This is a genomic window from Paenibacillus spiritus (assembly GCF_008710135.1).
GTDB lineage: Bacteria > Bacillota > Bacilli > Paenibacillales > Paenibacillaceae > Paenibacillus_AQ > Paenibacillus_AQ glufosinatiresistens.
This window is the reverse complement of sequence record NZ_VYKK01000008.1, coordinates 1-115343: the sequence shown is the minus strand read 5'-3', so window position 1 is coordinate 115343 and position 115343 is coordinate 1. Positions and strand designations below refer to the sequence as shown.

The 115343-nt window shown below is 59.1% G+C and carries 85 protein-coding genes and 1 riboswitch (1 of these 86 running past the window's edge); of the genes, 63 read left to right on the top strand and 22 right to left on the bottom strand.

Annotated elements, in window-relative coordinates; genetic code table 11:
* From alaS to F4V43_RS07920, 10 genes are all read left to right on the top strand, one after another.
* Positions 1 to 1105 carry the 3' end of an alanine--tRNA ligase gene (gene alaS, locus F4V43_RS07965; RefSeq protein ID WP_150457710.1) on the top strand. The gene continues 1529 nt to the left of window position 1, outside the view, so the window shows 1105 of its 2634 coding nt (coding positions 1530-2634); the start codon falls outside the window, past its left edge; the stop codon is at positions 1103 to 1105.
* 320 nt (positions 1106 to 1425) lie between these two features.
* On the top strand, positions 1426 to 1701 hold the full coding sequence (locus F4V43_RS07960; protein ID WP_150457709.1) for an IreB family regulatory phosphoprotein: 276 nt from the start codon (positions 1426 to 1428) through the stop codon (positions 1699 to 1701).
* The gene (ruvX, locus tag F4V43_RS07955) at positions 1698 to 2114 is read left to right on the top strand and encodes a Holliday junction resolvase RuvX (RefSeq protein WP_150457708.1); all 417 of its coding nucleotides are present in this window, start codon (positions 1698 to 1700) and stop codon (positions 2112 to 2114) included. Before F4V43_RS07960 ends, ruvX begins: the two co-directional genes overlap by 4 nt.
* 14 nt (positions 2115 to 2128) lie before the next feature.
* Positions 2129 to 2434 carry a DUF1292 domain-containing protein gene (locus tag F4V43_RS07950; RefSeq protein WP_150457707.1) on the top strand — a complete coding sequence of 102 codons (306 nt, stop codon included), beginning with the start codon at positions 2129 to 2131 and terminating at the stop codon, positions 2432 to 2434.
* Positions 2431 to 2742: a DUF1292 domain-containing protein gene (locus F4V43_RS07945; protein ID WP_150457706.1), complete on the top strand. Its 312-nt coding sequence runs from the start codon at positions 2431 to 2433 to the stop codon at positions 2740 to 2742. The genes F4V43_RS07950 and F4V43_RS07945 overlap by 4 nt, the downstream gene beginning before the upstream one ends.
* Positions 2743 to 2921: 179 nt before the next feature.
* On the top strand, positions 2922 to 3974 hold the full coding sequence (gene mltG / locus F4V43_RS07940; protein WP_223879818.1) for an endolytic transglycosylase MltG: 1053 nt from the start codon (positions 2922 to 2924) through the stop codon (positions 3972 to 3974).
* A gap of 27 nt (positions 3975 to 4001) precedes the next feature.
* On the top strand, positions 4002 to 4934 hold the full coding sequence (locus tag F4V43_RS07935; protein ID WP_150457704.1) for a peptidase U32 family protein: 933 nt from the start codon (positions 4002 to 4004) through the stop codon (positions 4932 to 4934).
* Positions 4935 to 4954: 20 nt separating this feature from the next.
* On the top strand, positions 4955 to 6253 hold the full coding sequence (locus tag F4V43_RS07930) for a peptidase U32 family protein (RefSeq protein ID WP_150457703.1): 1299 nt from the start codon (positions 4955 to 4957) through the stop codon (positions 6251 to 6253).
* Between the two features lie 303 nt (positions 6254 to 6556).
* Complete coding sequence (locus F4V43_RS07925) at positions 6557 to 8728, top strand: methyl-accepting chemotaxis protein (RefSeq protein WP_191089521.1); 2172 nt, start codon at positions 6557 to 6559, stop codon at positions 8726 to 8728.
* A gap of 194 nt (positions 8729 to 8922) precedes the next feature.
* The gene (locus F4V43_RS07920; protein WP_150457832.1) at positions 8923 to 9999 is read left to right on the top strand and encodes a LacI family DNA-binding transcriptional regulator; all 1077 of its coding nucleotides are present in this window, start codon (positions 8923 to 8925) and stop codon (positions 9997 to 9999) included.
* Positions 10000 to 10107: 108 nt separating this feature from the next.
* Here the strand turns inward: F4V43_RS07920 and F4V43_RS07915 are convergent, their stop codons facing one another.
* From F4V43_RS07915 to F4V43_RS07905, 3 genes are read right to left on the bottom strand one after another with little or no spacing between them, the layout of a single operon-like run.
* Positions 10108 to 11280 carry a glycosidase gene (locus F4V43_RS07915; protein WP_150457701.1) on the bottom strand — a complete coding sequence of 391 codons (1173 nt, stop codon included), beginning with the start codon at positions 11278 to 11280 and terminating at the stop codon, positions 10108 to 10110.
* A gap of 3 nt (positions 11281 to 11283) precedes the next feature.
* A complete protein-coding gene (locus tag F4V43_RS07910) occupies positions 11284 to 12501 on the bottom strand; it encodes an AGE family epimerase/isomerase (protein WP_150457700.1) in 1218 nt (405 codons plus the stop codon).
* A 22-nt stretch (positions 12502 to 12523) separates the two neighbouring features.
* Positions 12524 to 13474, bottom strand: coding sequence for a glycoside hydrolase family 113 (locus F4V43_RS07905; protein ID WP_150457699.1), 951 nt, complete (start codon positions 13472 to 13474; stop codon positions 12524 to 12526).
* A 377-nt stretch (positions 13475 to 13851) separates the two neighbouring features.
* Here F4V43_RS07905 and F4V43_RS07900 point away from each other — a divergent pair, with 377 nt between their 5' ends.
* Both F4V43_RS07900 and F4V43_RS07895 read left to right on the top strand, forming a co-directional pair.
* Positions 13852 to 14874, top strand: coding sequence for a glycoside hydrolase family 130 protein (locus F4V43_RS07900; RefSeq protein ID WP_150457698.1), 1023 nt, complete (start codon positions 13852 to 13854; stop codon positions 14872 to 14874).
* Between the two features lie 305 nt (positions 14875 to 15179).
* Complete coding sequence (locus F4V43_RS07895; protein ID WP_150457697.1) at positions 15180 to 15638, top strand: hypothetical protein; 459 nt, start codon at positions 15180 to 15182, stop codon at positions 15636 to 15638.
* Positions 15639 to 15765: 127 nt separating this feature from the next.
* Here the strand turns inward: F4V43_RS07895 and F4V43_RS07890 are convergent, their stop codons facing one another.
* The 7 genes from F4V43_RS07890 to F4V43_RS07860 form a co-directional block, all read right to left on the bottom strand.
* A complete protein-coding gene (locus F4V43_RS07890) occupies positions 15766 to 18015 on the bottom strand; it encodes an alpha-galactosidase (protein ID WP_150457696.1) in 2250 nt (749 codons plus the stop codon).
* A 44-nt stretch (positions 18016 to 18059) separates the two neighbouring features.
* Positions 18060 to 19049: a LacI family DNA-binding transcriptional regulator gene (locus F4V43_RS07885; protein ID WP_150457695.1), complete on the bottom strand. Its 990-nt coding sequence runs from the start codon at positions 19047 to 19049 to the stop codon at positions 18060 to 18062.
* 227 nt (positions 19050 to 19276) lie between these two features.
* Entirely contained in the window at positions 19277 to 20767 is a 1491-nt protein-coding gene (locus F4V43_RS07880; protein ID WP_150457694.1) for a response regulator, read from the bottom strand.
* Between the two features lie 44 nt (positions 20768 to 20811).
* Positions 20812 to 22638, bottom strand: coding sequence for a sensor histidine kinase (locus F4V43_RS07875; protein WP_150457693.1), 1827 nt, complete (start codon positions 22636 to 22638; stop codon positions 20812 to 20814).
* A 25-nt stretch (positions 22639 to 22663) separates the two neighbouring features.
* Complete coding sequence (locus F4V43_RS07870; protein WP_150457692.1) at positions 22664 to 23497, bottom strand: carbohydrate ABC transporter permease; 834 nt, start codon at positions 23495 to 23497, stop codon at positions 22664 to 22666.
* A gap of 1 nt (position 23498) precedes the next feature.
* Entirely contained in the window at positions 23499 to 24386 is an 888-nt protein-coding gene (locus F4V43_RS07865; protein WP_150457691.1) for a carbohydrate ABC transporter permease, read from the bottom strand.
* Positions 24387 to 24526: 140 nt separating this feature from the next.
* A complete protein-coding gene (locus F4V43_RS07860) occupies positions 24527 to 25831 on the bottom strand; it encodes an ABC transporter substrate-binding protein (RefSeq protein ID WP_223879817.1) in 1305 nt (434 codons plus the stop codon).
* A 296-nt stretch (positions 25832 to 26127) separates the two neighbouring features.
* On the opposite strand from F4V43_RS07860, the gene F4V43_RS07855 reads away from it, so the two are divergent.
* Both F4V43_RS07855 and F4V43_RS07850 read left to right on the top strand, forming a co-directional pair.
* Entirely contained in the window at positions 26128 to 28689 is a 2562-nt protein-coding gene (locus F4V43_RS07855; RefSeq protein WP_150457689.1) for a beta-mannosidase, read from the top strand.
* Positions 28690 to 28742: 53 nt separating this feature from the next.
* The gene (locus F4V43_RS07850; RefSeq protein WP_150457688.1) at positions 28743 to 30911 is read left to right on the top strand and encodes an alpha-galactosidase; all 2169 of its coding nucleotides are present in this window, start codon (positions 28743 to 28745) and stop codon (positions 30909 to 30911) included.
* Here F4V43_RS07850 and F4V43_RS07845 read toward each other — a convergent pair.
* Positions 30875 to 31090: a hypothetical protein gene (locus tag F4V43_RS07845; protein WP_150457687.1), complete on the bottom strand. Its 216-nt coding sequence runs from the start codon at positions 31088 to 31090 to the stop codon at positions 30875 to 30877. The two genes, F4V43_RS07850 and F4V43_RS07845, sit on opposite strands and share 37 nt — an antisense overlap.
* 44 nt (positions 31091 to 31134) lie before the next feature.
* Here F4V43_RS07845 and F4V43_RS07840 point away from each other — a divergent pair, with 44 nt between their 5' ends.
* The 3 genes from F4V43_RS07840 (at position 31135) to F4V43_RS07830 (ending at position 40464) form a co-directional block, all read left to right on the top strand.
* Positions 31135 to 33960: a glycoside hydrolase family 2 TIM barrel-domain containing protein gene (locus F4V43_RS07840; protein ID WP_150457686.1), complete on the top strand. Its 2826-nt coding sequence runs from the start codon at positions 31135 to 31137 to the stop codon at positions 33958 to 33960.
* 194 nt (positions 33961 to 34154) lie between these two features.
* Positions 34155 to 38429 carry a glycosyl hydrolase gene (locus tag F4V43_RS07835; protein WP_150457685.1) on the top strand — a complete coding sequence of 1425 codons (4275 nt, stop codon included), beginning with the start codon at positions 34155 to 34157 and terminating at the stop codon, positions 38427 to 38429.
* A gap of 202 nt (positions 38430 to 38631) precedes the next feature.
* Entirely contained in the window at positions 38632 to 40464 is a 1833-nt protein-coding gene (locus F4V43_RS07830) for a peptidoglycan D,D-transpeptidase FtsI family protein (RefSeq protein WP_150457684.1), read from the top strand.
* A 200-nt stretch (positions 40465 to 40664) separates the two neighbouring features.
* Here F4V43_RS07830 and F4V43_RS07825 read toward each other — a convergent pair whose 3' ends face one another.
* Complete coding sequence (locus F4V43_RS07825; protein WP_150457683.1) at positions 40665 to 41870, bottom strand: AI-2E family transporter; 1206 nt, start codon at positions 41868 to 41870, stop codon at positions 40665 to 40667.
* A gap of 174 nt (positions 41871 to 42044) precedes the next feature.
* Between F4V43_RS07825 and F4V43_RS07820 the strand changes: the two genes are divergently transcribed.
* Both F4V43_RS07820 and F4V43_RS07815 read left to right on the top strand, forming a co-directional pair.
* On the top strand, positions 42045 to 43436 hold the full coding sequence (locus tag F4V43_RS07820; protein WP_150457682.1) for a polysaccharide deacetylase family protein: 1392 nt from the start codon (positions 42045 to 42047) through the stop codon (positions 43434 to 43436).
* Positions 43437 to 43648: 212 nt separating this feature from the next.
* Entirely contained in the window at positions 43649 to 44992 is a 1344-nt protein-coding gene (locus F4V43_RS07815; RefSeq protein WP_150457681.1) for a GH1 family beta-glucosidase, read from the top strand.
* Positions 44993 to 45146: 154 nt separating this feature from the next.
* Here the strand turns inward: F4V43_RS07815 and F4V43_RS07810 are convergent, their stop codons facing one another.
* The 3 genes from F4V43_RS07810 to F4V43_RS07800 all read right to left on the bottom strand — a co-directional run bounded on the left by F4V43_RS07810 (position 45147) and on the right by F4V43_RS07800 (position 49256).
* Positions 45147 to 46163, bottom strand: a complete 1017-nt coding sequence (locus F4V43_RS07810; protein ID WP_150457680.1) for a S66 peptidase family protein — start codon at positions 46161 to 46163, stop codon at positions 45147 to 45149.
* A gap of 117 nt (positions 46164 to 46280) precedes the next feature.
* Complete coding sequence (gene ilvD / locus F4V43_RS07805; RefSeq protein WP_150457679.1) at positions 46281 to 47969, bottom strand: dihydroxy-acid dehydratase; 1689 nt, start codon at positions 47967 to 47969, stop codon at positions 46281 to 46283.
* A 189-nt stretch (positions 47970 to 48158) separates the two neighbouring features.
* On the bottom strand, positions 48159 to 49256 hold the full coding sequence (locus F4V43_RS07800; RefSeq protein WP_191089520.1) for an acyltransferase family protein: 1098 nt from the start codon (positions 49254 to 49256) through the stop codon (positions 48159 to 48161).
* 199 nt (positions 49257 to 49455) lie between these two features.
* On the opposite strand from F4V43_RS07800, the gene F4V43_RS07795 reads away from it, so the two are divergent.
* Positions 49456 to 50277 carry an HAD family hydrolase gene (locus F4V43_RS07795; protein ID WP_150457678.1) on the top strand — a complete coding sequence of 274 codons (822 nt, stop codon included), beginning with the start codon at positions 49456 to 49458 and terminating at the stop codon, positions 50275 to 50277.
* Positions 50277 to 51026: an NAD-dependent protein deacylase gene (locus F4V43_RS07790; RefSeq protein WP_150457831.1), complete on the top strand. Its 750-nt coding sequence runs from the start codon at positions 50277 to 50279 to the stop codon at positions 51024 to 51026. Before F4V43_RS07795 ends, F4V43_RS07790 begins: the two co-directional genes overlap by 1 nt.
* A 13-nt stretch (positions 51027 to 51039) precedes the next feature.
* Here F4V43_RS07790 and F4V43_RS07785 read toward each other — a convergent pair whose 3' ends face one another.
* Positions 51040 to 51897, bottom strand: a complete 858-nt coding sequence (locus F4V43_RS07785) for an AraC family transcriptional regulator (RefSeq protein WP_150457677.1) — start codon at positions 51895 to 51897, stop codon at positions 51040 to 51042.
* A 145-nt stretch (positions 51898 to 52042) separates the two neighbouring features.
* On the opposite strand from F4V43_RS07785, the gene F4V43_RS07780 reads away from it, so the two are divergent.
* From F4V43_RS07780 to F4V43_RS07765, 4 genes are all read left to right on the top strand, one after another.
* A complete protein-coding gene (locus tag F4V43_RS07780) occupies positions 52043 to 53224 on the top strand; it encodes a galactokinase (protein WP_150457676.1) in 1182 nt (393 codons plus the stop codon).
* A 69-nt stretch (positions 53225 to 53293) separates the two neighbouring features.
* Positions 53294 to 54283, top strand: a complete 990-nt coding sequence (gene galE / locus F4V43_RS07775) for a UDP-glucose 4-epimerase GalE (RefSeq protein WP_150457675.1) — start codon at positions 53294 to 53296, stop codon at positions 54281 to 54283.
* A 24-nt stretch (positions 54284 to 54307) separates the two neighbouring features.
* Complete coding sequence (locus tag F4V43_RS07770) at positions 54308 to 55897, top strand: UDP-glucose--hexose-1-phosphate uridylyltransferase (RefSeq protein ID WP_150457674.1); 1590 nt, start codon at positions 54308 to 54310, stop codon at positions 55895 to 55897.
* A gap of 118 nt (positions 55898 to 56015) precedes the next feature.
* Complete coding sequence (locus F4V43_RS07765; protein ID WP_150457673.1) at positions 56016 to 57179, top strand: iron-containing alcohol dehydrogenase; 1164 nt, start codon at positions 56016 to 56018, stop codon at positions 57177 to 57179.
* A 127-nt stretch (positions 57180 to 57306) separates the two neighbouring features.
* Here F4V43_RS07765 and F4V43_RS07760 read toward each other — a convergent pair whose 3' ends face one another.
* Positions 57307 to 57801, bottom strand: a complete 495-nt coding sequence (locus tag F4V43_RS07760) for a hypothetical protein (RefSeq protein ID WP_150457672.1) — start codon at positions 57799 to 57801, stop codon at positions 57307 to 57309.
* Between the two features lie 474 nt (positions 57802 to 58275).
* Between F4V43_RS07760 and F4V43_RS07755 the strand changes: the two genes are divergently transcribed.
* From F4V43_RS07755 to pulA, 7 genes are all read left to right on the top strand, one after another.
* Positions 58276 to 58818: a protease gene (locus tag F4V43_RS07755; RefSeq protein WP_150457671.1), complete on the top strand. Its 543-nt coding sequence runs from the start codon at positions 58276 to 58278 to the stop codon at positions 58816 to 58818.
* Between the two features lie 2 nt (positions 58819 to 58820).
* Positions 58821 to 60353: a flotillin family protein gene (locus F4V43_RS07750; RefSeq protein ID WP_223879816.1), complete on the top strand. Its 1533-nt coding sequence runs from the start codon at positions 58821 to 58823 to the stop codon at positions 60351 to 60353.
* A gap of 233 nt (positions 60354 to 60586) precedes the next feature.
* Positions 60587 to 61462, top strand: a complete 876-nt coding sequence (glcT, locus tag F4V43_RS07745; RefSeq protein ID WP_150457670.1) for a glucose PTS transporter transcription antiterminator GlcT — start codon at positions 60587 to 60589, stop codon at positions 61460 to 61462.
* Positions 61463 to 61697: 235 nt separating this feature from the next.
* The gene (gene ptsG / locus F4V43_RS07740; RefSeq protein WP_150457669.1) at positions 61698 to 63761 is read left to right on the top strand and encodes a glucose-specific PTS transporter subunit IIBC; all 2064 of its coding nucleotides are present in this window, start codon (positions 61698 to 61700) and stop codon (positions 63759 to 63761) included.
* 33 nt (positions 63762 to 63794) lie between these two features.
* Positions 63795 to 64070, top strand: coding sequence for an HPr family phosphocarrier protein (locus F4V43_RS07735; RefSeq protein ID WP_150457668.1), 276 nt, complete (start codon positions 63795 to 63797; stop codon positions 64068 to 64070).
* Positions 64063 to 65775 (top strand): phosphoenolpyruvate--protein phosphotransferase, encoded by a 1713-nt coding sequence (gene ptsP, locus F4V43_RS07730; protein WP_150457667.1) that lies wholly within the window; start codon positions 64063 to 64065, stop codon positions 65773 to 65775. Before F4V43_RS07735 ends, ptsP begins: the two co-directional genes overlap by 8 nt.
* 285 nt (positions 65776 to 66060) lie before the next feature.
* On the top strand, positions 66061 to 68415 hold the full coding sequence (gene pulA / locus F4V43_RS07725) for a type I pullulanase (RefSeq protein ID WP_150457666.1): 2355 nt from the start codon (positions 66061 to 66063) through the stop codon (positions 68413 to 68415).
* A gap of 44 nt (positions 68416 to 68459) precedes the next feature.
* On the opposite strand, the gene F4V43_RS07720 is transcribed toward pulA, so the two are convergent.
* Entirely contained in the window at positions 68460 to 70052 is a 1593-nt protein-coding gene (locus F4V43_RS07720; protein WP_191089519.1) for a sensor domain-containing diguanylate cyclase, read from the bottom strand.
* 729 nt (positions 70053 to 70781) lie between these two features.
* Here F4V43_RS07720 and pheS point away from each other — a divergent pair.
* The 4 genes from pheS (at position 70782) to F4V43_RS07700 (ending at position 78131) form a co-directional block, all read left to right on the top strand.
* Complete coding sequence (pheS, locus tag F4V43_RS07715; protein ID WP_150457664.1) at positions 70782 to 71813, top strand: phenylalanine--tRNA ligase subunit alpha; 1032 nt, start codon at positions 70782 to 70784, stop codon at positions 71811 to 71813.
* 32 nt (positions 71814 to 71845) lie between these two features.
* Positions 71846 to 74290 (top strand): phenylalanine--tRNA ligase subunit beta, encoded by a 2445-nt coding sequence (gene pheT, locus F4V43_RS07710; RefSeq protein ID WP_150457663.1) that lies wholly within the window; start codon positions 71846 to 71848, stop codon positions 74288 to 74290.
* Between the two features lie 226 nt (positions 74291 to 74516).
* Complete coding sequence (locus tag F4V43_RS07705) at positions 74517 to 76778, top strand: hypothetical protein (protein WP_411898455.1); 2262 nt, start codon at positions 74517 to 74519, stop codon at positions 76776 to 76778.
* A 306-nt stretch (positions 76779 to 77084) separates the two neighbouring features.
* Positions 77085 to 78131 (top strand): diguanylate cyclase, encoded by a 1047-nt coding sequence (locus F4V43_RS07700; RefSeq protein ID WP_191089518.1) that lies wholly within the window; start codon positions 77085 to 77087, stop codon positions 78129 to 78131.
* Between the two features lie 82 nt (positions 78132 to 78213).
* Here the strand turns inward: F4V43_RS07700 and F4V43_RS07695 are convergent, their stop codons facing one another.
* Complete coding sequence (locus tag F4V43_RS07695) at positions 78214 to 78561, bottom strand: phage holin family protein (RefSeq protein ID WP_150457660.1); 348 nt, start codon at positions 78559 to 78561, stop codon at positions 78214 to 78216.
* A gap of 172 nt (positions 78562 to 78733) precedes the next feature.
* On the opposite strand from F4V43_RS07695, the gene F4V43_RS07690 reads away from it, so the two are divergent.
* From F4V43_RS07690 to F4V43_RS07675, 4 genes are all read left to right on the top strand, one after another.
* On the top strand, positions 78734 to 81097 hold the full coding sequence (locus F4V43_RS07690) for an endonuclease MutS2 (protein ID WP_150457659.1): 2364 nt from the start codon (positions 78734 to 78736) through the stop codon (positions 81095 to 81097).
* A gap of 41 nt (positions 81098 to 81138) precedes the next feature.
* A complete protein-coding gene (locus tag F4V43_RS07685) occupies positions 81139 to 81558 on the top strand; it encodes a DUF350 domain-containing protein (RefSeq protein WP_150457658.1) in 420 nt (139 codons plus the stop codon).
* Positions 81559 to 81579: 21 nt separating this feature from the next.
* Positions 81580 to 82122 carry a hypothetical protein gene (locus F4V43_RS07680; protein ID WP_150457657.1) on the top strand — a complete coding sequence of 181 codons (543 nt, stop codon included), beginning with the start codon at positions 81580 to 81582 and terminating at the stop codon, positions 82120 to 82122.
* Between the two features lie 97 nt (positions 82123 to 82219).
* On the top strand, positions 82220 to 83476 hold the full coding sequence (locus tag F4V43_RS07675) for an MFS transporter (protein WP_411898454.1): 1257 nt from the start codon (positions 82220 to 82222) through the stop codon (positions 83474 to 83476).
* Positions 83477 to 83576: 100 nt separating this feature from the next.
* Here the strand turns inward: F4V43_RS07675 and F4V43_RS07670 are convergent, their stop codons facing one another.
* Positions 83577 to 84803, bottom strand: coding sequence for an NAD(P)/FAD-dependent oxidoreductase (locus F4V43_RS07670; protein WP_150457655.1), 1227 nt, complete (start codon positions 84801 to 84803; stop codon positions 83577 to 83579).
* 152 nt (positions 84804 to 84955) lie between these two features.
* On the opposite strand from F4V43_RS07670, the gene F4V43_RS07665 reads away from it, so the two are divergent.
* From F4V43_RS07665 to F4V43_RS07615, 11 genes are all read left to right on the top strand, one after another.
* Positions 84956 to 85192, top strand: coding sequence for a hypothetical protein (locus F4V43_RS07665; RefSeq protein WP_150457654.1), 237 nt, complete (start codon positions 84956 to 84958; stop codon positions 85190 to 85192).
* Positions 85193 to 85225: 33 nt separating this feature from the next.
* Positions 85226 to 85621, top strand: coding sequence for a spore coat protein (locus F4V43_RS07660; RefSeq protein WP_150457653.1), 396 nt, complete (start codon positions 85226 to 85228; stop codon positions 85619 to 85621).
* A 285-nt stretch (positions 85622 to 85906) separates the two neighbouring features.
* Positions 85907 to 87601: a sugar ABC transporter substrate-binding protein gene (locus tag F4V43_RS07655; RefSeq protein ID WP_150457652.1), complete on the top strand. Its 1695-nt coding sequence runs from the start codon at positions 85907 to 85909 to the stop codon at positions 87599 to 87601.
* A gap of 112 nt (positions 87602 to 87713) precedes the next feature.
* Positions 87714 to 88691: an ABC transporter permease gene (locus tag F4V43_RS07650; RefSeq protein WP_150457830.1), complete on the top strand. Its 978-nt coding sequence runs from the start codon at positions 87714 to 87716 to the stop codon at positions 88689 to 88691.
* A 13-nt stretch (positions 88692 to 88704) separates the two neighbouring features.
* Entirely contained in the window at positions 88705 to 89616 is a 912-nt protein-coding gene (locus F4V43_RS07645) for a carbohydrate ABC transporter permease (RefSeq protein WP_150457651.1), read from the top strand.
* 85 nt (positions 89617 to 89701) lie between these two features.
* Complete coding sequence (locus F4V43_RS07640; RefSeq protein WP_150457650.1) at positions 89702 to 91255, top strand: response regulator; 1554 nt, start codon at positions 89702 to 89704, stop codon at positions 91253 to 91255.
* A gap of 1 nt (position 91256) precedes the next feature.
* Positions 91257 to 93074, top strand: coding sequence for a sensor histidine kinase (locus tag F4V43_RS07635; protein ID WP_150457649.1), 1818 nt, complete (start codon positions 91257 to 91259; stop codon positions 93072 to 93074).
* The gene (locus F4V43_RS07630) at positions 93061 to 94584 is read left to right on the top strand and encodes a response regulator (RefSeq protein WP_150457648.1); all 1524 of its coding nucleotides are present in this window, start codon (positions 93061 to 93063) and stop codon (positions 94582 to 94584) included. Before F4V43_RS07635 ends, F4V43_RS07630 begins: the two co-directional genes overlap by 14 nt.
* A 101-nt stretch (positions 94585 to 94685) precedes the next feature.
* Positions 94686 to 95726 (top strand): endo-1,4-beta-xylanase, encoded by a 1041-nt coding sequence (locus tag F4V43_RS07625; RefSeq protein WP_150457647.1) that lies wholly within the window; start codon positions 94686 to 94688, stop codon positions 95724 to 95726.
* A gap of 5 nt (positions 95727 to 95731) precedes the next feature.
* A complete protein-coding gene (locus F4V43_RS07620) occupies positions 95732 to 97852 on the top strand; it encodes a glycoside hydrolase family 52 protein (protein ID WP_150457829.1) in 2121 nt (706 codons plus the stop codon).
* Positions 97852 to 98508, top strand: a complete 657-nt coding sequence (locus F4V43_RS07615; RefSeq protein ID WP_150457646.1) for a polysaccharide deacetylase family protein — start codon at positions 97852 to 97854, stop codon at positions 98506 to 98508. The genes F4V43_RS07620 and F4V43_RS07615 overlap by 1 nt, the downstream gene beginning before the upstream one ends.
* Positions 98509 to 98742: 234 nt before the next feature.
* Here F4V43_RS07615 and F4V43_RS07610 read toward each other — a convergent pair whose 3' ends face one another.
* On the bottom strand, positions 98743 to 102897 hold the full coding sequence (locus tag F4V43_RS07610; RefSeq protein ID WP_191089517.1) for an endo-1,4-beta-xylanase: 4155 nt from the start codon (positions 102895 to 102897) through the stop codon (positions 98743 to 98745).
* Between the two features lie 219 nt (positions 102898 to 103116).
* On the opposite strand from F4V43_RS07610, the gene F4V43_RS07605 reads away from it, so the two are divergent.
* From F4V43_RS07605 to F4V43_RS07560, 10 genes are all read left to right on the top strand, one after another.
* Entirely contained in the window at positions 103117 to 103608 is a 492-nt protein-coding gene (locus F4V43_RS07605; RefSeq protein WP_408638280.1) for an Lrp/AsnC family transcriptional regulator, read from the top strand.
* A gap of 16 nt (positions 103609 to 103624) precedes the next feature.
* On the top strand, positions 103625 to 104845 hold the full coding sequence (locus tag F4V43_RS07600; protein ID WP_150457643.1) for an aminotransferase class I/II-fold pyridoxal phosphate-dependent enzyme: 1221 nt from the start codon (positions 103625 to 103627) through the stop codon (positions 104843 to 104845).
* A gap of 166 nt (positions 104846 to 105011) precedes the next feature.
* Positions 105012 to 105254, top strand: coding sequence for an aspartyl-phosphate phosphatase Spo0E family protein (locus tag F4V43_RS07595; RefSeq protein WP_150457642.1), 243 nt, complete (start codon positions 105012 to 105014; stop codon positions 105252 to 105254).
* 206 nt (positions 105255 to 105460) lie between these two features.
* Entirely contained in the window at positions 105461 to 106030 is a 570-nt protein-coding gene (locus F4V43_RS07590) for a cob(I)yrinic acid a,c-diamide adenosyltransferase (protein WP_150457641.1), read from the top strand.
* A gap of 2 nt (positions 106031 to 106032) precedes the next feature.
* Positions 106033 to 107115, top strand: coding sequence for an RluA family pseudouridine synthase (locus tag F4V43_RS07585; RefSeq protein WP_150457640.1), 1083 nt, complete (start codon positions 106033 to 106035; stop codon positions 107113 to 107115).
* 34 nt (positions 107116 to 107149) lie between these two features.
* Positions 107150 to 107518, top strand: a complete 369-nt coding sequence (locus tag F4V43_RS07580; RefSeq protein ID WP_191089516.1) for an arsenate reductase family protein — start codon at positions 107150 to 107152, stop codon at positions 107516 to 107518.
* A gap of 3 nt (positions 107519 to 107521) precedes the next feature.
* Positions 107522 to 108484, top strand: a complete 963-nt coding sequence (locus F4V43_RS07575) for a 5'-3' exonuclease H3TH domain-containing protein (RefSeq protein ID WP_150457638.1) — start codon at positions 107522 to 107524, stop codon at positions 108482 to 108484.
* A gap of 125 nt (positions 108485 to 108609) precedes the next feature.
* Complete coding sequence (locus tag F4V43_RS07570; RefSeq protein WP_317983776.1) at positions 108610 to 109491, top strand: ROK family protein; 882 nt, start codon at positions 108610 to 108612, stop codon at positions 109489 to 109491.
* Positions 109492 to 109651: 160 nt separating this feature from the next.
* On the top strand, positions 109652 to 110677 hold the full coding sequence (locus F4V43_RS07565) for an HRDC domain-containing protein (RefSeq protein ID WP_150457636.1): 1026 nt from the start codon (positions 109652 to 109654) through the stop codon (positions 110675 to 110677).
* 353 nt (positions 110678 to 111030) lie between these two features.
* On the top strand, positions 111031 to 111456 hold the full coding sequence (locus F4V43_RS07560; protein WP_150457635.1) for a hypothetical protein: 426 nt from the start codon (positions 111031 to 111033) through the stop codon (positions 111454 to 111456).
* A 117-nt stretch (positions 111457 to 111573) separates the two neighbouring features.
* Here the strand turns inward: F4V43_RS07560 and corA are convergent, their stop codons facing one another.
* Positions 111574 to 112509 (bottom strand): magnesium/cobalt transporter CorA, encoded by a 936-nt coding sequence (gene corA / locus F4V43_RS07555; protein ID WP_150457634.1) that lies wholly within the window; start codon positions 112507 to 112509, stop codon positions 111574 to 111576.
* Between the two features lie 413 nt (positions 112510 to 112922).
* Positions 112923 to 113034, top strand: a riboswitch (SAM riboswitch).
* An 88-nt stretch (positions 113035 to 113122) separates the two neighbouring features.
* On the opposite strand from corA, the gene metA reads away from it, so the two are divergent.
* Both metA and F4V43_RS07545 read left to right on the top strand, forming a co-directional pair.
* Positions 113123 to 114040, top strand: a complete 918-nt coding sequence (metA, locus tag F4V43_RS07550) for a homoserine O-acetyltransferase MetA (protein ID WP_150457633.1) — start codon at positions 113123 to 113125, stop codon at positions 114038 to 114040.
* Positions 114041 to 114057: 17 nt separating this feature from the next.
* Positions 114058 to 115242, top strand: a complete 1185-nt coding sequence (locus F4V43_RS07545; RefSeq protein WP_150457632.1) for an aminotransferase class I/II-fold pyridoxal phosphate-dependent enzyme — start codon at positions 114058 to 114060, stop codon at positions 115240 to 115242.
* The last annotated feature ends 101 nt before the right edge of the window (positions 115243 to 115343 follow it).

The following is a 115343-nucleotide window of genomic DNA, read 5'->3' as shown; positions in this document are numbered from 1 at the left end:
CCTCACCGGAAACGGCGTGACCGCGCGGGTGAACGGATTGTTCAAGGCGCCGCGCGGCCAGCATGTCCATTTGGTGACGGTGGAGACCGGCTCCCTGCGGGTCGGCGATTCTGTAACCGCCGAGGTCAGCGCCAAGGAGCGCGGGGACATTGTCAAGAACCATACGGCTACGCATCTGCTGCATAAGGCGCTGAAGGAAACGCTCGGCGGCCATGTCAACCAGGCGGGTTCCCTGGTTGAAGGAGCGCGGCTGCGCTTTGACTTCTCGCATTTCGGCGCCATTACACCGGAAGAGCTGACGGAGATCGAGCGCCGCGTCAACGAGCAGATCTGGCGCGGAATTGACGTGGTGACCCTGAGCAAGCCGATTGACGAAGCCAGAGCGATGGGCGCCATGGCGCTGTTCGGCGAGAAATACGGCGATGTGGTCCGCGTCGTTCAGGTCGGCGACTACTCGCTGGAGCTGTGCGGCGGCTGTCATGTGCGGAACACGGCACAGATCGGCATCTTCAAGCTGGTGAGCGAGAGCGGGATCGGCTCCGGCGTCCGCCGGATCGAGGCCGTTACCGGCCGCTATGCCTATGAGTTCGTCGAGACCCAGCTCGACCTGCTGAAGCAGGCCGCCGGCTTGTTGAAGTCGTCGCTGGACGGCGTGCCGAAGCGGATCGAAGGACTGCACGCCCAAGTGCGCGAGCTGTCCCGCGAGAACGAGTCGCTGCAGTCGAAGCTGAGCGCTTCGGCGGCGGCCGAGCTGACGAGCAGCGTGAAGACCGTGGGCAGCGGCGTGCAGCTGCTGGCCGCCGAAGTTCAGGCGGGCAGCATGGACGCGCTGCGTTCGATGGCAGATGAGCTGAAGACGAAGCTGCCGACGGCAGTCATTGCGCTCGGCGCGCCGATGGACGACAAGGTGAGCTTTGTCGTTGCGGTGCCGCAGGCGTTGGTGAAGCAGGGCTTCCACGCCGGCAAGCTCGTCAAGGAGATCGCCGCCGTGTGCGGCGGCGGCGGCGGCGGCCGGCCGGATATGGCCCAGGCCGGCGGCAAGGACGCGTCCAAGCTCGGCGAAGCGCTCGCCAAGGCGGAAGAGCTGGTCTCCGCGCAGGCCTAGAGCGGATCGCCAGGGAACCGCATGAAGGGGGCGCCGGGGAATCGGCAGCCGCCAAGCACCGGTCTAAGCCGGCGCCGGATGAAGGTCCGGCGCCGGCTTTTTTGGTTCCGGGAAGCGGGTCCGCTGCCCGGAACGGCCGGCGGAACCAGCCGAAAAGCGCGGTTTTTGTGATTTTTGTCGGGAAATTGTCCATTTGGGAGAGCAGGATTTTCTTGTCGGGCCATGAATATGTTATGATGAAACAGTAACAATAGACTTGGGCTGCGCAAAGTGGAAGAGGCCTCTCTTCCGGCAGTTTGCACAGAAGGAAGGTGTCACAGATGGACTCCATGGACAAAACGGTCAAGTTTAACGTGAAGGGCGACGAGAAAGAAGCTTCTCCCCGGGAAATTCTGCTCACGGTCTACGATTCGCTGGTCGAGAAGGAGTATAATCCGATCAACCAGATCGTAGGCTATCTGCTGTCCGGTGACCCGGCCTACATTCCGCGCCACAACAATGCGAGAAGTTTGGTCCGGAGGAAAGAACGTGACGAGCTGATTGAAGAGCTGGTCCGGTTCTATCTAGCCAATCAACAGGCGGACAAAGTCACATGAGGAAACTCGGTCTGGATTACGGCGACCGCAGAATTGGTGTTGCCGTAAGCGATGTCTTCGGCTGGACGGCCCAAGGGGTGAATACCATTGAGCGCCGCCGGGACGGCAGCGAGATGGATGTCATCCGAAGTCTGGTCAAGGAGTATGAGATCAGCGAGATTGTGGTCGGCCTGCCCAAGAATATGAACGGCACTGTAGGCCCGCGCGGCGAGATCTGCATCGAATTTGCCGATACGCTGCGGGAGATGCTGAACCTGCCCGTGCACCTTTGGGATGAACGTCTGACGACAGTATCCGCCGAGCGGATACTGATCGAGGGAGACGTCAGCCGGAAGAAGCGGAAGGGGGTCGTGGACAAGATGGCCGCGGCTCTGATTCTGCAGAATTATTTGGATGCTAACAGTACAAGGTGAGAGGGTGCGCGCATATGACAAACGAGCAGATTGGCATGGAAGAAGAACCGGAAATTATTTATATTCCCGACGACGAGGGCAATGAAGAGGAATTCGAAGTCATCATGAAGTTTGAAGTGGACGGTTCCGATGCCAAGTACATGATGGTGGTGCCGCTCGACTCCGAAGAGGATGACGCCGACGAGGTCTACGCGTTCCGCTATGAGGAAGACGGCGACGACCTGCAGCTCTTCATGATTGAGGACGACGAAGAGTGGGCGATTGTGGAAGAGACCTTCAACACGCTGGTCGAAGAGCTGGATGGAGGCGCGCAGCGATGACCTCTTTTACCCCGGACAATGTGAAGTGGACGAACCGGCTGAAGGAAGCCTTCGGCGAGACGGTCGAGCTGGAGGATGAGCAGGGCGTATCCTCCATTTACCGGATTGCGGCGGAGTTCGAGGTGGAAGGTCAGGGCTATGTGGTTCTCCAGGGCGAAGGCAAGGATGAAGAACCGGATGTTCTGAAGTTCTCCCTGTCGCCCGGCGGGATTCCGGAGCTGGAGACCATCGACGACGACGATGAATGGGAAGAAGTCTCGGAGCTGTACGACGAGCTGACTTTCCCCGAAGAGGAAGACGGGATCTAGCGGTTGCTTCGGTCTCGGCTGTCGCTACCGGAGGGATGGCCGCGCAGGAGCCGGCCCGGATTCGGCAGGAAGGAGGGCGGAGGAATCCGCGCTCCTTTTGTTCGTCCGGCTGCAAAAAAACCTTGAATTTAAGGTAATCCAATTCTATAGTTATAATGTTCGGAAAGCGAGGAGACCGTGTGAAGTCCGTTGTCCGTATTGCGCTGGTGCTGGTTCTGCTGTTGGTTTTGGCAGCCGGCGGCGGCGCCTATTATATCTGGAACGGCATGAAGCCGGTGAAGCCGGCGGGACCGGCCGTTACCTTCGAGGTGCGGAAGGGAATGGGGAGCGCCGAAATTGCCGATCTGCTGGAAGAGAAGGGCCTGATCCGCAATGCGCTGCTGTTCAAAGGCTATCTGAAATATACCGGCGAAGGAGGCAGCTTCCAGGCGGGCACTTACCGGGCTGCGCCCGGAGCGACCTACGATGAATGGATCGCCCGGCTGAATGCTGGCGACGTCGAGAAGAAGGAGACGGTTACGGTCACCATTCCCGAGGGCTATACGGCCGAGCAGATTGCCGCGAAGCTGGCGGAGGCCTGGGGGATGGATGCCGCCGCTTTTCTGAAGGTGATGAATTCGGGCGCGGGCCTTGAAGAGACGGCGGCCCTGAAGATCCCGGAGAACGGGAAGCTGCGCCACCGGCTGGAAGGCTATCTGTTCCCGGCGACCTATGAGACGGTCAAGGAGAATGCGACGCCTTCGTCGATTATTGCTTCCATGATGGATGAGCTTCGGGGCAAGCTGGATCAGATTCCGGATCTGGACCGGAAGCTGCAGGAACGCAACATTTCGCTGCATGAGCTACTGACGGTCGCTTCGCTCGTCGAGCGCGAGGTGGTGGCCGACAGCGAACGTCCGCTTGTGGCGGGCGTGATCTACAACCGCCTGAACAAAGGACAGAAGCTTGAGATCGACGCGACGGTGCAGTATGCGCTGCCCGAGCAGAAGGAGCGGCTGCTGTACAAGGATCTGGAGATTGACAGTCCGTACAACACGTACCGGAATGAAGGACTGCCGCCCGGGCCGATCTGCAGCCCGGGCCTGAAATCCATCGAAGCGGCGTTGTCGCCGGAAGCTTCGGATTATTATTTTTATGTCACGAAGAAGGACGGGTCCCGGACGCATCTGTTCGCGAAGACGTATAAGGAGCACCTGGCCAATATTGAGAGAAGCAAACAGACCTCGCCCTGAAGGGGAGAGGACAGGAGGAGACTTACAATGAACAGACTGCCGGAGCTGCTGGCGACGCCGGGTTCCCTCGAGGAAGCGTCGCTGCTGCTGGACGCGGGAGCCGATGCGCTGCTGATCGGGGACGAACGGTTCGGAATGCGGCTCTCGGGGAATTTCACCCTGGAGGAGACGAAGGAGGTTGTCCGGCTGGCGCATGAACGCGGCGCCAAGGTCTATGTCAGCATGACGGGACTGATGCCCAACCGGCTGCTGGACGAACTGCCCGGATATGTCCGGAGCATCGCGGAAATGGGCGTGGACGGAGCCGAGTTCGGCGATCCGTCGGTCCTGGCGGCCGTACGGGCCGAGGCGCCGGGTCTGCGGCTGCACTGGAACGCCGAGATGACCTCCACCAACTATGCCACCGCCAACTACTGGGGACGCAAAGGCGCTGTACGCGCTGTGCTGGCCCGGGAGCTGAATATGGATGAAATCACGGAAATGGTTCCGAACCTTCAGGTGGAAGCCCAGGTTCAGGTGCATGGCATGACGAATATTTACCACTCGAAGCGGATGCTGGTGGACAGCTATATGAATCATCAGGGACGCCCGCATGTCAAAGGGCGGAACGGCCTGGATCGGGGGTTGTTCCTTGTGGAAGCCGAGCGGCCGAACGAGAAGTTCCCGATCTACGAAGATTTGAACGGCACGCATATTATGAGCTCGGACGATATCTGCATCCTGGAGGATCTGCATCTCATGATGCAGGCCGGCGTGCACAGCTTCAAGGTGGAGGGGCTGCTGAAGCCGCCTGCCTATAACGCCGCGGCTGTCCGGGCTTACCGGAAGGCCATCGACGCCTTCGGAGCCGACCCGGAAGGCTACCGCTACCGCGAGGAGTGGCTTGATGAAGTGCGCGGTCTGCAGGACCCCGAGCGGGAACTGACCTTCGGGTTTTATTATAAGGAACAGGTATATTGATCATGGAGGAGAGAATACAGGTGAGTACAATAGAGAAGCCCAAGTGGCGCGGCAAGCGTTACCGCTTGGACAAGCCGGAGCTTCTCGCTCCGGCGGGCAATCTGGAGAAGCTGAAGTTCGCCGTGCATTACGGGGCGGATGCGGTCTACATCGGCGGGCAGAAATACGGCCTGCGGTCGAACGCCGACAATTTCAGCTTCGAGGAAATGCGCGAAGGCGTAGAGTTCGCCAAGAAATACGGCGCGAAAGTGTTCGTGGCGACCAATATTTATGCGCATAACGAAGATATCGCAGGTATTGAAGAATACTTGCGTCAATTATACGAAGCCGGCATCGCGGCAGTCATCGTGGCCGACCCGGCGATTGTCGAGGTGGCGCTGCGGGCGGTGCCGGGGCTCGAGGTACACTTAAGCACCCAGCAGTCGACGCTGAACTGGCAGGCCGTCTCTTTCTGGAAGGAAGAGGGCCTCCCCCGCGTCGTTCTCGGCCGGGAGACCAGTCTCGAAGAGATTGCCGAGATCAAGAATCATGTCGACATCGAGATTGAAGCGTTCATCCACGGCGCGATGTGTTCGTCCTACTCGGGACGCTGCGTGCTGTCGAATCACTTCACCGACCGCGACTCCAACCGGGGGGGCTGCTGTCAGTCCTGCCGCTGGAAGTATGATCTGTTCGAAGAGGCCCGCCCCGAGGGAGAATGGGTCTCCGAGGAGGACCAGTCGGACCGGACGCCGCAGCCGCTGTTCGTTCAAGGGGACAACCCGTTCACGATGGGCTCCAAGGACCTGTGCATGCTGGAGCAGATTCCCGATCTGATCGAAGTCGGCATCGACAGCTTCAAGATCGAGGGACGGATGAAGTCGATTCATTATGTGGCAACGGTGGTGAACGCCTACCGCAAAGCCATAGACGCCTACATGGCCGATCCCGAGAACTATGTTATGAAGCCGGAATGGATGCAGGAATTGAACAAGGCGGCCAACCGTCCGCTGAATACCGGGTTCTTCTATGACACGCCGGACCATGAGGACCATATTTATGAGCCGGAGGAAAAAGCGGCGCCCTACGACTTCGCGGGGCTCGTCCTGGAATACGATCCGGCAAGCGGCACCGCGCTGATTCAGCAGCGCAATCACTTCAAGCCCGGCCAGGAGATCGAGTTCTTCGGCCCTGACCTGGAGCCCTTCCGGCAGACAGTGGGCGAATTAACGGATGAAGAGGGGAATCCCCTGGATGCGGCCCGCCATCCGCTGCAGAAGATTCGCATGAAGGTGGACCGCCCGGTCGCCTACTTCGATATGATGCGCAAAAAAAGATAAGAAGCTTGTCCTGCAGTCCACCCGCCCTTCCTCCGGAAGGAGCGGGTTTTTTCTCTGTTTCCTTCCGGTTTTCTTTACGGTTTTGTGTCAAAAGGCGTAAAGAAAAACAGGACTTTGGGCATAGTTTTTTAACGTTTTACTAAAAAAAGTGGCCCGATGTGCCGATATATAATTATAACGCTTTCAATGGCTAAATTATATATTATAGGGCAGGTGACTGTTGTGGGGGTTCAACGAGACAACAAAAGGGAATCGCGTAAACAGCGTAAAGGGAAGTCGGCTCACCCGCTAAGGGATAATGAGGTGAACCCGGTCCGGGCGATCGACCCGAAGACAACCGGAGAGAATGCAGACAACCGGATGCCCGGGAAGGGCGGCGCAGTCAGAAGAGTGCTGGATGGATCGATCCGGCAAGCCAGACGGGCCAACCCGGTGAAGTCGGTGGGGGTCAAGCTGTTTCTCATCTTTTTGTGTTCGATCGTCGTCGTTGTGCTGCTGCTGGGCGTCATTTCCTATGACAAAGCCAAGAATACGATCAAGGCCAATGTTTCGGAAGCCAACCGCCAGACGATTGTACAGACATCCGAGAAGCTGGATATTATGTTGAACCTGTACGAGAAACTTGCGCTCCAGATCTTCTTCGATCCTCAGGTTCAGGAGAAACTGACGGCGCTCCGCAATTCTGCAACGCCGTATGACCAGTTCGTCGCCATTGACGCCATCGAGAAGAAATTGGTGACTCAGACGACCTCGGATAAAATGATTGTCGGAATATCCATTATTCCGGAAGATACGAAATTCCCCGTTATGAGCGGCGGCGCCAGCAAGCTTCTTAAGGAAGATCCGCGGGATGCCGAATGGTTCAAGAATCTCCAGACCAAGGTGAAGGATTACAAGCCTGTATTCCGCGAGGATTTCAAGAACCCGTATTACTGGTTCCCGGCCAGCGCAGCCGAGAAGGGAAACACCAGCATTGCCCTGATGCGCACGCTGAAGAATACAGCCGATGCTGCCAATTATACCGTTCTGTTCGAACTGAACAACACGCTCTTTGAAGATTCGTTCAAGAGCGTCTCCCTTGGCGACGGATCGCGGATTCAGCTCGTGTCCGGCGACGGAACTGTCGTGGCTTCCAATGTTCCGGAAGAAGATGCGCAGGTCTCCAAGTTCACGTTCATTGCCGGAAGCAAGACCGACAATGCGAGCAGGGAAGAGAAGGATCCAAAGGGCAACAGCGTGCTGGCGGTATTTAACCCGCTGCAGAAGGCAGACTGGAAGCTGGCCGGTACCGTGCCGCTGAAGCAGCTGGTTGAACCGGCCAAGCCAATCCTGCAGACGACTTTTATCGCCGCCGGAGCCGCCGCTCTGCTGGCTGCTCTGCTCGGCTTCTGGATGGTCCGCATGATTGCCAGACCGCTTGCCCGGCTGAAGGATCTGATGATTGAAGGTGCAAAAGGCGACCTTCGGGTCCGTACGGAGTATGTCTCCCGGGATGAGATCGGCCAGTTGTCCGCTTCTTTCAACGAAATGATGGGACGGATTACAGAGCTCGTCTCCCAGACGAATGAAACGGCCAAAGACGTGCTGGAGACGGCCGGCGAATTGGCTGGCGCTTCCCGCAAGACCGCAAGCTCGGCGAAGGAAATCGCGGTTGCTACGGAAGAAATCGCCGGAGGCGCAGGCAGCCTGGCACTGGAAGCCGAGCGGGGCAATGAATTGACCGATTTGATTACCCGCCAGATGAATGCCGTCATTGCGGCCAATCATGAAATGGATGGGGCTGCCCGCGAAGTCGGCGAATCCAGCGTCAAGGGTGTGACCCAGCTCGAGGAGCTGTTCGGCAAGACCGGCCGGACCGGCGAAGAGATTCAGGCGCTTGCCGTGAAGATGGATCATCTGAAGAGCACCGCTTCCTCGGTCATGAAGGTGCTGGATGTCATGAAGAACATTACGCAGCAGACGAATATTCTCTCCCTGAATGCAACGATCGAGGCGGCACGGGCAGGCGAAGCCGGCCGCGGCTTCATGGTGGTGGCCGACGAAATCCGCGGTCTGGCCGACCAGTCGAAGAAGTCGATTGCGCTTGTTGCCGAAATTACCGACAACATCATGAACGAGATGAACGCAACGCTGGCCGTTCTGGACAATGTGAAGCCGCAGTTCGAGAGCCAGATGTCCTCTGTCAAGAACACGAGCGAGCTGTTCGTATCGGTGCAGAACCAGATGGAGAACTTTATCGAAAGCCTCGGCCTCGTAACCGAGTCCATCGGTTCCCTCAGCCAGTCGCAGACGGTACTGTCGGAATCCATGAGCAACGTCAGCGCGGTAGCGGAGCAGTCTTCCGCGACATCGGAAGAAGTCGCCTCGCTCAGCAACGAGCAGCAGAGCATCAGCGATCAGCTCGTGGCGCTGTCCACGAAGCTCGAGAGCGTGTCCGGGCAGCTGAAGGACAAGCTCTCCCTGTTCAAAGTCTAAACGAATGTCCCGGCTCAAGGAGCCGGGCGGATGACCAATTCAGCCGTCTCTTCCCAGGAAGAGGCGGCTTTGCTTTTGAGAAGGAGGAAGATTATAGCAGGAGAACGCGGCCGCCTCTATTGTTAGTAAAAAGTTAGTGATATAATAAGGGGGTATATTCATAATTGTTAGGGGATAAGGTGGAGATTCCGTCGATGGCCAAGAAGGTTACCATGCAAAAAATCGCCGATCATCTGGGCGTATCCAAGTTTGTTGTATCCAAAGCCCTGTCCGGCAAAGGCGGTGTCAACGAGGCGACCCGGGAACGGGTCATTCAGGCGGCGTCCCAGCTCGGTTATTTTACCCAGAAGAACAGCTACCTGCAGCCTGTCGTCCGTGCCGCTTCCGTCTCACCGGAGGATCGCAGCCGGCAGTCGGTGCTGGTGCTGATGCCCAATATCCGTTCGCAGACCCAGGACTCCGTCTATTGGGGAAGAATTATCGACGGCATCGCGCTGGCGCTGGACGCGGAAGGCGTGGGAATGGTCATTATTTCCGAGCAGCGTCCGGAGCATTTCGCCCATGTCCTGAATCCGAACGGCATTCTGGGTCTGATCGGCGTCGGGCAGATTTCAACCTCGATGCTGCTTGAGGTGCGGCGAATCGGGGTGCCGATGGTGCTGATCGATCATGAAGACCCGCTGATACCGAGCGATACGGTGTTCGTCGGCAACGTGGACGCTATGGGGCGCCTGACGAACCACCTGATCGGGATCGGGCACCGGTCGCTCCATTTTATCGGCAACATCCGGTATTCGCGAAGCTTCCGCGACCGCTGGATCGGATTTCGCAGCGCGCTGGAGGAGAACGGCATTCAACCTCAAGATCAGAATGATCCGATGCTCCTGATGGAGAGCGGAGAAGAGGGGATCTTCGGGGAATCCTTCCAGCAATGGGCGAAGGAACGGATCGAGTCGGGTACGATGCCGACCGCGCTTGTCTGCGCCAACGATATGATTGCCCTGGGCGTCGGCGGCGTCCTGAGAGAGCTGGGATGGTCGATTCCGGGGAAGACCGCGGTAACCGGCTTTGACAACATTGACGACGCTTTCCGCGCTGTTCCGCCGCTGACTACGGTGCACGTTCCGAAGGAAGCGATGGGGCGGGCAGCGGTGGACAAGCTGCTGAACCGCATTCAGGGGCCGGCGGCTCCGCTGATGAAGCTGCTGATCTCGGCCGATGTGGTGCACCGCGATTCCGCCGGGGCCCCCGGAACAGAGGAGCAGGACTAAGCCGAGCGGTAATGAAATGGTTATGCGGACAACTAGAAGAAGAGGCCGTCACTTGGACGGCCTCTTCTTCTGTGTGCGATGATGCGATTCATGGGGCGTTCCGGGCAGTTAGCCCTGCAGATTGCGTTCGATCAGTTCCAGACGCTGCTGGACGGAGGCGTAGGAGCGCAGCGCGTCCTCCGGCGTGTTCAGGCAGTAGTCGAGCATCTGGTCGACGGTCGTTGTCGCGACATGGACGCGGGTATCGGAGGAAGCGTAGTAGATGTAGATCTTGCCGTCCTCAGTTGCGACCATGCCGTTGCAGAAGACAACATTGGACACGTCGCCGACGCGTTCTTCGCCTTCGGGGGCGATGAAGTGTCCGCCCGGACGGTGCGTGACGCGGTAAGGCTCTTCCAGATCGGAGAGGAAGGCGTACAGCACGTAACGCAGTCCCGCTGCCGTTCCGCGCACGCCGTGAGCGATATGCAGCCATCCCTTTGGCGTCTTGATCGGAGCCGGGCCCTGGCCGTTCTTGACTTCTTTGATGGTATGGTAATGACGTTCGTCGATGATGATTTCTTTCTCGATCACCGCATTCTCGATGCTCTCCGACAGTCCCCAGCCGATGCCGCCGCCGGAACCGGCGTCGATGAATCCGTCCTGCGGACGGGTGTAGAAGGCGTATTTGCCGTCCACGAATTCAGGGTGAAGAACCACATTGCGCTGCTGGGCGGAAGGGGACTTCAGGTCAGCGAGACGTTCCCAGGTCTTCAGATCGCGCGTCCGGGCGATACCGCACTGGGCCACTGCGCTGGACAGATCGCCGGGAGCGGCGTCAGGGTCTTTGCGCTCGGTGCAGAAGAGGCCGTAGATCCAGCCGTCCTCGTGGCGGACCAGACGCATATCATAGACATTGGTATCCGGCTCTTCGGTCTCGGGCAGTACGACCGGACGGTCCCAGAAGCGGAATCCGTCGATTCCGTTGTCGCTCTCGGCGACGGCGAAGAAGGATTTGCGGTCCACGCCTTCGACGCGGGCTACGAGATAGAACTTGCCGTCGAGCTCGATGGCGCCGGGATTGAACACGCCGTTCACGCCAAGACGCTCCTCGAAATAGGGATTGCGCTCGGGGTCAAAATCATAGCGCCATACAAGCGGAGCATGCTCCGCTGTCAGCAGCGGGTAGCGGTAGCGGTCGTAGATGCCGTTGCCGTAAGGGACTTTCTCGTTCTTGCGGGTGACCAGCGCTTCATAGCGCTCGGTCAGCTGCTGTCTGCGTTCTTCAAATACTGGGGTCATGGTTTATTGCTCCTTTGAATGGGTTTGGGATTCCAGACGCTCGATCATTTCCAGGCAGGCGCGGCTGTTGTGATAAGGGCATTTCCAGGCGCTCACCTTGGGTTCATTCCACAGCGGAAGGCGGGCTTCATCGACGCCCCAGTGCCATTCGCCTTGTTCATGGTCGACAACATAGCGGTCAATGAAGCTCCAGGCAGCGCGTGCGGCCTCTTCAAAGCGGGGTTCGCCGGTCAGCTGGTAGGCGTTGTAGAAGCCTACGACCGCTTCGGCCTGCGGCCACCAGTCCTTGTCGCGGCCAAGCAGCCCGCCGGGACCGGCCTCGTTCCAGATGCCGCCGTCTTCGTCGATGCCTTCGGCCAGCGTGGCTTCGGCCATCGAGATGGCGACCGACCGCACCCGGTTAAGCAGTGCTTCGTCTCCGAGCACTTCGGCTGCCTCGGCCAGCAGCCAGCTTCCCTCGATGTCATGTCCGTAGGAGACGTGGTCGGACTTGACGTTCCAGGCTTCGTCGAAGAACAGGAGGAAGTGCCGGCCGTCCGGAGTCACGATCTGATCGAGCATGGTCGTGATCAGCTCGGCCAGCCGGGAGCGGAGCTCTTCGGGCTTCCACACGCGGTAGAGGGCGGTATAGGCTTCAAGCACGTGCAGATGCGTGTTCATGGACTTTTTCTCGTTAAGGTCCTTGTCGCTCAGCGTCAGATTGTCGGTGCTCTCCCATTCACGGGACAGCGCTTCAATGTAGCCGCCGTAGACCGGATCGTACCCGTGCTTCTCCATCAGCCGGAACAGCTCGGTTGCAAGCTCCAGCGCATCGGCAGAGCCGGTGGCGCGGTTGTATTCCGACAGCGCGTATACCGCGAAGGCTTGGCCGTAGACCTGCTTCTTGGTCTGGGACGGATTCCCGTCTGCATCGACCATCCAGTAGAGTCCGCCGTATTCCGAGTCGATAAAATGCTGCCGGAGGTAGTCCAGCGCCCGGTCCGCCATCTTCAAATAGGCAGGATCGCCGTAGAGGCGGTAGGCGCTGGAGAAGGTCCAGAGAATGCGGGCATTCAGCACCAGGCTCTTCTCGGCCGAGGGATTGACATTCATCCGGCTGTCGATTTCGCCGACAAAACCGCCGCGGGCTTCATCGAGGGTATGCCGAATCCAGAAATCGAGAATATTATCCTTGAGTTCATGGTGAAGCTGGGCCAGCCAGTCTTCGGTTAGGGTTGCCATAATCGGAGATTCACTTCCTTATTCAGATTGAAGTTTGTGCGGTGTAAAAATCCTTGACGACGCCGGCGGCTTCCTTGCCGTACATGCAGTAATCCCGGTTGTCCGCAGCGTGCTGGCGGTCGTACAGCCGTGCCGGCCAATCCCAGAGCATGAAACCGTGAATCCATTTCTTTGAAAGGCATGCTTCGAACATCGCCCGGTAATAGCGGGCCTGCTCCGCTTCGTTAGGCTGTCCGTTCAGCGTCCAGTCATTCGGAATGGCGGCGCTGCCGCTGCGGCTCGGGCATCCCGCTTCCATGAAGAAGAAAGGCTTGCCTTCGCGTTCCACCACGGCCTGGATGCGGTCCAGCTGCTCTTCCCAGTCGTGCTCCGGATAATAGCCGCTCGAAGAAATGACATCAACGGCATCCCACCAGGTCACATTGTCCTCCTGGTACTTGTCGCAGTTGTAGGTAATCGTTCCGGAGTAGACCTTGCGGATTTCGGCAATCAGCGCCCGCCATTCCTCTGCGCGGCGGTCCGCTTGGACCGTCTCGCAGCCGATGCAGAGCAGATCGCAGCCCGTCCGTTCAGCCAGTTCTGCGTAATGGAGCATGAAGGCGGTATAAGAGGCGAACCATTCGCTCCATTTGGGTTCACACGGGACGTCTTTGTCGAAGAAATTGATATGCGCTCTCCAGGTTCCGTCTGCACAGTTGACAATCGGCTTCAGGCAGACTTGGAGTCCAAGCGATCTGGCGGACGAAATCGCCCATTCAATCTCTTCGTCGGTAACCGTAGGAGCTTCCCGGAACCGGATCTCCGTCGTATGAGCCGTGTCCTGCAAAGCGCCGAAAGCGATTGCAATCCAGGTGGCGCCGGTTTCTTCCTTCATAAGGCGCATGGACTCCAGCGCTGATTCATTGCCCCAGGTGCCGCGTCTTCCCATGGCTCCCCAGGTAACACCTGCGATGTAAGCAGAAGGCCAAGTCATGATGGATTCCTCGTTTCCTTAGAGTATAGGCCGTTCTTTGTTATAATGTTATTTGCTTTTTGTTAGTTATGAATAACAAGACACTTTATTTATAACTCTTTTCCAGCTTGATTTCAAGAATAAAAAGAAAAATAATCATAGAAGGATCAATGAAAAACGCGGTATATATGAAAGAAATGCTTTTTACTAACAAAACAATAACAATAATATAAAAAACACGAAGAAAAAGTGATGAAACCCCTCGTATTTTCGGTAAAAAGCGTCTATAATAAAGATATGGGTTGATTGAATGCGTTTGCAACTCGATTTATGTTAGCAAGTTTATAATAACTTTTTCGATAATTGACCCTAACTTTAGCCTATGGAGGGAACCCACAATGACAGAGGTTCGCATTATTGGAGGAGCGCTGCCAAACATTCCTTGGGAAGAGAAGCCGGAAGGACATGTGAAGCCGCTCTGGAGACACAGCAGCAATCCCGTAATCAAACGCAATCCCGCCAAGGACATCGCCCGAATCTTTAACAGCGCGGTTGCTCCTTATGAAGGCCGTTATATCGGCGTATTCCGCACCGAGACCGACACTACGCGTCCGCATCTGCGCCTGGGACACAGCCAAGACGGACTGGACTGGAAGATTGAAGAGAGCCCGATCCAGTTCCAGGACGAAGCCGGCAACCCGTACCAGCCCCGCTATGCTTATGACCCGCGACTGGTCAAAGTCGAAGATACGTATTACATCATCTGGTGCACCGATTTCTACGGCGCCGCCATCGGCGTTGCCAAGACCCAGGATTTCAAGACGTTCACAGCGCTGGAGAACCCGTTCCTGCCGTTCAACCGCAACGGCGTGCTGTTCCCGCGCAAGATCAACGGCAACTTCGTGATGCTGTCCCGTCCAAGCGACAGCGGCCATACTCCGTTCGGAGATGTGTTTCTGAGCGAAAGCCCGGACTTCGTATACTGGGGCAAGCACCGCCATGTGATGAGCAAAGGCGGCGAAGGCTGGTGGCAGAACGTCAAGATCGGCGGCGGTCCTGCTCCAATTGAGACCTCCGAAGGCTGGCTCATGTTCTATCACGGCGTAACCGGCACCTGCAACGGCTTCGTCTACAGCATGGGCGCCGTTATTCTCGATCTGGAGGAGCCGTCCAAGGTGAAGTACCGGTCCCGCAACTTCGTGCTCACTCCGGAAGAATGGTACGAGGAGAGAGGCTTCGTTCCGAATGTCGTCTTCCCTTGCGCCACTCTGCAGGACGCCGATACCGGCCGGATCGCCATCTATTACGGCGCGGCCGATACGTATGTCGGCGTAGCCTACACGACGGTTCAGGATATCGTGCAGTATGTGAAGGATACCCATGAGGAAGTCGCGGACGACGCCGGAATCGGCCGGCTGTAAGCGCAGCGGATAGAAGCAGGACAAGCCGGGCAGCCGGGGGATGATCCCCGGGCTGCCCGGCTTTTTTAAGAGGATTAAGATCCCGTATGAATCGCGCCTGCCCGGTTAATATCCCGTTAAAATCAGAGCAAAGGCGAGATTTCGGCCGATAAACGGGAAGATAACCGGAGAATGCGCGGTTAGGAGGGACATTCTCTCCCAGACGGTGCATACCTGCGGAATAGAGGCGGCAGCCGCTTTTTACAAGCCTGCCCGCGTCCTTGTATGATTCGGTCTAAACGGACACCGAGGAGGAATTTGTCATCATGGATCGGGGCGCTATAATCGGGATTGAACTTTTTGCCTTTCGTTCCAGACCTTCATTTAGCCGCCTGGCGCCTAGCCCGGGGCACGGGTACGTCGTGCTGAGGCTGTCTGCGCACGGTTATACGGGCTGCGGAGAATGCGCCGTTCCTTTGAACGGACAGGCGTTGGATCTGATTAAGTGGGGAAGCTTCCTGAAGGAACTCCGTCTCTCCACCCCGGAGGAAGCCTTCGCCCTGCTGATGACAGGAGAACGGGAATGGTCGCCCTGCCAGCGGCAGGCGCTTCAATCCGCCCTGTCCGGCTGGGTGCTGGCCCGGAGCGCGGATCTGCTGACGGCTGTAAGCGGCGGCTCCGTCCGGAGCGGGGCGTCCGGCTCCAAGGGCGATCGGGACCGCCCGGAGCTCTGCGCTCTTGCAGCGCTTATCGAAGAATCCGAATCCTATTATTCCATCCTCTGAACAAAGACAAGCTCCTCTCCCCGGCCAGAATCTGATTCTGCACGCGGGAGGGGAGCTTGCTTTCTTGCGGTGTGCGGCGGCCTGCTTCAGGCCGCGCTTGCTGCCGCGCATGATCCGGGTGGACGGATCAGCGCGTTACCGCCCGCAGGCGGTAGGTGCAGCTGGCGTAGTCGCCCCGCAGATCGGAGACAACCAGTCCGATCTGCATCAGCCGGTCGCCGCCGACAGCCGGGGATTCGCCGGTGGCGGTCGTCCCTTCGCGGCCAAGGGCTTCCCCGTCCGCCGCGCCGGCCTCAATCACGTAATCGCGATTCGGATCGAGACCGCGCAGGATGAGGCGCCGGATCGCCCCGTTCGGCTCGGCCAGGACGCGGAAGTAAGCGACGAAGGCTTCGCTCTTGTCGGCGCTGACGAACATCCAGGCGGTGTCGCCCCGGCCCTCAAACGGACTCTGAAGCCGATACATATCGCCCTGCTGCACGAGCGAGCGAATCTCTTTGTACTGGGCGATCTGCTTGGCGGCAAGCCGCTTCTCCACCTCTGTGAAGCGGGTGAGATCCAGCTCATAGCCGAAATTGCCGCTCATGGCGACGTCGCCGCGAATGGCCAGCGAGGTGAGCCGGTCCACCTGGTGGTTCGGCACCGCCGAGACATGCGCGCCCATGCTGCTGGCCGGATAGACGATGCTGGTGCCGTACTGGATGGCCAGCCGCTCGACGGCGTCGGTGTCGTCGCTGGTCCAGGTCTGCGGCATGTAATAGAGCATGCCGGGATCGAAGCGTCCGCCTCCGCCCGAGCAGCTCTCGAACAGAATATCCGGGAAGCGGGCCGTCAGGCGCTCCAGCAGATCGTACAGGCCGAGCATGTAGCGGTGGGCCGTCTCCTTTTGGCGCTCGGGAGCCGCCGCCGCAGAAGCAATTTCGGTCATATTGCGGTTCATGTCCCATTTGACGTACTGAATCGGCGCACTGCCGAAGACGGCGCTCAGCGTCTCGTAGAGGTAATCGCACACCTCGGGACGCGACAGATCCAGAATAAGCTGCTGGCGGCCTTCCGTCCGCCGACGTCCGGCCGCATGCAGACACCAGTCGGGGTGCTTGCGGTACAGCTCGCTGTCGGGAGAAATCATCTCCGGCTCGACCCACAGCCCGAACTTCAGTCCCTGCTTCCCGACCCGGGCCGCAAGGTCGGCCAAGCCGCCCGGCAGCTTGCGGCTGTCTTCGAACCAATCGCCGAGCGAGCTGTTGTCGCTGTCGCGCTTGCCGAACCAGCCGTCGTCCAGCACGAACAATTCGATGCCGAGCGGACCGGCCTCCCGCGCAATGGCTTCGATCTTGTCGGCATCGAAGTCGAAATACGTCGCTTCCCAGTTGTTGACCAGAATCGGCCGTTCCTTGTCCCGGTAGACGCCCCGGCACAGCCGGGTCCGGTACAGGCGGTGATAGGTGCGGGACATGCCGCCCAGGCCTTCGCCGGAATAGACCAGCACCGCCTCAGGCGTCTGGAAGGACTCGCCCGGCTCCAGCAGCCAGGAGAAGTCGAACGGGTTGATTCCCAAGGTAACTCGGGTCTGTCCGAACTGCTCGACCTCGGCTTGGGCGGCAAAGCTGCCGCTGTAGACTAGGCTGAAGCCGTAAGCGGCGCCGCGGTCCTCGTCGGTACCAGGACGAAGGAGGGCGAGGAACGGGTTGAACTGATGGCTGCTGGAGCCGCGGCGGCTCTCCAGGCGCATGGCGCCCGGCGCCAGCGGGCGGCGCTGGACATGGCGTTCCCGCGCCCAGGCCCCCGACAAATACAGCGCCTCGTACTGCGAATCCGCGAGATCGACGGATACGCTGGCGGCCTCCTCGATCCGCAGCGGCTCCTTCCCGGCATGCTCAAAACGCACGGACCGGGTGATGGCGGAATGATCCGCGAACACGGTGTAGAGAAGCGCTGCCTTCAAGCCGGAATATTCGTCGGCGAGAAGCAGCTCCAGCGTCAGAGCTTCTTCGTCCGTCTCCGCGTATACCGCAGGAAGGCCGGTCAGCGCCGGCTTGCCCGGAAGGATGCGGTAGCCGGCATAGCGGAGCTCCGTGATCCGGGAGCCGTCGGCCAGCTGAACCTGGTAAGCCGGCTGGCGGAAGTCGCTCGTGCCGTACTGCGGATATTCCTGGGGCAGCGCATCCAGCGACAGATGCGGGGCGGAGGGGTCGGGAGTCGGCGAGAACGAGGAGCGGGCGCGAAGCTCCAGCACATCCGCAAGTCCGGCATCGTGGCGCAGCAGGGGACCCCAATATAAGTGGGCCGGATAGCCCTCAATAATCCGAAGCAGATAGCTGGCGCCCCTGGATTGCAGATGGAACAGGCCACGCGCTTCGTCTACATGAATCTTCATCAATGCATACACTCCTCTTATGTGTAAAAATGAGGGAGCCGCCGTTATTTAGGCGGCCCCGAACTGCTGCGGACGATCAGCTTCGTTCCGACGATCGTATGGGCGGGCGCTTCGCGCCCTTCGAGCCGTTCGATCAGAAGCTGGGCGGCTGCCTTGCCCATCTGTTCGGGATAGGCTCGAATTGTGGTCAGAGGCGGCTGGACATAAGCCGCCAGGTCAATGTCGTCGAAGCCGACAACGGAGAGGTCGTCCGGCACGGAAATGTTCCGGTCATGCAGCGCCCGCAGGGCGCCGATGGCGAGCGGATCGCTGGCGGCGAAGCAGGCGGTCGGCCGGACCGGACCCTCCAGCAGGTCGGTCATCATCCGGTAGCCATCGGCGCTGCTCCAGCCGCCTGTACGCACGAGAGAGGGGTCGAAGAGACCCTTCTCACGGAGAATGCGTTCGAAGTGGAGACTCCGGCCTTCGCTGAAGCCTCCGCCTCCGATGAAGGCAATCCGCTCATGGCCGAGCTCCAGGAGATGATGCAGCGCCTGTTGGACGGCTTGGCGGAAGTGAAGGCGGACGGAATCGTATTCGGGCAGATCGTCATACCGGTCCACGAGAACGATGGTTCCGGGATCGGGATGAATGTCCAGAAGTTCCCGGAGTTCCATAGAACCGCCGACCACGATCCAGCCGTCACATTTACGGGCAGCCGCGGCAGGCTGGCGGCCGCGCAGCGTCTGGCCCAGGGTGAGCCCCAGTTCCTCGCATCGCAGCTCCACCCCCCGGCGGATGGAAGCGTAATAGGGATCGTCCCGCTCTTCTTCGAGCGAGCACCATAGCAGAAGGGAGACGGTCCTGCCGGCCCGTTCCGTATTCCGCTTCATCTGCTTGAGCCGCCCGGGCTTATAGCCGAGCCGCTCCGCTTCGGCAAAGATGCGGGCCCGGGTCTCCTCGCCCACAGCGAGCGACAGATCGCCGTTCAGCACGCGGGATACGGCAGCGGGCGATACGCCGGCCCCGCGGGCAATATCTTTGATGGTAGCCATTAAGAATCACGCCTTTAACAGAAGGATGGGTACAGGGGGCAGAAACGATCAAGCCAGATGATATTTAGTTAATACTTTTACTAAATCTTTATGCTCATCCTATCACTTCTTTAAAGAGCGTTCAAGGTTTTCCTGCCGAGCGGACATGACATAAGCCCGGGCCCTGATCGGAAGAGATCAGGGCCCGGGCTATGAGAACCGTATTCCGCTTCCGGATGGCGCTCCGGCTAAGGCAGAATCTTCTTATACTCATTCGGCGTTACGCCAACTACCCGTTTGAAGAGCTTGTTGAAGTATGCGGGGTCGGGATAGCCGACTTCCGCGCCGATGGAATGCACCTTCATATTCGGCTCCTGACGAAGCAGAAGCTTGGCTTTCTTGATGCGAATTTCGGTAATATACTCGGTCAGGGTAAGTCCGGTCTCCTGCTTGAACAGCTTGCTGAGGTAACTGGGAGTCAGGAACACCATTCCGGCCAGCGAATTCAGGTCCGCATGCTGGTTGTAGTTGGCGGCAATCCAGCGTTTCACATGCTCGACCGCTTTGCCGCCGAGCTCCTTGCGGACGCCGCGGATCTGGTCCAGCGCAGGGAGCAGGGAGCTGAGGAACAACTCCTCCATCTTGGCGAACGTCATACAGGAGAGGAGAGATTTCTCCAGCGTCTCCCGTTCTTCCCGCGACAACGGGAACAAATCCTGAAATTCCTTGGCCGCCTCTTCCTCGACATTGCGGCAGAAGCGGACAATTTCTTGCGGCTCGGCCCGGCGCAGCCGCAAGGCGGCAAATTGCTGCCTCAGCCATTCCGTAACCCGGTCGGTTGACAGAATTTGCAGACTCTCGCCAAGCTCCTTCCAATCGGCGGCGGTCGGCTCGGAGACGGACTCCGGCGTCGGCGCCAGATCTTCGCTGTAGGCGAAGAACAGGGAAGCGTCGCTGTATATGCCGGCATAGCAGGCCCGGCTGGCTTCGACATAGGCCGCTTTCAGTTCGCTGAGCTGGGAGCGGGAAGCGCTGGCTCCGACGTGGACCGGCGCTCCGCCGCCTGCGGAGAGCAGGGGCTTGAAGAACTGCCGGATGGCCTCGGGAGTGGGTTCTTCCGGGAAATAGCCGATCCACATCTGCAGCAGCGGCTGCAGCGTGAGGCAGTCTGTATCCAGGCCGTTGACCATCCGAAAGTGCTCGCTGCCTTCCAACATGGTCTCCGAGTTGCCAGCCCGATGAACGCAGACCGCATAGAAGGGCTGGGGGAGAGAGAGCATCGGCGCCGAAGAGTGGCTGGCCGATCCGGCGTGCAGATACGAATCCAGCAGCCGGAGCCGCAGACGGTTCTCCTGGTCGGCCCGTTCCCGGTTCTCGGTATCCAGGCGGTGGAGCAGTCCGAACAACTGCTCCTTGTCAATCGGCTTGAGCAGATAATCAACCGCAGAGTAACGGATGGCGTCCCGCGCATAACTGAACTCGGTGAAGCCGCTCATCAGAATGCAGCGGGTGTTCGGGTAATGCTCCTTGACCTTGCGAATCAGCTCCAAGCCGTCTACCTCGGGCATTCGGATATCGGTGATTACCAGGTCGATTCCGCCTCCGGACAGAAGCTCAAGCGCTTCCCGCCCGTTCTGACAGCTCCCGGCCACATGGAAGAATTCGCTCTGTTTGGAGATCATTCTGGACAAGCCCTCTCGAATCAGGACTTCATCGTCAACGATCAATATACTCAGCAACTGGGAAACCTCCTTAACTGGACTGTGAAGCGCTTATTCGGGTGCTAGGGTTCTTCTATCGAATCTTCTTGTTCAGCGTGTACCGGGAAGCGGAGGGTGACCGACGTTCCGAGGCCTTCCTCGCTTTCAACCTGAAGTCCGGCTTCCGGACCGTAGTGCATGCGGAGCCGCTCATTAACATTATGCAGCCCGATTCCGAAGCGGCTGGCTTCCTCCTCTCCGAAGTCGCCGATAACCCGGTTCAGACTGCTGTTCAGCGCTTCGAGCGTCGCTTGGTCCATGCCGACACCGTCGTCGCGTACCGTGAACAATACGAAGTGGCCGGAACGTTCGGCAGTTATGGCGATGGTGCCCAGCCCTGCCTTGCGCTCGAGCCCGTGGAAGACAGCGTTCTCGACTATGGGCTGAAAGACGAGTTTTAACACAGGCAGTTCCATCAGCGAATTCGGAACCTGAAGATCGAGCCGGAATTTATCCGGAAAACGGATTTGCAGCAGGTTAAAGTAATTGCGGACATGCTCCAGCTCCTGGCGCACCGTAACCGCCTTGTCGCTTCGGGTAATGCTGTACCGCATCTGAAGGCCCAGCATGTAGGTCAGCTTCGCGACCCGGGGATCGTCGTTGCTCTCGGCCAGCATGCGGATCGACTCCAGCGTATTGTAGATGAAATGAGGATTAATCTGGTTCTGCAACGCGCGCATGTCGGCTTTCTGCTTGCGTTTCTCAGTCTCGGTCACCTCTGACAGAAGAGCCTTGATACGAATAATCATCCGGTTGAAATGGCTTCCAAGCATCCCGATTTCATCGTTGTACTTGGGCTCGATCCAGACGTTAAGGTTGCCGTGCTGAACCTTCTTCATCAGCCGGACCATAGATTTGAGCGGCTTGGTCAGAGCATGGGAGAAGAGAGTGGCGACAATCAGAGCGAACAGGAGAATACCCAGAGTCAGCAGGAGCTGCCGGTCCCGCGTATCCTTGATGCCCGACAGAATCGCCGTCAGCGGAATGTCGACAGAGGTCACCCAGCCGGTCTGCGGCGAGACGTGATAGGCAAGAAGATAGCGCTTGCCATTCTCTTCATACTGGAAGCTGCCGCTGTCTCCTTCGCGACGGGTACGCATCAGATTCAAATGCTTGTTGGGATCGGAGCTTCCGGCCGAGTAGACGATGCGGCCCTGGTCGTCGGTAATCATGGAGGTGCCCCGGGTTACCGAATTGACCGGATCGAGAATATCCCGCAGCATGCCGACATCAATGTCAAATATAACGATTCCGATATCGTTCAGTCTGCTGGTTGATTTGATGGTTCGCATGATGCTGAAGACTTCTTTGCTCTGTCCGACATTGACAGACACAGAATGCCTGCCCTCCAATACCGGAGCGGTTCCGGCATGGGAGAGCAGGCTGCGCCAGCGTCCGAGCTGATCCGAAGTAGAGACCACGTTGAGTCCGACCATTTTGTCGTAGAAGACATTGCCGAATTTATCGACCAGGTAGACAGCGGTAATCTCCTTCTTGGTATGGCTGAGATATCCCAGAAACATGCTCATGCTGACACTCTTGTCCCAGTCCGTAACCGGCTGCTCCAGGTAATACTGAACGTCCGCGTTATAGAGCGGCAGCAGAGTGGAGCGCTTCACATCGGCGATATAGCGGTCAACCGTATCTGCTGCGTTGACGGTCATCAACTCGGCATTATTGGTGGCGCTGCGCAAATCCGAGTTGTAAGTGGACTGCGCCGAAAGAAAGCTGACTACGGAGATGGGCAGGGACAGCAGGAACACGAATATAAGAATCAACTTCTTCTCCATGGAGAGATCGGCGAGATACAGCCAACCTCTTCGGAAGAATTGGCCCGTGCGGGATATCATCAGAGTGTGGAGTCCTTTCTAGGCTTTACTTGACCGCGCCGCTTGCCACCCCTTCAAAGATGTAGCGCTGAAGGAACAGATACAGCACAATCGTCGGAAGCAGAATCAGCAGGATGGCGGCACAGATCAGATTCCAGTCGGCGGAATTGACGCCCTGGAAGCGCATAAGCACCGTGGTTACAACGCCGAGGCTCTGCTTCGGCATATACAGATACGGAATATACATATCGTTGTAAATGCTGATCGTCTTCAGGATGATGAGCGTAGCTGTTGCCGGCGTCAGCAGCGGGAAGATGACGGAACGATAAATTTTGAACAGCGAAGCGCCTTCGACCATCGCGGCTTCATCCAGGTCGTACGGAATATTGCGGATGAACTGCAGGTAGAGAATAATCTGGATAACGTCGGCTCCGATATACAGAACAATAGGGGCGCCAATGGTGTTATACAGGCCAAGACTCTTGATAATGCCGAAGGTGGCCACCTGCGTGGTGATGCTCGGAATAACGGTTGCCATCAAGTATGCGCCGAACACAAAAGGTTTCAATTTGAAATCGAAACGTCCCAGAACATATGCTACCATCGTACCCAACAAGATGTTCAAGGTCAATGAGACGACAATAATCAGAAGGACGTTTCCGAAGCCGCTGACCAAATCTCCGCGTTCAAAGACGATGCGGAAGTTGTCGAAGTTGAAGAAATTTTTCGGCAGGGCCATCGAGTTGCTCGTATTGAATTCATCGGTTGATTTGAACGCATTGATGATAACAATATACGGCGGGAAGAGAACGACGAACACGCCGATCAGCAGAGTCAAATATTTAAACAGCGATACAGGTTGAAGCAGCGTTTTTTTCATATCAGTTCTTGCCTCCTCTGCCGAGCACGAGTTGCTGAAGTCCCACGACCACAATGACAAAGAGCAGGAGAATAATGCTCATCGCCGATGCAAGGCCGTAATTGTTGTAGGCAAAGGCGGTATCAATAACCCGCATGACGTACGTCTGGCTCGCGCCGGCCGGTCCGCCTTTGGTGAGAACGAACGGAAGGTCGAATACTTCCAGCGCGCCGGTAACTGTCAGGAACAGATTCAGCCCGATAACCGGCTTCATGTTCGGCAGCGTAATCCGCCACAGCGTCTGGGCCGAGTTCGCGCCGTCGATCTTCGCGGCTTCGTAGATATCGCTCGGAATGGCCTGCAGGGAAGCGATGTAGATAACCATGTTGTAGCCCATGAAGCGCCAGAGTCCGGTGGAAGCCAGCGAGTAGTTAACAAGGCCTTCCTTGCCCAGCCAGCTGACATCGCTGTGGATGCCGAGACTGTGCAGCAGCAGGTTCAGCGAACCGTTGGTAGTATCGAAGACAAAACCGAACATAAAGGCAACGGCAACGCCGTTCATAATATAAGGCAGGAACAGCAGGATGCGGAAGAAATAGCGTCCTTTCAGCTTGCTGTTCAGCACAACTGCGAAATAGATCGCAACAATATTCTGTACAAGGCCCATTACAAAATAGGCAAAGTTATGTTCAAAGACTTTAAAAATATCGGAATTGGAGAATACCTCGCGGTAATTGTCCAGTCCGACCCATGGCTTCTCGGGGCTGTAGCCGTCCCAATTCGTGAAGCTGTAATAAATGAGCTTGATAGCCGGGTAGTACGTAAAGGTGGCCAGCAGGGCCAGCGGAATCAGGAGAAAAGCGACGATAATGATGATCTTCTGTTTCTTGTAATTCAGCGTTCCGAACACTCCATCGACCTTCTTTCTGTATGGGGGGAGATGTGGGCGACGGCAAAATGGATTACCCGCACCTGCGTATAATCCATTTTGCGCCGCTACATTGTCTGACAGTATGGTTTCAGTTGCTCAGCTGCTCCTGAAGGTTGGAATTATTGGCCGAGAACTTCTTTTCTGGCCTTGGCCCAAGCCTTGTTCCACTTGTCGAACACGCTTTCCGGGTTCTTGGCGAGCACGAATTCCTGAGCGATGGCCGGCAGGTCGATCTGAGCCTTGTTCTGAATGTCGATAACCTGTGCGTTGTCCGGAGTTCCTTCCTGAAGCACAACGCCGGTAGACTGGAATTCCTTCAGCTGCGGCAGAGCCGATTCCTTGCCCTTGATCGGGGAAATGAAACCTGCGAAATCTTCATAACCGGATTCGGTCAGCATCCATTTCAGGAATGCCTTGGTTGCGTCCATGTTCTTGCTGTCCTTGTTGACGGCATAGAAGAAGTCAGGGCTCAGAGCAGCGCGGAGCTCGCCCGAGTTATCGGTCGGCAGCGGGTAGAAGCCGATATCTTCGGCTGCGGCGCCGGCGCCGATAACCTGGTTGATAACCCAGTTGCCGAGGAAGTAGGCGGCGAACTTGCCGCTCGCTACGTCTTTCTTGGACTGCTCCCAGTTCGTGGAGTTGATGTCCTTCTCCAGGTAGCCCTTCTCGTTCAGTTCACGCAGCAGGCTGAAGGATTTGCCGTAGCCGTTGTCCATCGTGAACGGCGTATCGGTGTTCAGCTTGTCGTTCGGGAAATCAGCCTTGTTCTCGATAATGCGAGGCGCGTCGTAGACCCAGTTGTTGATTGGCCATTTGTCCTTGAAGTTGGAAGCCAGCGGAATGATGCCTTTGGCTTTCAGCTTCTCGCAGGCAGCCAGGAACTCGTCCCAAGTCTTCGGAAGCTCGGTAATGCCGGCTGCGGCATAAGCTTTCTTGTTGTACACGATGCCGGATGTGGAGTTGCCGGAAGTGATGCCGTACAGCTTGCCTTCATAAGACTTGAAGTCCTTGAATGTAATCTGGTCGTTCAGGCCGAGATCGTCCAGCGGAGCGAAGTATTTCGGCAGATCGGAGTTCGGAATCGTCGGGATGAACATCAGGTCAGGCAGCTCGCCGCTGGCCATTCTGACTTTCATCTGCTGGTTGTAGTCGGTCTGGGAAGCTTCAAATTCAATTTTGATGTTCGGGTACTTCTCATTGAAGCGTTTCACATACTCGTCGTATTCCTTGCCGATCATGTCGGTGCGGTTGGTGAGGAAGGTCACCTTGCCGCTAATGTTGGTGTCTTCTCCGGCAGGTGCAGCGGAAGTTCCTGCTGCGGCGCTCGCAGCAGGAGCGGCCGAAGCCGGCTTGCTGCTGGAAGCGGCATTATTATTATTGTTGTTGTTTCCTCCGCAGCCTGCCAGCGCAGTGGACAAACCCATAAGAATAACGGAACCTAACAAAACTGATTTCTTTTTCAATTCTTTCGCCCCTTTTCAAGTGGTTGTTAGCGTTTACATTGAAATTATATAACTCGTAAGCGCTTTTTTAAATGGATTGTATTATTTTTTATTGTCTTCGTTTGTCTTTTTTGCGATGATACTCCTATGAACTTGATAACAGGAATATAACAAAAAGCTACGAATGACAACAGAGTACAATGAAATCCATTAGACCCGGTGCTATTTTGGTTAAGTGGCTTCGGCCAAAAAACAGCACATCCATGGAGGATACCAACATGAGCCAGATTAGGCAAGTTCCGCTGAACCAGTGGCGGATGAAACAGGCGGACGAAGACGAATGGATGGCGGCTAAGGTTCCGGGCTGCGTGCATACCGATCTGCTGCGAAACGGCAAAATTCCCGACCCTTTCAGAGGAACGAATGAACAGGATCTGCAATGGATTGAACAGAAGAATTGGGAGTACGTCTCCGAATTCGAATTGCCCGATGGCGCCGCCGGCTGCGATTGGGCCGAACTGGTCTTCAAGGGTCTCGATACGTATGCGGAATGCTGGTTGAACGGGATTTCCCTTCTTCAGGCGGACAATATGTTCCGCGAATGGACGGTCGATGTCCGTGATGCGCTGCAGACCGGCACGAATACGCTTCGGGTACTGTTCCGCTCGCCGGTCGGGATGGACCTTCCGAAGCTGCGCGGGCTGGGCTATCCTCTGCCGGCTACCAATGACCAGAGCGAGCTCGGCGGCCTTGGAGAAGACCGCATCAGTATTTTTGCCCGAAAAGCTCCATATCATTATGGATGGGATTGGGGTCCCCGATTCGTAACGGCCGGAATCTGGCGGGAAGCTTATCTCAATCTTGGAAACGGCGTGGAAATAAACGACATATATATGAAGCAAAAATCGGTTACGGCCGAACGCGCAGACTTGACGGCCGTTGTGGAGCTGCGTTCCGCTGCCGGCCGCGCCGGAACTCTTCGCGTGGCGGCAGACGGTGTTGTCCGGGAACAGCGGGTCCGGCTTGAGCCGGGTCATCAGACGCTTAAGCTGGACATCGAGCTGCCCAAGCCCCGTCTCTGGTGGTCCCGCGGATTAGGGGAGCCTGCGATGACGGATTTTGCAATCGCTTTTGTGGGCGACGACGGAACGGAAGCAACCGCGCAGGCGCGGACGGGCCTGCGCGAAATCCGGATGATCCGGGAACCGGATGAGCAGGGTGCTTCCTTCTATTTCATGCTGAACGGCGTTCCGGTCTTCGCCAAGGGAGCGAACCATATCCCCAATGACAGCTTCCCGTCGGAAGTAACGGAGGAGCGTTACCGGTACGAAATCGCTTCGGCCGCCTACTCCGGCATGAATATGATCCGGGTATGGGGCGGCGGGTATTATGAAGACGATGCTTTCTACCGGCTGTGCGACGAATATGGACTCCTGGTATGGCAGGACTTCATGTTCGCATGCAGCATGTATCCGGGCAATCCCGAATTTCTGGAGAGCGTGCGTCAGGAAGCGGTATACAATATTAAAAGACTCCGCAACCATCCCTGCCTCGCCCTCTGGTGCGGCAATAACGAGATCGACTCCGCCTGGGCGCATTACGGCGAGGATATGGGCTGGGGCTGGAAGAAGGACTACAACCAGGAGCAGCGGGAAGAGATCTGGGCGGCTTATGAAGCGATCTTCCACATGATCCTGCCCCAGACTTTGAAGGCGCTTCACCAGGATGTCGCCTACTGGCCTTCTTCCCCGCTGCGCGGGCTGACCGGCGACGACCGCCAGCATGCCATTGCTATCGCATCCGAAGGAGACGTTCATTATTGGGGCGTCTGGCATGCGGACGAGCCGTTCGAGAATTACAATGTCAAAGTGGGGCGGTTCATGAGCGAGTACGGCTTCCAGTCATTCCCTGAAATTGATACCGTGCTGCGCTACGCGGAGGAAGAGGATCTGGAGCTGGAGTCTCCGGTTATGACGGCCCACCAGAAGAACGGCACCGGCAATATCAAAATCAAATCCTATATGGAACGCTATTTGCCCGAACCGAAGGATTTCAGGGGATTCCTCTACTTGAGCCAGGTTCTTCAGGCCGAGGGCATCCGGGTTGCCATCGAGAGCCATCGCCGCCATAAGCCTTACTGCATGGGCACCCTGTACTGGCAGCTGAACGACTGCTGGCCTGTAGCCTCCTGGGCGGGAATCGATTATTACGGCCGCTGGAAAGCGCTGCAGTACGCCGTGCGCCGCAGTTTCCGGGAGATTATTCTGTCTGTGGTGGAGCAGGAGACCGGAGCCCTGGACGTGTACGCCGTATCCGACCGCCGCACTCCGGTGGAAGGAGAGCTGCGGATTGCGCTGCATGATGCCCGCGGCGGCTTGCTGCAGGAGCGGACCCTGCCGGCAGCGTTGGATGCGGATGTGTCGGCATTGCTGTGCAGTCTGCCGGCGGGCAAATGGCAGGCCGGACGGAAGAGAGAGGATATTATCGTCCACCTCTCGCTGAGCGAAGGCGAAGAACTGCTGGATGAGAAGATCTTCTTCGGAGCCTCGGCCCGGGATCAGCGGGACGAGCGTCCCAAGATCGAAGTGAAAGAGACGCTTACCCCGGACGGAGCCGTCTACACGGTCTCGACCAATCTTCCGGCCCGCAGCGTCCGGCTGACCAGCAGCAGCGAAGGGTTCTTCACGGACAACTTCTTTGACCTGCTGCCGGGAGAGCCCCGAACCGTCGGATTCCTGCGCCGCTGCGGATTGGAGGAGAGCGAGGCGTTGGCTCCGGCCCGCGCAGCGGACGTTGCGGCTCATTCCATGGCGGATTTTATCGCGGAAGCGGTCCGCTAGATCTCTGTCATCGGCCTTGCTCTTAATTCTCAATTTAAAGGGGAGTACCAACAATGAGTATTTATGTGCGTGAACAGGAAGGACTGTTCCACCTGCAATCGGAAGGCATGAGTTATATTCTGCAAATCCGGGACGGCCTGCCTGTCCATCTGTACTGGGGCGGCAGATTGGAAGAGCGGGAATCGCTGGACGGCCTGTCCGTCAAAACGCCGGAAGGCGCCGGACTTGACCGGCTTCCGCAGGAATATCCGCAGTATGGAAGCGGCGATTTCCGCATTCCGGCTTATCAGGCCGAGCTGACAGACGGCACGCGGGTAACCGAGCTGCGCTACCAGGGCTATCGCATCCTGCGCGGCAAGCCGGCGCTCGCGGGGCTGCCCGCGGTGTACACAGAGCGCGAAGAAGAGGCCGATACGCTGGAGCTGGATCTGGCGGATGCCTACTGCGGCCTCCGGGTAACGCTGGTCTATACAGTCTTTGCCGACCGGAACGCGGTGGTTCGTTCGGCGCGCCTCAAGAACGAAGGCGGCGCGGACCTTCGCCTTCTGCGGGCGCTCAGCGCCAGCATTGATTTTGCCGACGGAGACGATCTGGAGATGATCTATCTGTCCGGCTCCTGGTCGAGAGAAGCGGTTATCAACCGGCGGCCGCTCCGTCAAGGGGGCACGCGAATTGACAGCAAACGGGGCGTCAGCAGCCATCAGCTCAACCCGTTCGCCGCTCTGGTGCGGGAAGGGGCGACGGAATCGGCGGGCGACGTCTACGGCTTCAGCCTCGTGTACAGCGGCGGCTTCGAAGCAGAGGCGGAACGGGATGCGTTCGGTTCCGTGCGGATGGCGATCGGGCTGAACTCGTTCGACTTCTCCTGGCTGCTGAAGACCGGGGAAGAGTTCCAGACGCCGGAGGCCGTAATGGTCTACTCCGGGGAAGGACTGGGCGGCATGTCGCGCATCTATCACCGGCTTTACCGGACACGTCTGTGCCGCGGCGAATACCGGGACAAGGAACGTCCGATTCTGGTCAACAACTGGGAAGCGACTTACTTCAACTTCGACGCCGATAAGCTGGTGTCAATCGCCGAAGAGGGCTCGAAGCTCGGAATCGAGCTGTTCGTGCTGGATGACGGGTGGTTCGGCAAGCGGGATTCCGACAATTCGTCGCTGGGCGACTGGTTCGAAGACCGGCGGAAGCTGCCGAACGGTCTGGCCGATGTGGCGGAGCGCGTGAACGCGCTCGGACTGAAGTTCGGTCTCTGGTTCGAGCCGGAAATGATTTCGCCGGACAGCGAGCTGTACCGCAAGCACCCGGACTGGTGCCTGCATGTTCCGGGACGGCGCCGGAGCGAGGCACGCTGGCAGCTTGTACTCGATTATACCCGCAAGGAAGTGCGGGACTATATCTATGACTCGATGGCAGCGATCTTCAATAACGTGCCGATTGCGTATGTCAAATGGGATATGAACCGCAATTTGACCGAGATCGGGTCGGCTGAGCTTCCGGCGGAACGCCAGGGCGAGACAGCGCACCGCTATGTACTGGGTCTGTATGAGCTTCTGGAACGGATTACGGCGGACTTCCCGCAGATTCTGTTCGAGAGCTGCTCGAGCGGCGGGGCCCGCTTCGACCCGGGTATGCTGTACTACATGCCCCAGACCTGGACCAGCGATGACACCGACGGCGTCGAGCGGCTCAAGATCCAGTACGGCACCAGCCTGGTCTACCCGGTCAGCTCCATCGGCGCGCATGTCTCGGCTGTGCCGAATCACCAGGTGGGGCGGATCACGCCGCTTGATTTCCGGGGCGATGTGGCGATGTCCGGCAACTTCGGCTACGAGCTGGATCTGACCCAGTTCACCGACGAAGAGAAGGAAGTCGTCAAGCGCCAGGTTGAAGCCTACAAGGAAGTCCGCAGCCTTGTGCAGCAGGGCGACCTGTACCGGCTGAAGAGCCCGTTCGAGGGCAATGAGACGGCCTGGATGTTCGTCACGCCGGACAAGCGCGAAGCGCTGGTCTATCATTTCCGCGTCATGGCCGTGCCGCATCCGCCGCTCAGCAGCCTGAAGCTGCAGGGGCTGGACCCGTCGCTGGAATACCGGGTGACCCCGGGCCGCAGCGGAGAGAGCGCCCTTCACGGCGGCGACCGGCTGATGCGCGTCGGTCTGGGCCTGTCCTACCCGCAATACGACTACCAGAGCGGCTGGTTCAAGCTGACCGCCGAGTAATACGGCTTCGGGGAAGCCGGAGGGCATCCGCCGGCTGTGCCGGTTGTTCGCCCCCGCTTGCCGCCAAGATGAATGGCCGGCGGGCGCTGTCCGGACTTCGGGTACAGCGATCCGCTCCGGGCCAGAACAGAAACGGCTTCCGCCTTCAATAGAGGGACGGTGTGCCGTTTCTTGTTCATTCGGAACGTTGCGGGAACGATAATCACAGATGGAGGAGTTAGATATGCTGACTGTTATGAACCTCGAAGGAGAATGGAAGCTGCAGCTGGATGCGGAGAAACAGGGGCTCATCCTCCCGTATACCGACTCCATGAACCTGCCTGGAACCACGTCCCATGCCCGCAAAGGACCGCGCAGCGAAGCGCGGCGGATCGACTCTCTGACCGATCCGTACCTGTTCGAAGGCTGGGCCTGGTTCTCCCGGGAGATCGACATTCCGGAAGAACTGTCCGGCATGACCAGCTTCCTCTTCCTGGAGCGGACGCGGATGACAACCGTCTGGCTGGACGAAGAGGAAGTGGGCAGCCGGGACAGTCTGAATGCTCCGCACCTGTATGATCTGACGGGCCGTCTGGAGGCCGGACGGCACAGGCTGACCATACGGGTGGCGAATACGGATTATCCTACCCGGGGCGGACATTTGACCTCGCCCGACACCCAGACGAACTGGAACGGAATTACGGGACGGATCGAGCTGCAATTCTGCGGGACTTCCTACTTAAGCCACGTCCGGCTGGACCCCGATGTTCCGGGACGGTCTGTCCGGATTACGGCGAAGCTTCGCGGTTCTTCGAGCGCCACGCTTACCGTATCGGCTTCGGGCGCCGGCGAAGATTCGGCGCGCCGCGTTCCGGCGCAGAACTACGCCGCGGAGCCGGGCAAGGTCTCGGTTGTCTATGAGCTGGGGGCCGACGCCCTGCTGTGGAGCGATAGCGAGCCCGGTCTGTATAATCTGACGCTGACGCTCACGGATGCGGAAGGCAAAGTCGCGGACCGGCATGAGCTTCTGCTGGGCCTTCGGGAATTCAAGGCAGAAGGCGATAAATTCACGATCAACGGAGAGAAGACCTTCCTGCGCGGCAAGCATGACGGCCTGATCTTCCCGCTGACGGGCTATGCGCCGACCGATGTGGAGGAATGGGTGCGCATTCTCCGAATCGCCAAATCTTACGGAATCAATCACTACCGCTTTCACACCTGCTGTCCGCCGGAGGCGGCGTTCACAGCCGCAGACAGGCTCGGCATCTACATGCAGCCGGAGCTGCCTTTCTGGGGGACAGTCACGGAGGAAGGCGAGGAGAATCATAACCAGACGGAACAGGATTATCTCATCCGCGAGGGCTATGCCATTCTGGAAGCGTTCGGGAATCATCCGTCCTTCGTCATGATGTCGCTCGGCAACGAGCTGTGGGGAAGCCGTCCGCGGATTGATGCCATTCTGGAAGCGTATCAGGCATTCGACGACCGACATCTCTACACCCAGGGGTCCAACAATCACCAGTGGGTGCCCGAAGTGCTGGAGCACGATGACTTCTTCTCCGGGGTGAGGTTCACCCGGGACCGCTTGATCCGGGGCTCCTACGCGATGTGCGATGCCCCTCTCGGGCATGTCCAGACCGATGTGCCGGGAACGATGAAGGATTACGACGATGCGATTGTGCCGCCGGACTTCCGGAGGGAACAGGAACAGGGCAACGGAGAGGATGGACAGATGGCCGGGACCGGAACCGTTCAGATTCAATACGGGACGGAAGCCCGGACGGTTCGGACAGGCGAAGTCTCCGGGGAATGGATTCCGCGCGTTCCGGTGGTCTCGCATGAAATCGGACAGTATGCGACGTATCCGGACTTCGCAGAGATCGGGAAATATACCGGCGTATTGAAGGCGGAGAATTTCAAAATCTTCCGTGAACGGCTGGAGAACCGGGGGCTCGGCCATCTGGCCGAAGCCTACTCGGCAAGCTCGGGGCAGCTTGCAGCCGCCTGCTACAAGGAAGAGCTGGAAGCGGCCTTCCGCTCCCGGCGTCTGGCCGGATTTCAGCTTCTGGACCTTCAGGACTTCAGCGGGCAAGGAACGGCACTGGTCGGCGTACTTGACGCTTTTATGGAATCCAAGGGAATGGTAACGCCGGAAGAATGGCGGAGCTTCTGCGGAGAAGCGGTTCTCCTGGCCCGGTTCCCGGTCTATAACTGGACTGCGGGCGAGAATTTTCGTGCCCATGTGGAGCTGTGCGATTACCGGAGCCGCAGCCGGCGGGATACAGTTGTCCGGCTGGAATGGGAGCTGACTGCGGGCGGAGACAAGCTCGCCGAAGGGACCGCCGAAGCCGCCGCAACCGGAAATTACACGGATCTCTGCGATCTCGAGTTCCCGCTCCCCGGGGTGAAGGCGATGACCCGTGCGGCATTGTCGCTGCGTATTCCGGAGACGGACATTGCCAAAACCTATGATCTCTGGATCTACCCGGAGCAGGAGAGGGGCGTGCTGGACAGCCTAATCTGGTTCCGGGAGCTGTCGAACGCGGCGCTGGCACTGCTGGAACAGGGGGAGAGCGTGCTTCTGCTGCCGAGTCCGGGGGAGCTGGAGAACGCCGTACAAGGAATGTACAGCACGGATTTCTGGTGCTATCCGATGTTCCGCTCAATCTCCGAGAGCATGGGCAAGCCGGAGCCCGTCGGAACCCTGGGTCTGCTCATCGAGAACAGGCATCCCGTCTTCCGCGATTTCCCGACAGAGGCGTATTCCACCTATCCCTTGTGGACGGTTGTCGAGAATTCCGCCTCCCTGATTCTCGACGAGTTGGAGACCGAATGGAATCCGATTGTCCGGACCATCGACAATTTTGAGCGCAACCATCATCTGGGGCTGCTGCTGGAATGCCGGGTAGGCGAGGGGCGCCTGCTGATCTGCCCGTTGAACCCGGAGAAGGCGGAGGAATCGCCGGAGGGCAGACAGTTCCTCGCAAGCCTTGCGCGGTATGTGCAATCGGAGGCGTTCCGGCCGACTGTCCGCATGGACGCAGAGGCGCTGCGGCGGCTGATTCGCTGAGTCCGGTGGGCAAGACGATCTGGAAGTCTTGTCTGATTTTGTGATACCACAACATAACAGAGTTATAGAATAGAACAAATGCCTCCATTTCATGATGGGCCAGAGCTTGGTAGAATGCCAATTAAACCGCTTACATAACAGAGCGGGGCTTCGCACCGTTCATCTCGTAAGTCATCACTAAATGGGAGGGTATTATGAACAATCTAAGAAAGGCTGTAGCTGCTTCGCTTACGGCGCTCATGCTGACTACGGCGTCGGCGCCCGCTTTCGCTCTGCAGGCAACTGGCGGCAACAGCAGCCAGGCATCGGCCCGCGCCGCTGTGGCGGCTTCGGATCTGACCGGCCATTGGGCCGCGTCCAGCATCGCCAAATGGAAAGACCGCGGAGTGATCGGCGGCTATGAGGACGGCTCCTTCAAGCCGGACCGCAGCATTACGCGTGCGGAATTTGTCTCCGTCCTGAACAAACTGTTCGGGTACAGCGCTGCGGGCAGCGGCAATTTCTCCGATGTGCCCGCCGGAGTATGGTATGAGAAAGAACTGGCCGCCGCCAAGGCAGCCGGTTATTACGAGGGCTTCCCGGGCAATCAGGCGAAGCCGGCAGAAGCGATCACCCGGCAGGATGCGGCGACGCTGTTGGCCCGCATCTTCGAAATGGAGAATCCGGCCGGCGCAGCTTCGGTATCCTATAAGGACGCTTCTCAGATCAGCGCCTATGCCCAGGCGGCGGTAGGTTCGCTCAAGAACGTTACCACCGGATATGAAGACGGCACGTTCCGGCCGCTCGGCAAGATCACGCGCGCAGAGACGCTGGCGCTGCTCGACCGCCTGGCCGGAAGCTACTATGCCAAGAGCGGCGAATATTCGGACGGGACGCTGGCCGGCAATGCCGTTGTCTCGAAGCCGGATGTAACGCTCAAGAATATGACGATTAACGGCAATCTGTATCTCGCTGCCGGAATCGGCGACGGCAATACCAAGCTGGAAGGCGTTACGGTCAAAGGGACTGTCTTCGTGTCAGGCGGCGGCGAGCACACCGTTACGCTCGACCATTCGACGCTGAACAAGGTTCAGGTAGACCGCAAGGAAGGAAGCGTACGCGTTCTGGCGACCGGCTCCACGCGGATCGAGACGCTGACGGCGGACAGCGCCTCCAAGCTGGAGCTTGAAGCCGGCGCCTCCATCGGCAGCGTTGTATTGAACCAACCGGTTGCCGTCACGCTGGCAGCCGGAGCGAAGATCACGACCCTTACGGTAGCAGCAGCAGCCGGCCAATCGGTCATTTCCGGCAGCGGCGACATCGGCAGCCTGGTCGTACAGGCCGCTTCGGTAACGGTCAACGGCAAGACGGTGAGCACGGGGACCGCAGCGGTAACCGGCGGACAAGCGGCATCGCCTTCTCCATCGGCCTCGCCTGCACCGACGGTCGCTCCGTCTGCGGGCGGATCGGGATCGACGCCGACTCCGGGCGCAAGCGTTACGGTCGATCTGGCCGACAAGGAGGCTACGTCGCAGACGCGCTCCCTGTTCGCTTATCTTCAGGATATCCGGGGCAAACATATTCTGTTCGGACATCAGCACGCTACGGATGAAGCGCTGTCCAAGCCTGTGAACGGCATGACCTCGGATACGTATGCGGCCGTTGGCGATAATCCCGCCTTGTTCGGCTGGGACACGCTCAGCCTGGAGGGCTTCGAGAAGCCGGGCTCCCGCGAATATACGCCGCAGCAGAACCGCGACAATCTGATTCAATCCATGAAGGCGGCTTATGCCTCCGGCGGCGTGCTGACGCTCAGCTCCCACATGCCGAACTTCGTGACCGGCGGCGATTTCTATGATACTAACGGCAATGTCGTGAGCCATATTCTGCCGGGCGGCGACAAGCATGACCAATACAATGCCTTCCTGGATCAGATTGCCGATTTTGCCAACCATCTGAAGGATGACAGCGGCAACGCCATTCCGGTCATCTTCCGTCCGTTCCATGAGCAGAACGGCAACTGGTTCTGGTGGGGAGCGGCATTCACGACCAAGGAGCAGTACAAGGAAATCTACCGCTACACCGTTGAGTATCTGCGCGACACGAAGGGCGTTCACAACTTCCTGTACGCCTTCTCGCCGGGCAGCCCGTTCAACGGACTGGACGAGACATTCCTGAAGACGTATCCGGGCGACGACTATGTCGATATTCTCGGATTTGACAGCTACTACAACGGCTCCAGCGCCGGATGGTACGATTCCATCGTGGATGACGCCAAGCTGATCTCCAAGATTGCGGACAGCAAGGGCAAGGTGGCGGCTTTCACCGAGTTCGGTTATTCGGGTATGAAGCGCACGGGCAATGCGGACAAGGAATTCTACACCACGCTGATCGAGAAGCTGCAGGCGGATCCGGACGCCAAGCGGATGGCATTCATGCTGACCTGGGCCAATTTCGGATACAATTCGATTTATGTGCCTTACCGTGATTCGGCCCTGTATCCGGGCGAAAATCAGGAACTGCTTCCGGACTTTACAGCTTTCTATAAGGATGATTATACGTACTTCACACGGGATTTGAGCGGCGTCTACCAGCGGCAAGTGACTACTGAGGAAGAGCAGCCGTTCATGCACATCGCTTCGCCGATCGACCGTCAGACCATTGAGTCGCCAACCACGGTAATTCGTGCCCGGGTGCTGAACGAGCAGCCGACGAAGGTTGTCTTCCTGTTGAAAGGCTCCGAGACGGAGCATCCGATGACATTGGATGCGCAAGGCTTCTACTCGGCTTCTTGGCAGCCGGGAGCGGAGCTGAACGGAAGCGAAACCGACCTGACTGTGAAGGCCTACGCGGCGGACGGCAGCGTCCAGAGCCAGACGATCAAGCTCTACTTCGGCATTCCGGAAATTACGATGAAGACGTATACATTCGATACGGATATCAGCGGTGTCAAGAGCGATGGCACCTGGCAGGGTTCCGGGCCGATGAGCGCCGAATTCGAGCATGCTACCGTGAACCAGGACGGTAAGCTTGGAATCAACGTCACGAGCCTAGTCTATACCGAGAATAACGATGATACCTGGCAGGAGATCAAGATCGGCCTGACGGATCTGGAGAGCGTTCCGCTGAACAAGGTGGGCCGCGTCAGCTTTGAGGCTCTCATCCCGCTTGCAGCGGGCCATAAGGACCCGGAAGCCAGCATCCGCGCAATCGCGGTTCTGCCACCAAGCGACAATAAATTCTATTCGGCAGACCAGCCGAAGCTGAAAGATCTGCCGAAGGTTACCGTCGGATCCGATACTTATGCGCTCTACCAGGCATCGGTTGACTTGAACGATCTGGATCTGAGCAAGTCGGCGACGGGCCTCATGGTCGCGCTGGTCGGCAGCGGTCTCGATTATACCGGTCCGCTCTATGTGGACAATCTGAAGCTGTCAAATGTGTATGCGAAGACGAGCGGAGATCCTGCGCGCGTAGATGATTTTGAAGGCTATAAGAACAGCAATGATCTCCTTCAATCCGCATACAGCGCCAAAGGAGACACCAACAGCATTACTCTGGATTCCAGCCACAAGATTGAAGGCAGCAACGGGCTGAAGCTGGGTTACACACTGGCAGGCGAAGGCTATACCGGCATTGTCAAGAGCTTGGGTTCGGTGGACTGGTCCTCTACGGGACGCCTGAAGCTCTGGCTGACCCCGGACGGCAGCGGCAACAAGCTGGTCGTGCAGGTCAAAGCGAACGGAGCCACCTTTGAAGCCTATCCGTCGCTTCAGGGTACGACGCCGGGCTGGGTAGAAATTCCGTTCAAGGATTTTGTGACTGCCTCCTGGGATACCGGCAATGCCGGCAAGAAGCTGGATACGATCAACGCGAAGAAGGTTTCGGAGTTCGCTATCTATGTCAACGCTCCGGCCGGAAGCTCCTACAGCAAGACCAATCCGTTCAAGAGCACGCTGTATATAGACGATATTCGGGTCGTTGCCGGTGAGGCCGGCGATATTCCGGTCGGCGTCGTACAGGACGGCATGGCGCCGGGCACGCTGTTCGATTTCGAGAAGGATGCCGGAAGCTGGAAGGTTGGTGAGAACCATCTTCAAGCCAAGGCGCCTGCTGTAACGGGCGATGTCTCCAGCGGCGGAAGTAAGGCTCTGGCCGTTGAATTCACACCCGCTGCCGCCAGCGATAAGAGTTATTTCCTCGCCGGCAGCGAGGTGAAGATGAACTGGAACGGTTCCAAGACGCTGACCGCCAAGGTCAAGCTCTCTTCCGGAACCGCCAAGGCGAGTCTTTATATCAAAACCGGCAACTGGGTTTATACAGCCGGAGACGCGGCAACGGTTGACGCGAACGGCTTTGCGACGCTGACTCTCAATCTGCCGGGCGTGTCCAATCTGGATACGGTTCTGGAGCTTGGGGTCAAGGTTGAAACAACCGCCGCCGGCGAATCTGCCATCCTCTATCTGGACGATGTAACCCTCTCCAGATAACAGAGAACGGGGCAGCGTTTAAGGGCCCTAGAATAAGCGGACACATCAAGGGAACTCCCGCACAGGCGGGAGTTCCCTTTTTGGTGAATGGAGCTGGGTAACGGAGCTGAAGGCGAGCCGAACGAGCCGTATAAGAAAATCATGTATATTTTCCTCTTCCTAGGTCAATCTAGGGGCAGACTCGATCGGATGGGGGACAGCTATGGGACAGTCAGAACGAAGACATATCGCCGGATTGGTCATTTTGGTAGGATTGGTGGGACTTCTCGCGGTCCGTCTGGCCTGGGTGCAGTTCGTCCTGTCCCGTCAAGTTGTGCCGGGGGGACGCTATACACTGGCCAAGACCGCCAAGGTCCAGAGCGAGCGGGAGGTCGTGCTGGACAGCGGCCGGGGGCGGCTTCTGGACCGCAGCGGACGACCGCTGGCCGGAAAGACGATCTGGACGGCGGTCTTCTTCCCGGAGAGCGGGGCAGCGGCCGGCGGACCGCAGGGGCCGGATCGGGCGGCAGCGGACCGGAAGGAGGCGCTGAAGCGGCTCGCTCCGCTGCTCGGTACGACGCCGGCAGAGCTGGAGAAGCGGCTTGCGGAAGAAGAGCGGCCCTATGTCTGGCGAGAGAAGGGCGGCCGGCAGCCTCTGGCGCTGAGCCCGGAACAGGCGTCTGCCGTCCGGCAGACCGGCTTCGACGGCCTTGCCGTGCTGCCGTGGACCCGACGATACGGCGGCGAGCCCGTCGGCCGCCAGTGGCAAGGCTACCTATCAGAAGCGCCCCGCACAGACGGGAGGGGTGCGGACGGAGGACTGCGTGTTCCGCTGAACGGAAGCGCCGGACTGGAGAGGACGCTGGAGCCGCTGCTTCGGGGCGTCGGACACACGGAGGTCTATGCCCGGGTCGATGCGGAGGGGAAGCGGATTCCCGGGACCGGTCTGACGGTTCGGACGCCGGCCAACCCTTATTATCCGCTCTCCTTGTATACAACCATTGACCTTGAGTTGCAGGAAGAAGTAGAGCGGCTGGCCCGGCAGGCCGGCGTCCGGGAGGGCGCGGTTGTGGTGCTGGATGCTGCCACGGGCGATATCGCGGCGATGGCGTCGCTGCCCCTGTACAACCCGAACGAGGTCTCCCCTGAAGGCGGGGAGTGGAACAACCGGGCGCTGCAGGCGGCGGTTCCCGGCTCGATCTTCAAGATCGTCACCGCCGCTGCGGCGCTGGAAGCCGGGCTGGCTTCGCCCGGCGAAGTCTTCTCCTGCGCCCCCGGGCAGGAGAAGTACGGCCTGAAGTGCCCGCCCTCGGCCGGGCACGGCGCGTCCATGACGCTGGAGCAGGGCTTTGCCCGCTCCTGCAACCTGGTGTTCGCCGAGCTGGCGGACCGGCTCGGCGGGGAGCGCCTGGAGGCCGCCGCGCTGACGCTCGGCCTCGGGCGGGACATCGGCTGGCGCGAGCCGCATGCGCTCGGCCTGCCGGAGCTGCGGCCGCTCGGCGGCGAGCAGGCCGGCCGCATCTTCGCCGCCGGCTCCCGGCGGGACGCCGCCGCCTGCGCGCAGACGGCGATCGGGCAGCGCGACGCCGCCGTTACGCCGCTTCAGGCGGCGAATCTCGTCGTGACGCTGCTGCACGGCGGCGAAGTGACCGCGCCGCGCATCCTGCGGCGCGCCGTATTCGCCAGCGGCCAGACACTGGCCGAGCTGCCCCGCCACGGCGCCCCTTCTCCGGCGGGGCGCATCTCCCCGCGCACCGCTTCGCAGGTGCTGCGGATGATGCGGGCCGTCGTCACCGAAGGAACAGGCCGGTCGCTTCGCGGCGCGGCATGGCCGCTTGCCGGCAAGTCCGGCACCGCCCAGACGACGGTGAAGGGCGCGCCCCGCAACAATCAGTGGTTCGTCGGCTACGGCCCCGCCGACCGGCCGAAGTACGCCGCTGCGGTGCTGGTCCAGAACGTCGCGCCGGACAGTCCGCCGGCTGCGGCTCCGCTGTTCGGCCGGATCATGGACTTCCTGGCCGAACGGGAGAAGACAGCGGCTACGGCCGAAGTCTAGCCAAGGGCCCGCCGGTTCTTCCGCGAACCGGAGCATAACCGAGGCGCATTCCAACTCTCGTATCCCTGATGGAACAGACAAAGGCCCGATGCGCAGCCGGGGAAAATTCATTCCCCGGAAGCTGCGCATCGGGCCTTTCCGGTCAAGCGGAAGCGGAGCGGATATAGCGCTCGCCGGAACAGGAACCGGCCGCCGTGCTGTTACTCCGGACGGTCCGGCGTGCCGTCGGATACGGCCGGCTTCTCGGCCCTGCGCAGCCAGGCCAGCTTGTCGTCCGGTTCGGCAGGCTCGGGCGGCGGCGTATACGCGAACGGCGAGACCAGGAATTCTTCCTGGGGCAGCGAAATCCAGCGCTGCAGATAACCCTGCTGAAGCAGCTCCTTGAGCAGAATCAGCAGAATCGGCGACAGAATCAGACCGGCCACCCCGAAGGCGGAGGTTGAGATCAGCACGAAGCTCAGCATCAGAAAAGCCGAGGAGACGCCGATGGAATTGCCGGTGATTTTGGGCTCCAGCAGCTGTCTCACGACCAAGACGACCGCCAGCAGAATAATAAGGCCGATAGCGACGGAGGTATGTCCCACAATGAACAGATAGATGATCCAAGGGACGAGGATCGTCGTGACGCCGAGCAGCGGGAGCAAGTCGAATACGGCACAGATCAGGGCCATCGTCAGCTCGTTGCCCGTGCCGATTATGTATAGTCCGGCCAGCACCAGTACGAAAGTGATCGAGATCAGAATAAGCTGGGCCTTGAAATAGGAGCCGATGGCCCGGAAGACATTGCCTTGAAGAAACGCGTATGCCGTCTTGAGCGTTTTGGGCATTTTATCATGAGCGATTTGGCGCCAGTCCTTGATCTCCATGCTGAGGAAGAAGGCGAGAATGATCGCAACCCCGAAGTTGCCCATGAACGAGGAGAACGAGCCCAGCAGGTTGATCAGATAATTGAAGAAGACGACCAGCCAGTCGGACAGGACATCGGTGCCTTTGGTGAAGTATTCATTGAGTTTGACGGTAATATCGGGCGGAAGCGCATCGACCTTGTGCTGCAGGTAAATGGTCATCTCCCGGAAGTTCTCCTGGACAATGCGGGTGTAATACGGAAAATTCTCCTCCAGCCGCATCGCCTGGGTGGCAATCAGCAGTCCGGCGCCGAACAGGGCGCCCAGAAGGAGGGTCAGGAACAGCAGCACGGAGATTGCCGATGCGAACGGCTTGGCCATGCCCTTGCGGTTGAGGAACCGCGCCAGAGGCTCAATCAGCAGGAACACGAAGAACGAGAGAAAGACAGGAGCGGCCAGCTGATACAGCTTGCTGAAGACCAGCATGATCAAGTAGACGGTAAGAATCACCAGCCCGATGTCGAAGAAGGTGCGCCCGTACTTTTTGTAAAACGGCAGCATAAATCGTAACGACTCCTTTGCTTGAGAGCTTTATATTCCATTATTGTAACCGATTTGGAGCGGGGGCCGACGGTTTCTTTTCATAAAAAAAGTCTATTTGTCCGGCGGCTGTGTTAGAATAAGGGGTAAACGCCGTCCGGGCGTTTCTACTTTGACAAAGCGGGGAAATGCGAAATGGAGACTTTGCTGCTCTGGTTATTCTACATCACAACCTTTTATGCCTTCATACCCGGTCTTATCACCCGGATTTTTGGATATCGGGTCTTCCGCCGCGGCGTCGGCGTGAAGGATTACGCGCTGACCTTTGATGACGGGCCCGATCCGGAGTACACGCCAAGGCTGCTGGATCTGCTGAAAGAGCATGATGCCAAGGCTACCTTCTTCGTCGTCGGCGCCCATGCCGAACGCCATCCGGAGCTGATCCGCCGGATGCACGACGAGGGCCATCTGATCGGCATCCACAATTATGTGCATAAGAGCAACTGGATTATGCGGCCGGGAACGGTCCGCAAGCAGATTCAGCGTACCGACGATATTATCCATTCCATCACAGGCCAGCGCAGCATCTACTACCGGCCGCCGTGGGGGATTGTCAACCTGTTCGACTTCTCCAAGCGGCGCCAGGTCCGGATTATTCTGTGGTCGGCCATGTTCGGCGACTGGAAGGAGAAGCTCGGCGCGAAGAAGCTGACCGCCAAGCTGCTGTCCCGGCTGAACCCCGGAGAAGTCATGCTGCTACATGACTGCGGCCGGACGCTTGGAGCGGACCCGAAGGCTCCCGCCAATATGCTGACGGCTCTGAAGACCATGCTGGAGGAGGCCGACAAGCGCGGTCTGAAGAGCATCCGGGTCGACGAGATGATCCGCGCTTCCGAGAAAGCCCGAGAGGGTCGGCTCTCGTTCGGCAAAATGCTGCTCGTCTGGTGCTGGCTGATGTGGGAGAAGGCGTTCCAGTTCATGTTCCGCCTGAAGACCGTATCGCCCGAGAACCCGTTCTTTCATTACCGGCTGCGCTCTTATTCCGGTGATACGATCGAAATGGGCGAAGGTTCCGTCCTGAAGAAAGGCGACCGCATCGTGGAGCTGCATTTCGATAACCGCCGACTGTTCGAGCTGGGCGTAAGCTCCCGCTCCGAGGCCCAGCTCGCGATCCGGATGATCCGCTATACGCAGAAGGAATTGCCGGATCTGGCCGAGATTATCGCGTCAAGCGAGGAGCTGGCCTCCGCCAAGGCGCTCTACGGAGTCAGCATGATTAACCGGGGACCGGAGAAATTCGGCTTTCTCGTCACGGACCTGCCGGATGGCCTGTTCGCCAAGTCCACACGGGTGTACTTGCGGATTCTGCTCAGCGTAATTCACCCGAGCGGCGGGAACCGTCTGAAGCGGCGCGCCGATGCGCTGGTGCCCAAGACAATGCTGATGCCGATTACCGATCTGCTGCGGTCCTACGGCAAGCCGCATCCGGGTTCCCTGACGAAGTCCGTCAAGCACAGCGAGGAGGACGCCGAGCTGTCCGTTACTCTGTCCGACGCCGATCTGCCGGGGGTCCACGCCGTTCATTAGCCCCTAATAATGAAATGTCTACCGCTATTATTCCCTCAAGCTTCCTTGTCCGAAGAAATCCGCCTGATGCGGCATTTCAAGGCCAAGGGAGCTTTTTTGAACAGCGATAAAGCGAGCGGGAAAGGGTTTTCTTTTGGTTGCTTTTTTGGTATCATCGTTAGTTAGTAAGTGAAAATTTTCCTAACAATAATAACAATTCGGAGGTTCATCATATGGGGAGTGTGCAATATCCGGCTGATTTTGTATGGGGGGCGGCAACGGCCGCGTATCAGGTAGAAGGCGCTTATCAGGAAGGCGGAAGAGGGCTGTCGATCTGGGATACCTTCTCCCGGGAACCGGGCAAAGTCTGGAACGGCGACAACGGCGATGTCGCCTGCGATTCCTATCACCGCTTCCGCGAGGATATCGCGCTTATGAAAGAGCTGGGACTGAAGGCGTACCGCTTCTCGGTGGCCTGGCCCCGTATTTACCCGAACGGCCGCGGCGAGGTCAATGCCGAGGGCCTGGCCTTCTATGATGCCTTTATTGATGAGCTGGTTGCCGCCGGCATAGAACCGGTCTGCACGCTCTACCATTGGGATCTTCCGCAGGCGCTCCAGGATGAGGGCGGCTGGGAGAACCGCGATACCATTGCGGCGTTCGCCGACTATGCCGAGACGCTGTTCCGCCGCTACGGCGACCGGATTGCCAAATGGTTCACGATCAATGAGCCGTGGTGCGCCTCGTTCCTGTCCAACTATCACGGCGAGCATGCTCCCGGCAACCGGAATCTGCAGACCGCTGTCACGGTCAGCCATCATCTCATGCTGGCCCACGGCGCAGCCGTGCGCCGGTTCCGCGAGACCGGCATTCCCGGCGAGATCGGCTGCGCTCCGAATGTGACCTGGATGGAGCCGTACAGCACGCGGGAAGAGGACAAGGAAGCCTGCCGGCGGGAGAACGGCTGGTTCATTGAATGGTACTTCGATCCGATGTACAAAGGTGAATATCCGGAATTTCTGGTCGAGCGCTTCCGCGCCCACGGCGCCGAGGTTCCGATTCAGGAAGGCGACATGGAGCTGATCAGCGAGCCGGCGGATTTTGTCGGGATCAACTACTACAACGGCTCGGTAGCTCGGTATGAAGAAGGCGCCGGCATTATGGAATGCAGCCGGATAAACATGGGGTATGAGCATACGGATATCGGCTGGCCGATCTATCCGGAAGGCTTTCACAAGGTCCTCAGCTATCTCCATGAACGCTATGGAGACATTGCCATTTATATCACCGAGAACGGAGCCTGCTACAACGACGGGGTAGAAGAAGGAACCGTTGCGGACATGAAGCGGATTGACTATCTGCACAAGCATCTGCTGTCGCTGCACCGCTGCATCGCGTCCGGCATTTCGGTCAAGGGCTATTTCGCCTGGTCTCTCATGGATAACTTCGAGTGGGCCTATGGATACAGCATGCGGTTCGGGCTGATCCATGTCGATTACGAGACGCTGCGGCGCACGCCGAAGGACAGCTACTACTGGTACCAGGACGTCATCAAGCGGGGCGGCGTCGAACTGTAGAGCAGTGCTACAAGAGAGAGTAGACTTCTATTCAATAGGGCAGACAGGGTTGGCGCATTGCGCCAGCCCTTTTTACAGTTGTGAGTGGCAACCGCATGATAACGACTCAGGCTGATTGAAGAAATCTAGGAGGGTCGCGTCGCCATGGCCGCCGTCAGGGACGAAAAACCTGTTCAACGATTCCCCGGCCATCCCGGGCTTCAATCCGGGCATAGGCCCCGTTCACGAAGGTGAGCTGGGGCGGAACATGCCCGCAATCGGCATCGTAGACGACGGGAATTTGCAATTCCTCATGAAGATCCCGGTAGACGTCTTCAGCCGTGTAGCCCTCCACAGGCCGGTTCGCGGGACTTCTCCCGAACAATATCCCCGAACAATGGCGGAACCAGCCCGCAAGCTTCATCTGTACGAGCGAACGACGCAGGTCCGCTGTGGACAGCTCGCAGTTCTCCAGATACCAGAGAATCGGTTCGGCGCCAATCCGGTCCTGCTGGAAGCCGGCCACATCGCCGTAAGGAGTGCCTGCCAAATGCCGAATCACATCGATGCATCCGCCCAGCAGCCGGCCTTCCATGGCGACAGGGTTCCCGTGCACCGTCTTCCATTCGGTCTTCTCCGTCAGATGAAATACACACGGCGAGGGAGAGGCGTGATTCCACTCCTTCTGGTAGCGTTCCGACGAATGCTGGAGTACGGACTCCCCTTCCCGGGTGTGCAGGACGGAGAACCACCGATCGGTTACGGGGTCCGAATAGTTGCCCCGGAGATCAATCAGGTTGGTGCCGTGCGCGGTTGCGATTCCGGTCCGGAGGGTGAAGGCCAACAGAAGCAGGCTGATGTCGGAATAGCCGAGCATCCATTTACAGCCGAATCGGTTCCACTCGAGTTCTTCCAGAATTTCAATCAGCAGCTCTCCGCCCCAGGGCGGGATGACGGCTTCGATGGCGTCGTCTGTCATCATGGCATTCAGTTCAGCGGCCCGTACGCGCGCCGGAGCGGACTTCGCCTTATGCTGGGTCCACGGGGTCTCTCCGCAGACGACCTGGAAGCCGCGCTGTTCCATGCGCCGGATGGCCGAGTCCAGCAGGGGCCGCCACTCCTCCCCGGTCCCCGATGAGGGAGCGGTAACGCCGATCACGGCGCCTTCGTGCAGCAGAGGATATCGAATCATAATGGGTGCCTCCCGGTAGTGGATGTCATCCAGTGGATTTAAAAAAAGGCCCCGTGTCCGCTCATCAAGCGGGACGGGGCCGGGAATTAACGATTGGACAGCATCGGATTCCGCTTCCTAAATCTTCAGCACGCCGCCCTTGCTGGCGTTCGTGACAAGCTTCGAGTAGCGGGCCAGGTAGCCGGTCTTGACCTTCGGCTCGAATTCCTTCCACTCGGTGCTGCGGCGGTGGGCCAGCTCTTCTTCGTCGACGAGCAGTTCGATCTTGCGGTTGATGAGGTCGAGTTCAATCATATCGCCGTCGTGGACAAAAGCGATCGGTCCGCCCTCGGCGGCTTCCGGCGAAATATGCCCGATGCTGATGCCGCGGGAAGCGCCGGAGAAGCGGCCGTCCGTAATCAGGCCGACCTTGGCGCCAAGGCCCATGCCGACGATCTGGGAAGTCGGAGCGAGCATTTCCGGCATGCCGGGGCCGCCCTTCGGTCCTTCGTAGCGGATAACCACAACGTGGCCTTCCTTGACCTTGCCGTTCGCAATGCCTTCCAGCGCCTCTTCCTGGGAGTCGAAGCAGATGGCAGGACCCTTGTGGTAGCCGCCGACGGACGGATCTACGGCGCCGACCTTGATGATCGAGCCTTCCGGCGCAAGGTTGCCGTACAGCACGGCGAGGCCGCCGACTTCGGAGTAAGGATGATCCAGCGGATGAATGACGCCGGTATCCAGAATCTCATGGCCGCGCACGTTCTCGGCCAGCGTCTTGCCGGTTACGGTCATGCATTCGCCGAACAGAGTGCCTTCCTTCTTGAGCAGTTCGTTCAGCACGGCGCTGACGCCGCCGGCCCGGTCCACGTCTTCAATGAAGATGTCGGAAGCCGGAGCAAGCTTCGACAGGTAAGGGGTACGGTTGGCGACTTCGTTGATCCGTTCCAGCGGATAATCGATGCCGGCTTCCTGGGCCAAGGCGAGGGTATGCAGTACGGTATTGGTCGAGCCGCCCATCGCCATGTCGAGCGCGAAGGCGTTGTCGATGGATTCCCTGGTTACGATATCGCGCGGCTTCAGATCCAGCTTGATCAGCTCCATGAGCTGCTTCGCGGATTTGCGAACGAAGTCGCGGCGTTCCTCGGCGACGGCCAGAATCGTGCCGTTGCCCGGCAGCGCCAGACCGAGCGCTTCGGCCAGGCAGTTCATCGAATTGGCGGTGAACATGCCGGAACAGGAACCGCAGGTCGGACAGCCGTATTGTTCAAGCTCCAGCAACTCGGCGTCGTCGATCTTGCCGACCTGGTGGGCGCCGACGCCCTCGAAGACGGAGGTCAGGGAGAGCTTGCGGCCCTTGCTGTCCACGCCGGCCTTCATCGGGCCGCCGCTGACGAAGACGGTTGGAATGTTGACGCGCAGGGCGCCCATCATCATGCCGGGGGTAATTTTGTCGCAGTTCGGGATGCAGACCATGCCGTCGAACCAGTGGGCGTTGACGACCGTCTCCAGCGAGTCGGCAATGATCTCCCGGCTCGGCAGGGAATAGCGCATGCCGATATGGCCCATGGCGATCCCGTCGTCGACGCCGATGGTATTGAATTCAAAAGGCACGCCGCCCGCTTCGCGGATGGCTTCCTTGACGATTTTGCCGAATTCCTGCAGGTGGACATGCCCCGGAACAATATCGATATAAGAATTGCACACCGCGATAAACGGCTTGCCGAAATCCTCTTCCTTAACGCCGGCCGCCCGCAGAAGACTGCGGTGCGGAGCCCGGTCGAAGCCCTTGGTGATCATGTCGGAACGCTTTTTCGTGCCTGCCATTTGCTGGTTTCCCCCTTATGTGAAATCGGTGCCGGAACATCGGTTCCTTGTACCGCTTTAAAGCGCTGATAAGCCGCTTTTATATTATCTGACAGTCTACCACATCGGCCCCGTTTTTTCTACCGCAGGATGGAAGTTTGCAAGAAGCAAAAAATCCGCCCGGAGGCGGATTTCAAGAGAAGTGGAAGCCTAGCGGGAACGCGGACGTCCGGGCTGCGCCGACAGGCGGGGCAGCGGACCTTGCTTGGCTTCTGCGCTGGCGAGCCGCTGCCGGAGGTTCCACAGCCAGCCGACCTGGGGTTCGACGGCGACATGCAGGCAGGCGCGGACTTGCTTCTGCGCCAGGATTACGGCAAGAGACAGCGAAGCGGCCAGAACGGCGGCATAGCCGCCGGGACGGTCCAGATGCGCATAGATTCCGGAAACGACGGCGAAGCGGATGACGAGCCCGTGAAGAAGGAAGACGTAGAGGGTGCGGCGTCCCCAATCGGTCATGGCGCTTGCGGCGTAAGGAACCCAGCCGAGAAAGGCGGCAGCCGAGAGAACCTGCAAGCCGTACATGCCGAGACGATAGAGTCCGGCATACCCGTGCGCGGTCCCGAGTTCGCCGAAGGTCATGCTGCCGTACAGCCAGCCCGGAGAGGGCATCGGCAGCGCTCCCGCCATGAAGAGAACGAGCAGCGCCAGCGAGAGCAGCGCGGCGATCCGGCGGCGGCTGCCGCGCAAGAACCGGGCAACGGCGCTGAACGGGAGGTGATAGCCGGCGACAAAATAGGGAAGGTAGACGAAGGTGCGGCTGACGCTGAGCCAGACGCCGTCCAGCGGCAGGTAGCCGACGAGCACGCCGGCTGCGGCAGCGGCCGCAAGCTGCCAGAGCGGGTTCCAGCGGCGAACAGCAAGAAGCAGAAGGCGCCAGCAGGCGTGGCTGGCCAGGAACCAGAGCAGCAGATAGGGGGCGAAGAAGGAACGGTGGATATGGGCCACCTGGAAGAAGCAGGCGTCAAGGACCGAATAGAGGGACTGAAAGATTACATATTGAAGCCCGATCTGGGCGAGCACGCGCCGTCCGGCCTCACCGGTGAGGGACAGGCGGGCAAAATAGCCGGTAACCAGCACGAACAGAGGCATATGGAAGCTGAAGATCCAGGTGAACAGCCCGTGCATGGCCGAACTGGAGGTGATCAGCGGCTCGATAGCATTACCGGCGATTACGGTCACAATGAGCATGAACCGCAGATTCAGAAAGAATGTTTCGCCCCGCTCGTCAAGGCGTGTGCTGCTGGTCATGAGCCTGCCTCCCTGTCTTATTATTTTAATTTTAAAATAACGGATTCTCCTATTGGCAATTGTGAATTAAATCACACTTGCAAGCGCTGTCAGTTCCCAAAGTTATGGCGAACTGATGAAGGTTGTGCCCTCCGGAGCGTTCTACTATAATTTTGGTAAATGTACAGGCTGCTGCATGCAGGAGAAGAGGAGAAATGCGATGGCTGAATTGAGGATAAGAAACGGCAGCCCGGTTCCCTGCCGCGCCGTTCTGTTCGACAAGGACGGGACGCTTCTGGACATGCTGCGCATGTGGGGAGCCTGGGCGGAAGAGGTGCTGGACGGCCTTGAACACAGGCTGAATCATGAAGGGGTGGGCTGGATCGGTCTCCGGGACAGCGTGCTGGGAACGGTAAGGGGAGCGGAGGGCCGAATCGCCGCTTACGACCCGGCCGGTCCGCTGCCGATGGCGACGGAGGAGCAAGCCTACGGACTGCTTGCCTGGCAGCTATACGCGGCTGCGGGAATGCCTTGGAACGAGGCGCTTACGGAAGTGATGGCGATTTGCGGTAGGGCGTCAGAAGGCGTTCGCCGCCGCCGGCTGGCGTATCCGGTGCCGGGGCTGCTGCCCTTCCTGGAGAGCTGCCGGGCTGCTTCCATCCCGCTCGGCGTCGTAACTTCCGACGGATCGGCTGCAACCGCCGAGCATCTGGACTGGCTCGGCGTCGCCGACCGCTTCGCCGCCGTTGTAACCAGAGACCGGGCCCGCCTGGGCAAGCCCGATCCCGAGATGGCGCTTATGGCCCTCCGCGAGCTGGGCGTCTCTGCCGACGAGACCGTTCTGATCGGAGACAGCAACGCGGACATGCAGATGGGCCGGCGTGCGGGCCTGCGCTGCTGCATCGGACTTTCGCCTTCGGGCGAACGGGGACCGCTGCTGGATGCGGATGTGATCGTGAAGGATTATACCGAACTGGAAGTGCGGGGACAGGCCGACAAGGAGAGGGGACAGGCCGACAAGGAGAGGAGACAGACTACATGATGGATGCTGTGGATACGCTGGCGCAGTGGGTGAAGGAGAGCCGGCGGATTGTCTTTTTTGGAGGGGCAGGAACGTCGACGGAGAGCGGAATACCCGATTTCCGTTCGGCGGCCGGACTCTATGTCACCGAGCAGGACTCGCCCTATGCGCCGGAGCAGATTCTGAGCCGGTCATTCTTCATGGCCCGGCCCGAAGTTTTCTTTGATTTCTACCGGGGTAAAATGCTGCACCCCGAAGCCCGTCCGGGCAGCGCGCATCGGCTGCTCGCCCGGCTTGAGGCCGACGGCAAGCTGACGTCGGTCATTACCCAGAACATCGACGGGCTTCACCAGCTTGCCGGGAGCCGCCGGGTGCTGGAACTGCACGGTTCGGTGCACCGGAACCGCTGCATGAAGTGCGGCCGCTTCTTCACGCTGGAAGAAGTGCTTGCGGACACGTCTGCCGTGCCCCGCTGCCCGGACTGCGGCGGCATCGTCAAACCGGAGGTCGTGCTGTACGAGGAGCCGCTGGACAGGGGCGTGCTGGAAGCGGCAATATCCGATATCTCGGAGGCGGATCTGCTCCTGATTGGCGGGACCTCGCTGACCGTTCAGCCTGCGGCCGGGCTGGTGCGTTATTTTCAGGGACGGCATGTTGCCGTACTGAATATGGAAGCAACCGGATTTGATCCGAGAGCGGATCTGCTCATCCAGGAGAAGATCGGCAGTGTGATGGAAGCGCTGGAAGCGAGACTCTACCCGGCGGAATGAAGCCTGCGGAGCCCTATCTTCCCGCTGCGGAAGTTCGGTACTGGCTGGGCGACTCGCCGCAGAACCGCTTGAACTGGCGCGAGAAGTAGAGCGGGTCGTTGAGCCCGACGGAGGCAGCCACCTGCTCGATCGACAGCTCGGGACGCTCCCGGAGAAGCCGCCGGGATTTGTCGATCCGCAGCTTGAGCAGGTAGGTGACCGGAGAATAGCCGGTCTCGGCCTTGAAGATCCGGGACAGATGGGCTCTGCTGTAGCCCAGGCTGGCGCTCATCCCTTCGATGGAGACCGGATGGGCATACTGGGAGGACATATAATGAATCATTTGCATGACCGTCCGCTTCGCCTGGGAATCCGGTCCGGCGGGGCGCTCCTCGGGGACAAGCCGGGAAGCGGCCTCCCCGAGCGTCAGATACAGGCAGCCGAGCGCCGTCAGGACGCCGCTTTCGCGGCCTGAGCCGAAGGCTTCCATGATGCCGGCCAGCGCCCGGGGAATGATGCTGCTCTTCCCCGCGGAGACTACGGGATCAGCCGGAGTGAAGCCCGCGCCGGCGACCAGCCGGTCCGCTTCGGCGCCGGCGAAGGCCATCCACCGGTAGCGCCAGGGCGTCTCTTCGTCGGAGACGTAGCTGACGAGCCGGGCGGGATGGATCAGGAAGAGGTCGCCGGCGCCAAGCGAGTAGGTGCGGTGCTCCGTGCGGAAGATTCCCCTTCCGGATTCGATATAATGCAGCAGGTAATAATCGTAGATCTTGGGTCCGGCCTGATGCAGCGCCCGGGTCTGGCTGCGTCCGGCGAAGAGAACGCTGAGGGCATCCTTCTCGTTGTACAGCGGATTGGAGGCGACAGCGTAATCGGGTTCGGGCAGACTCATAAGCTCACCGTCCATTGTCACATTTGTCCATGAGTAACGCACATGATTGCATTATCGGCGCGCACCTGTTTTTATTATAATATAGCCATAAAGAAGCCGGAAGGGCGAGATTTCGCTTGAACGGCGAAAGGATGGCGCATCATTTATGAGCATATCGGATTTGCAGGAGAGCTTTATCCGCAAGCATGGGGACACCGGCGCGGAGACGCGTGTGTTCTACGCTCCGGGACGGGTTAATCTGATCGGAGAGCATCTCGATTACAACGGAGGCTACGTGCTTCCGGCCGCGCTGGAATTCGGCACAACGCTGCTGGCCCGTCCGCGGGAGGACGACCGGGTCCGGTTCGTCTCCACGCATTTTGAGTATGAAGCGGATATCCGCATTCCCGACATTGGTCTTGCGAAGACCGGCGAATGGGTGGATTACCCCGTCGGCGTACTGGTGGAGCTGGCCAAGACAGGAATCGCGCCGACCCGGGGCTACGACCTGCTCTTCCACGGGGATATTCCCAACGGAGCGGGCCTGTCCTCATCGGCCTCGATTGAGGTCGTGACCGCCTTCGCCTTCCTGACACTCGAGGGCGGAGACACCGATACCGTAGAAATTGCGCGGCTGTCCCAACGGGCGGAGAACGGCTATGTCGGCGTCAACTCCGGCATCATGGACCAGTTCGCGGTCGCGGTCGGACGCCGCAGCCATGCGATTCTGCTGATGTGCGACACGCTGGATTACGAGCTGGTGAAGTTTGAGGCCGGGAACTATAAGCTCATTATCGGCAACACCAACAAACGCCGCGGCCTGGTTGATTCCAAGTACAATGAACGCCGCTCCCAGTGCGATGAAGCGCTTGCCGCGCTGCGAACGAGGGTGTCGGAGCTGGCTTGTCTGGCCGGACTGACGCCTCAAGAACTGGAAGCGCACAAGGATGCGATCCGGGACGAGACAGTGCTGCGGCGGGCGCAGCACGTTGTAACCGAGAACCGGCGCGTGCTGGATTCGGTCGAGGCGCTGCGGCGCGGCGACCTCCGGACGTTCGGGGCGTTCATGAACGCCTCGCATGAATCGCTCCGCGATCTCTACGAAGTAAGCTGCCCGGAGCTGGACGTCATGGTGGAAGAGGCGCAGCGCATCCCCGGCACGCTCGGATCGCGCATGACCGGCGCCGGGTTCGGCGGCTGTACCGTCTCCCTGGTTCACGAAGATGAGGTGGAACGGTTCATTGCGGAGGTCGGAGCGGCCTATAAGGAACGCACCGGTCTTACCGGCGATTTCTACGTCTGCGGCATCGGCGACGGTGTTCGTGAGCAGAGCGCCGTCAAGCGGTAAATCAAGCGATCAGTCAAGCGATACGTAAGGAATGACCTGTTGGACCATAACGAGAGGAGTGGAGAGACAATGGCAATTCTTGTAACGGGCGGAGCGGGGTATATCGGCTCCCACACGGTAGCGGAGCTTTTGGATCGGGGAGAAGAGGTGGTTGTAATCGACAGTCTGCTGACCGGGCACCGGGAAGCGCTGTTGGGCGGCAAGCTGTACGAGGGAGACCTCCGGGACAAGGAGCTGCTGAAGAAGCTGTTCGCCGAGAATGAGATTGACGCCGTCATCCACTTTGCGGCCAGCTCCCTGGTCGGGGAGAGTATGAAAGACCCGGCGAAATATTACGACAACAATGTCTATGGAACGCTCTGTCTGCTGCAGGCGATGCAGGAGGCGGGCGTCGATAAAATCGTCTTCTCCTCCACCGCCGCCACCTATGGCGAGCCCGAGAAGGTGCCGATCGAGGAGAGCGACCGCACCGAGCCGGCCAACGTCTACGGCGAAACCAAGCTGACGATGGAACGGATGATGTCCTGGTTCGATAAAGTGCTCGGCATCCGTTATGTAGCGCTCCGCTACTTCAACGCGGCGGGCGCGCATGCCAGCGGCAAGATCGGCGAGGACCACCGTCCCGAGAGCCATCTGATTCCGCTCGTTCTGCAAGCGGCGCTGAAGCAGCGCGAACATATCGCCATCTTCGGCGAAGACTATCCGACAGAAGACGGAACCTGTATCCGCGACTATATCCATGTCAGCGATCTGGCCGACGCCCATGTGCGGGCGGTGAACTATCTGCGCAGCGGCAGCGGAAGCAATGTGTTCAACCTGGGCAACGGCCTCGGCTTCTCCGTGAAGCAGGTGATCGAGACGGCCAAGAAGGTGACCGGCCTCGACATCCCGGTAGCGGTCCAGGAACGCCGCGCCGGCGATCCGGCCGTGCTGGTCGCTTCCTCGGACAAAGCGCGCAGCGTGCTCGGCTGGAACCCTTCGCGGGCCGATCTGGAGGGCATCATCGCCAGCGCATGGAGCTGGCACTCCAGCCATCCGCAAGGCTACGGCGACAAGTAATCAGATCAGCTAAGGAGACGGACTATGAACAACGAGACCGAGCACCACGCACCCGCCGGCGGCGAACGGGCCCTGCTGGCGATCGAAGAGCTGCTGCTCTTCGCCGCCGCCAAACGCTTGATCGAGCCGGAGGACATCGACTACAGCCGCAATGTGCTGCTGGAGCAGTTCCGCTTCGATGAGCCGTACGCCGGACTGGCGCCGGAAGAGGCGGCTGACAGCCCGCAGTCCATGCTGGACGCCCTGATTGACTACGGCTATGAGATCGGGCTGATTCCGGAGAATACGGATACGTACCGGGATCTCTTGGACGCGAAGATTATGGGGCTGCTGCTGGCCCGTCCGTCCGAGATTATCGGCGAATTCGGGAAGCTGGCCGGGGAGCAGGGAATTTCGGCGGCGACCGACCGCTTTTACCGGCTCAATATCGACTCGAACTACATCCGCATGGACCGGATTTCGAAGAATCTGTACTGGCTGTACGGCTCGGCCTACGGGGATATCGAGATTACGATCAATCTCTCCAAGCCGGAGAAGAATCCGAAGGAGATCGCCATGGCGCGGCTGCTGCCGCCTCCGGTGTATCCGAAATGTCTGCTGTGCCGCGAGAACGTCGGCTATGCCGGGCGCCTCAACCACCCTGCGCGCCAGAATCTGCGGACCCTTCCGCTGAAGCTCGCCGGGGAGGACTGGTTCTTCCAGTATTCGCCTTACGTCTATTACAACGAACACTGTATCGTATTCCATCACGATCATGTGCCGATGAAGCTGACGAAGAAGACGCTGGAGCGGCTGCTGGATTTTGTCGGCCAGTTCCCGCACTACTTCCTCGGTTCCAATGCCGATCTGCCGATTGTCGGCGGTTCGATTCTGACGCACGATCATTTCCAGGGCGGACGCCATACCTTCCCGATTCAAAAAGCGGCCCGCGAGAGCAGCTTCGCGCATCCCGGGTATCCCGGAGTGACGATCAGCATCGTCAACTGGCCGATGTCGGTCCTGCGCCTGAGCGGCGCGGACAAGAAAGCGCTGCTGGAATGCGGCAGCGCCGTCTACGAAGCCTGGAAGAGCTACAGCGATCCGGCGGCGGAGATTCACGCCTTTACGGAGACGGATGGAGAGCGCCAGCCGCACAACACCGTTACACCGATCGTGCGCCGCAGCGAAGACGGCGGCTATGAGATGGATCTGGTGCTGCGCAACAACCGGACGAGCGAAGAGCATCCCGAAGGGATCTTTCATCCGCACCGGGAGATGCACCATATCAAGAAGGAGAACATCGGTCTGATTGAAGTAATGGGACTGGCGATTCTGCCGGGCCGCCTGAAGACCGAGCTCGATGAAATTGCCGGGGTCCTGAGCGGCGACAGCGGCCTGCTCGCGGCGATCCGCGGCGGCGGGCATCCGCTGGCCCAGCACGGGCCCTGGTTGGAGGAACTCGTCGCCCGCTTCGGCACGGAAATGCAGCGCGATGACGCGGTTCAGGCGATTCGGACCGAGGTCGGCGCCAAGTTCACGGCCATTCTCGAGCAGGCGGGCGTCTATAAGACGACGCCGGAGGGACGCAAGGCGTTCGCCCGGTTCGTCGAAGCCTTCGGGGCCTCTCGCATTTAAATCCGACATCCGGCTTGTCTCCAGAAGGAGAGAGCCGGATGTTCGTTTTTTATCCGTTACAGGGGTATAATGTTATATTGTACGCAACTATCTTGTGAACTGGAGGGTTAAAACGCATATGCGCAACTTTGAATTCTACAATCCCACCAAGCTGATCTTCGGCAAGGATACCCTGGAGGCCCTCAAGACCGAGGTGCCCAAGTACGGCAAGAAGGTGCTGCTCGTCTACGGGGGAGGCAGCATCAAGCGCAACGGCTTGTATGACCGCACCCTGTCGCTGCTCTCGGAGATCGGGGCTGAAGTATCCGAACTCGCCGGCGTCGAGCCGAACCCGCGGCTGTCCACGGTACACCGGGGCGTCGAGCTGTGCCGGGAGAAGGGAATCGAGCTGATTCTGGCCGTGGGGGGCGGAAGCGTTCTGGACTGTGCGAAGGCCGTTGCGGTCGGCGCGAAATACGAGGGAGACATTTGGGATTTCGTGGACCGCAAGGCGGCTCCCCAGGGCGCTCTGCCGCTCGGAACCGTGCTGACCATGGCGGCGACCGGCTCGGAAATGAACAACGGATCAGTGATTACCAACGAGAAGACGCAGGAGAAAATGGGCTGGGGCAGCGTGCACGCCTACCCGGCCTTCAGTATTCTGGACCCGGTGAACACCTATTCCGTTCCCCGCGACCAGACCATTTACGGCGTCGTCGATATGATGTCGCATGTGCTGGAGCACTACTTCCATCAGGATGCCAACACGCCGGTGCAGGACGGCTTCTGCGAAGCGCTGCTGCGCACGATGATGGAGGCCGGATCGAAGCTCGTGAATGATCTGGAGAACTACGAACTCCGCGAGACCATTCTCTACTGCGGCACGATGGCGCTGAACGGTATGGTCAGCATGGGCTTTGCCGGCGACTGGGCGACCCACAATATCGAGCATGCCGTATCGGCGGTCTACGATATTCCGCACGGCGGAGGGCTCGCCATTCTGTTCCCGAACTGGATGAAGCATAATCTGGATGTGAATCCGGCCCGATTCCGCCAGCTCGCGGTCAACGTCTTCGGCGTGGACGCAGCAGGCAAAACCGACCGCGAAGCCGGTCTGGAAGGCATCGAGGCGCTGAGCCGCTTCTGGACGTCCATCGGCGCACCGTCGCGGCTGGCCGATTATGACATCGACGACAGCCAGATCGGCGCAATGGCCGACAAGGCGGTCAAATTCGGCCCCTTCGGTAACTTCAGCAAGCTGCAGCGAGAGGATGTCATCGAGATTTACAAGATGTCGCTCTAAGAAATCAGGCCAAAAGCTGCGGAGGCAAGGCATCTCGCCACCGTCATTCTGCATTAGCCGTCCGGGCGCTTCCGGGCGGCTAATGGCGCTGTCCAGCTGAACTAAAAGCACCGGGACAGAAAATAAATTACGGATGCTTTCTGTAATAAGCAAATTGGTTGAAGCCGGAATACTGAACATTGAATCCTCTTGCGATTTTACCTTGATCTGATAAATCAATACCAAACGAAAAGTCTGCTGAGGGACCCAATCCTATTTGTGATGGGATCAGACGTTGGTGGTCCGAAGTGACAAGCAAAAATTCCTCTTGTGGCGTCGAAAAAACACCATTTTGCTTCAGGTCGCCGGGGAAAATAAATCGGCCTTCTTCCTGAAGGTTCAACGATGTATGAAAGCTGAAATAAATATCTCTCTCCCGGTAGACAACGTCACTAAGAAAAATTTCGGATTCCCCTACTTTAAAAACCTTGACGTTTAAACGTTTGGATTTTTTGGTAATCCACTCAGGCTTAATAGTAAAATGAATAGCTAAATTAGCTTCAACTTTATTTACAATATAATTTTTTTTTGTTACTATTTTTTGCAGTTTTTCTTCATCAGATTGTTGATTGGATCTCAACATAATAATTGAGACACCAACTATGAACAATATAACAATAAAAAAAGTTTTTAATTTCATGCCGTAATCCTTTCAAGTAAATTTAGCAAGGCTGTCCTACTATCAGGACAGCCCTTGTTTAAATTAAATTAGCACCTTTTTATATCAGTCGACTTGCCAAAGGGATCAGCTATCAATTTTTCTACAAAATCATTATATCATCCATTAATGGAAATCTATAGATAAAATTTGTTTTTATTCTTTTTTCTATAAAATTTTTCGGTAGATTACAGAATGTATAGTTTTCCGATAGAGTAAACCATGTTAAGACTCCATTCCAAATACTTTGGTTTCGACGTTGTCTATCCCTTTTGGTGCTCTTGCACTAAACTTGACCCCATTTATTGGGAGAATTTCTCTGGAAATCCGAAACCATCCGCAACGATTTACGTTAAATTAAGAGAGGCCGCATACATATGACAACGGAGGGAAAGCGCAATGCAAACGCTCTATATGGCCGCTCTGACGCTCGGGGTTCTGTTCGCTCTCGTCAGCCTGCTGGCGGGAGACATTATCGGAGATGTATTGCACAGCTCACTGGACTTTCTGTCGGTTGACTTCTTAAGTCCGGCCGTACTGGCGGGGGGCGTTACCGTGTTCGGCGGCGCCGGAATTCTCCTGGGCCGATACAGCGGGCTGGGCTCGGGAGCGGTGGGCGCCCTGTCGCTGCTTGCCGCTCTGGCGGTGGCCGCCGCCTTGTATCTCGGCGTGGTGAAGCCGATGGAGCGCAGCGAGGTATCATCGGGCTTCTCGATGACCGAGCTGCCGGGAAGGCTCGGCGAAATTACGGTGCCGGTCCCGGCAGGCGGCTTCGGCGAAGTCATGGTGAGATTCGGAGCGTCGAACAGCCTGCATACCGCGGCAAGCTTTGACGGTAAGCCGCTCCCGGCCGGGCTGCGCGTCGTAGTCGTGGAGGTCAGGGAAGGCGTGGCTTATGCGGCCGGACTGGATGAGGAAGAGCTGAAGAGAGGGGATTTGTGAACATGTCAGGAATACCGGATTACCTGTTGATTCCCGTGGTTGTGATCGCTGTGCTGCTGGTGCTGGCGCTCGCCTTCTGGGCGCGTTACCGGACGGTGGGACCGGATGAGGCGATGATCGTTACCGGGTCCTTCCTGGGCAGCAGCCATATTTCCGACGACGGATCGGGACGGAAGATCAAGATTGTCAGAGGCGGGGGCGCCTTCATTCTGCCTGTGTTCCAGAAGGCGGAGTTCATGTCGCTGCTGTCCCATAAGCTGGATGTGACTACGCCAGAGGTCTATACCGAGCAAGGCGTGCCCGTTATCGCAGACGGCGTGGCGATCATCAAGGTCGGAAGCGCCATCGAAGATGTCGCGACAGCCGCCGAGCAATTCATGGGCAAGCCGATCGAAGCGCTGAAATCGGAAGCGCAGGAAGTGCTGGAAGGCCATCTGCGCGCCATTCTCGGAACGATGACGGTCGAGGAAGTGTACCGGAACCGGGACCGGTTCGCCCAGGAGGTGCAGGGCGTGGCTGCCCGGGATTTGAAGAAGATGGGCCTGCAGATCGTGTCGTTCACGATCAAGGATGTGCGCGATAAGCACGGCTACCTGGAAGCCTTGGGCAAGCCGCGGATTGCGGCCGTCAAGCGCGACGCCGAGATCGCCGAAGCCGAAGCGATGCGGGACGCCCGGATTCAGAAAGCCAGCGCCGAGGAGCAGGGGCAGAAGGCGGAGCTGCTGCGGGACACGAATATCGCGGAAGCGTCCAAGGAGAATCAGCTGAAGGTAGCGGCGTTCAAGAAAGACCAGGATACCGCCAAGGCCGAAGCGGACCAGGCCTATCATATCCAGGAGGCCCGGGCGAAGCAGATCGTGGTCGAAGAGCAAATGAAGGTCGAGCTTGTCCGCAAGGAGCGGGAGATCGACCTGCAGGAGAAGGAGATCGCGGTCCGCGAGAAGCAGTACGACGCGGAAGTGAAGAAGAAAGCCGAAGCCGACCGTTACGCGGTGGAACAGGCGGCGGAAGCTGACCGCGTGAAGCGGATGCGCGAGGCGGATGCCGTGCAGTACAGCATCGAGACCCATGCCAAGGCAACGGCGGAGCAGAAGCGGCTCGAGGGCCAGGCCATCGCAGACGCGGAGCGGGCCAAGGGGACGGCGGAGGCGGAAGTCATCCGGCTGCGCGGTCTGGCGGAAGCCGAAGCGAAGGAGAAGCTGGCCGAGGCGTTCCAGAAGTTCGGCGAAGCGGCGGTGCTGGACATTATCGTCAAGATGCTGCCTGAACTGGCGGGCAAGATTGCCCAGCCGATTGCTTCCATCGACAAGCTGACGGTCGTTGACACCGGCAAGGGCGAGGGCGCGGCCCGGGTCAGCAACTATGTGACCGAGCTGATGGCGACCGCACCCGAAATGCTCAAGAGCGTGTCCGGCATCGACGCCCTGTCGCTGATCCAGGGCCTTACCGGCAAATCGGTGCCTTCGAAGGCGCCGGTCGCGGCTGCTGCGGCGCCGGTTGCGCCGGAAGGACTGCCGGGAAGCGCGAGGCAATAAGCGGAGCCGGCTTCATGAAGCGGCTGGACGACAGCCGCACGGGAAGGAGGACCGTCAGGGATTGGGGCCTGACGGTTTTTTTTGGGATCGGCAGAAAGTTCGAATGAGGCACATTCATATATTGGATGGCTCCAGGAGGCCGCCGGAGCTTCCCGTCATCTTGCGGGCGGTCGGCCGCCCCCGTATAATAGAGCGATATCGTTTTTTTTGATGAAAGGTAAAGAGGTGTAGATGTGAGCAGCCTAACCGTCGCGAAGGTGCTGAACAACAATGTCATCATCGCCGACCATCCGCAGTATGCCGAAGTCGTCGTCATCGGCAAGGGCATCGGCTTCAACCGCAAGAGCCGCGACAGAATTGACCTGTCCGCTGTGGAGAAGATGTTCATTCTGCGCAGCCAGGCCGAGCAGGAGCAGTACAAGCAGCTGATTCCCCAGGTTGACGAGAAGCTGATCGAAGTGATTCAGGAGATTGTCCTGCACATCATGAGGCAGACGGGAACAACGCTCAACGAGCATATTCATATTGCGCTTACGGATCATATCGCCTTCGCTATCCGCCGCATGGAGCAGCATATTATTCTGCACAATCCGTTTCTGTATGAGACCCGGGAGATCTATCCGAAGGAATATGCGCTGGCGGAATATGCCGTGGGACGGATCAACGAGACGATGAATGTCCAGCTTCCTGTCGATGAGATCGGGTTTGTGGCCCTGCATATTTACAGCGCAATCAGCAACCGGCATATCTCCGAGGTCAAGGAGCATTCCCAGTTAATCGGAGACTTGGTGGGGCTGGCGGAGAACGGACTGGAGTACCGGGTCCCCCGGGATTCCCTCGATTATTCACGGCTTGTCACCCATCTGCGGTTCGTGCTGGAGCGGCTGCGCCGTGGCGAGACGGTCCGCCAGACATCATCGCTGGACAATCTGATGAAGCGCGAATACCCTGAGATGTATATGCTGGCCTGGAAGCTGACGAAGGTGATGGAGAAACGTCTGAAGCTGCCCGTATATCCGGCGGAAGTGAGCTATCTGACCGTTCATCTCCAACGTCTGGCCCAGAAGAAAGCCGAGGAAGAGGAACCGCTCGCGGACCCGGAAGTTTAGGTATTGCCACCGGTTGCAAACGGTGTTATACTGGCAGCAAGTTGTGGCTAACTGAATATAACGTGTAACTGATTCGATCAGGCATGAGTGATTTACAGGTTTATGGTTGTCTTTTTCCCTCTTGGGGTAATCTAACTTTAGTGTTGGATAGACGACCATGCATCTGTGATTGCTTATGCCTTTTTTGCGCTGTGTTCTGTTAGCTATCCATTTCAAAAAGGAGTGAAACCTCTACATGTTCAAGAAACTGTTTGGCGTCTTGCAGCGTGTCGGCAAGGCGCTGATGCTGCCGGTAGCTATCCTTCCGGCGGCGGGGCTGCTGCTGGGGATCGGCAATATGCTGGTCAATCCCGACTTCCTGCAATACGTACCGGCTCTTGAGAATGATACGGTTCAAGCGATCGCGAACGTTCTCATGAACGCCGGCCAGATCGTATTCAGCAATCTGTCCCTCCTCTTCGCGGTCGGGGTCGCCATCGGCCTCGCCGGCGGCGAAGGTGTGGCCGGTCTTGCGGCCATTATCGGCTTCCTCGTCATGAACGTGACGATGGGCACAGTGCTGGGGATCAACAGCTACGTGCTGACCTGGGGCGACTTCTCGTACGCCAGCGTCCTCGGCATTCCTACGCTGCAGACCGGGGTATTCGGCGGTATTCTCGTCGGTATTCTGGCGTCTGCGATGTACAAGCGGTTCTTCAAAATCGAGCTGCCGTCGTATCTCGGCTTCTTCGCCGGCAAACGCTTCGTTCCGATTATGACCGCTGTAACCTCGCTGATCCTGGGCTTGATTCTCTGCCTGGTCTGGCCGCCGATCCAGCATGGACTGAATTATCTGTCCCAGAACATGATCGACACGAACAAGACGCTGGCCGCCTTCATCTTCGGCGTCATCGAACGTTCGCTCATTCCGTTCGGATTGCACCACATCTTCTACTCGCCGTTCTGGTATGAGTTCGGCAGTTATGTGAGCAAGTCGGGACAGCTGATCCGCGGCGACCAGAGTATCTTCATGGCACAGCTGCGCGACGGCGTGCCGTTCACTGCCGGTACGTTCACGACCGGTAAGTATCCGTTCATGATGTTCGGTCTGCCGGCAGCCGCCCTGGCCATTTACCATGAAGCGAAGCCGGAGAACCGCAAGGTAGTCGGCTCCCTGATGGTATCCGCTGCACTGACCTCGTTCCTGACGGGGATTACAGAGCCAATCGAATTCTCGTTCCTGTTCGTGGCTCCGCTGCTGTTCGCCGTTCACGCCGTATTTGCCGGTCTGAGCTTCATGACGATGCACATCTTGGATGTCAAAATCGGGATGACGTTCTCAGGCGGCTTCATCGACTATGTGCTGTTCGGTATTATTCCGAACCGTACGGACTGGTGGCTCGTCATTCCGGTCGGTCTCGTCTTCTCAGTGATTTACTACTTCGGCTTCCGCTTTGTTATCCGCAAGTTCAACCTTAAGACGCCGGGCCGTGAAGAGGAAAACGCCGATGAGGACAATGCCGGAGCGGACGCCGCTGCCGTATCGACGGCGGGCGACGATCTGCCGCGAAACATTCTGGCCGCCCTTGGCGGTTCGCCGAATATCGTCCATCTGGATGCCTGCATCACGCGTCTGCGGGTTGAGGTTAAGGATAAAGCCGGCGTCGACAAGAACCGGCTGAAGAAGCTCGGCGCTTCCGGCGTGCTGGAAGTGGGTAATAACGTACAGGCGATCTTCGGAACGCGTTCGGATACCATCAAATCGCAGATCCAGGATGTCATGGCCGGACGGACTCCTGCCGCCGCTCCTGTGGCTCCGGCTCCGGAAGCCGAGAAGCAGGCGGGCGAGGAAGGCCAGGCAATCGTTCCGGAAGATATCGTATCTCCGGTCAACGGCGAGCTGATGGATATTACGCTGGTTCCGGATGAAGTCTTCTCCCAGAAAATGACGGGCGACGGCTTCGCCTTCCTCTCAAGCGACGGCAAGATCGCATCGCCGGTCTACGGCAAGGTGTTCAATGTCTTCCCGAGCAAGCACGCGGTCGGAATCATGTCCGACGGAGGCAAGGAAGTTCTGGTGCACATCGGCGTCAATACCGTCAAGCTGAAAGGCCAGGGCTTCAACGTACTGGTGCAGGAAGGCGATCTGGTCGCAGCCGGCCAGCCGATTATGGAAGTTGATCTGGAATATGTCCGGGCCCATGCGCCTTCCGTCATTTCTCCGGTCATCTTCTCCAATCTGCCGGAAGGTTCGGCCGTTACGCTGAAGAAGCCGGGCGCTGTCCGCATCGGCGACCGGGATATTATCGAGATCCGTTAATTTCAAACTACAACAGAAAGCGAGTGGGATAACATGCAACAAACATTCCGTATTATCGACGAAGACGGCATTCATGCACGTCCGGCTACAGCGCTGGTGAACACTGCAACCAAGTTCAAGGGCACGGAAGCCTTTGCGGAAGCCAAAGGGAAGAAAGTCACGCTGAAATCTATTCTGGGCGTTCTGTCCCTGGGACTCGAAACCGGCGATACGCTGACCCTCATTACGGAAGGGGCAGAGGAAGCCGAAGCTCTGAACGCGCTGCGGGATGTGATGGTTAAAGAAGGGCTGGGGGAAGTAAATGAGTAAATTGACCGGAATCGCGGCTTCGGCCGGGATTGCGATCGCCCGGGCTTTCATTCTGGAACATCCCGATTACAGCATTGCCCGGAAGACGATTGCCGACCCGGAAGCTGAGGTTGCCAAGCTGGAAGCCGCCCTGGAGAAATCCCGGGCGGAGCTTCAGGCGATCAAGGAACGGACGCTGGCGGAGCTGGGGGAGAAGAAGGCGGAGATCTTTGAATCGCATTTGCTGATTCTTGACGATCCGGAGCTGATCAGCCCGGTAGCCGACAAGATCCGCGAAGAGTCCGTCAATGCGGATTATGCGCTCCAGGAGGTTGCCGGCCAGTTCGTTACGATGTTCGAGAATATGAAGAGCGCGTACCTGCAGGAACGCGCCTCCGATATGCGCGATGTGACCAAGCGCGTGCTGAATCATCTGCTCGGCATTACGTACATCAGCCCGGCCGAAATCAGCGAAGAGGTTATCGTCATTGCGGAAGACCTGACGCCTTCCGACACGGCCCAGCTCAACCGCAATTATGTCAAAGGCTTCACGACCAACATCGGAGGCCGGACTTCGCACTCCGCCATCATGGCCCGGTCGCTGGAAATTCCGGCAGTCGTGGGAACCAAGACAGTGCTGTCCGAAGTGAAGGCAGGCGATCTCGTCATCATCGACGGATTGAACGGCGATGTGCTGGTTAACCCGAGCGATGCGGAGATTGCCGAGTACACGGCGAAGCGCGAAGCTTACCAGCGGCAGATTGCCGAATGGCGCAAGCTGCGGGACGAGCCGACGGTATCGGCGGACGGCAAGCACGTGGAGCTGGCCGCGAATATCGGGACACCGAACGACGTTGCCGGCGTTATCGAGAACGGCGGCGAAGGCGTCGGCCTGTACCGGACCGAATTTCTCTATATGGGCCGCGATAAGCTGCCCTCCGAAGAGGTCCAGTACAATGCGTACCGGACGGTTCTGGAGAACATGAACGGCAAGCCGGTGGTCGTGCGCACGCTGGACATCGGGGGGGACAAGGAGCTTCCTTATCTCGATCTGCCGAAAGAGATGAACCCGTTCCTGGGCTTCCGCGCTATCCGGCTGTGCCTGGACCGCCAGGACATTTTCCGAACCCAGCTTCGGGCTCTGCTCCGGGCCAGCGTGCACGGCAATCTGCGGATCATGTTCCCGATGATTGCAACGCTGGCTGAATTCCGGGCCGCTCGCGATCTGCTGCTGGAGGAGAAGGCGAAGCTGAAGGCCGAAGGCCAGGAAGTCTCTGACCAGATTCAGCTTGGCATCATGGTCGAGATTCCTTCTACCGCCGTACTGGCGGACCAATTTGCGAAGGAAGTGGATTTCTTCAGCATCGGAACCAACGACTTGATCCAGTATACAATGGCCGCCGACCGGATGAACGAGCGGGTGTCTTATCTGTATCAGCCGTACAATCCGGCGATTCTCCGGCTTATCAAGAACGTCATCGACGCTGCCCATGCCGAAGGCAAGTGGACAGGAATGTGCGGGGAGATGGCCGGTGATTCGACGGCGATTCCGCTGCTGCTCGGTCTGGGCCTCGACGAATTCAGCATGAGCGCCACTTCGATTCTTCCGGCACGCAGCCAGATTTCCAAGCTGTCCGCTGCCGAGATGAAGGAACTTGCGGCCAAGGCGCTGCAGATGGGTACGGCCGAAGAAGTGGCCGCTCTGGTTCAGCGCACCGCGCAATAATTCACAACTTTATTTTGCTTGTCCAACCGCACTTGCCGGCCCCTTCGGGCCGGCTCTTTTTGTGCAGTCTCCCGTTCTTCAGAGCGGGCCGGATGTTACAAATTCAGCGAAACCGTCAGCGGGATAACCTGCGCTGCCGATATAAGAACTATAGAAGCGTTCTCCGGCATAGACCCGGTCTTGCTTGGGAGAAGGAACATATTCTATGAGGAAAGACTCGGCTGCCGAGTATGCCTGTCCGCCGAAGCGGACATATCTGGATGTAACGGGAAGGTGATGAACAAGATGATTAGCGCAGTGAATGCGGAGTGGGTCATAGAGGAGTACAGGGGCAAGGATTTGGGCTTGACGTATACGAAGGAGGAGAGTCTGTTCAAAGTATGGGCGCCTGCGGCTTCCGCGGTATCGCTCGTGCTGTATGAATCCGGCGGTGTGCCGGGCGAGAGTGCGGAAGAGACCGGCGATGCGAAGCTGACCTTGATGAGCCGCCAAGGATCAGGCCTGTGGGAAGTGCGGGTCGCCGGAGATTTGGCCGGTCTCTTCTATATGTTCCGGGCGGTCTATGAAGACGGTACTGTTAAAGAATGCCCGGATCCGTATGCCTTCGCTGTGTCGGCCAACGGTCTTCGGTCGGCGATTGTGGATCTGCGGGAGACGGATCCGGAGGGCTGGGAGACGGATGAATCGCCCCGACTTGCCCATCCGGTAGATGCCGTGCTGTATGAGCTGCATGTCCGGGACTTCTCCATTCATGAGAGTCTGGGGGCGGCGCATAGAGGCCAATACCTGGCATTCACCGAAGGAGAGCTTCGCGATGAAGCGGGGAACCGGCTGGGCGTCGATCATCTGGCCGAGCTCGGCATTACCCATGTGCATCTCATGCCGGTGTTCGATTATCAGACCGTCGATGAACTGGACCAAGGCGGACCTCGTTATAACTGGGGCTACGATCCCCAGCACTACAATGCGCCGGAAGGGTCATACAGCACAGACCCTGCTGATCCGAGGGCCCGCATCCGCGAGTTCAAGAAGATGGTCCAGGCCCTCCATGCCCGGGGAATCGGCGTCGTGATGGATGTGGTCTATAACCATACGTATGCTGTGGATACAGGGCCTTTTGAAGGATTGGCTCCGGGCTACTTCTACCGGCGGGACCCTGCCGGACGGCTGACCAACGGCTCGGGCGTGGGCAACGAACTGGCGACCGAGCGGCCGATGGTCCGCAAGTACATCAAGGATTCGCTGCGCTACTGGCTGACGGAGTATCACATCGACGGCTTCCGCTTCGACCTGATGGGCGTCATCGATACCGTAACGATGCGGGAGATTGCGGAGGAGCTGCGGATCGAATTCCGGCCGGACCTGCTGTTCTACGGCGAGCCGTGGACGGGCGGAGATTCGCCGCTGATGAACAAGACGCTCAAAGGAGCGCAGAAAGGCAAAGGATACGCGGTCTTCAACGATAATTACCGTTCGGCGATCAAGGGCGACAACGACGGATGGGGCAGAGGCTATGCCACAGGCGAATGGGGAAGGGAAGGCGCGGTGGCAGCCGGCATCAAGGGAGCGATCCATGACTTCGCCGATTCTCCCCGGGAGACGGTCAACTATGTATCGGCCCATGACAATCTGAACCTCTGGGACAAAATCCTGACCGTACAGGGCCTGCGCGGCCACTGCCGGTTCCCCGACTTAGCCGACGGCCGCCTTGTGGGCGGCGGCGATGCCGAAGAAGCGATAGCGAAGGCCGATCCCTACGCCGTCCTGGAGGAAGGCGAATTGCTTCAGGATGAGACGGTCCGAAGATCGCTGCTTGCGAGCGCTCTCGTGCTGACTTCGCAGGGCATCCCGTTCCTGCAGGCGGGCGACGAGCTGCTGCGCAGCAAATTCGGAGACCATAACAGCTACCGGAGCAGCGATTCCATCAATGCGATCCGCTGGGGGAACAAAGCGCGCTTCCGGCAGGTATTTGATTACTACCGCGGCTTGATTGCCCTTCGCAAGCAGCATCCGGCGTTCCGCCTGCGCGGACGGCAGGAGGTGGAGCGCGCGCTTCATTTCACACGGTGTGACGGAGGGGTGGTCTCCTACCTGCTGAAGGATCACGCGGGAGGCGACTCATGGCGCAATATCGCCGTTCTGTTCAATGCCAATCCGTGGCCGGTGACGGCCTGGTTGCCGCCGAGCGAAGAAGGATGGCAGGTGGTGGCCGATCATACCGGCGCCGGCACGGAGACTCTTCGCAAGGTGGAGGGCCCGGAGATCACGGTTGAAGGCTTGTCCCTGATGATTCTCTATGACCTCTGCGAAGAGCCCCGTCCCCGTTCCAGAACGATTGAGATTCATTACGAGCGGGAAGACGGCGATTACCGGGGCTGGAACTTGTGGGTATGGGGAACAGGCATCCAGGACGGGCAATGCGACTTCACCCGCCTCAAGGACGGGCGCGCGGTCGCACTGCTGGAGGTACAGCCGGAGACCGCTTCCGTCGGATATTTGTTGCGGCTCAATGACTGGGAAGCCAAGGACGGCAGCGCGGACTGCTATATCGACTGCTCGGGCGAAGAAGATTGGATTCGTGTTCGGATTCGCGGAGCAGGCGGAATGCAGCCAGATTCCTCTCTTGGACTGACAAGCTGAACCCGGAGTTTTCGGGATAATCGGCAGAGACCTAAAGAGTGCTCCTAACTGCGGTTCGCCGCCCGCTCCTCCCGTCCCGGATCACCATCCATGGCCGGCGTGTACAGGGTCGCCTCATTCCCGCCGTGGTCCTTGGAGCGGTACATGGCCAGATCGGCGGCACGGAGAAGTTCGTTAATGGTCTTGCCGTGCTTCGGATAGAGCGCTACGCCAATGCTCGCAGAAGTATGGAAGCTGGAGCCGTTGTTGATGGACCAGGTCTTGTTGAACAGTTTCAGCAGCCGGTCCAGAATCTCTTCCAGCATCTCCGGGGAGGAGAAACGGTGCAGCACAACGGCGAACTCGTCTCCGCCGATCCGGAAGGCTTGCCCCACGCCCTTGACGGTCTGCTGAAGCTGGCCTGAGAGCAGCTGCAGGAACTCGTCTCCGGCGAGATGTCCCAGCGTATCATTCAGCTGCTTGAATCGGTCGCAGTCCAGAAGCGCAAGCGCGATCAGGGTCTGATTGTCCTTCGGCTGGGAGAACAGGTTCTCCATGTACATTTTGAAATGCGCCCGGTTCGGAATGGAAGTCAGATGGTCATAGAATGCCAGCTTGTGCAGCCGTTCTTCATGCTGCTTGCGCTGGGTGATTTCCCGCGAGACCAGCATGAACCGGGCGGGATAGGACTCCGACCCCGTTATGGCGGATACTTTGGTCTCCATCCAGACCCAGTGGCCGTCTGCGCTTCGCATGCGCAGCTCCGAAGCTTTGGAAGCGGAAGACCCGGAAGCGGCGTTCTTCAGCTTGGCCCAGGCAATGTCCGGTTCCCGGATATATTGCGAGAGCGGAGCGCCGGTCTTCGGCGTGTAGCCGAGAACGGGCAGATGGGACGGCGAAGCATACAGAATAGAGCCGTTGGCATCGGTCAGCAGAATAAAATCGGTCATGGATTCTCCGATGAGCTGGTACATGCCGCTCTCTTCCTGCCGCTGCTTCTGAAGGAAGAGCATCCGGCGGCCCAGATAAAAGATAAATAAGAAGAGCACAATGAGCATGAGGGAATAGACAGCGAACAGGGAGCTCTTCCGCTCTTTGAATATGTCCATCACCTGATCGCCGTAGCGGGAGAGCAGGTCTTCCGAACGGTCGAGGTGCCCGCGGGCATTGTCCAGCAGCTTGTTCAGCGATGACGGAGGGGTAGCGGCGGGATCGCCGGAAGCCAGCATGTTCCGGCCTGCTGCCAGCCACTCGTCCCGGGCGGCGGCAAACCCGGCAAGCTCGGAGCGGATCTGCTCCAGCACATAGTCATTGGAACGCAGGCTCTCATACGGCTTGCCTCCCGACAACCGGCCGGCGGCGGCATTCACACGCCGGGAAGCTTCCTCTACATTGTTCTCGAATTGGCTTCCCGCTAGCAGGCGGTCGCGGCCGTCCGAGGTATAAAGCGTGTACAGGGCGAGCGAAGACTGGTACAGGTCGCGATCCGCATTCAGGATCAATTCATGGCTCTTGTCAACGTCTTGAAAGAGTACACCCGAAATCCGGTCGATGGAATAGTTGAGATAGATAAGGACGGCGACACTGGCGCCGACCAGCACAGCTGCAATTGCGGCAAGCATCAGAATGAGACGCTTGGTCGTTTGGGTCTCGGTCACGTGCATCTCCCCCTGAAAAACCTGATGGTAGCGGCTAAGCCGGTGAGTTCAATCTTGCTCCCGCAGCGGGCATGAACCAGCTCTCGGGCCGGATCGCGGCGGGCGGGGGCGAAGTACCCATGCGGCCGGGCAAGCGCATACAGCTGCATCGTGGATACGGAGCCAAGAGCTCCGAAGTGCAATTATGTATGTACAGATTGTACCAGAGCAGTAGGCTTGAGACTTATTACCCACTGCCGACACAAACGATTCAGACGGTTCGGGAATTTTTTTCAGCGCTTGTTCTGCGTCTGATTCCTCCGTTCATCCGGCCGGATGCGCTTCTGGCGGCTTGCCAAACGCCGGAGAAGCCCCTATAATTAAACGATGTATAATTGATGAATAACCAGCAAATGCAGCGATGGAGAAGAGTAAGCAGCCAAGGCCCACAGGGAGAAGCCGCCGATGGATTGAGAGCGCGCTTCGGGAACCGAATCTGCTGAAGTTCACTCCGGAGCAGTACCCTGAACAGCTGCGAGAAGCAGCCTTGCGTAGGGGTCAACCGGCCGCAGCCCGTTACCGCTGCACGGAGTGAGACAGAAGGCGCGGGCGCATGAAGCCGGCGCGGAGCAATTCTGTCTAACAAGGGTGGTACCACGGTCTTCTCGTCCCTTTTACAGGGAGGGAAGGCCTTTTTTGGTATTTTGGTATGGGTATGGCGAAGCAAAGTGAAGGAGGATGGCTCAAGCCATGAAAGAAAAACTGGAAGCATTGAGAATCGAAGCGCTGGCGAAGCTGGCGGAGGTGAACGATCCGGGAACGCTCAACGACCTTCGGGTTAAGTATCTCGGCAAAAAAGGCGAGCTTACCGAAGTGCTGCGGGGCATGGGCTCGCTCAGCGCGGAAGAACGGCCGGTTATCGGCCAAGTGGCCAACACGGTCCGGTCAGCCATCGAAGAAGTCATTGCAGCCAAGCAGGAAGAATTTCAGCAGCGGGAGACCCAATCCCGGCTTCAAGCCGAGACGGTGGACGTCACGCTGCCGGGACGGAAGCTTCCTCAGGGCGGGATGCATCCGCTGAGCCGGGTCATCGAGGAGATCGAGGATATCTTTATCGGAATGGGCTATGAAATTGCGGAAGGTCCCGAAGTGGAGACCGATTATTATAACTTTGAGGCGCTTAATCTGCCCAAAGACCATCCGGCCCGGGATATGCAGGATTCGTTCTACGTTACGGACGAGCTGCTGGTCCGCACCCAGACCTCTCCCGTCCAGATCCGGACGATGCAGGCGAAGAAGGGCGAAGCCCCGGTCAAGGTTATCTGTCCGGGCCGGGTGTACCGGCGCGATAATGACGCCACGCACTCCTTCCAGTTCCATCAGATCGAAGGCCTTGTCGTTGCGCCGAATGTGCGCATGTCCGATCTGAAGGGAACGCTGCACGAATTCGTCAAGAAGATGTTCGGTCCGACCACCAGCATCCGGTTGCGCCCGAGCTTCTTCCCGTTCACCGAGCCGAGCGCGGAGGTGGATGTAAGCTGCTTCAAATGCGGCGGAAGCGGCTGCCGGCTGTGCAAGGGTACGGGCTGGATCGAGGTGCTCGGCTCCGGCATGGTGCATCCGAAGGTGCTGCAAGAAGGCGGCTACGATCCCGAAGTATACAGCGGATTCGCTTTTGGCATGGGCGTCGAGCGGATTGCCATGCTGAAATACGGCGTGGACGACATCCGTTACTTTTTTGCCAACGACATGTCTTTCCTGAAGCAGTTCCGGGGAATCTGACGATAAATTACGGTTAAGGACGTGAGAGAAGGATGAAAGTATCAACCAGCTGGTTGAAGGATTATATTTCGCTTGAAGGCGTAACGGCCGCCGAACTGGCGGAGAAGATTACGGCTGCGGGCATTGAAATCGACGGCATCGAGAACCGCAATCAAGGGCTGTCGGGCATCGTGGTCGGCTTGGTGAAATCCAAGGAGAAGCACCCCGATGCGGATAAGCTGAATGTATGCGTGGTCGATGCCGGCCAGGGCGAAGATCTGCAGATTGTCTGCGGAGCGAAGAATGTCGCGGCCGGACAGAAGGTGCCGGTGGCGCTCGTAGGCGCGGCTCTGCCGGGTCTTACCATCAAGAAGGCGAAGCTGCGCGGCGTGCTCTCCCAGGGCATGATCTGCTCCGCCAAGGAGCTTGGCATGAACGACAAGCTGCTGCCGAAGGAACAGCAGGAAGGCATTCTGGTGCTGCCGGAGGAGACCGAGATCGGTCTGCCTGTCACCCGTGTGCTCGGCCTGGACGACGAGGTCTTGGAGTTCGACCTGACGCCGAACCGTTCCGACTGTCTCAGCATGATCGGCGCGGCCTATGAGGTCGGGGCGATTCTCGGCCAGGAGCCCCGGCTGCCCAAGCCGGAGGAAGAGCTGATTCAAGCCGGCGGGCCGGCTTCCGATGCCGTAACCGTATCGGTGGAAGACGAGTCGCTCTGCACGCACTATGCCGTCCGTTATATTTCGGGCGTTAAGCCCGGGCCGTCGCCGCAGTGGATGCAGAACCGGCTGATGGCGGCAGGCATCCGTCCGATCAGCAACATTGTGGATATTACAAACTATGTCATGCTGGAATACGGGCAGCCGCTGCATGCTTTTGACGCCGACAAACTGGCGGGAGGCCGACTTGCGGTGCGCTTGGCCCATGAAGGCGAGAAGCTGGTTACGCTGGATGGACAGGAGCGTACGCTCGGCGCGCATATGATCGTAATTGCCGATGCCGAGAAGCCGGTCGGCCTGGCCGGCGTCATGGGCGGCCTGGACTCGGAAGTCACCGATGCCACAGTGAACATTGCGCTGGAATCGGCCCGCTTCAACGGATCGCTTGTACGCAAAACCGCGCGCCAGCTCGGTCTTCGTTCCGAAGCCAGCCTGCGCTTTGAGAAGACGGTCGATCCGGGTTCGGTTCTCCCGGCTCTGGACCGCGCCGCTTCGCTGATCGCCCGCTACGCAGGCGGCGCGGTTCTCGAGGGGGTTGTCCAGGCGGGGAATGCAGCCGCCGAACCGATTGTTCTCACCCTCTCGCTGGATAAGGTCAACGCGCGGCTTGGAACCGTGCTCTCCCTGCTGGAGGTCAAAACGCTGCTGCTTCGCCTGGGACTCCCGTGCGGAGACGCCGCCCACGGCCTGCTGGAAGTGCGGGTGCCGACCCGACGCGGGGATATTACGCGCGATGTGGATCTGATTGAGGAAGTCGCCCGGCTGTACGGGTACGACAATATTCCGTCCACTCCGATTGAAGGACCGACGACGCCGGGCAGTCTGACGCGTCCGCAGGCGCTGCGCCGCGAGCTTCGCCACCTGCTGGCGCACGGCGGCTATCAGGAGACGATGGGCTATTCGTTCATCCAGCCGGACCGGACCGGTCTGTTCCCGGCCCTGCAAGGCGGTGCCTTCGCCGTCAAGCTGGCGATGCCGATGAGCGAGGACCGCAGCGTCCTCCGCACCAGCCTGCTGCCGGAGCTGCTCAGCATCGCCGAATACAATACGAACCGCCGGCAGAGCGATCTGGCGCTGTTCGAGATCGGCAATATCTTCCTGGCCGACGAAGAGCGCTTGACCCGGCAGCCCCGCGAGCTGCCGGTGCTGGGAATGCTGCTCAGCGGCAACCGGTCCTCCAAGCAGTGGAACCGTCCCGCCGAACCGGTCGATTTCTTCGACCTGAAGGGTGCGCTGGAGACAGTGTTCGACCAGTTCGGACTGTCGGACCGGATCGTCTATGAAGCCGACCGGCCGGAGGGCTTCCATCCCGGGCGTTCCGCTTCCGTCTATCTGCTGGATGGAGACGCCCGGAACCTGATCGGGACGCTGGGCCAGATTCATCCCGAGCTCGCCCGCAGGCACGACCTCACGGATACGTATGCGGCCGAGCTGCTGCTGGAGCCTATGTATGCAGCTGCCCGCACAGCCATTCAGTATACCGAACCGCCGCGGTTCCCGGGAATGGAGCGCGATATCGCGCTTGTCGTGGAGCGCAGCGTCCCTTCGGCGGACCTGCTGAAGACGATTCGCGAGCACGGCGGCAGCCTGTTGCAGACGGCGCAGGTCTTCGACGTCTATACAGGCGGCCGACTGGGCGAGAATCAGAAGAGCATCGCCGTATCGCTGCTCTACCGTCACCCGGAACACACGCTTACGGAAGAAGAAGTGACGGAAGTGCATGACCGTGTGCTGGCCGCCCTTCAGCAAAGTTTTGGCGCCGAACTTCGAAAATAGAAGGAAATGAACAAAGCCGCAGCGAATCCATTACTTAAGGGGATCGTCTGCGGCTTTTTCTCCATGAAGCGCCCGGATATCCCGTTCAATTTCGGTCCTTCGAACGAAGAATCAGGGGCCGAGAGCGCAACACTTGGTACGTTATCAGGTTATATTATATAGATTTCTTTATTCCACCCCTTACAGGATGCAGGCGTACTAACAGAAGGAGGGCACCACTGTGGCAATGGACCGGACACGCGTCGCCGTAGAAATCTACGGCACTTCCTATAAACTTGTCGGAAGCAGCACCGAATATATGAAGCAGGTCGCCCGCTATGTCGATGAGCACATGAAGGCGATCTCGAAATCCCATAACCGGCTGGATACGCCCCGCATCGCGGTGCTGGCCGCCGTTCATATGGCGGAACAGGCGATTCAGGCGCAGGATCTGCGCAACGAAGTCAATATGCTCACCGGCGAACGCAGCGAGCTGCGCGCTGAAGTCTCGCGCATGCTGGAGGTGCAGCGGGAACGCCAGGAGGAATGGGAGCGGACAAGCGCAGCCGCCGAAGCCGAGACGAAGCGGCTGATTGCGGAAGCCGAAGAGGCGCGGCGCTCCCACCTGGAACAGCTGGAACAGGAGCGCGCGGCGCAGGCCGAACGCGTTCGCGAAGCCGGTGAGAGCACAGCGGCGGTCCGCCGCGAACTGGAAGCGGAGCTTGCTCGCAGGGAAGACGAGATTGCCGAGCTTCGGACGGCCCGTGAACTGGAAGCAACCGAAGCGAGGGAGCAGCTTCGTTCAGAGCTTGCAAGAGCCGAAGCGCTGCGCCTGGAGCAGATCGAAGAGCTGAAGGCTGCGCATGCGAAGGAGCTGGAAGAGCTTCGGGCTGCACAGGCGGCCGAGCTCGAGGAGAACGTCTCCCGCTTGCGCCGGGAGCTGGATGAGACGAAGACGATGCATTCCGGCCAATTGGAAGAGACGCGGGCGGGATTGAATCTTCAGCTGGCAGAGAGCCGTGAAGCTTCGGCCCGGGAGCTGGAAGCGGTCAAGGCGGCGCTGACCAAGGAGCTGGAGGCCGGGAAGGAAGCGCTGGAACGCGAGCTGGCCCGCAATAAGGACATGCGGCAGAGCATCGGCAATCAGGAACAGCGGCATAGAGGGCAGCTTCAGGAACTGGAGAAGCAGCTCGCCGAGATGAAGGGGACGGTCAGACAGCTTCAATCCCGGCTGCGTGCCGAGGAAGCGGCCGTGCGAGGCGAACGCGAGGCGCGCAGCGAGCTGCAGACCCGGCATGAAGCGGCGCTTGCGCTGGAGTCCGGACTGCGCGAAGAACTGGAAGCCAAGACGGGGCAGGCGGCTCTGTTGGAAGCCGAGCTGGATGAGCTGCGGGGACTGGAGGCGGCGGCCCGCAGCGAGGCGGCTGCGGCGGAAGCCTCTCTGGCGGAATGGCAGCGACGGACGCAGAACCTGGAGTCGGAGCTGGCGGGTGCGCTGGCGGAGCGCGAGGACTGGAAGGAGCTGGCCGCGAAGCGGCAGAACGAACTCGGCGAGCTGGAACAGATGGTGCTGGAGAGCGGCGAAGCGCTGGAACGCGAGCATCGTTCCCGTACGGAGCTGGAATCCGCGCTCGAGACGCTGCGCGGCGAAGCTGCGGCTGCGGCGCAAGAGGCAGGCCGCAAGGAAGCGGAGCTGGCCGGTCTGCGTCAGGAGCTGGAGCAGACCGCCGGAGAACGCGAAGCGTTCCGATCGGAACTGGAGCGCCTGCGGCATGAGCGCGAGAAGCTCCGGGAGGAGATCGGACGGCGGGACGAAGAGCTGGCCGGTCTCGGGGAAGAGCGGACGCGCCTCGGCGAAGCGCTGGAGCGGGAAGCCCGGCGGCGCGAGACGGCGGAAGAGCGTCAGGCGGAGCTGCTGGAGCTCGGACGCCGGAAGGAAGAGGAGCTCGCGGCGCTGCAGAACCGCTATGAAGAGCTGATTATCCAGTATGACGATGTGCTGCAGAATGGCGACAGCCTGCAGGAGCGCTGCCGTCTGCTGGAAGAAGAGAAGGAAGAGCTGGCCTTCCGTCTGGACGAACTGTCGGAGGCGGCAAGAGAAGCCGCCGCAGCGGCAGCGATGCAGCAGGAAGGGCTGAACGACGCCCGCCGCGAGACCGAGGCGTGGAAATCGAAGTACGAGGAACTCAAGCGGGCCCAGGGCTCCTGGGCAGAAGCGGAGCGCAGTTTCCGCGAAGAGATCGAGCTCTGGCAGCAGGAAGTGGAAGAGAGCGAGAAGGTGCGCTCTTCGCTGAAGCTTGAGCAAAAGGAGCTTCGGAGCCAGCTGGATGACGTCGCCGGCCACTACGAACTGTCGCAGGGCCAGCTCCGGCTGCTTCAGGCCGAGTTCGGAATGCGGCAGGAAGAGCTGGAGCAGATGACGGATGCCTTCCAGAAGCTGCAGGCCGAATATGCCAAGCTGCAGACGGAATATAATGAATGGATTCAACTGATCGAGCAGGACAGCTAGAGCGGCCTAATGACGGATGAAGGAGCTTAAGGGGCGGAATTGCGGAGGACGGCGAGCAGCCGAGCCGCGGTTGCGCCTCTTTTGCCGTGAACACGGATCGTCCGGCTCCGCCGATTATCCGCGTGGAGACGGAACAGGCGGACATTCCAGAAAGGGGATGCAAACCCGGGGGTTATTGATTATAATAAAAAGCATTATATCCGGGGACAAAAGTAGGGGATCCGCATTCGAAGTAAGGCCGCTTCACTGGAAAAAGAATCCTGGCACCGCAGAGTGATGAAGGGGTATTGGGCGGTTATCCTCATCATGATCGTTATTCAGATTTCGTTCTTCTGGGCAGGGGTCAAGCCTGCCTGCGCTCTTGCCGACAGCCGGGATTGCGGAAGACTGTATCTGCTCAGCAATGGCGCCGTTGCGGCCGCCATCGGCTCGGCCGAGCTCTGGCTGCGTGTGCGCAGCCGCTACCACAAGCAGGTGGTAACGGGCTGCGGCTTTGTGCTGTCCTGCCTGCTCTATTTTATCGTCGAACCCTTCGCCGACGGAGCCCAAATGGCCTGGATTGTGCCTATCGTGGTTCCGCTGGTCTACTTTGACCGCAGGCTTCTGCTCATAACGGGCGGCATGACATCCGTGTCCTACGCCGGCGTCTATCTGCTGCTGGAGCGGCCGGTATTCGACAAGCCTCTGCTAGAATTTCTGCTTGTCGAGGCGATGATTGCGCTGTTCATCTTTATCGCGAACGGAGTCATCATCCGGGCTTATGAAGCCAGCATGGAGCTGGAGCAGCTGACCAAGTCGGAACAGAGCCTGCTCGTCGAACGCGCCATTTCGGACCGGCTGCTGAAGATCGACGCGCTAACCGAATTGTACAATCACAAGACATTTCACGAATATCTGGATTCCCTGCTGGAGCAATGCGAGAAGAACGGACTTAAGCTCCAGCTCGGCCTGCTGGATATCGACAACTTCAAGCAGATCAACGATACGTACGGTCATTGGATCGGCGACATCGTACTGAAAGAGGTAGCGGCCCGGCTCCGCGAGACAATTGGATTGAATGACTTTGCCGCCCGCTACGGGGGAGAAGAGTTCGCCGTTATCTTTACCGACAAGACGCTCGAAGAGTCCAGAGAGATGGTGGAGAAGCTGCGCGAAGCCGTGGAACGGATGGAGCATCCGTATGCCGGGGACAAGCCGATTACCGTCAGCATCGGACTCTGTGAGTATGAGCGGGGCGACGCGAAGGAGATGCTCTTCCGCAAGACGGACGACGCGCTCTATGAAGCCAAGCGGACCGGCAAGAACAAGGTCGTCCTCTGCACCGGCGCCTATGCCTCCCTATCCTCCAAATGATGAAGCGCAAAAGCCGTCGCCTTCCCGAACGGGAAGACGGCGGCTTTTGGCATTGAGCGGCGGTCCGATCCGGGTACCGGCCTTATTTGCCTGCGTCAAAAGGGGTAGGCACAGGCAGGAACAGGTCGATGATCCCGATCACCAGCGCAGCCAGAAGGGCGCCGATAATGGATACGTCAACGCCGCTGACGACGAATTGGGCGACCCAGATCACGAGGGCGCTCACCAGGAAGCCGACGATGCCGCGGCCGAAAGGCGTCGCTTTTTTGCCGAAGATGCCCTCCACAACCCAGCCCAGCAGGGCGATGACCAGTGCCAGCACCAGGGCGCTCCAGAACCCGCCCACCGTGAACTGGGGAACGATCCAGCCCACAATCAGCAGGACGATAGCCGACACGATAAAGCGGACTACATGACCGAGAAATTTCACGGTACAGCCTCCTTTACGCTTTGAAATTGCGGGATTTGTGCAAGGTATAGGATACCCGGCAGGCAGCGGGATTATGCGAGATCGGGAAAATTCATGCAGGGAGTATGCAAATGGCGCAGGTGAGGCTTATCCGGTATAATAAGAAAAGATGTGAAGGGAGTTGTGACTGGTCTTGGACGACAAAATTCTGCATACGCTGGAGTATCGCAAAATTCTAAATAAATTGGCAGCGTATACGCAAACGCCGATGGGTGCGGAGAAGGCGGAAGGCCTGAAACCGATCGGCGATCTGGAAGGCGTGAAGCTGCTTCAGCAGGCTACCGACGAGGCTTCGGACGTAGACCGGCTGAAAGGTATCCCGTCGCTCAGCGGCGTCACGGATATTCGCCCTGCGCTGAAACGGGCTTCCATCGGCGGAACGCTCGGTACGCATGAGCTGCTGGCCGTAGCCCGGACCATTCAGGGCGGACGGCGGGTCAAGCGCTTCCTGGCCGCGCTGCACGAAGAGAAGCCGGTGCCCATGCTCTATGAGCTGAGCGATCTGATCTCGGAGCAAAAGGACGTCGAGGATGCGATCTTGGCCTGCATCGACGAGAACGCCGACATTCTGGATACGGCGAGCCCGGAACTCGCCGCCATCCGCCGGGAACTGCGTTCCGGCGAGAGCCGGATCCGCGAGAAGCTGGATTCGATGATCCGCTCTTCTTCGGTGGCGAAGATGCTGCAGGACCAGCTGGTGACCATCCGCGGCGACCGGTTCGTCATTCCGGTCAAGGCCGAATACCGCTCGCATTTCGGCGGCATCGTCCACGACCAATCCGGTTCGGGAGCGACGCTGTTCATCGAGCCGGAAGCCATAGTTGCGATGAACAACAAGCTGCGGGAGACCCGGCTGCGCGAAGAACGGGAGATCGAGGTCATTCTGCAGAAGCTGACGGCCCGGGTGGGCGGGATTGCCGAAGAGACGGCCTATGACATTGATGTGCTGGGCCAGCTCGATTTCAACTTTGCGAAGGCCCGTCTTGCCCGTGAGATGAAGGCTTCCCAACCCCGGATGAACGACCGGGGCTATCTGAAGATCCGCAAGGGACGGCATCCGCTCATTCCGGCGGAATCGGTCGTGCCGCTCGATGTGGAGCTCGGCAATCAGTACAGCACCCTTCTTGTCACAGGCCCGAACACGGGAGGCAAGACGGTTACCCTTAAGACCATCGGCCTCCTGAGCCTTCTGGCCATGTCGGGGCTGTTCATTCCGGCGGAGGAAGGCAGCCAGATGTGCGTCTTTGACGCCATTTATGCCGATATCGGCGACGAGCAGAGCATCGAGCAGAGCCTCAGCACGTTCTCCAGCCACATGACGAACATCATTACGATTCTGCGGCGGATGACGCCCAAGAGTCTGATTCTGCTGGATGAAGTCGGTGCGGGCACAGACCCGGCGGAGGGATCGGCGCTGGCCATCGCGATTCTGGAGCATATTCACCGGGCGGGAACGCGGATGGTCGCCACCACGCACTACAGCGAGCTGAAGGCCTATGCCTATGAGCGCAAGGGCGTTATCAACGCCAGCATGGAATTCGATGTCCAGAGCCTGAGCCCGACTTACCGGCTGCTGGTCGGGGTTCCGGGCCGAAGCAATGCTTTTGCCATCGCGGAGCGTCTCGGCCTGCCGGGGCCGATTCTGGAGCATGCGCGCGGCGAGGTCAAGGAAGAGGACCTGCGCGTCGAGAACATGATCGCTTCGCTGGAGGAGAACCGGCTCGGCGCCGAGAGCGAGCGCGAGCGGGCCGAGCAGATTCGGGCCGAAGCCGAGGAACTGCGCGGACGCCAGAAGCGCGAGCTGGAGAAGCTGGAGGGACAGCGCGACAAGCTGATCGGCAGGGCGGAGACGGAGGCGGCTGCAATCGTCGAGAAGGCGCGCAAGGAAGCCGAGACGATCATCGCCGACCTGCGGCGTCTGGCCATGGAGGAAGGAGCTTCGGTCAAGGAGCACAAGCTGATCGAAGCCAGACGTCGGCTCGACGAGGCGCAGCCTGCGCCGCGGAAGAAAGAGCCGGCCCGCAAGGCGAAGGCGCCCCGGCAGATCGGGCCGGGCGACGAGGTTCAGGTATACAGCCTGAACCAGAAGGGGCATGTCGTGGAGCTGAGCGGTTCCAAGGAAGCGCTGGTGCAGCTCGGGATTTTGAAGATGAAGGTCGCTCTGAGCGATCTGGAGCTGCTCTCTCCGGCGAAGCCGCAGGCGCCTGCGCCGCTGCGGCAGGCCACGACGGTCAAGCGGACACGGGACGAGAACGTGCGCACCGAGCTCGATCTCCGGGGAGCGAATCTGGAGGAAGCCCTGATCGAGACAGACCGGTTCATCGACGAAGCCTTCCTGGGCAATCTGGGCCAGATCTACATTATTCACGGCAAAGGAACAGGCGTCCTGCGCACCGGGATTCAGGATTATCTGCGCAAGCACCGGCACGTGAAGAGCTACCGGCTCGGCAATTATAATGAAGGCGGCGCGGGCGTAACGGTGGCGGAGCTGGAGTAAGGCCCTTCGCGCGATACGCTTCGTCCAAAGGAGAACGATCGATGGAAAATGCGGTGGATTCTTTGCTGGAGCACCCGCTTGGGGCGATGCTCGGCAATTTTACGGTCGCCATTCTGGGCCTGGTTCTGTTCCTGGCCGTATTTGAAATGGTAACGAAGTACAACTGCTGGGACGAAATCCGCAAGGGCAATGTGGCCGTCGCCATGGCTACAGGCGGCAAAATCTTCGGCATCTGCAATGTGCTCCGCTTCAGCATCCAGGCCAAGGTCTCCATCTACGAGACGATGAAATGGTCGGTGGTCGGGTTCGTGCTGCTGCTGGCGGCGTATTTTATGTTCGAATTTCTGACCCCCGTGTTCTCCATCGACGATGAGATTGCGGCGGACAACCGGGCGGTCGGGCTGACAGCGATGCTGATTTCGGTGTCGCTGTCCTACGTGATCGGAGCATCTATTTTCTAAGTGAATGAAGGAGCGATTGGAATGGATACAACCATCTGTCCCTGGTGCCATACGGAGATTGTGTGGGATGAGGAATTGGGTCCCGAGGAGACCTGTCCGCACTGCGACAACGAGCTGAGCGGGTATCGGACGGTCAGCCTGAGCGCAGATGAACTGGGTGAGGAAGAAGACGATGATTTCGGAGAAGAAGAGGAGACCGAAGAAGACGATCTGTGGGGCGAGGAAGACCGCAGCAGCGTAGTTCCGGTGTTCAACGGACTCGACAAATACCGAGATGCCTACGATCTGGACCGGTATGACACGGCTCTGGCTTCCGTCCTGGACGGACAGGAAGAGGTGCCGGAATGCCCGCAGTGCCATGAATTAATGGTGCTCGCAGGCACGCGCACGGTGGAAGCAGAGCAGTTCCGCGGCATCCGCCCGGCAGGGCTCGGAACCGAGCTGCTGACAGCGCCGTTCGCAATGAACCTGCATGTCTGCCCGTCCTGCTTCCTGGTTCAGGAGAGCCTGACGGAAGAATTCCGGTCCCGGTGGATTCGGAACATCGGCGGCACCCGCAAGTAACTCGGCGCTAAATCGCGCTGCATTCGGAATTCAACCGGCATAGGAATCCCCCCGGACCGGGCATCTTAAGCGAGAGCCTGCGAATGGGGGGATTTGTGTGAACAAGGAGCCGCTGGGGAAGCAGGCCTGGCTGCTGCTGGCGGTCGACGGCCTCTTCGTGCTGTCGGGCGCGTTGTCGGGCACGTTCCTGAACATCTATCTGTGGAGAAGCCGGTCCGATTACGCGATGATCGGCTGGTTCACGGCCGCGCAGCAGGCGGCGCTCGGCATCAGCTTCTGGATCGGCGGAAGGTGGGTGAAGGGCCGCGGCAAAATGAACGCGCTGCGCGTCGGCATCGCGCTGTCGGGTCTGTTCTATCTCCTGGTGCTGCGGCTGGGGCCGCGGTCGGTGGATTACATCTGGCCGCTCGGCGCGCTGCTGGGCGCAGCGCTGGGCCTGTTCTGGCTCTCGTTCAACGTGGTGTATTTCGAGATCACCGGCCCCGGCAACCGGGATCGGTTCAACGGATGGACCGGACTGCTCGGTTCGCTGACCGGCATTGTCGGTCCCTGGACCTCGGGGGCGCTGATCAGCGCCATGAAGGGAGAACGGGGCTACCGGGTAGTGTTCCTGGCGTCTCTGTCGATCTATGGGGCTGCGGCGGTTCTCAGCTTAGCACTGCGGAGAAGGAAGACGGCCGGGAGCTACAGGTGGCTGGAGCCGGTCCGCCGTCTGCGTGTGAGCGGGCAGTGGCGGTGCATGGCGGGAGCTCTGTTCTTTCAGGGCCTTCGGGAAGGGGTCTTCTCGTTTCTGGTCGGGCTGCTGGTCTATCTGGCGACCCGGGAAGAGAACCGGCTGGGGCAGTTCACGCTGATGACCTCGGCGATCGCCCTGGTCAGCTACGGAGCGGCGGGCCGGTGGCTGACGCCCCGCCGCCGGCTGCCGGGAATGCTGGCGGGAGCCGTGCTGCTGACGGCGGTCACGCTTCCCCTGCTGGCCGGTACCCGGTACAGCACCCTGCTGCTGTTCGGAGCCGGCACCGCGCTGTTTCTGCCGCTCTACATGCTTCCGATGGTCTCTTCGAGCTTCGATCTGATGGGCGACTCGGAAGACAGCGTCGGCAAGCGGGTGGAACTGATTGTGCTGCGCGAGCTGAGCCTGATGGCGGGCAGGCTGACCGGAACGCTGCTCTTCGTCTCGCTGCTGCCGCTGGGACCCAAGCTAAGGCTGTTCACGCTGCTGCTGCTTGGCCTGGGGGCGGCCCCATTCGGCAGCTGGTTCTTGCTTCGCCGGAGCGCACCGGCGCTTTCGGCGGCCGGGAAGCCGAAGCCGCGGAGCCTTCGCGGATATCTGCGGAACGGGCGGGAGCGCTGAAGGCCATCCATTACGCCAGATTACAGCCGTCTATGCATACAGGGACGCCCCGACGGGGCGTCCCTGTGGCCGTTTATCCGGCTGAAGCCTGATGAAGGTCTTATCCTGCCGGAGCCGGCTTGGGCGACCGGGTCAGCGAGAACAGATCCAGCTCGGGCCGGGTCCGGCCGGCCACGGTATCGGTCACGAGCTCGGCTCCGATCATGCTGCATACCGTTCCGTTGCCCCCGTAGCCTTCAATAAAGTAGCAGTGCGGGTAGTCCGGATGAGGACCGATGAAGGGCAGACCGTCCCGGGAGAGGCCGAACACCGCTCCCCAGGCGAACTCCGCGCGCACTCCCTGAAGCTCGGGGAAATGCTCCGCCAGCTTCTCCAGCAGCTTGTCCCGGCGCGAGAGCGACCGGACCTCCCGTTCCTGCGGGTCAGTCAGCGGCTCATCCAGGCCGCCGGCAATGATCCGGCCCTCCGGCGTCGTCCGGAAATACAGATACGGCCGGGCCGTCTCCCAGATCAGGCAGCGCTCATGCCATTTCGGCAGAGACGGGACCGGCTCTGTTACAATGGCGTAGGAGTTGACCAGATCGGCGCCGCGGTCCCGCTTGATCTCCTGGGTCTCGTAGCCGGTTGTGAAGATAACCTGCCGCGCCGAGATGCTTCCGCGCTTCGTCCGGCAGACAACTCCTTCCGGCAGATAATCCAGATGCAGAGCTTGGGTGCCGCTGCAGATTCGCACTCCCGCCGAAGCGGCCCCGGCCAGAAGACCGTGCACGAACCGGTAAGGGTTCACCTCGGCGTCTCCGCGGGTATACAGCGCGGCCGAACGGGAGAAAGGGAAGCGGGCGGCAATGGTCTTCTCGTCCCAGAGCTCGCATTCAATTCCCACCGAGCGGAGAAGCTCGCCCTCTTCGCGGAGCAGATCCGCGTCCCGGGGCGTGCTTGCATAGTACAGGCTGCTGCGCGGAATGAATTGAGGATCGATCGCAAGCTCTCCGGCGGCCTGCCGCAGGTTCAGGAGAGCGTCTTTCGAGAGGCGGTAGAATTGTTCGCCTTTCTCCTTGCCGAAGGTGTGAATGAACGAGCCAAGCCGCTTGTCGCTGCTCGCTTGCAGCAGGCCGGTGTTGGCGTGCGTGCTTCCGGTGCCCACTGCCCTCTTGTCGATCAGGACGGTGTCCGCCCCAAGCTTCGACAACCGGTGGGCGCAGAGCGCTCCGGCCATGCCGCCGCCGATAATCAGCACGTCGCAGACGGCATCGTCTTCGAGGGGAGGATAAGACGGGGGATCAGACAGAGTGTGCTCCCAAAAGGTAGGTCCGGCGCTTAACTTCATCTTCAGTCCTCTCTTTCAATTATAGGCTGTTATGCAGTATCCTCCGATTGAAGTTCCCTCATTCATGGCGCTGCTCCGGGCACATAAACGCCGTAAACCTGCGGCATACTAGATTTGCCAGGCACTATTTCCAAGGAGGAATCCACCCAGACATGCAATCTACGCACATGCAACCGCTCAGCGCGAAGGAACTGGAGTATATCTCCGATTCCATCTCCAACGAAGATTTGCTTCTGAAGCAATATGCCGCCACTGCAGGCGTTACGCAGAACCCGACCGTCCGCCAGCTCTGCCAGCAGCATATCCAGAGCCACCATCACCATATGGGCATGCTGATTGATCTGCTTCAGCAGCATCAGCAATATGCCCCAACGCAGCCGCAAGCTTAGAAGAATGACTTCAACGAGGAGGGATTATCTAACATGAATGCATCGAACAACTCCGCTTTTATGCCCGACGAGGATCTGCTGACGACCGTTTTGTGCGACCTGAAGCGTACGGTCCGTGAATATACAACAGCGGCTACAGAGTCCAATTGCCCGTCCGTCCGCCGGGTATTCAACGACCTGACGATGGATACGCTTCGCCTTCAAGGGGAGCTGTATCAGCAGATGGGACAGCTTCATATGTATCAGACGCCGGGCAAGGCGCTGCGCCAGACCGTGGATCAGGCGATTCAGAGCGGGCAGCAGACCCAGCAGAAGTGCCAGCAGTTCGTCCAGCAGAAGCTGGGCGGCCAGAATTCGGCCCAAAGCCAGGGCTTTGATCCACAAGCTTCCATGCAGCAGCAGAACGGACAGAGTCCCTACTATATGTAAGCACCCTCTGCATGCAGGCATCCACCGGCCTATATGTAGATTACCCCTTGCGCTCCTCACATGAAGCAGCGGACGGGCATCCGAGGGTTAACAGGCGTTCTCCGCTCCGGCGGGGAACGCCTGTTTGACTAGCCGATTTTCCTGGAAGGACTTCATAATTCAAGGGGGGTAGAACTTTACTTTATGAATTGTAAGCGTATTCTTAAAAGTTATAATTTAACTATCACCAGGTGAGATAAGAAGACAAGAACCAGTTCGGCACGATAAAAGGGAGGGCATTGATTTATGAACAAGACAACAAAGCGCACGGCTACGACGGCATGGGCCGCCGTGTGTGCGCTGGCATTGGTTCTAAGCGGCTGCGGCGGCAACAACAACGGGAACAATGCAGCCAAAGAAAGCACCGCGCCTGCCGCTTCGGGAGCACCGGCCAGCCAGGCGGCGGCTGCGAAGGAAGAAGTGAAGCCGGTTACCCTGTCGGTCTTCATCGACAGCCCGTATCAGCAACCGACTTCGGATAACAAGATCTACAAGATGCTCAAAGAGAAGACCGGCGTCAGCCTGAACATGGAATTTCTGGTCGGCGACCTTCAGCAGAAGCTGGGCGTCATGATTGCCGGCGGCGATTATCCCGACCTCATGACAGGCAACGACAAGCTGATTGCAGCAGGCGCCTTCATCCCGCTTGAGGATCTGATCGAGAAATACGCTCCGAACCTGAAGGAACATTACGCTGCGGTCTGGAACCAAATGAAGGACCCGGCCACCGGACATATCTTCGTTCTTCCGAACTTCAACGTCTTCACGGGCAAATTCAATGAAACCGCATACGAAGGCCCGGGCTTCTACCTCCAGAAAGACGTTCTGAAGGAAATGGGCTATCCGACGCCCAAGACGCTGGATGAATACTTCGACATTATTGCGAAATATAAAGAAAAACATCCCGATATGATCGGATTTGAAACCCTCAATTTCGACTGGAGAACCTTCCCGCTCCAGAATCCGCCGGAGCATCTGGCCGGACATCCGAACGACGGCGGCGTAATCGTAGAGAACGGCAAAGCCCAGATTTTTGCAGACAAGGACATTGCGAAGAACTACTACAAGAAATTGAACGAGATCAATGCCCAGGGACTGATGGATCAGGAAGCGCTGGTTCAGAACTATGACCAATATCTCGCGAAAATCGCCAGCGGCAAGGTCATCGGCATGTTCGACCAGCACTGGAACTTCTCCGACGGCGAGAAATCGCTGATTTCGCAAGGCAAGACCGGCAGCACCTATGTCGGGTTCCCGCTGGTGTATGATGGCGCTACGGAGTACTATCGCGACCGCCCGTCCGTCAATATTAACCGCGGCTACGGCATTTCGGTGAAAGCCAAGGACCCGGAACGCATTATTAAATTCCTCGATTCCCTGATGACGGAAGAATGGCAGAAGACGCTGCAATGGGGGATTGAAGGCGAAGACTATATGGTCAAGGAAGACGGGTCTTTCTACCGGACCGCCGAACAGCGGGCCCATGCCGACGACAATACCTGGAAGCTGGCGAACAAGGCTGAAGCCTTCTTCTATAACATGCCGAAGATGCAGGGCACATACAGCGACGGCAATGCGACCGATCCCGGAACGCAGCCGCAGGAATTCTTCGACAGCCTGAAGCCGCAGGACCAGGAAATTCTGAAGGCCTACGGGCATAAGACCTGGGCTGAATTCTTCAAGGAACCGGGAGAGAATCCGGTCTACTATCCGGCATGGAGCATCGACCTGGTGGACGGATCGCCGGCCAAGCTGGCGAATACGAAGCTGAATGACCTTTCGGTCAAATATTTGCCGAAAGCCGTTATGGCCAAACCGGCCGATTTCGAGAAGGTCTGGCAGGAATATGTGAACAAGATCTCCAAGATCAACATCAAGGCCTATGAAGACCGCATCAACGAACAAATTCAGTGGCGCATTGATAACTGGTCCACCAAGTAATCCGGATACGGCGCGGGCGAAGAAGACCTTCTTCTTCGCCCGGTCTGCCCTTGAGTCAGATTTTGCATAGGAGGGAACAACTGTGGCCGAAACAACCGTATCGGAACCCGTTATGGAAACCATACCGACCAAAAAGATCAAGGTTCGCAAGAAACGCAAAGTGGACCCAGAGATCGGCGTCGCACTCAGCTGGAAAACCATTAAGAGCCAGAAACAGTTGATCTTCATGTCTGTCCCGCTCTTGATTTATCTGATCGTCTTCAACTATATCCCGATCTGGGGCTGGCTGATGGCCTTTCAGAATTACCGCCCGAATCTGTCGTTCTCCCAGCAGGACTGGGTCGGTCTGCAGCAGTTCAAATTTCTGTTCCAGGACGATACCTTCATGCTGGTGCTCCGCAACACACTGGCGATGAGCTTCATCAATCTGGTGCTGGGCTTCGCAACTGCAATTGTGCTGGCGCTGCTGCTGAACGAGATCAAAGTCCGTTTCTTCAAAAGCGCCGTGCAGACGATTTCATACCTTCCCCACTTTCTGTCCTGGATCATTGCCGCCGGAATCGTCTCCACCTCCTTGTCGGTTGACGACGGGATTGTGAACACCCTGCTGATGAAGCTGCACCTGATCCATTCGCCGATTATGTGGCTGAGCGAAGGCAAATACTTCTGGGGGATTGTAGGCGCGGCCAACGTCTGGAAAGAGGTCGGCTGGAATACGATCATCTATCTGGCCGCCATCACTTCGATTGACCCGTCGCTGTACGAAGCGGCGTCCATCGACGGCGCGCGGCGCTTCCAGAAGATGAGATATGTGACGCTTCCCGGGATCAAGGCGACGTTTATCATTCTGCTGATTATGAATGTGGGACATATTCTGGACGCCGGGTTTGAAATCCAGTACCTGCTCGGCAACGGGCTGATTGTAGACTGGTCGCAGACGATTGACATCTTCGTGCTGAAATACGGAATATCCATGGGCAACTACTCGCTGGCGACAGCCGCCGGCATCTTCAAGACGGTCGTCAGCGTGGCGCTGATTCTGATCGCCAATTCCATCGCGAAGCGCCTTGGCGAAGAGCGGCTCATCTAAGGGGGGAACGACTATGGAGCGCACCGAAATCCGAAGCAAACGGCTGGAGCCGGTTGTCTTTCACACCTTCAATACTGTGTTCATGCTTCTGCTGGTTGTCGTGACTCTCTATCCTTTCCTTCATACGCTGACCGTCTCGTTCAACGAAGGCAATGATACGCTTCGCGGCAACCTGTATCTCTGGCCCCGGGCATGGAGCTTGCAGAACTACAAGGCCGTCTTCATCTCCGGAACGATCTACCACGCGGCATTCATCTCTGTGGCCCGGACGCTGCTGTCCACGGTGCTCGGGGTGTTCCTGACCACGATGCTGGCCTATACACTGGCGCAGCCGCATTATATTTTCCGCAAAATTATCGGCCTGCTCTTTATCCTGACCATGTACTTCAATGCCGGACTGATTCCGAACTACTTCCTGATCAAGAGCCTTGGCCTTCTCGGAAGCTTCTGGGTCTACGTGCTGCCGACGCTGGTCAGCGCGTTCAACCTGATTGTCATCCGGACGTATATCCGGTCGCTGCCGGGCAGTCTGGTGGAATCGGCAAAGATCGACGGCGCCGGGGATTTCCGGATCTTCCTGCGGATCATTCTTCCGCTGTGTCTGCCCGTTCTGGCAACGATTGCGCTGTTCATCGCCGTCGGTTCCTGGAACGCCTGGTTCGATACGTTCCTGTATGCTTCGTCCGACATCAAGCTAAGCACGCTCCAGTATGAGATGATGAAGCTGCTGGGTTCGACGATGAATACGAATACCGATCCGGCTCTGCTGGCCGGGACGAAGATGAACCAGTCGCAGGCGATGGTTACGCCGGCTTCGATCCGTGCGGCCATCACAATTGTGACGGCGGTGCCCATCCTGTTCGTCTACCCTTTCCTGCAGCGGTACTTTGTGGTAGGTTTGAATCTGGGGAGTGTCAAAGAATAGCCGATTCCTATTCGGGAATAGACCGTTTCAGCCTGTGGCTGGGACGGTTTTCGCCTGTTTCGGAAGCAGCAGGGAGGCGATTGATATGATGCGGAAGGTGCTGTTCGCCGACGACGAGCCGATGATGCTGGAAGGGCTCCGGCTGATGATTGACTGGGAACGGTTCGGCTTTCAAATCTGCGGCGAGGCGCTGGACGGGGAAGATGCGCTTCTGCTCATGGAAGAGCGGAAGCCGGAGCTGGTCATCACCGATGTCCGCATGCCGGTTATCGACGGTCTGGAGCTGATCCGCGAGGCGTCGGAACGCCGTCTCGGGGCGGAATTCATCATCCTGAGCGGGTATGCCGACTTTCAGTATGCGCGCCAGGCCATGGAATATGGAATCTGCAATTATCTGACCAAGCCGCTGGATGAGGCCGAACTGGAGAATGCGGTGGCCGGCGTGGCGGCCAAGATCCGGCAGAGGGAAGAAGAACGGAACCGGCAGCTTCTTATGGAAGAAAGGGTCCGGAGCGAGGCGCTGGTGCGGCTGCTGCTCGGCGAAGGCAGCCCGGTCCCTGCAGCCGGAAGAGAGGAGTCCCTTGCCCTCTTGCCGGAACTGGGGCGGTTCCGCTGCGTGCTGGTGGATGGCGGCTCCGGGCCCGGAGGCGGTCCCCCGCTCCGCGACCGGCTTGCCGCTCTGGCCCAGGAGCATCCTTGGCCGGAGGCGGAGCTTATGCCGTTCGCTGTCGGGCCGGGGCGCTGTGGCTTCCTGCTGGTATCGGGGTCCCCCCGGCATCCGCTGCCTTCCGGACTGGTTGAAGCGGCGGCGGGGATGATCGCGGAACGCTTCCTGCCCGGAGCAAGGCTGTATGCGAGCCGGGAGCATGAAGGTCTTCCTTCCGCTGCGTTAGCCTATCAGGAAGCCGTAGCTGTCAGGAATCTCGATTCTGCAAGCGCTACCGAAACCGCTACCGAACCGGTTCTGTATTATGACAACCGCCTTCCGGCTGACGCGCCGCTGCCGGCGGAGGCGATGAACCGGCTGCAGCAGGCGGTTCTGGAGGGAGACCGGGAGGAGGTTATTCTCCAGAATCGCCGCCTCTTTCACTTGCTGCGGGCGAACGGAGTGTCGGCGGCCTGGACGGCGGCTTGTCTTGCTACCTTCAAGCTGAAGCTTCTGCGGGCGATCGAGCGGCAGACGGGGGACAGCTCGGAGTGGGAAGCCCGCTGGTTCCCGGCCGTCCCGCTGCCGACGGAGCAGGCGACGGCCGAGGAATTGCTGGAGACGGCAGACTGGTTCGCGAAGCGGGACGATAAGCGGGAGCATGCGCTGACCTTGGCGGTAGGGGACTATATCCGGGAGCATTACCGGGAGAAGCTGCAGCTCCGGCAGGTGGCGGAGCAGTTCCATATCAATCCGGCCTATCTGGGGCAGCGGTTCAAGAAGCGGTTCGGCTTGGCCTTCAATGAATATTTGCACAGCGTGCGGATTGAGGAGGCCAAGAAGCTGCTCAGACGCACCGATTACGCCGTATCCGATATAGCCGGACGCGTCGGCTACACGGTCACCGACCATTTTACCGAGAAATTCAAGGCCCTGAACGGCATGTCGCCATCGGCATACCGCAAAGGCGGAAGCGGAGGCCGGGAGGGCTGACATGAGGAGCAAATGGAATCTGTTCGGTCTCGTCAACGATATTCCCATCAAGCAGAAGTTCCTGTTCATTTATCTGCTCTGTGTGCTGGCGCCGATTCTGAGCATCAACACGCTGTTCTACCGGCAGATCGGCCATAATGCCCAGGTGCAGGAGCAGGAGAACCTGCAGATTTCAGTCGACCGGGCCAGCTATGATCTGCTGCAGATGGTCGACGAATGCGTGGCGATTGGCAATACGATTGCAGCGGACCGGACATTCAATGAACTGCTGGACCGGGATTATGCCGATTTCTCGGATTACTACGATACGTACAACGACATTCTGCGCGACAAGCTTCGCCAATATACGAATCTGCATTCCTACATTTCGTGGATCGGCGTGTATACATCGAACACGACGATCAGCAGCGGGGGAAGTTATTTTGCCATCAAGCCGGAGGACGCCGGGAGCGGATGGTACCGCAAAATCGCGGCCAGCCGGGACAAGGCCATCCTGGTCTCCTACCTGGATGCCAACCCGATGAATCCGCAGCAGCAAATGGTGTATGTCAGCATTATCCGCAAGCTGGACAATTATCCCGATCTGTTCAATCATACGCAATATCTGCGGATTGACCTTCGCCTGGACAACCTGATGGAGCTGTTCCGGAAGGAACGGAGCTACCTGAAGCTTCGGCTGGTGGACGACGATAACCGGGTGGTCCTGGAGTCCGGCCGTTCGTATTATGCGGTCAACGGCCTTCTGACTCCGCTCGAAGAAGGAACGGAGGAGTCGAGACACAACGGGAAGGAGTTCTCCGCGCCTCTTGGCTCGGCAAGCTATCTGCAGGGCTGGCGTCTGATCGGCGTGCCGGAGAGCGAACAGGCCGACCAGGCGCAGCGGTCGGCGTGGCGGCTGTTCATCCTGCTTGCGCTGGCGACCATTATTGTCCCGAGCGTGCTGATTACTATCATCTTCCGCTCATACAATACGCGGGTGAGCCGGCTCTACAAGCATATGAAGCTGGTCAAATACGAGCGCTTCGAGCCGATTGCGATGTATGAGGGCAAGGATGAGATCGGCGGACTGCTGCGCAGCTTCAATCTCATGACCGAGAAGATCAAGAATCTCATCAACGATGTCTACAAGCTGGAGATACAGAAGAAAGACCTGGAACTGGAGCAGGTCCGGGCAGAACTGAAGCTGCTGCAGAGCCAGGTGGACCCGCATTTTCTGTTCAATACTCTGAATGCGGTGCTCGTCGTCTGCAAGAAATACCAGTATGAGCAAGTCACCGATATTATCCGCAATCTGTCCCAGATTCTGCGCCGGCTGCTGAACTGGAAGGATGACATGGTTACCATCAGCGAGGAGATCGAGCTGATCGAGATGTACCTCCAGATCGAGAAATTCCGCTTCCAGGACCGGTTCAGCTATGAGCTGAATGTAGATCCCGGCGTGCTCAGCGGCCGGATTCCGAAGATGAGCATCCAATCGCTCGTCGAGAACTCCTGCAAGCATGGGCTGCAATCCGTCAAGGGGCTGCGGCGGATTGCCATCGGAGTCTACGCGCAAGGAGAAGAGCTGCGGATTGCGGTCCGGGACAACGGAATCGGACTGGACGCGGAGAAGCTGGAGGAGATTGAACGGCATCTGCGAAGCGACGAGAATTCGGGGCGGAATATCGGACTGCGCAACGTGTCCAAGCGACTGGACCTCTATTATCAGGGCCGGGCCGAGCTCCGCATCGAGAGCCGGATTCATGAAGGAACCACAATACGGATCCGGATTCCGCTGGAATTGGTCATAACGAAGGAAGAGGAGAATGGCGATGTATAAGGTCGTGCTGGCGGACGATGAACTTATGGCGCTGGAAGGACTCCGGCTTATGGCGGATTGGGAGGAAGAAGGCTTCGAAATCTGCGGAATGTGCGAGAACGGAGAGGAGGCTCTCTCCCGGATTCTCGACTGCCGTCCGGATCTCGTGATTACCGACATCCGGATGCCGGGAATGGACGGCCTAGAGCTGATCAGCCGGGTGCGGGAAGCCGGCGTCTGCGACCCGCTCTTCGTGATCTTAAGCGGGTACGGCGACTTCGACTATGCCCGGACGGCGCTGAGACACGGGGTGCGCTCCTATCTGCTCAAGCCGGTGATGGAGCCCGAATGGGAAGCAACGCTTGCGAAGGTTCAGCGGGAACTGAATGAACGCTCTCTGCGGAAGCAGCAGCAGAGCCGGATGAACGAGCTGCTGCTGTCCGCGGCGATTGCCGGTTCTCTCCGGGGGGAGAGCCTGGAGGCTGCGGACAAGGAGGCAGCGGCGCTGGACCGGATCGACGAGCAGACCCCCGGCTGGAGATACATCCATCTGGAGGGCGTCACGGAAGCGGATATGCAGTGGTGCCGCTCGCTTGAGCTTCCGGCAGGAACCTGGTTCATTGAACTGTATGCGAATCAGGCGGGCTTGGCGTCGGCCGACCCGGACCAGGCCGGACCGCTGGCCCGTCGGATTCACGCGGGCCTGCGCAGCCGGGGTTCCCGGCGTCCGGTAACCGTCGGACCGCAGGTACGCTCCTGGCGGGAGCTTGCCGCCTCCTACGCGGGAGCTGCGGATACGGCGCTCCGCTTCTTTTTTCATACCGATCTGGACGGTCCGGTCGATTACGCGCAGAGCATTCCGCCCTCCTTCAGCTACGACCTCGGATCCTTCGGCATTGCCGATGAGCTGATGGCCCACGTCGAATGTCTCCGGGAGGAGGAGGCCGGGGAGCGGATGAGACGGCTCTTCGACCGCTTCCGCGAGGAACGAACCGCCCCGGAGGTCGTCTATATGGTCGGCATTAATCTCGTGCTCCGCAGTCTGGAAGCGCTCCGGGAAATGGGCGACTCCTCCGATTTGGGAAGAGATTTCATTGCTCTGGTGCGGAGCGAGCCGAAGTCGCTGCACGCGCTGGAGGAGTCGCTTCATGCCTTTCTGCTTCAGGTAATGCGCCGCATCCGGGACCACCGGGAGCAGGACTCCCGGCATCCGCTGACGCAGATCGAGCGGTATTTGCAGCAGCATTTCCGGGAGCCGCTGACCGTCAAGGAGCTGGGGGAGCAGTTCTTTATTCATCCGGTCTATCTCGGCCAGGCGTTCATCAAGAAGAACGGAATCAGCCTGCTGGAATATGTGCATGATCTCCGGATCGAAGAGGCCAAGAAGCGTCTGGGGGAATCGGAGGAGACGATCCGGCTGATTGCGGAAGAAACGGGGTACCAGCATTATCACCATTTTCTGAAGGAATTCGAGAAGCGCACCGGCATGAAGCCGGCGGCTTACCGGCAGCTTCAACAATCTAAAGGATGAGGGGGAGATTGCTTTAATCTATGGATGGCGGCGGATTTGGAGAGCGCTATCATTAGAGTAGGCCCCGTGCGGGCCACAGCGATCTTTGAGGAGGAACAGACATGGAATTGGATATCCGACAAGCAATGCCGTCGCTGAAAGAGACGTTCCGGAAGCACTTTAAGGTCGGCGCGGCTGTAAGCACGCGCATTCTGGAGGCGCAGGGCGACTTCATAGCCGGGCACTTCAGCAGCGTCACCGCCGAGAATGAGATGAAGCCGGAAGAGATTCATCCGGAGGAAGAGCGGTATGATTTTGCGGCGGCGGACCGGATTATTGACTGGGCCGGGAAGAACGGGATTGCCGTCCGGGGACATACCCTGGTCTGGCACAATCAGGTGCCGGCCTGGATGTTCCTGGAGAAGGACGGGACGCCGGTTGCCCGGGAGCGGCTGCTGGAACGGATGCGGGAGCATATCCGGACGGTCGTGGGACGCTATAAGGGCCGGGCTTACGCCTGGGATGTCGTCAACGAAGCCGTCGACGACAAGACGGACCGGGCGCTTCGCCCGTCGCCGTGGCTGGATATCATCGGCCCGGACTTCATTCAGGCCGCCTTTGAAGCCGCCCATGAAGCCGACCCGGAGGCGCTGCTCTTCTATAATGACTATAACGAGACCGACCCGGTCAAGAGGGAGAAAATCTACGAGCTGCTGCGGTCCCTGCTGGAACAGGGCGCGCCGATCCACGGCGTCGGCCTTCAGGCGCACTGGAATATCTACGAACCGTCTCTTGCGGAGATCCGGGAGGCCATCGAGCGTTACGCCTCGCTGGGACTGCGGCTGCATATCACCGAGCTGGACCTGTCGATGTACCGGTTCGAGGACCGGCGCAATGACCTTGACTTCCCGTCCGTAGAGATGATGTCTCTCCAGCGGCAGCGGTACGAGGAAATCTTCGGGCTCTTCCGGGAATATGCCGATGTGATCGATTCCGTCACCTTCTGGGGAGTCGCCGACGATTATACCTGGCTGGATTATTTCCCGGTGCGGGGCCGCAAAAACTGGCCGTTCCTGTTCGACGAGAAGCTTCGGCCAAAAGCTTCGTTCTGGAGCGTAACCGACGCAGCCCGTACGGGTACAAAAGGAGAAGAAGACGAATGATTAAATTGCCTGCCAATCGAATGTTCAATGCCCATCATGCGCCGATCGGCGCATTCTCCAGCTTCACTCTCGGCTCTCCGGGCCGAAGCGGCGGTCTGGATCTGGAACTGGGGAGGCCGCCGCGCCAGAACCTGTTCATCGGGCTGGAACGGGCTGACCGGCCGGGTCTCTATGAGACGCTTCCGTTCTTCGAGAGCCAGGCCGACGAGAGCTCCCGCTACGACATCGAGAACCCGGACCCGAATCCGGTCAAGCCGAGGATTCTGCTTCCGGCGGACCCCGATGCCATCGAACGGGATTTCCGGCTTGGAAGCGATACCTGGACCTGCGGCGATCTGAGCCTGTCGCTCTATTCGCCGGTCCGCTCGGTTCCCGATCCGGACACCGCCGGCGATGATGAACTGAAGGAAGTGCTGGTGCCTGCGGTGCTGGCCGAGCTTGTCATCGACAATACCCGCGGCAAGTCGGTCCGCCGCGCCTTCTTCGGCTACCAAGGCAGCGATCCGTACACCGCCATGAGAAGACTGGACGATACGGATAAGCGGCTGACGGGGATCGCCCAGGGACGGATCACGGCCATTGCCGCCCGCCGGGGCAGCTGCCGGTCGGCCATGCACTTCAGCCTGGAGAATATCATCACGGCAGAGCTGGAGGAGAATTGGTCCTTCGGCCTGGGGCCGGTCGGGGCCCTGGTCATGGATGTGCCGCCGGGAGAATCGCAGACCTTCCGGTTCGCCGTCGCTTTTCACCGGTCGGGGCTGGTCACGGCGGGGCTGGACACCCGCTATTACTACAACCGCTACTTCGCCAGTCTGGAAGAGGTGGCCGCCTTCGCGCTTGACCGCTTCGATGCCATCAAGTCGGCGGCGCTGGCCTGCAACGCGATTATCGACGAAGCGCCGCTCTCGGACGACCAGAAATTCATGATGGCCCACGCCATCCGCAGCTATTACGGCTGCACTCAGCTGCTGGAGTCGGACGGGCGGCCCCTCTGGGTTGTCAATGAAGGCGAATACCGGATGATGAATACGTTCGACCTGACGGTGGACCAAATGTTCTTCGAGCTGAAAATGAACGCTTGGACTGTGCGCAATGAACTGGACCTGTTCCTGGAACGCTACAGCTACGAGGACCATGTCCGCTTCCCCGGCGACCCGGAGGTATATCCTGGCGGCCTGAGCTTTACCCACGATATGGGCGTTGCCAATGTATTCTCCCGGCCGGGCTATTCCGCCTATGAGCTCTATGGCCTGAACGACTGCTTCTCGCACATGACGCATGAGCAGCTCGTGAACTGGGTGCTGACTGCGGCGGCCTACATCGAGCAGACGGGAGACCGCGGCTGGGCCGCCCGCCGGCTGGACACCTTCGCCTCCTGTCTGGCCAGCATGCAGAACCGGGATCATCCCGATCCCGGGAAGAGAAGCGGCATCATGGGGCTGGACAGCACCCGCTGCATGGGCGGGGCGGAGATTACGACCTATGACAGTCTCGATGTCTCGCTGGGCCAGGCCCGGGGCAATATTTATCTGGCCGGCAAATGCTGGGCCGCCTATGTGGCGATGGAACGGCTGTTCCGCGAAGAGGGCCGCCCCGAGGAAGCGAAGGCGGCTGCGGAACAGGCCCGCCGATGCGCGGATACGCTCGTTGCCCATGCTACGGAGGAAGGCTACATCCCCGCCGTTCTCGGAGAAGGCAACGACTCCCGGATTATCCCGGCCATCGAAGGCCTCGTCTTCCCCAAGTACACCGGCTGCGCCGAAGCGCTGGAGGAAGAAGGCCTCTACGGCGCCTATATCCGCATGCTGAAGACGCATCTGACTACAGTGCTGAAGCCGGGGGTATGCCTGTTCCCGGACGGAGGCTGGAAGATCTCCTCGACGAGCAACAATTCCTGGCTGAGCAAAATCTACCTCTGCCAGTATATTGCCCGCGAGCTGCTGGGCCTGGCCTGGAATGAGCAGGGGAAGGCCGCAGACGCCGCCCATGCCGCCTGGCTGACGCATCCCGAGCTGTCGGTCTGGAGCTGGAGCGATCAGATCATCTCCGGGGAGATTTCGGGCAGCAAGTACTATCCGCGCGGCGTAACCAGCATTCTGTGGCTGGATGAACGGAGAGGACGCTGATGGAGACGGGAGACGCAGGAGAGAAGAGGACGGAATCCTTGCTGGTGGACCGGGTTCCGGTACGGAGGCTGGCGGTTGCCCTGACCTTCGACGACGGACCTGATCCGGCCTATACGCCGGAAATCGCGGACATTCTACGCCGGAACGGCGGACGGGCGACCTTCTTCGTGATCGGACAAGAGCTGGAGCGCAGCGCGGACATCGCCCGGATGCTTCATGAGGAAGGGCATGAGCTCGGCAACCACACGCAGACCCATGCCAGTCTGACCGCATTGACCGAAGCGGAGCGCCGGGCGGAGCTGGAATCCGCGGACCGGCTGCTGGAAGCCTTGACGGGAAGAAGACCCCGGCTGTTCCGTCCTCCGTATCTTGCCATCGACGCGGAGACGGCCCGGACGGGCGAGGCTATGGGCTACAGAGCCGTAGGCGCCGCCAATCTGAAGGCCGAAGACTGGAGAATGCCGGGAACGGCGCACATTCTGGAGCACACGCGCAGCGAGGTCCGGCCCGGCAGCATCCTGATCTTCCACGACGGCCTGGGGGACCGGTCCCAGACGGTCGAAGCGGTATCGGTGCTCGTTCCCGAGCTGCGAAAGCAGGGGTATGAACTGGTGACGGTAAGCCGCCTGCTGGAGATGGCCGAGCAGGGACTGTAAATACAGAGCTGGCCGAACACAAGAAAGAGCCTTCGCTGGAAGGCTCTTTTCTTATGCCGGTATGGAGGGACCGGGGAAAAGCAAAGGACGTCCCGGGGGACGTCCTCTTGCCAATCCTGGGGATGCCCTCCGCAATGCGGCGGGCAGCCGGGGCAGCAATCCGGCGGCCGTGCCGCGGCCGGGAGGCGGTTCGTCGCCCTTTTGGCCGCGGTCAGTGCCGTGTGCCGCCTAGGCCTAGGACTGCGGGAGCAGTCCGGCGACGAGCATGGCGGCCTCGGCGCGCGACGCGGCCGCTCCCGGCCGGAGCGTGCCGTCGGGGTAGCCGCTCAGCTTGCCGGAAGCAAGAAGCGCGGCCAGCGGGGCCTTCGCCCAGGCGGAGACTGCCTTGCCGTCGCGGAAGCTCAGCAGGTCCGGCCCGGAAGCGCCGGAGGAGAGCTTGGCGGCGCGGGCGGTCATGACCGCCATCTGTTCGCGGGTAAGCGGGGCGGCCGGACGGAAGGTTCCGTCTTCGTAACCCTCTGTAATGCCGAAGGCCGCCGCCGTTCCGATGGCCGCTTCAGCCCAGTGGCCGCGCGTATCCGTGAAGGCCGCTGACTGCGCAGCGGACAGCTTGAACGCCCGGACCAGCAGCGATGTGAATTCGGCGCGCGTGATAGCGGCATCCGGCCGGAAGGTGCGGTCGGGATAGCCATGCAGGGCGCCGCGCTCAACCAGCCGGGAGACGGCTTCGGCGGCCCAGTGGCCCTTCAGGTCCTTCAGTTCCGGCGCGGCGGGAACAACCGCAGCCGACGGGGACACCGCCAGCACGGCGTACTTGGAGAAGTGATAGACGGCAGCGGTCACGGTGGCGCGTTCCGAATTCACTACGGCTTTCTCCAGCGGACTCCAGGTCCGCGCCGTTTCGTCATAGGTGTACAGGCCGGCCTGCTCGCTCTTGCTCAGCCGGGAAGGGTCAAACGGAAGCGTAAGCGTTACCGGCTTGACGAAGTTCCCGGTCCGATCCTTGGACAGATCATAGACGTCGCCCGCCAGCTTCTGACCGGCGGCCAGAACAAGGTTACCGGTGTTGGTGACTTTCGAGACCGTCACCCGCAGGACGCCGTTGTCCATGGCTCCTGCCGGAAATACCAGGGTTGCGCCGTTAAGCGTCAAGGTCCCGCCGGAAGCCAGCTGAACTTCGCCGGTGTTGGCCGGCAGGGAAGCCGCCGGCGCCGAAGCGGAAGGGGCCGGGCTTGCTGTCTCGGAAGCGGAAGCCGGGGCCTTCAGCAGAAGGGTGCCCCACTTGGAGGTGTTCTGCCAGGACTGTCCCGACGGGTCGCTCCAGATCATGACATGATCGCGGACGCCATCCCCGTCTCCGTCATCGTTGACCTGAAGATCGAAGCCGATCAGCTGTCCCGCCGCAGCGGCCGAAGGAAGCTGAATGGCGGCTTCGACATCGTAACCGGTATCGGTCACCCGGGTCTTGGCCGTGAAGTTGGAAGCCGAAGCGGCTCCGCCATAGCTCTGTTCATTGTCGAAGTTCACCCGGTACTGGCCGTCCTCCGCGCCGTAATACGAAGTCTTGCCGTTGTCGGGATCGACAAAAATTTCGATCGAGTCCTGCTCATAGGCATTCGCGCTGGCCTTGCTGAGATGACGGTCCTGAACATGCGCGAAGACGTACAGCCGGTCGGCGTTCCAGAGAACCTTGAAGGAAGCGGCCGCGCCGTCTGTGCCTTGAACCGGTACAGCCGTGCGGTATTCCGGAGCGGCGGCCCAGGCGGCGTCTTCTGCGCCGTCTACTGCGGGCGCTGCCGGCGCAGCCTCGCCGAGCTTCAGGGCGTCGCCATAGACCAATGTCCCGAATTGGGACGGGTCCTGTTCCTGGCGGCCGGTAAAATCATTCCACGAAGCGGACGCGCCGGTGCCGGCATCCGTCATGCGCAGATCATAACCGATCTTCTTGCCGGCTGCGCCGGCCAGCGGAATCTTCGCCTCGACCGCGTAGCCTCCGGGACGCTCGTAGACGCGGTACACGATGCCGTCCGTTCCGCTGCCCGAACGGTTCAGCGTCAGACTGCGGTCATTGGCGTCATAGCTCTTGCTCTTGGCATTGTCGGCGTCAAGGAACAGTTCAATCCGGTCATTGGACTGGTAGGAGGCATCCTCCGCTTCTGCATAGACATACAGATTGCCCTCATCCCACATGGCCTTGAAGGCGCCTGCGGAGTTCCCGTCTTCCGTCTGGACGGATACAGGGCTTATTGCATCCCACAGCGTCTCCGTCCGTCCGTCGACGACCGGAGTTCCGCGGCTGATGGTGAGCGTGCGGTTCAGCACCGGGAGTTCGCCGGGGGCTGCTACCCCGTAATAGGCAGGCTTGGCCTGAAGCTGATGGTCGAACAGCAGCGGATAATCGGTCCGCTCCGGCTTCGACAGCCAGGAGTTGTCGTCCGCCATTCCCCAGAGCGTGACGCCGGTCAAATGGGCCGTAGTCTTCAGGGTTTTGAAGGTCCGGAACATATCGCGGTAATAGTAGGCTTGTCTGAGCGCAAGCTCTTGCGGGAGCGAACTGTAGCCGCTCGCGCTGTCGTTCGGATAGACACTGACATCGAGCTCCGTCACCTGGTTCTCGACCCCGAGGCCGGCGAACATTTCCATGGTCTGCCGGATTTCGGCAGGCGAAGGGCCTTCCACGGTGTTGTGCATCTGATGGCCGACCCCGTCCACCGGAATGCCGCGGGCTTTCATGTCTTTGACAAGGTTGTACAGGAACTGGCGCTTCTTCACGTTGGTGGTGCCGTAATCGTTGATAATAAGCGTAGCGCCGGGCTTGACATATTTCTTGGCATAGAGAAAAGCGTCGTCGATGTATTCCGGTCCAAGAATCTGATACCATTTGCTCCGGCGGAATCCGTCGGGCTGGGTCTCGTCGATGACTTCGTTGACGACGTCCCAGGTGTAGACGACGTCGTTGAAGTGCTGAACGACATGCTTGATATGGTTCTCCAGACGGCTCCGGAGCAGTGCCTTGTCTTCTTCGGAGCCGGTCAGATCCGTGCCGTCGGCATGCTTGAACAGCCAGTCCGGCACCTGCTGGTGCCACAGCAGCGTATGGCCGCGCATGCCGATGCCGTTCGCTCTGGCATAATCCGCCAGAACGTCGCCCCTGCCCTCGAACACGAACTGGTTCTCCTGCGGCTCGGTGGCATCCCACTTCATGGAGTTCCCGGCCACGATGCTGTTGAAATGCAGCGCCAGCAGCTTGCCGTGTTCCCCGGTAACTTCGCCGGGCTCTACTTCCACGCCCACCGGGAAATAACCGCTGTAGGCCTGATAGACGGAAGCCAGCGAAGTCTGGACGGGCAGCGTGGTGAGAGAGTCCAGCTCAAAATGATCCAGGTAGAAGGAGTCCGTGCCGCTGGCCGACTCTACATAGATTGACAGCGTATCGAACGCGGCGCTGATGACATAATCGCCGGTCAGATGAACCCACTGCGCGCCGGTTACGGTCGTATTGCCGACGGCGGTCAGGTAGGACGTCTGGCCGCCTTTGTCCGCCTGAAGGCTCAGACGAAGCTCGGCGGAAGCGGCGGGATCGGCCAGCTTGACCCAGGCGGAGATCCGGTACTTGGAGCCGGTATGAACCCGGCCGGTCAGATCCAGAGCCGGTCCGGCGTAGCTCTGGGGCCGTTCGGTAATCAGCAGGCTGCGGGAACCGGATTGAGCGTTGTCCGCAACGACCGCAACCTTCTCGGTTCCGGTGCGGCTGGCCCAACCTTGCAGAGTGCCGTCCTCATAATCCGTGTGGATCGCCACGGCCTCGCCTCCGCCATTGCCCGGATCTCCCCCGGGGGCAGGGGCCGCAGTCTCTTCGATCCGGACATCGTCGATCAAATAAGGCGCGGAGGCCTGATCGCTCTCGATGTACAGAAGCAGAGAGGAGGCGGCGGAATACGTATAGCTGCCTTCAAGCTTGACCCAGCCGCTCCCGGCGACGGGGGCCGCATCGGTAACCTGGTCATAATGATCGGAGCCGTCTGCGGTACGCTTGACGGTGATCTTAAGCTTGCCGGCGTCCGCAGGCAGCGCAGCCCGGACGTAGGCGGAGATGGAATAGACACCTCCGGCTTTCAGCAGGGGTGTGACATTCAGGCTCGGCGCATTCCAGGCGGCGGTGCGTCCGCTTGTGAGCAGACTGTAGCTCCCGCCGTGGGACGCATAGACATCCTGGCTCACTGCCGCGAGAGAGCCGCTGCCCATCTGGGACCAGCCCTGGGCAGTATTGTTCTCGAAGCCGTAATCCGCAATGACCGCGGAGGCGGCCGAAGCGGCCGGCGGCGCCATCAGGCCCGGCCAGCTGAGCAGCAGCAGGCAGGTCAGCGCCACATTCCAAAACTTCCTCATAAACATGCTTCCTCCTTGAACTTTATGGAATCGCTTACAATTTCGAAGCGTGTTTATCTTATCGCTTCCGGGAACCGGTTAGCGATAATGAAATTAAAGGAATACCCCCCTGAAATTATCCTTCTTGCTGCCGGTTCAGACCCGGATTTTGTTTGCAGAGATCCCCCTTTCATGTCATATTAGTAATAAACTCTAACCCGGAGGGAAGGCGTGGAAGCGATGGACGAACTGAAGAGGAAAGTGCTGGAGCTGCTCAAGGAGGATTCGAGACGGACCCCTGCGCTGCTGGCAACACTGCTCGGTGCGGAGGAAGAAGAAATCAAGGCGGCCATCGAACAGATGGAACAGGAGCATGTCATTGTGAAATACGCGACGGTCGTCAACTGGGACAAGGTGGACGACGAACGGGTAACCGCACTGATCGAGGTGCAAATTACGCCCGAGCGCGGCCGCGGGTTCGAGGGTATCGCCGAGCGTATTTATTTATATCCGCAGGTGAAATCGGTCTATCTGATGTCGGGCGCCTATGACCTGCTGGTCGAGGTGGAGGGCCGGAATCTGCGAGAGGTGGCGAATTTCGTCTCCGAGAAGCTGTCCCCGATCGACTCCGTTCTCTCGACCAAGACCAACTTTACCCTGAAGAAATACAAGCAGGACGGCATTATCTTTGAAGAGCACGAAGAAGATAACCGCCTGATGATCTCTCCGTAAAGGATGAACTGAAGCCATGATAACGAACCAGACCCCATCCGCCGGGGAACAGGGCGGCCGGTCGATGGGCTCGTACCTGTCGCCGCTTGTACAGCAGATCCAGCCGTCCGGAATCCGCAAATTCTTCGACCTGGCGGCTGGCAGCAAGGACATCATTTCGCTCGGCGTCGGCGAACCCGATTTCAAGACGCCATGGCATGTCCGGGAGGCCTGCGTCTATTCGCTGGAACGCGGGTTCACCGGCTACACCTCCAATGCAGGCATGCCGGAGCTGAGAGAAGCCATCGCAAGCTATCTGCACCGCCGCTTCTCCGTCGATTACAACCCGGCCAATGAAATTATCGCAACCGTCGGAGGCAGCGAAGCGATTGATCTGGCGCTTCGGGCCCTGATTGCTCCGGGAGACGAGATTCTCATTCCCGAGCCTTGCTATATTTCCTACTCTCCGATTACTTCGATCGGAGGAGGGGTTCCGGTCGGCATCGAGACCTTCGGCGCCGACGAATTCAAGCTGACGGCGGCTGCTCTGGAAGCAGCGGTTACGCCGCGGTCGAAGGTGCTGATTCTGTGCTATCCGAGCAATCCGACGGGCGCGATCATGACCCGGGAAGACTGGGAACCGATCGCGAAGGTGGTCGAGAAGCATGATCTGATCGTCATTTCCGACGAAATCTACGCAGAGCTGACCTACGGTTCGAATCATATCAGCTTCGCTTCGCTGTCGGGCATGCGGGACCGGACGATTCTCGTCAGCGGCTTCTCGAAGGCTTTCGCCATGACCGGCTGGCGGATGGGCTACGCCTGCGGGCATCCCGAGCTGATTGCCGCAATGCTGAAGATCCATCAATACACAGTGATGTGCGCGCCTTCCATGGGACAGGTTGCGGCGCTTGAAGCGCTGACGAACGGACTGGAAGAGAAGGACCGGATGGTGGATTCGTATAACCAGCGCCGCCGGCTGATCGTCAAAGGGCTGCGGGAAGCGGGTCTGGAATGCCATGAGCCGCAGGGAGCGTTCTATGCGTTCCCCAGCATAGCGGCCACTGGCCTCTCCTCCGACGAATTCGCCCGGCGGCTGTTGCTGGAATATCGCGTGGCGGCGGTCCCCGGTAATGTATTCGGTCTGGGCGGGGAAGGCTACCTCCGCTGTTCGTATGCCACTTCCGTGGCGCAGTTGAACGAAGCGCTGGAACGTATCGGCTCTCTTGTGGAACAGCTCCGCATAGAAGGCGCATAATCCGGCACGACACGGGTTTTGGTTTAAAACTTAAAATTTTAAATTTTCGCGAGAACAGGTAAAATTAGGTTAGAACTTTTAAAAATTGAATGTTATAATTTTACTTTGAAGTATCGTGAATTTTAAGGCTTTTGAACCGATAACTGGATAAGCTGGAGGGATCGAGATGCCGGATGCTTATGATTACAGCCGCATAAGCGGACCGTGGTACACGGCGGGGGACGGCTCCGCCGACTGCGGCAGGTCCGCTTTGCCGAATCTGTCTCTGGAAGATGAAATTCTGCTGCTGCGCAGCCGGATGGAACAGTTGTATATCCAAGAACAATCCCTGACCGCCGATAAGGTGGTTCGGGCCAGCGGCATGCTGGATCTGAAGATCAATGAATATATGAGGCTGCGCCGCAAGTAACGTCCTTGGCTGCGCCTCTCGCTTCTCCTTGAATCCCCGCTGGCGGCGGACCGGCCTTATAGCCGGTCTTACCCTGCCCTGCGGGGATGTTTTGCGCTAGAGGAGCCATCCGGAGAGAAGCGCTGGAAAGAAGACCCCGCCTTACAACCGGCGGCGGATATGATAAAGTAAGAGAAGTCTTAGGAAATGACGGGAGGAAGACGAAGATGGCCATTTATACACGTTCCGGCGACCGGGGCGAGACGTCCGTGATCGGCGGCCGCGTCTCCAAGGATGATGCCAGAGTGGAAGCGTACGGCACCATCGACGAACTGAACAGCCTGGTCGGTCAGGCGCACAGTCTGGCGGATTCCGAACACTTTGCCGATCTTCGGCAGCAACTGCTGGAGATCCAGCATGAGCTGTTCGACTGCGGGTCGGACCTGGCTTATGCGAAGCCGGAAGACAGCGGCATGACACCCAAAGTCACGTCCGCTCTGGTGGAACGGCTGGAGAAATGGATCGACGCGCTGCAGGCGGAGAATCCGCCGCTTGAGAAATTCATTCTGCCTGGAGGAACCCTGCTCTCCAGCACGATGCATGTCTGCCGGACGGTCTGCCGCCGGGCGGAGCGGCGCACGATTACGCTGGCCCGGGAGACGGCTGTCCCGCCGGAGTCGATTCGGTATCTCAACCGGCTGTCCGATTATTTCTTTGCCGCCGCCCGAACGGCGAATGTGCGGTCGGGAGTAGCCGATGTAGAATATGTAAGAGGAAGCCGGGTGTTCCGCAACTGACAATGGACAATTCCTACTATGACCCGATCGTCTATACGATCCCGGAAGCGGACGACGGGCTGACTCTGAAGACCGTTCTCCACAAGCGCATGAATATTTCGCGGAAGCTGCTGTCCCGGCTCAAGCTGACCGAGCGAGGGATTATGCTGAACGGCGAACGGGTCTACATCAGCGTCTCCGTCAAGACGGGAGATGTGGTGGAGCTGCGGATGGAGACGGAGACGTCGGACGACATCATGCCCCAGCCGATTCCGTTCGACATTCTGTACGAAGACGACCATCTGCTGGTGGTCAACAAGCCGGCGGGGCTGATCGTACATCCGACGCATGGACATTACACGGACACGCTGGCCAACGGCGTGGTCCATTACTGGGCCGAGCGGGGCCAGCGCTACCGCTTCCGGCCGGTTCACCGGCTGGACCAGGAGACGTCCGGCGTACTTGCCATCGCCAAGAATCCGTACAGTCACCAGCAGATTTCGGAGCAAATGCTGGCGGGAACCGTGGACAAGTCCTATCTGGCCTTCGTCCACGGCACGGCGCTGCCGGATGCGGGCGAGCTGGATGGCCCGATCGACCGGGACCCGCTGGAGCCGCACCGGCGGATCGTTACGCCGGACGGCTACCCTTCCCTGACCCGGTACGCAGTCCGGGAACGCTTCGCCGCCGGAGCGGCGGTGGAGCTGACGCTGCTCACGGGACGCACGCATCAGATCCGCGTCCATCTGAGCGCGGCGGGCGCGCCGCTGATCGGCGACCGGATGTACCGGCATCCGTGCTACGGACGGCCGGAACGGGCGGCGCTTCCGGCAGCGGGCGGGGCAGCCTCTGCGGCTGCGGCGGAAGCCGCGGCAGAGGGCGCCGCACCTGAGGCGCACGGCGGCGAAGCCGGAGACTGCGCCGCCGTGCGGGCGCTGGACGCGGCCATCGGCCGCCAGGCGCTGCATGCCGCCCGCCTGGCGCTGACGCATCCGGCGCTCGGCAGCCGGATGGTCTTCGAGGCGCCGCTGCCGCCGGATATGGCGGCGCTGGAAGCGCGCCTCTCGGGGAGAGAGAAGGACGCCGGAGACGACCGGCGGCCTTGATTTTTGGAAGGAAGAAAGATGAAGGAGAATCCGCATGGCACATCTGAAAGTGTATCATTATCCGCCCTGCAGCACCTGCCGCAAGGCAATCAAGTGGCTGAAGGCGCACGGGCATGAGCTGACGCTGGTGAACATCGCCGAGCGGCCGCCGGGCGTGGCGGAATTGAAGGAAATGACGTCGCTGAGCGGTCTTGCGCTCCGCAAGTGGTTCAATACGAGCGGCGAGGTCTATAAGCGGGAGAACCTCAAGGAGGTGCTGCCGAATCTCGGCGAGCCGGAGCAGCTGGAGCTGCTGGCGGGCAACGGCATGCTCATCAAGCGTCCGGTGGTCTGCAGCGGCGATGCGGTCACGGTAGGCTTCCGAGAAGAAGAATACGAGCAGATCTGGGGACAGGAGGGATAGCGAATGGGAACAAGCGCCGCGGCGGGAGGCCGCGTTCTGATTGTGGATGGAATGGCGCTGCTCTTCCGGGCGTATTATGCCACTGCCTACGGCGGATATATCCGCAGAACCAAGGCAGGACTGCCGACCAATGCGGTCTACGGGTTCCTGCAGTATTTTTTTGACGCGGTCAGCCAGTTCGAGCCGAGCCATGTCGTCTGCTGCTGGGATATGGGCAAGGGAACGTTCCGCACCGAGAAGTTCGACGGCTACAAGTCCAACCGCTCCGAGCCGCCGCTGGAGCTGATTCCGCAGTTCGATCTCGCGAAGGAGGTTGTGGCGGAGCTCGGCGTGCCCAATATCGGGCTGGCCGGCTATGAAGCCGACGATTGCATCGGGACGCTGGCGGGCTGCTTCGGCGGGGATGCCGACGTCTACATTCTGACCGGGGACCATGACATGCTCCAACTGGTGGACGAGCGGGTCCGGGTTATTATTATGAAGAAGGGCCGCGGCAATTATAAGGTCTACGACCGGGACGTTCTGCTTGAGGAAAAAGGGCTGACGCCCGCCCAGATCATTGATCTCAAGGGCTTCATGGGCGACGCCAGCGACAACTATCCCGGCGTTCGCGGGATCGGGGAGAAGACGGCGCTGAAGCTGCTGACCGAGTTCGGCAGCGTGGAAGGCGTTATCGAGAACCTGCCGCAGCTGCCCAGAGGGGTTCGCGCCAAGATCGAAGCCGACCTCGACATGCTCCATCTCTCGCGCGAGCTGGCGGAGATTCGCCGCGATGTCCCGGTCGTCTGCACACTGGCCGAGTGCCAGTGGGCCGTTCAGCGGGAGTCGGCGGCCCGCAAATTCCAGGAGCTGGAATTCGGCAGTCTGATGTACCTGATCGCAGCCGCCCGGGAGGAATCGGCCGACGAGGAAGGCATAGTGGAGATTCTGCTGCCGGACGATTCCGGATTCAATCCGTTCGCCTGAGCGGACCGCAGCACCCGGCCCAAAGCAGCCCTGGCCGGCCGGTTGTCCCTCCCGGGAAAGCGGTTTATAATGGAGCGGAAATCAATTGTCAGATGCCACTGGAATGCATCGGGGAGGAATTGCGCTTGAAGCTGCTGGGAGCGATTGAAGCCGGAGGCACCAAGTTTGTGTGCGGAATCGGTTATGAAGACGGAACGATACTGGAGAGAGCGAGCTTTCCGACAACGACGCCGGAAGAGACGATGGCTCTGGTGTTCGAATACTTCAGGGACAAAGCGGTTGAAGCGGTCGGCATCGGTTCGTTCGGGCCGATTGACCCGGTTCCGGGAAGCCCGACTTACGGGTATATTACGACGACCCCCAAACCGCATTGGGGCGGTTATAATCTGGTCGGGGCGGTGCGTGCGGAGCTGAATGTGCCGGTCGGCTTCGACACGGATGTGAACGGAGCCGCGCTCGGCGAATCGCTGTGGGGAGCGGCCCAGGGCCTGGAGAGCTGCCTCTACATTACGGTTGGAACTGGCATCGGTGCAGGAGCCGTGGTTCACGGCGAGCTGATTCACGGACTTTCGCACCCCGAGATGGGCCATATCTATGTGCGGCGTCATCCAGATGACCGCTACGAAGGATTCTGTCCGTACCACGGAGACTGCCTGGAGGGCGTAGCCGCCGGACCGGCCATCGGAGCGCGCTGGGGCAAGCCGGCTGCCGAGCTTGAGGCCGGGCACCCGGCCTGGGAGATGGAGGCCCATTACCTGGCCCATGCCCTGATGAATTATGTGCTGGTCCTGTCCCCGCAGCGCATCGTGATGGGCGGCGGGGTCATGAAGCAGAGCCATCTGTTCCCGCTGATCCGCACCCAATTGCAAGAGCTGCTCGCCGGTTATGTGCAGCACGCTTCGCTCAAGGACGGAATTGACCGCTACGTGGTTCCGCCCGGACTCGGAGACAATGCCGGTCTGGCCGGCGCGCTCGCGCTCGCCCGGATGGCCGCAGAAAAGAATTGACAGAACGCAATTATCTGGTATTGTAGGAAATAACAGTATAGGTGTTCGGCCATGAGGAAGCGCCTCTTTCACGTTCAACGTGGAGGAGGCGCTTTTGTGCTGTCTTGGCCCGGGAAGCCGTACTGACCGTCCCGTTGTAACGGAGAGGAGAAGATCGACGATGCAGATTGTATTTATGAACCGGCTGACCAAATGGATCGACGACACGGAGGAGGCTTCCGCCGTGCTGTGGATCGGCGAAGAGGAAGGCGTATGGCGTCTGGGCTGGCGTTCTTGCGACGCGGACGAGAAGGATGACGACCTTCTCTGGTATGAAGGCGGCTCCTGGAACGAGCTGCTGGGCGTCTACCGACAGGAGCTGGCAGCGAGAATGGGCGAGGGGTACCGTCCGATTATCGGCGGCGTCTTTCACGAGGAAGAGACCTTCGCGGCCCGAACCCGGGAGCAGCTGAAGCTTCAATATTACAGCGAGCAGTATGCCGATGAGAGGATCTATGAAGAACTCTGCGGCTGGCGCCGCCGCAGGTCGGGTGCGGAGCGCAAGGCTCCGTATCTGCTGGCCAGCAACCGGCTGTTGAAGCTGCTGAGCGCTTTTCTTCCCCGAACGCAGGAGGAGCTGCTGCAGATTCCCGGCGTCGGAGAAGCCAAGGCCGCCCAGTACGGCCCCGAGCTGCTGGCCATTACGGGTGCGGCGGAGCGGGAGCGCGGCTTTCCGCTGGACTGGGTAGCGGAGGAGGTGGCGGACGACGCTTTTGCCTGCTGGATGTACAAGCGGCGGGAAGAGAAGTACCGCAAGCAGCTGGAGCAGATGCGGCTCCGCCGGAGTCTGCTGCAGGGAATTGCCGACGGCAGCGGCATTGCCGCACTGGCCGCCGATTCCTCCTGCACCCGCCGCGAAGTTATCGAAGCGCTGGAGGAGCTGGAGCGGGAGGGCTATCTTATTGATCCCCTTCTGGACCGGGAACTGGAGCCGGTGCCGCAGGCGGAATGCGAAGCGGTGCTGGGAGCCTTCCGCGCCCTGGGCACCACTTTCCTGAAGCCGGTGCTTCATCAGGTATACGGACAGGGGTTCGCGCCTGAAGGCGGACTTGATCTCTACTATGAGCGTCTGCGCCTGCTGCGGATCATTGTCCGCCGTGAGCAGACGCCCGGAGCGGAGAGCTCCGGTGCCGCCTCGGGGATGTAGGAAGAGAGAACAGAGACCGGGCGCTGCGCCGCCGTTCTGAAATGCAAAGAGCCCCGTCCGCCTTCGGTCAAGCTCCATTGGAGGCGTTATCCGGTCAACTGTCCCGGCGAGTCATGCCGATATGGGCCAACCTTTGGCAGCATGTCTTGATAAGCGTGAGATGTGTACTGGATTTTATATGAAAGTATTACCAACGGGTTCTCCAGACAAAAAAGGCCGTAATCTCTGCAACTGTAGAAATTACGGTCTTTCCGTTGTCCTAATGTATTCTTGTACCGCCTACGCAGGCAAGTTCATCATTTTCAAAAAGTAAAACAGGGTATAATATTCCTAAAAATAGGAGGAAAAAGAATATGAAGATTTTAAAATGGTGTTTACTCTTACTACTCGCATTAACAATAATGGCTTTTTCAGGTTGTAGTAAAAAAACAGATATAAATCAAAAGGAAGTACTAAAATTACAAGGGAGTAGTGCCCATTGGAACGCTGAATATATGATCAAGGAATCCAATTCAGAATCAAAGTATCTCCTTCAATGTTATATAACTCCGTTGAATCAAGATGAGCAGATTTATAGCATATCCTATGACATTGAAAGCCCGGGTTCAGTATCTCAATTAAGTGGAACTTTATTCTCTAACAAAAACAGTTCAATCTTTCCTACTAATACCATTTCACCTTCCATTTCAACCGATTCACTACCACCAAAAGGTGAGGACATTGTTATAACAATTAAATGGAATGAACAAAATGAGGAGAAAATAAAGCTTAACCCATAAAATCTTCTTCACTCTGTAATATTGCCATACAAATACACCCCTTAGATTTCATCGGAATAACCAAGGGTTCTTCCAATGTCGATTCTAAGGGGTGCACTTCACCTTGCATGTCGGGGACTACAGCCATTCTTTCTTGCGGAAGACATACAGCATGGCGCAGCCCAGTGTAATCATGACGGCAATGACGCCGTAATACCCGTACCGGGAATGCGTCTCCGGGATGTTGTCGAAGTTCATGCCGTAGATTCCGGTAATTACAGTGAGCGGCATGAATATGGTGGTTATGGCGGTGAACACGCGCATGATTTCGTTCGCGCGGTTCGCGATACTGGACTGGTAGGCTTCTCGAAGGTTGCCCATCAGGTCGCGGTAGGTTTCGAACGTTTCATAGACCTTGACCGCATTCTCGTAAATGTCGCTGAAGTATTTCTGGAGCTGGTCGTCGATCAGGCGAAGGTCTTTCTTGTTCAGGGTATTGATAACTTCCTTCTGAGGTCCCAGCATCTTCTTCAGCCACAGAATTTCGCTTCGCAGACCGATAATTTCGCTTAAGTGGCTCTTCTTGGTGTGCATCAGAATGTCCTCTTCCAGCTTCTCGATGCGGGCTTCGATCCGGTCGCCGACGGCGAAATAGTTGTCGACGACCAGGTCGGTCAGCAGATAGAGGAAACGGTCGGGTTCGCTGACTTCCTGTTCCCAAAGAATAGGCTTCAGAATGCGCAGCTCGTTGATCTTCTGCTTCGTAACGGTAATGATATAATGCCGCCCGAGGAACATGTTAAGCGCCCGCAGGAAGATTTCTTCATCGTCGAACCGGATGCTGTTGACTACGATAAAATAATGGCTCTCGTAAATCTCGATCTTCGGCCGCTGCTCCTCGTCGCTGAGGCAGTCCTCCACGGCCAGATCATGCAAGTTGAATAAAGGTTGAAGCACGCCGAGATCCTCGACGTCGGCATCTATCCAGTAGAATCCCTCTGCCGGAGGGGTAAGGGTCATTTCCAGGTCGTCGACGGGCGTGAAGATTCCCGTGTTCACCAGCCGAATTTTCATCTGATTTCCTCCTTCTCGCCCCTAGTGTTCCCAGGGACCTGCTAATGAAAGCACAGAGAAAAAATCAGCAGCCGGCCATCTCCAACAGCCGGTAGGCTGGTCACTGAGACCGTACAAGGGCGCGAAGAAGAAACGCTCCCGCGGCCAGCAAGCTGATCGTAATCCTGTGCGGTTGTTGCTCCTGCTCGGCGCTGCTGCGCTTGCTCGGGTCGCCTTCCATTCTTCGTCTCACCTCTTCTTGGGTCTTCAGGTTCAAATACTTGTTTAGTATAACGCCCGCCCTGACGCCTTACAAGAATAAATGTTGTCAGTTTCAGGACTTTCAGGGGCCTGCAATCAGGGTATGGGCTTGACGAATCGAGGGTGCATGATTTAAAGTAATTTTTAAAGAATTTCAACTGAATATTGGCAAAATCTTATCAAGAGCAGGTGGAGGGACTGGCCCGATGAAACCCGGCAACCGGCGCGAAGCGCACGGTGCTAATTCTTGCAGATACGCTGGAAGCGTAGTCTGGCAGATGAGAGAGCATCATATGGCTAATGGATATGACCTTTCTCGCGTGCGGGAAAGGTCTTTATTTTATACAGAAACAGAAGGAGAGAGGATAGCATCATGCCGATCAAAGTGCCCGACAGCTTGCCCGCGAAGGAAGTCCTGAGCGGAGAGAACATTTTTGTAATGGACGAGAGCCAGGCCTATCACCAGGATATCCGTCCTCTGCGGATTGCCATTCTGAATCTGATGCCTACCAAGGAGACCACGGAGACGCAGCTCCTGCGTCTGGTCGGCAACTCTCCGCTGCAGGTGGATGTAACGCTGCTGCACCCCCGCTCGCATACGTCGAAGAATACATCGGCCGAGCATCTCCGCAGCTTCTACAAAACCTTCGACGAGATCAGCGACCGCCGGCTGGATGGTCTGATTATTACCGGAGCGCCGGTGGAGCAGCTGGAATTCGAAGAAGTGAATTACTGGGAAGAGCTGACCGAGATTCTGGACTGGAGCAAGGCAAATGTCACGTCGACCATGCATATCTGTTGGGCCGCCCAGGCGGGATTGTACCATCATTTCGGGGTCCGCAAGGTGAGCCTTCCGGACAAATGCTTCGGCGTGTTCCCGCACCGCCCGGTCTCCGGCCATGTCAAGCTGCTGCGCGGCTTTGATGAACAGTTCTATGTGCCGCATTCCCGGCACACGGACGTCTCCCGGGAGGACATCGAGAAGACGCCGGAGCTTCGGATTCTGGCGGAATCCGAAGAAGCGGGCATTTACCTGGTCGCGACGGAGGACGGACGGCAGATCTTCGTAACCGGCCACTCCGAGTATGATCCGCTGTCGCTGAAGTGGGAGTACGACCGCGATGCGGCCAAGGGGCTGGACATTGCCCTGCCGAAGCATTATTACCCGAACGATGACCCGGCGCAGACGCCGCCCGCGGTATGGCGCGCCCACGCCAACCTGCTGTTCTCGAACTGGCTGAATTATTATGTCTATCAGGAGACGCCTTACGACATCGGTCCAATGATCTAAAAGACGGAGGGATAATAATGGAAGAAAAATTCAGAATCGAGAGCCGTCTGGCTCAAATCGGCTCCATGGAAGACCCGGCGACGGGCGCAGTGAACGCTCCGATCTATCATTCCACCGCCTACCGGCATCCGCGGCTCAGACAGAGCACCGGCTTTGATTATATCCGGACCAAGAATCCGACGCGTTCGGTTCTGGAGCGCTCGGCGGCGGAGCTGGAAGGGGCGGACGCCGCCTTTGCCTGCAGCTCCGGGATGGCTGCGCTGCAGACGATCTTTGCGCTCTTCAGCCAAGGCGATCATCTCATTGTATCGCTGGATCTCTACGGCGGTACATACCGGATGCTGGAGCGGATCATGAAGCGGTTCGGGGTAGCGGCTTCCTATGTGGACACGAACAACCCGGATGAGCTGGAAGCCGCGCGCCGGGAGAATACGAAGGCGGTCTTCATCGAGACGCCGACGAACCCGCTGATGATGATTACGGACATTGAGGCGGTCTGTACATGGGCCAAGCAGCACGGCCTGCTGACCATCGTGGACAATACGCTGATGACGCCGTTCTTCCAGCGCCCGATCGAACTCGGCGCGGATATTGTGACCCACAGCGCGACCAAGTATCTCGGCGGCCACAACGATGTGCTGGCCGGACTTATTTTGACGAAGGGGCAGGCGCTCTCGGAGGAGATGGCGGTGCTGCATAACTCCATCGGGGCGGTTCTCTCGCCGGCGGACAGCTACCAGCTGATGCGCGGTATGAAGACGCTGGCGCTGCGGATGGAACGCCATGAGTTCAACTCGCTGGCGATCGCCCGCTTCCTTCAGTCCCATGAAGCGATTGCCGAGGTGTTCCATCCCGGCCTGCCGGAGCATCCGGGCCACGAGATTCAGAAGCGCCAGGCGAGCGGCAACACCGGCATCTTCTCGTTCAAGGTGAAGGATGCCCGGTATGTAGAGCCGGTCCTGCGGCATATCCGGCTGATCGCTTTTGCCGAGAGTCTCGGGGGCGTCGAATCGCTGATGACTTATCCGGCTGTGCAGACCCATGCCGACATCCCGGCGGAGATTCGCGATGCGGTTGGCGTCGATGACCGGCTCCTGCGCTTCTCGGTCGGAATCGAGCATATCGACGATCTGATCGCCGACCTCTCACGTGCGCTGGATGCGGCCCGTGCGGAAGTGGAAGCGCAGGCGCCGACGCTTTAGCCCCTGTTCACCGAAAGCATAAGAGCCGGGGAACAGGAAGGACAACCCCGGACGGAATGAAGTGCACCCCTTAGAATAGACATTGGAAAAACCCCCTGGTT

Coding starts and splice junctions, on each gene's coding strand:
- F4V43_RS07890 (WP_150457696.1), bottom strand. CDS start 18,015: ATGAAGATTCATGTAGACGAAGCGCGTGGCCTGTTCCATCTGCAATCC.
- F4V43_RS07765 (WP_150457673.1), top strand. CDS start 56,016: ATGCGCAACTTTGAATTCTACAATCCCACCAAGCTGATCTTCGGCAAG.
- F4V43_RS07835 (WP_150457685.1), top strand. CDS start 34,155: ATGAACAATCTAAGAAAGGCTGTAGCTGCTTCGCTTACGGCGCTCATG.
- F4V43_RS07575 (WP_150457638.1), top strand. CDS start 107,522: ATGGGAACAAGCGCCGCGGCGGGAGGCCGCGTTCTGATTGTGGATGGA.
- F4V43_RS07590 (WP_150457641.1), top strand. CDS start 105,461: ATGGCCATTTATACACGTTCCGGCGACCGGGGCGAGACGTCCGTGATC.
- F4V43_RS07820 (WP_150457682.1), top strand. CDS start 42,045: ATGGAGACTTTGCTGCTCTGGTTATTCTACATCACAACCTTTTATGCC.
- corA (WP_150457634.1), bottom strand. CDS start 112,509: ATGAAAATTCGGCTGGTGAACACGGGAATCTTCACGCCCGTCGACGAC.
- F4V43_RS07650 (WP_150457830.1), top strand. CDS start 87,714: ATGGAAACCATACCGACCAAAAAGATCAAGGTTCGCAAGAAACGCAAA.
- F4V43_RS07800 (WP_191089520.1), bottom strand. CDS start 49,256: ATGACCAGCAGCACACGCCTTGACGAGCGGGGCGAAACATTCTTTCTG.
- F4V43_RS07850 (WP_150457688.1), top strand. CDS start 28,743: ATGAGTATTTATGTGCGTGAACAGGAAGGACTGTTCCACCTGCAATCG.
- F4V43_RS07830 (WP_150457684.1), top strand. CDS start 38,632: ATGGGACAGTCAGAACGAAGACATATCGCCGGATTGGTCATTTTGGTA.
- F4V43_RS07660 (WP_150457653.1), top strand. CDS start 85,226: ATGAATGCATCGAACAACTCCGCTTTTATGCCCGACGAGGATCTGCTG.
- metA (WP_150457633.1), top strand. CDS start 113,123: ATGCCGATCAAAGTGCCCGACAGCTTGCCCGCGAAGGAAGTCCTGAGC.
- ptsP (WP_150457667.1), top strand. CDS start 64,063: ATGAGTAAATTGACCGGAATCGCGGCTTCGGCCGGGATTGCGATCGCC.
- ptsG (WP_150457669.1), top strand. CDS start 61,698: ATGTTCAAGAAACTGTTTGGCGTCTTGCAGCGTGTCGGCAAGGCGCTG.
- F4V43_RS07595 (WP_150457642.1), top strand. CDS start 105,012: ATGCCGGATGCTTATGATTACAGCCGCATAAGCGGACCGTGGTACACG.
- F4V43_RS07915 (WP_150457701.1), bottom strand. CDS start 11,280: ATGACCCCAGTATTTGAAGAACGCAGACAGCAGCTGACCGAGCGCTAT.
- F4V43_RS07700 (WP_191089518.1), top strand. CDS start 77,085: ATGATCGTTATTCAGATTTCGTTCTTCTGGGCAGGGGTCAAGCCTGCC.
- F4V43_RS07815 (WP_150457681.1), top strand. CDS start 43,649: ATGGGGAGTGTGCAATATCCGGCTGATTTTGTATGGGGGGCGGCAACG.
- F4V43_RS07935 (WP_150457704.1), top strand. CDS start 4,002: ATGAACAGACTGCCGGAGCTGCTGGCGACGCCGGGTTCCCTCGAGGAA.
- F4V43_RS07845 (WP_150457687.1), bottom strand. CDS start 31,090: ATGAACAAGAAACGGCACACCGTCCCTCTATTGAAGGCGGAAGCCGTT.
- F4V43_RS07735 (WP_150457668.1), top strand. CDS start 63,795: ATGCAACAAACATTCCGTATTATCGACGAAGACGGCATTCATGCACGT.
- F4V43_RS07545 (WP_150457632.1), top strand. CDS start 114,058: ATGGAAGAAAAATTCAGAATCGAGAGCCGTCTGGCTCAAATCGGCTCC.
- F4V43_RS07755 (WP_150457671.1), top strand. CDS start 58,276: ATGCAAACGCTCTATATGGCCGCTCTGACGCTCGGGGTTCTGTTCGCT.
- F4V43_RS07790 (WP_150457831.1), top strand. CDS start 50,277: ATGGATGCTGTGGATACGCTGGCGCAGTGGGTGAAGGAGAGCCGGCGG.
- F4V43_RS07810 (WP_150457680.1), bottom strand. CDS start 46,163: ATGATTCGATATCCTCTGCTGCACGAAGGCGCCGTGATCGGCGTTACC.
- F4V43_RS07635 (WP_150457649.1), top strand. CDS start 91,257: ATGAGGAGCAAATGGAATCTGTTCGGTCTCGTCAACGATATTCCCATC.
- F4V43_RS07640 (WP_150457650.1), top strand. CDS start 89,702: ATGATGCGGAAGGTGCTGTTCGCCGACGACGAGCCGATGATGCTGGAA.
- F4V43_RS07860 (WP_223879817.1), bottom strand. CDS start 25,831: ATGGGTTTGTCCACTGCGCTGGCAGGCTGCGGAGGAAACAACAACAAT.
- F4V43_RS07840 (WP_150457686.1), top strand. CDS start 31,135: ATGCTGACTGTTATGAACCTCGAAGGAGAATGGAAGCTGCAGCTGGAT.
- F4V43_RS07770 (WP_150457674.1), top strand. CDS start 54,308: ATGAACAACGAGACCGAGCACCACGCACCCGCCGGCGGCGAACGGGCC.
- F4V43_RS07795 (WP_150457678.1), top strand. CDS start 49,456: ATGGCTGAATTGAGGATAAGAAACGGCAGCCCGGTTCCCTGCCGCGCC.
- F4V43_RS07895 (WP_150457697.1), top strand. CDS start 15,180: ATGGATCGGGGCGCTATAATCGGGATTGAACTTTTTGCCTTTCGTTCC.
- F4V43_RS07905 (WP_150457699.1), bottom strand. CDS start 13,474: ATGACTTGGCCTTCTGCTTACATCGCAGGTGTTACCTGGGGAGCCATG.
- F4V43_RS07605 (WP_408638280.1), top strand. CDS start 103,117: ATGGACGAACTGAAGAGGAAAGTGCTGGAGCTGCTCAAGGAGGATTCG.
- F4V43_RS07945 (WP_150457706.1), top strand. CDS start 2,431: ATGACCTCTTTTACCCCGGACAATGTGAAGTGGACGAACCGGCTGAAG.
- F4V43_RS07900 (WP_150457698.1), top strand. CDS start 13,852: ATGACAGAGGTTCGCATTATTGGAGGAGCGCTGCCAAACATTCCTTGG.
- F4V43_RS07610 (WP_191089517.1), bottom strand. CDS start 102,897: ATGAGGAAGTTTTGGAATGTGGCGCTGACCTGCCTGCTGCTGCTCAGC.
- pheS (WP_150457664.1), top strand. CDS start 70,782: ATGAAAGAAAAACTGGAAGCATTGAGAATCGAAGCGCTGGCGAAGCTG.
- F4V43_RS07685 (WP_150457658.1), top strand. CDS start 81,139: ATGGAAAATGCGGTGGATTCTTTGCTGGAGCACCCGCTTGGGGCGATG.
- F4V43_RS07670 (WP_150457655.1), bottom strand. CDS start 84,803: ATGAAGTTAAGCGCCGGACCTACCTTTTGGGAGCACACTCTGTCTGAT.
- F4V43_RS07600 (WP_150457643.1), top strand. CDS start 103,625: ATGATAACGAACCAGACCCCATCCGCCGGGGAACAGGGCGGCCGGTCG.
- F4V43_RS07885 (WP_150457695.1), bottom strand. CDS start 19,049: ATGGCTACCATCAAAGATATTGCCCGCGGGGCCGGCGTATCGCCCGCT.
- F4V43_RS07580 (WP_191089516.1), top strand. CDS start 107,150: ATGGCACATCTGAAAGTGTATCATTATCCGCCCTGCAGCACCTGCCGC.
- F4V43_RS07950 (WP_150457707.1), top strand. CDS start 2,129: ATGACAAACGAGCAGATTGGCATGGAAGAAGAACCGGAAATTATTTAT.
- F4V43_RS07760 (WP_150457672.1), bottom strand. CDS start 57,801: ATGTTGAGATCCAATCAACAATCTGATGAAGAAAAACTGCAAAAAATA.
- F4V43_RS07825 (WP_150457683.1), bottom strand. CDS start 41,870: ATGCTGCCGTTTTACAAAAAGTACGGGCGCACCTTCTTCGACATCGGG.
- F4V43_RS07565 (WP_150457636.1), top strand. CDS start 109,652: ATGCAGATTGTATTTATGAACCGGCTGACCAAATGGATCGACGACACG.
- F4V43_RS07750 (WP_223879816.1), top strand. CDS start 58,821: ATGTCAGGAATACCGGATTACCTGTTGATTCCCGTGGTTGTGATCGCT.
- ilvD (WP_150457679.1), bottom strand. CDS start 47,969: ATGGCAGGCACGAAAAAGCGTTCCGACATGATCACCAAGGGCTTCGAC.
- F4V43_RS07855 (WP_150457689.1), top strand. CDS start 26,128: ATGAGCCAGATTAGGCAAGTTCCGCTGAACCAGTGGCGGATGAAACAG.
- ruvX (WP_150457708.1), top strand. CDS start 1,698: ATGAGGAAACTCGGTCTGGATTACGGCGACCGCAGAATTGGTGTTGCC.
- F4V43_RS07630 (WP_150457648.1), top strand. CDS start 93,061: ATGGCGATGTATAAGGTCGTGCTGGCGGACGATGAACTTATGGCGCTG.
- F4V43_RS07560 (WP_150457635.1), top strand. CDS start 111,031: ATGAAGATTTTAAAATGGTGTTTACTCTTACTACTCGCATTAACAATA.
- F4V43_RS07960 (WP_150457709.1), top strand. CDS start 1,426: ATGGACTCCATGGACAAAACGGTCAAGTTTAACGTGAAGGGCGACGAG.
- galE (WP_150457675.1), top strand. CDS start 53,294: ATGGCAATTCTTGTAACGGGCGGAGCGGGGTATATCGGCTCCCACACG.
- F4V43_RS07785 (WP_150457677.1), bottom strand. CDS start 51,897: ATGAGTCTGCCCGAACCCGATTACGCTGTCGCCTCCAATCCGCTGTAC.
- F4V43_RS07875 (WP_150457693.1), bottom strand. CDS start 22,638: ATGATATCCCGCACGGGCCAATTCTTCCGAAGAGGTTGGCTGTATCTC.
- F4V43_RS07780 (WP_150457676.1), top strand. CDS start 52,043: ATGAGCATATCGGATTTGCAGGAGAGCTTTATCCGCAAGCATGGGGAC.
- F4V43_RS07705 (WP_411898455.1), top strand. CDS start 74,517: ATGGACCGGACACGCGTCGCCGTAGAAATCTACGGCACTTCCTATAAA.
- F4V43_RS07870 (WP_150457692.1), bottom strand. CDS start 23,497: ATGAAAAAAACGCTGCTTCAACCTGTATCGCTGTTTAAATATTTGACT.
- F4V43_RS07665 (WP_150457654.1), top strand. CDS start 84,956: ATGCAATCTACGCACATGCAACCGCTCAGCGCGAAGGAACTGGAGTAT.
- F4V43_RS07645 (WP_150457651.1), top strand. CDS start 88,705: ATGGAGCGCACCGAAATCCGAAGCAAACGGCTGGAGCCGGTTGTCTTT.
- F4V43_RS07910 (WP_150457700.1), bottom strand. CDS start 12,501: ATGGCAACCCTAACCGAAGACTGGCTGGCCCAGCTTCACCATGAACTC.
- F4V43_RS07655 (WP_150457652.1), top strand. CDS start 85,907: ATGAACAAGACAACAAAGCGCACGGCTACGACGGCATGGGCCGCCGTG.
- F4V43_RS07625 (WP_150457647.1), top strand. CDS start 94,686: ATGGAATTGGATATCCGACAAGCAATGCCGTCGCTGAAAGAGACGTTC.
- pulA (WP_150457666.1), top strand. CDS start 66,061: ATGATTAGCGCAGTGAATGCGGAGTGGGTCATAGAGGAGTACAGGGGC.
- F4V43_RS07920 (WP_150457832.1), top strand. CDS start 8,923: ATGGCCAAGAAGGTTACCATGCAAAAAATCGCCGATCATCTGGGCGTA.
- pheT (WP_150457663.1), top strand. CDS start 71,846: ATGAAAGTATCAACCAGCTGGTTGAAGGATTATATTTCGCTTGAAGGC.
- F4V43_RS07680 (WP_150457657.1), top strand. CDS start 81,580: ATGGATACAACCATCTGTCCCTGGTGCCATACGGAGATTGTGTGGGAT.
- F4V43_RS07585 (WP_150457640.1), top strand. CDS start 106,033: ATGGACAATTCCTACTATGACCCGATCGTCTATACGATCCCGGAAGCG.
- F4V43_RS07615 (WP_150457646.1), top strand. CDS start 97,852: ATGGAGACGGGAGACGCAGGAGAGAAGAGGACGGAATCCTTGCTGGTG.